Source organism: Aequorivita marina (assembly GCF_031631895.2).
Lineage (GTDB): Bacteria > Bacteroidota > Bacteroidia > Flavobacteriales > Flavobacteriaceae > Aequorivita > Aequorivita marina.
Genome location: NZ_JAVMBW020000010.1, coordinates 1 through 94,363 on the forward strand (window position 1 = coordinate 1; position 94,363 = coordinate 94,363).

Here is a 94,363-nt window from a genome sequence, read left to right on the forward strand (position 1 = left end):
CAGCAAAGATAGTCATCAAAGCACTGGATTTAAAGGCGAGTTCCTAAAATTTAGGGGACGAACAAAAAATTTAGAGAAAATTTCGTAAGCCTAGCCCCGATGGCTATCGGGGTTTGGTTCGTTCCGATAGCTATCGGAATCATCAATGGAAAAAATGAACAGGTTAAATATTTAGGACAGGATTGGTATAAAAAGAAGATTTTGGTTATTTTATTCCAATTTTAGCCAAAATGCTCAATGAGTTGGTTTAAGTAGTATCTTTGTCTGTAATGAATAAAATGAAATCACACACCAGAACACGCGCTCAAGAAAGTACAGGCGCTATAGAAAGATTGTACATAACAATGCGCCACCTCTTTAACCGTGGGTTTTATAAGCCTATGGGCGTTTCGGGGGAATCGCTTCGGGAATCGTTGCTCATCCTTCAGCCCGAGATTTATGGCTCTATAAAAGATGAGAAAATTGAACTTCAGGGCTTGCTCTACGTAATGGACCGTTTACCTGCGGGCATTGAAGAGTGTAGGTTTATAAATCTTACCAGCGATGAAGGGTATAAAGACTCACATTTTGAGCCTATTATCCCAATGAAACGCCGTAGAAACTGTTACCGAATTGACCCCGAACAGATGAACATTGAGGTTACACGTGGGCGTTCGGAGATTTATGATATTCTTACCCATCTTACCTTCCTTTTTATCGAGTCGCACAAGATTATGAAGCAGGTGCTCATTAACGAGAAAGGCGCGGTAATACGCGATTGGAAAAAGCTGGAGGAAACGGTAATGAAAAAGGGCAAACTTACCCAGAAGGAAAAAGAGGTAACCCTAACCCATACTGCCAATTTCTTGGGAAGAACCTTTGAAGAGGTAAAAAACGTATATCCGTACTTTGCTACGGAGCAGAATGAAAACCGGTTTTTCAATATTATTTACTTCCTTGGGAAGCTTGCCATAGATGAGGTTTTAGAAGATAAGCAACGTATTATTACGTTTAGTCCCGTACTTCGTGAGCGCTTAGGCCATCATATTCATGGCGAATTATGGGCGTACCGCATAAAACAGAGCTTACAGAAAGATGGATTGTTAGATAGACCCATCCATATTATCAGTGCCAATATGCATAGTGTAATGAACAGTTTGTATGCCCCAAAAGCTTTGCCTACCGAGTTCGGCAAGAAAAAACCCATGCAAGTGTTTGAGGCTTTGAGTAGCCCCACCAGTTTAAAATTGCGCGAAAAGGTTGCAAAGGTAGCGCATTCAGAAGGTATGGTCTTTCTTGAGGACGAAAGCGGCACCAATATCGATATTCAGATAATTGATACGGCCAAAATAAAGACAAACGCTTATACTGAAGGCTTAAAAGATCTGGATGACGCCCAGAAGCCGGTTATAATTGTAATGGACTATGCCTTTGGCGAGCAAGCTTATGAAACCATGGATGAGCTGTTAAAACCATTTATAACTAAAAATAAGGATCCTTATTTTCTCAACGTTGCCTCGGTTTCAATTATGGGGAAGGCAGGTATTCTAGAAGGCGGGAAAGGAGATATTATGATTCCATCCGCCCATGTTTTTGAGGGTACGGCAGATAACTATCCCTTTGTAAACGAACTGGAGAATGAAGACTTTAAGGATGATGGGGTTAAAGTATGCACTGGAACCATGATTTCGGTCTTGGGAACATCACTTCAAAATAGGGATGTCCTTAAGTTTTTCCACGATTCTACTTGGAATGTAATTGGTCTGGAAATGGAAGGAGCACATTACCAAAAAGCAATTCAGGCAGCTTCAAAAATCCGTAGAAGTATTAGCTCAAATGTAAAGGTTCGCTATGCGTATTACGCTTCTGATAACCCGCTTGAAACGGGAAGCACTTTAGCCTCTGGCGGATTAGGAACAACAGGGGTTAAACCTACCTATTTAATTACCGAAAAGATGCTAAATCAAATATTAGACACGTCTAAAGATTAATTTTTATGAACGATAAAGTACTGGTTACCGGAGGAGCAGGGTTTATAGGGTCTAATTATGTGGACTATGCCCTTACCCATTCAGAAGACGAGATTTTTGTACTGGACAAGCTTACTTATGCCGGAAGTTTAAAGAATTTGGAAGGTGTTTTAGATAAAATTACGTTTATAGAAGGAGATATTTGCGATGCCAAATTAATCGATAAACTCTTTGCTGAACATCAATTTAAAAAGGTCGTTCACTTTGCTGCAGAGAGTCATGTTGACAATTCCATTTCGGGGCCTTCGGAATTTATTCAAACCAATATTGTCGGTACGTTCAATTTGGTTCAAAGTGCGTACAAAACATGGATGAATGCACCCAATGATTTAAAAGATGAGTTCAGTAATGCGCGTTTTCTGCACATATCTACTGATGAGGTTTACGGCACCTTAGGAGAATCGGGACTTTTTACCGAAAAAACCGCTTATGCGCCCAACAGCCCGTACAGTGCTTCAAAAGCATCGTCAGATTTTATTGTGCGCAGTTATTTCCACACGTATGGCTTACCCGTTGTTACTACCAACTGCTCTAATAATTACGGGCCCAATCAGCATAAGGAAAAACTGATTCCTACTATAATCCGGAAAGCTATTTCTGGAGAGCCTATCCCAATTTATGGCGATGGAAAAAACGTCCGAGATTGGCTTTATGTAACCGATCATTGCCACGGAATTTATTTAGCATTGGAAAACGGGAAACTCGGCGAAACCTATAATATTGGCGGCCGAAACGAACGTGAAAATCTTTATATAGCTGGTGTTATTTGTGAATTATTGGACGAAATGCTTCCCAAGACATCAAGCGGAGCGAAGAAAACTTCGTATAAAGAACAGATAAGTTTTGTAAATGACCGTCCAGGCCACGATTTTAGATATGCCATTGATGCTTCAAGAATTGAGGAAGAGCTGGGATGGAAGGCCAAGGAAAATTTTGAAACGGGTATTGAGAAAACAATTGCTTGGTATTTGGAGAATAGAGATCGATTATAAAAATCGGTCACGAACCTGCCTAACATGCCGGGTAGTTATATGAATATGTAACCATCTTGCAAGGTTTCCCCGACGAAGGAGGGAACCTTGTAGGTAAAAACCAGAAACATAAAATATCGATTAAATGAAAGGAATAATTTTAGCAGGAGGTTCAGGTACGCGTTTGCATCCGTTAACATTGGCGGTAAGTAAGCAATTAATGCCAGTTTATGACAAACCCATGATTTATTATCCGCTATCAACACTTATGCTTGCTGGTATTAGGGATATATTGATTATTTCTACACCGCAGGACCTCCCGTTGTTTAAACAGCTTTTGGGCAACGGAAATAAGCTAGGATGCAACTTTGAGTATGCCGAACAGCAAAACCCAAATGGTCTTGCCGAAGCTTTTATTATTGGAAAGAAGTTTATTGGTAACGATAAAGTAGCCTTGATACTTGGCGACAATATTTTTTATGGTTCTGGCTTAAAGGAGCTGTTACAAGCCAATAATAACCCCGATGGTGGCATTATCTACGCCTATCACGTTTTGGATCCTGAACGTTACGGAGTTGTGGAATTTGACAAGAACGGAAAAGCCCTTTCCATTGAAGAAAAGCCGAAAAATCCTAAATCTAATTACGCAGTGCCAGGTATTTATTTTTACGACAATAGTGTGGTAGAAATAGCCGAAAACATAAAACCCAGCGCCCGCGGCGAACTGGAAATAACCGACGTAAACAACGTGTATTTAAACCAAGGCAAGCTAAATGTAGGTATTCTTGACAAAGGAACAGCTTGGTTAGATACCGGTACTTTTACTTCTTTAATGCAAGCCGCACAATTTGTGGAGGTTATTGAAGAGCGTCAGGGTCTAAAAATTGGTGCAATTGAAGAATCTGCCTACGAAATGGGCTATATTTCAAAAGAACAATTAGTAACTTTGGCCCAACCCTTATTAAAAAGTGGTTACGGAAAACACTTAATTCAACTCGACTAAATTTTGGAACTACAAAAATCACCGCTAGAAGATTGCTTTATACTAAAACCACGGGTGTTTAGAGACGAGCGTGGTCTTTTTTACGAAACCTATAACCAAAGGGATTTCGAAAAAACTACCGGACTAAAGACCGAATTTGTTCAGGATAACCAATCGGTTTCGTCCAAGGGGGTGTTACGTGGCCTGCATTTTCAAAAAGGGAAAATGGCGCAAGCAAAATTAGTTCGGGCGGTTAAGGGCAAGGTTTTAGATATTGTGGTTGACCTTAGGAAGAACTCCAAAACCTTTGGAAAATCATTTTCATTGATCCTAGATGATGAGGAACACCTACAACTTTTTGTACCAAGAGGTTTTGCCCATGGGTTTATTACACTGTCGGAAGAATCTGTTTTCTCCTACAAGTGCGATAATTATTATCACAAGGCTTCAGAGGGCGGAATAATCTATAATGACGCAACCTTAGCCTTAGATTGGCATCTACCAAAAGAAGAATTTATTATCTCGGAAAAAGATTTGGAACTATCCACTTTTAAGGAAGTGGTATCTTCCATCCCAAGTTTTTTTTAAAAGAGAAGGGATCGGAAATTGCTTCATATTATTGAAAAAATTGAGATATAGGAATTAAGAATAAGTAAAAGTCCTTTTTGGGGATTTATGGGATGAAAAAAATACTAGTTACAGGTGCAAACGGGCAATTGGGAAGCTGCATAAAAGACGCGGCAGCCAATTATCCCGACCTTGAATTTGTCTTTGTTTCAAAACAAGAACTGGATATTCAAAAAGAAGAATCACTAACAGATTTCTTCAGAAAGAACAACTTTTCCCATTGCATAAACACGGCGGCTTATACCAATGTTGAAAAAGCAGAAAGTGAAAAAGAAAAAGCCTTTGCAATAAACGCCGAAGCCGTAAAAAACCTCGCCTTGGCCTGTGAGGCGAACAACGTGATTTTGTTCCATATTTCTACAGATTACGTTTTTGATGGTGAGAAAGGCGTGCCGTATCTAGAAACCGACTCACCCAACCCCATCAATGTTTACGGCGCTTCTAAGCTAAAAGGAGAGCAGTACATTCAGGAAATTTACGATACGTTTTATATACTACGCACCTCGTGGTTGTATTCGCAATACGGGCATAACTTTCTAAAAACTATTGTAAAATATGCTGGCGAGGGGAAGCCGCTTACCATAACCACAGAGCAAACGGGAACGCCTACCAATGCAAATGATCTGGCGGAGGCCGTATTGCAAATAATTGCACAAGATTCTACAGCTTATGGCGTTTATAACTTTAGTAATAGCGGCGAAACAACCTGGTTTGGCTTTGCCGAAGAGATACTAAAGCAGACCAAAAAATTAAAAGATGCAAATCTTGCAAAGACCAACCAATACCGTACTTTTGCCGCACGGCCGGTGTACAGCGTTTTAGACAATACAAAGGCGTGTAATAAATTAAAATTAAACCATAAAGACTGGCGTGAAAGCCTAAAGTCTGTACTAAAAAAGATAGTCATTAATTAATAAAATTGTTGTTTATGGCAGAGCAAAACGCATCGGAAGAGGTTGATTTGGGATATATGTTAGGGAAATTTAACGACTTCTTAAAAAGTTTAGTAAGAAGCTTTTTCTTGGTTCTAGACTTCTTTAAAAAATACATAATAGTAGTCATTGTCCTTATACTTATCGGCTTTGCTTATGGCTATTATAAAGACTATACAGAGGTTAAAACGTATAGCAATGAACTGATAGTAATTCCAAACTTCGGAAGTGTAGATTATCTATATAACAAGGTAGAAGAGGTTAATTCAAAAGTTTCTTCTAAAGACTCTGTATATCTTAAAAAAGTACTGGATACCAACTACACAAAGCTTAAACTAATAGAGATTGAACCCATCGTCGATTTATACAACTTCATATCTGAATCACGTCAAAATATTGATATTCTTAAAATCATTTCTCAAAATCAAGATTTTTCAGAATATGTAGAAAACATGACGACTAGTAAGTATTATAAGCACCACAGGATAAAAATATTTACGAAGGGAAAGGCATCTTCAGAAGAAATAATTAGTGATTTATTGGGGTATTTTAATGAGAACAAGCACTTTCAAGAATATCAAAAAATATATAAGGAAACAAAAGATCTTGAAGTAGGTGAACATTATATTATGATAGCTCAACTAGATTCACTTATAAAAGCGAATTATGGCGGCTTGAGAGCGGGTGCTTCTGTTTCAGTAAACAATATTTCAGATCAATATAATTTGGTAGAAAAGAAAAGACAAATAGTAGATAATCTACAGCGTCTTAAAATAGAGCAAAGTGATTATAGTGTTCCTATTAAAAGCATTAGTGCCAATTATAATATGGAGCCTGAAAAACTCTTAAATATACCGAATAAGATAAAATATCCTTTGGTTTTAGTTTTTCTATTCTCTTTTATATTTTTCGTCCTATATGTTTTTAGAAGTTTGAGAAGATTTTCTAGATTAGATTAAGTACTTGGACCATTAAAAACTGTTGTGATCCTTTAAATAAAATTAAATGTCTAAAAAGAACTTAATAGTATTTGGTACTCGACCAGAGGCTATAAAAATGGCACCTTTAGTAAAGGAATTTTTAAAAAACGAGGCCTTCGAAACTACTGTTTGCGTTACCGCCCAACATCGTGAAATGCTAGATCAGGTATTGGATTTCTTCGAAATAACTCCAGATTTTGATTTGGACTTAATGCGTCCCAACCAAAACCTATACACTTTAACGGCAGCTATAATTGAAAACATGAAACCCGTTCTTGATGAGGTTCAGCCGGATTATGTATATGTTCATGGTGATACTACAACGTCTATGGCCGTGGGGATTGCAGCTTTTTATAGCGGGGCCAAAATCTGCCATGTGGAGGCTGGCTTACGAACTTTTGACAGGCAGTATCCGTTTCCGGAGGAATTTAACCGGCAACTAACCGGAAAAATTGCGGACTATCATTTTTCTCCAACCGAGCTTTCTAAAAGTAATCTATTGGCTGAAAATACCAAAGACGAAAACATATTGGTAACTGGAAACACGGTTATTGATGCACTTCTATATGGAATTGAAAAAGTAAACGCTGAAAACTTCAAAGACGAAGAAATTGAGAATCTAAAAACAATCTTGGATCTTCAGAATAGAATAATTTTGGTAACTGGGCATAGAAGGGAAAACCATGGCGACGGACTTATAAACATTTGTGCGGCTCTTAAAACAATAGCCCAAAATAATCCAAATGTCCAAATTATTTACCCGGTTCATTTAAATCCAAATGTTGTTGGCCCTGTAAACGAATTGCTAAGTGGTGTTGAAAATATTCATTTGGTATCACCATTGGCATATCCGGCTTTTATTTGGTTAATGGAAAAGTCATATTTAATCATTACGGATAGCGGTGGCATCCAAGAGGAAGCACCTAGCTTAGGAAAACCGGTATTAGTAACAAGAACAACTACAGAGCGTCCTGAAGCCGTAGATGAAGGAACGGTGCTTTTGGTAGGAACAGATCAAGAAAGAATTGTTAAGGAATCAGATAAACTGTTGAACAATACCGAATATTATAACGCCATGAGTATGCTACACAATCCCTATGGCGATGGAAAGACTTCAGAACGAATTGTAAATTATATTGAACAAATACAAGATGGAAAGTAAACCCTCGGTAGTGATGATGGGGCTTGGCTATATTGGTTTGCCAACAGCTGCACTAATTGCAAGTAAAAAATTAAATGTTACTGGTGTCGATATCCGTAAACAGGTGGTTGATACCATCAATGAAGGAAAAATTCATATTGTAGAGCCAGAACTTGGTGGTCTTGTTCACTACGTGGTAATGGAGGGGTATTTAACAGCTTCAACCCAAGCTATAACGGCCGATGTTTATTTAATTGCGGTACCCACTCCTTTTAGAGAAAACAATATACCTGATCTTTCTTATGTTGAAAGTGCGGTTAGAAATATAATTCCTACGTTGCAAAAAGGCGCCTTAGTTATTTTAGAATCTACAAGCCCTGTTGGAACCACTCGTAAAATACAAGAGATTATTTTTGAGGAACGTCCTGATTTAAAAGGTGAAATCTATATTGCTTACTGTCCAGAACGCGTATTGCCTGGAAACGTAATCTATGAACTAGAGCAAAATGATCGTGCTATAGGCGGTATTGACGAAGCCTCAACAGAAAAGGCAGTAAACTTCTATCAAAATTTCGTAAAAGGCGAACTGCATAAAACCAATGCCCAAACAGCTGAAATGTGTAAACTGGTTGAAAATGCATCACGCGATGTTCAGATTGCTTTTGCCAACGAACTTTCAATGATCTGCGATAAGGCAAATATTAATGTATGGGAGCTGATCCACTTAGCAAACAAACACCCACGTGTAAACATTTTACAACCCGGAACGGGCGTTGGCGGTCATTGTATTGCCGTAGATCCGTGGTTTATTGTTTCTGAATTTCCAGAGGAAGCAAAAATGATTCGTTCTGCCCGAGAAATAAACAATTATAAAACAGATTGGGCTATTGAAAAAGTAAAAAATACCGCCCTTCAGTTTAAGATAGAGCACGGAAGAGATGCCGTGGTAGCTTGTATGGGGCTTGCTTTTAAACCTAACATTGATGATTTAAGAGAGTCTCCTGCGCTACATGTTGCACAACAATTAAAAACCGATGGTTTTAAAACCCAATTTGTTGAACCAAACTTAAAAGCACATGATGAACTCAATTTATCTACTATATCGGAAGCCGTTTCAGAATGTGATATTATAGTGTTTTTAGTGGCGCATAATGAATTTAAAAACCTGGAGATTGATTCCGAGATTCAAGTTTTGGATTTTTGTGGAATTTTAAACAACTAGCAGGCCAATTTTTAAAAGAATAATACAATGAAAATACTATTTGTAAACCCACACTTAAAGATGGGAGGAATAGCAAATTCGTTGTATAACTTACTTAGTGAGCTTCAAAAAAACAATCAATATACTTTGGAGCTGGTGTGTTTTAACCCTTATTTCGGTGAGAAATTTGATTCTTTAAACCATACTGTTAAAGTCCACGCACCATTTTTTCTGAAATGCTTGTATATCAGCTTTAAAGAAGCAAAAAAGCATTTGCCTTGGTATCTTTTGGCTGTTTATTTACTTGTTAAGCCCATTTCGAAAGTTATAGGAGATAAAGGTTCTAGAAAAATAGCAATGCGATACTTTTATGGCAATTGGAATAAAAAAACGGAGTATGACGCCGCTATTTCGTTTTCCAATGATATTCCCAGAACCGATGCAGTACTTGGAGCGAATGATTTTGTATTGACTTCTGTAAAAGCTAAGCAAAAAATAGCTTGGATACATAATGATCTTGATAAACTGGGATTCACCAGAGAATATATATTAGAACGCTACCGCAATTTTGATAAGGTGGTTTCTGTTTCAAAAAGCTGTAAGGAAGATTTTGATGGTTTAGCCCCTGAGTTTGCTGCGAAATCATATTTAGTTCATAATTATATCGATCCAAATGTAATTATTGAAAAAGCAAAAGCCTTCAATCCCTATTTAGACAAGGAGGATCACGTTATCTTTGTTACTGTTGCACGAATTGAGAACACACAAAAACGGATTGATAGAATTATAAAAATAGCTAAGGAGCTCAAGGAAAAGCAATACGCTTTTAAATGGTACATTATTGGGGATGGCCCCGATCTGGAAGCATTAAAAACCCAAGCAACGTCCTATGGCTTAAAGAACAATATGGTTTTTAAAGGGTTTCAACAAAACCCATATCCTTATATAAAAAATGCCGATTGTTTTGTCTTATCTTCCGCGTATGAGGCCCAGGGCATGGTTTTAAGTGAGGCTATTATGCTAAGCACGCCAGTTATCACCACAGATTTTCCTGCAGCTAAGGAGTTTGTTATAGCAAACGTAAACGGAGAAATTGTTGGCAATAACACAGATGCATTGTTACGTGGCGTTGAAGCTTTTATACAAAACCCTGATACTCTTGTAAAATTGAGGAAACAAGTGGAAATTGAAAATGCTACAAATGCCATTGCAACAAATGATAGTATTGAAGAATTCAAGTTGATACTAACTACGTAATACAAATAGATGGACCCAATAAAAGGCAGCGTAATAAAAGGGGTAAAATGGACCACCTTGGGCACCATGGGTGTCGCGATATGCTCGCTTTTAAGATTGTCTATTTTAGCGCGTTTTCTAGATAAAGCAGATTTTGGGCTCATGGCCCTAACGCTCTTTATTTTGGGCATTATCAACCTTTTTATGGATATGGGCTTAACCTCAGCAATATTTCATAAACAGAAAATTTCCAAAAATGAATACTCAAGCCTTTACTGGATAAACTTGACATTTGGAGTTTTGGTTTTCGGTATTATCTTTTTTGTATCGCCTTATATCGCATCTTTTTATAACGAACCCCTGTTAGCACAACTTATTGTAATTATGGCTTTGGCGGTTTTAGCAGCAGCACTTGGCGGCCAATTTAAGACCATTGAACATAAAAACCTCAACTTTCGTATCATTGCCCTTGTAGAGTTGACCAGCTCAATTATTTCCTTGGCTTTAGCTATTTTTCTTGCATATTATGGATTTGGAATATATGCTTTAATCTTTTCTGCTTTGTTTCAATATGCAGTTCCCAATTTATTCTTTTGGATTCGAGGCGTGTCATTAAACCCAGTGCGTTTCCATTTTAAATACAGTGAAGCTCTACCATTTTTAAAGATTGGTATTTATGAAGTGGGAAGCCAGTTTGTTAACTTCTTTAATCGCGATCTGGATATACTTATTATCGGAAAGCTCTTTAGTACAGAGCTATTAGGTGGTTATAGTTTGGCAAAACAATTGGTTTATAAACCTGCACAGATTATAAACCCGATAATTACAAAAATTGCAAATCCGTTGTTGGCGAAATTCCAAGCAGATATTTATGTGCTAAAGGAAAACTACCTAAAACTCATAAACATAATCTCATCGCTAAACTTTTTTGTTTATTTGGGAATTATAATTTTCGCTCCTCTAATTGTCAATATATTGTACGGGCCAAAATATGAAAGTATTGTGGTCTTGGTTCGTATCCTTTCTTTATATATGTACCTTAGAAGCTTAGGCAACCCAATTGGAAGCTTGGTAATTGCAACCGGTAAAACCAACCTTTCATTTTATTGGAATTTGTTCTCCATTGCAATAATGGCCATATTTGTTTTCTTGGGAAGCATGATTTCTATACAGGCCGTTGCTTGGGCGGTTACCATAGGGTTTATGTTTTTATTTGTTCCCAATTGGTGGTTTCTGGTAAAACGAATGACCGGTGCCAGCTTAAGTGAATTTATGTTTGCCATAGTACCCAAGCTGAATTTAAAGGAAATCAAGCAATTAATTTTTAAAAAGTGAATTTAATTAACTTGGTTTCAATATTATTTTAAACTGTGAACGATCGAATTTAAAAAGAAATGAAAAGTATATTGCGAACATCTGGATTATGTATTTCAATTATTGGACTCCTGCTCTTTATTGGTTCCTGTAGCAATAACAATAGCGATCATGCAAACCTTGTTAGTGATGGTTCACATGACCTAAGTCTTCCGCAGTGGGGACCTTATACCAAAAAATACGTTGGAATTTCCCACATTCCAAATGTTGAAGAAGGACTTCGTTTTGACCTGGCTGTCTTTCCTTCATTTTACAACAAAGCTATCACCCCGCCAGATGTTTTAAAAACCTCCAATTTTCATCCGTGGGAAGCTTCTCCCAATCTTGAATATTTTTCATATCGCCATGATTTAGAATGGAAAGACAAGGTATATGCAGATATAGCTTATGCAAAAATAGATGATGACGCCAGAGCAATTAAAATGACCTGCGTAAATAATACCGACACCATACAGGATTTGGCATTGCACATGCTAGCTTCCATGCATTTTCCTCCATTAGCACCGCATAAACCTGAAGTACCGTTAAATTACGCTAAAGTTAACCTGCCTGAAAATGGAATCTGGGTTGATGCATTAGATTATGAAACCTTTACTTTTAAACACCCTTGGGTTAAAGACCAGTTGGTTCCAGACGGTATGCTTCGGGGGGAAGTTCGCGAAAACGGACTTGTAAATGGAAGTGGTATTGGTAAGGGATTTGGAAAGAGAACAGGCGATTTGGTGACGTATCAATTTTCAATCCAAGAAAATATTAAAGATGCGGTAATTGCCATTCGTTATAAAACTGAAAAAGACGATGATGCAAAATTGCAATTAAACGGAATTGTAAATACTAATATAACTCTCCCTGCATCAGCAGCTCTCAATATGATTAAAGTCCCTCTTGGGGAAGTAAAAAAAGGTAAGTTTCAATTGAACGTGGAAACCAAATCAAAATCGCCACTAGTTATTGATGGCTATGCTATTGTTTCACAAAGTGACTTTGATGCTATTAAAATTGAACCCGTTAAATGGAATAGTGTTCCTAAAATAGTTAAGGGGCCTAGTCCAAACTCAATGATTCTAAAGTACGAAAACACAGATACCTATTACGGTGTTTCTTGGGATTATCCCGACTATAAAATGGCTGAATGGTTCGCAAAAGATTTGCCAAATAACTTTAACGAACAGCTAAACGCGTCCGAAAAAAATAAATTTTATGGCGATAAAGGAGGGCATTTTACGGATGCAGCAATTCAACAGATAAAAATAGATCCCAATGCATCCAAAACGGTTAACGCAATGGTTTGTTCAGGAAATCTAGAAGAAGTAAAAGCCCAGTTGAAAGATGTAGCGAATCTAAACTATCAAAAGGTTTTTACAGCAGCTAAAAAGAATTTGCACCAATACAATACAGTTCCGGAAGGAGAAAAATATTTGTTTAGCCAAAAGAGGATGGCTGCTACCACCATATCAAATGTAGTTTACCCTATCTACACGCAACATCAATACATTCGGCATCACGCTCCTGGCCGTAAGTGGGATTGCTTATATACCTGGGATTCTGGGTTTATTGGTATTGGGCTTACGCAGTTAGACCTGCAGCGAGGCACCGAGAACCTCAACGCCTACTTAACCGGTCCTGAAGAGCAATCGGCTTTTATACATCACGGTACGCCACTTCCTGTGCAGATTTATTTATTTCAGGAATTGTGGAACAAAAATCAATCTGATGATTTTTTAAAGGAAGAATACCCTAGATTAAAGCGATATTATGACTTTTTAATAGGAAACACGAGCACTTCTTCTACTCGAAATTTAGACTCTGGCCTTATCGCTACTTGGGATTATTTTTATAATTCTGGTGGCTGGGACGATTATCCGCCACAAAAATATATGCATAAAAATAAAATGACCAAAACTACGGCCCCAGTAGTTAGTTCTGCCCATATGATACGTGTCGCTAAAATCTTAAAAATGGCTGCTGAGGCGCTTAATAAATCGGACGATGTAAATGGGTATATTAAAGATATAGAGAGTCTCTCTACGGCTTTAAATGACTATTCGTGGGACGAGGAGAGTGGATACTATGGCTATGTACTTCATTCGAGTTCTGGAAATCCTGAAGAAATTTTAAAATATAACGATTCCATCAATTATAATATGGGCTTGGGTGGTGTTTCGCCTTTGATAGCGGGAATTGGTACTGAAGATCAAATAAAGAAAACCCTATCTCACCTTAAAACGAAAGGAGAATTATGGTCTGATGTTGGTTTGTCAACCGTAGATCAATCTGCGCCTTACTTTAACCCAATAGGATATTGGAATGGTCGCGTATGGATGCCACACCAATGGTTTTATTGGAAAGCAATGTTAGACCTTGGCGAAGCAGATTTTGCCCATAAAATTGCCACAACAGCTCTAGATGTATGGAAACGCGAAACAGAAAAAACCTATAATTGTTACGAAAGTTTTTCCATTGAAACAAAAGGTGGCAAAGGTTGGTATCAGTTTAGTGGGCTTTCGGCACCAGTGTTGTCTTGGTTTAATGCCTATTACCAGATAGGAAATCTTACTGCGGGGTATGATGTTTGGATTGAAAAGCAAAAATTCAATAAAGAATACACCAAACTAGAAGCCTCATTGAAAGTGATGGATCATGCCGACAAGCCTTTTTCTTTAATAGCTTGCCTTAACCCAGACTATTCCTATGATGTTTATTGGAATGATAAAAAGGTCTCGCACAAGGAGTTTAATAAAGGAACTTTGAGTATTACAATTACGAGTGATTTGAGTGTTGGGGATTTGAGAATTGAAAAAATTAAAGAATAATAACATTTGGAAGTTTTTCCTGTTTTATGCTCTTAAATCTTCACAACCTTTTTTGTGCTATTTCTACCTTGTTTATAAACCTTTACAAAATATATTCCCGAAGCTAAACTTGAAACATCAACTTGAGAATTTGATGTTTCTTTTATGAGGCTACCTGTTATAGAATAAATACGAACCGAATTGAAAGGCTCTGGTGAATCAATAGACAAAATATTTTGAGTGGGGTTTGGGTATAAGGTAAACTGGACATCTTGAAAATCTTCTGTTCCTAATGTGCAATCTCCGGTGTAAGTTGCTGTACTATCTTTACACCAACGGTCTTCATAACAATCTTTATTGTTGGCATCATCGTCGCAATCTACCATAATAATATTAAGATTGGGGTTATTATATGCATACATGCTAGTCATATTGTGATTGTTTCCGTTTCTAATATTTAAATAGGTTAAGTTGTTTTCATCACAGAATAACTCCTGAAGCATTGTGTTTTGTGATAGATCTAGACTAGTTAATAAGTTTCCTTTACACTGAAAATATTCAAACCTTGTGTTTTGTGATAGATCTAAACTTGTTAATAAATTTTCACTACATGTTAGAGTCTTGAGTAGAGGGTTTTGTGATATATCTAAATTAGTTAATGAGTTTTCATCACAGGATAACGATTCAAGTATTGTATTTTGTGTAACATCTAATTCACTTAACTGGTTATAACTACAACTTAATGATTCTAAATTTGCATTTTGGGTTACATCTATATTAGTTATTTGATTCCCTGAGAAACCTAAGATCTTTAGATTTGGATTTTGTGATACATCCAATTCGGTTAATTGGTTACTATTGCACCATAATAATTCTAAATTTGGGTATTGTGTTATATCTAAACTGGTTAATAGATTCTCAGAGACAGATAATTCTTTAAAATTTATATTTTGTGGCAATATTAAAGTTGCCAAAAAGTGGTTTTGAACACAAGATAATTTTTCTAGGCTCAAATTTTGTGACAAATCTAGACTAGCTATCTCATTATAATCACAATTTAAAAATTTAAGATTTGTATTTTGCGATACTTCTAATTCTGTCAAAGCATTCAACTTAACATTTAAGTTTTCAAGGTTTGTGAAGCTCTGGATTCCTTCGAGAGAGGTTACTAATTGGTAATCACCAACAATTAACCCTATAACAGCCTCTGCTTCAATAACTTGAATTTGTCCATCATTATTTGTGTCTGCTGGAGAATCGCCGTACCCATCTCCGTTCGTATCAACACAATTGGTGTTGACCAAGACATCTAGAAAATTAGAATCTGGAATATTTACAATTTGAGCTTGTGCAATACTGCTTAAGAAAAAAAGGAAAATAATGTAATAATTTTTCATTGTGATTCTTTTAATTTTTTAAGACCTTTTTGACTGTTGATCCTTTGTTCGATTGAATTTCAAGATAATATACCCCTGCAGGAAATGATTTAAAATCAATTTTTTCAAAATCATTATATAAATTTCTTATTCTTTTACCAGATATACTGAAAATGGCTATTTCTTCAATATTTAAACCATTTGCAGTTTCTATGGTTATGAAATCCCATACGGGATTAGGATATACGGCTATATTTTGAATTAGAAAATTATCTTCCACACCTATCATTTCACATTCCGTTTGACCTTCCATTTCAACAAAAATTGTAGTAGGGTCAATGTCTGTCCAGTTTATGGTGCTATAATCACAATCATCAACATAAATATAAGGAAGGTTTGGATTGTTTATTACCACAAATTCTTGAATCATTGTATTATTGCCATTTCTTATATCGACATTTAATAGGGAGTTATTTTGTCCAAAAAGACGGACTTCCCTAAGATTTGGGTGATTTGATATATCTAGTTCCGGAAATGAATTTTGGCCTGCTGTTAAATACTTCAAATTTGAATTTTGACTTAAATCTAGATTTACAATAAGATTATTGGCACAGGCTAGCTCGGTTAAATTTGTATGTTGGCTTAAATCTAATTGGGTTAGTTGATTGTTGCTGGCTGTTAATGCATATAGATTAGCATTTGGATGGAATGGAATATGAGGAAATTGATTGTTGCTGGCATCAAAATATCTCAAACTTACAAAATCTTGAAGACCTGTTAGGTCACTAATATTTTGGCTTTGAAGATCGAGCGAGGTAACTCCAGAAATATTACTCGTTAAAATATAATCGTCCAAAACATCATCTAAACCTAAATCGATTAATGCTTGTTCAAAATTATCGTCTGGCACATAAGTAGTCTGCGCACTTAATACTAAAAAAGGGATTAAGCATAAAATAAATGTAAATTGATATCTCATATGAGTGAACTTTATTAAATATACGAAATAATTTAACAGTATTTATTATAGACACCTAAATTTATAATCCTATAAAATTTTTTTCACCATCTTTTTCATACTTAATTTTCCCTTCTTGAATACTGATATTCGAAACTGGACTTTTGTAAGCTGGAGATTGAACCTCTATTACGGTAATTAATTTATTGCTCGCTTTCTGAACCTTAACTTGATAAATTGGAACTTTGGAATATTGGATTCTCGATCTATAGGATTCTTCTAGAGTGATTTTATCATTCTCCGTAAAAGACTTTACGGTTGCGGTAATATTCTTTGGAAAAGTGATAATAACACTGTTTTCTGAAACTTGAGCCTCTGTAGCTTGTTCTCCAAAGTTAAATTGTTGACTTATGATTTTAATCAGATTTGGATATTCTGATTCCGCCCAATCTTGTAATATTATTACGTTCGGTTTTATATAATACAATTTTCGTTTTACAGTTATGGAATCATACATTCCATGCTCCCCTGAAACAATTTCTACGTCATCGCTTTTTGAATATCCAGTCAGCTTAGAATATTGCTCTTTCTTTCCTGCCCAATAATCCTTATTGTTTATCGCAATAGTATTATGGGCAAATACTGACATTAGAAATGGTCTGTATTCTTTTTCATATCCATAGTATCCTTGATCAGTTAGAATATCCACTCCCAAGGTTTGAAAAATGAAAGATAAATCGTCATTATGCTTATGTGTACGTGAGTAATAATTTGCAAAAAGAGCCACATAGCTACTATCGTCTTGTTGGGTTCTTAAGGTGGCAATGTTGTTTTCAAAATTTACCATTGAAGGTAATCTCTTTCCTCCCAAAACATCCAAAACACGCTGATCATTACCGAAATCATTTGCTTGTCTTGTATTTAGTATTTCCGTTTGGCTGTCGCCCCATAACGGAAAAGTAAGGTCTGGTTTCACTAACTGTAGGAGCACGTCATTCTTGCGCAGTATCTTTAACTTGAAAGCTGGATTTATATCTTCTTCCTCAATAAGTGAAAGGATACCCTTATTTAGATTGTGGTTAAATATATGATAAGTAGTGGAATGCTCTCTTGCAAGACCCGTAGGATCGATAACCTTATCGATGTTTTCTATGGTTCGTGTTGCTGTTGGATAATATATATATTCATAAAATGTAGGATTTGCATTTGTAATCTTTGCTAGGTAGAGTAAGCTTCGATCCATCATTAAAGAATGGTTATGTGCCCTATAATTTTCGGGTTTCGTCATAAAACTTACATTTAAGGAAATATGATCAAAAGCATTTTTGATAAAATTTGTGTCTGGATCCTTCTGCTCCAATTCGTTGGCAATAGTCTGAAGTATATGTAATGTCCTAAAGGCAACTGCGTGGTCATACCAAGTATATTCGGAGGTTTTTTTATCTAATGATGGATGCTTTTCAATATAGTTTAAAGTGTATTTTTTGGCCTTTTCATGGTATTCTATTTTCCTAAAATCATGATATGCATGGTTAAGTATAGATACAAAAAAGAGCGCTTCATAGTAATTTTGCCAAGTATTGTTTTTTTCTGGGTTTTCAGTCCAAGTTATTTTATCAATTGGAAGATAATATGGTTTAAAAGAGTGAAGCACTACAATGGAGTCTTTCATTATTAAATCTGCAAACCTTTTATTTTTTATGGTATCATAAGGAACCGTTCTTGGGATATCTTCGAAATGTAAATCTTTTGAAATGTCATATAAGCTCAAAGAATAAGAAGTGCTGTCGGGTTCTATTTCTATAGATGTATCTTTTAATTTCTCGATCTTTCTGTCATCAGAAATATTACTACTACATGAAGTAAGCAGTACTATTGTAGTTAACAATAGGCAGTAAATTTTTTTCATAATATTTGTTATACAAATTCAAAGGCAATTATACGATTAAAGTTAAAGATTGATAACTATTGCCAATATTAAATTTAGAGTAAATTTGCCATAATATTTTTGTCTAATATAGTTACTCCTTTGTGAAAGTAATATACCAAATTTTATTAGTATTACTCTTCTTGCTCATTAGCACGGTAGATTACAGCAGCTTAACCTTGATAGTACTGGTATTATTAATAGGGAGCGTATGGATAATTGATAAAAAGGGAAAACTCCGGATACCACAATATTTATACCTTGCCTTCTTTATCTACTTTTTCTTTTTAATAATTGGTTTTTTTTACACGCATAAAAACCCAACAATAGATATCAAGTTTCAGATCTATGGCTTTCTCTTTTATTTATTTTTATTAAATGTAAAGAACTTTAATTTTTTAAGATTTCTGTTCATTCTTAATTTTGCAGTTTTTGCAGTTTATGTATTGCTTTATCTGGGGCTGTTGCCCAATCTTTGGTCGTTCACCGTTATTGGTTACAGAGGTAGAGTCTATGGGCCCGCTATTATTCCAATTGTTTTAATAAGTTTTTATTACTTAGTAAACAGAAAACCCTTGGACTTAGCATTGGGCTTGTCTTTTCTTTTCGCTATGCCCTATCTTGTTCTAACCACCAACCTAATGAACATGGTTATTGCGGCTGTTTTGCTGTTCTTAATTATTGCGAATTTTAGGAAAATTTTTAAACCTGGTTATATCGTAATCAGTATTTTAATTATTGCATCGAGTATTGCATTTTTTAATTCAGATTTTGCGCCGCCTTTGATAAAGGAAAAACTCCCTTACGTTCTTAAACCAACAAAATATGCTAGTTTAAGGATAAGAATAGAGGATTTTGGAAAAGCAGTGCGATCGGAAGATTTTGGTGTGGTACAAAAGATTTTTGGAAAAGGTTTTGGTGCAAGTACAACAATTTATCGCGAAAATGAAGAGGTTCAGGCCTTCAGTCAATTTTTCACATTTCAGGAAATAGATAATGGATTTTATTACATATATCACCGGGGTGGTTTCCTTTTACTTTTCATATTCTTTATCCTGCATTTATACCTGTATTTAAAACTACCCACCCTGAGAGCAAAACTTGGGTTCGTATTTTTAGTATTATTTACAAACCTCTTATCTATTCATTATTTTAATAATGTTTTTTATTTACTAATTCCATTCTTGATACTTGAATCTACAAATTCAACAAAACTAAGGTTTACGAAAAATTTACCAAATGAGGAATAGTTTATATATAGTGCCCAATCTCAATAAAGTTTCAGGAGGACCAAATACTAGAATCAATTCGTTCAAAAGCATATTTAAAGCGAGGGGGAATTTTGTCTTTTATAAAGCCAATAAGCTTAAAACTATTTTTAAAAGTTCAGATGTAGCTTACGTTGAATCTGCCACCAACCGCATCGCACTTATTGATATCCCATGTCTTTTTTTTCTAAAATTGCGTTCAAAGAAGACAGTAGTTTTTATCCGCGATATTTATATAGAACTGTTCCCAGAGGAATACAACACTTTAAGAGGCAAGATTACATATATTGTCAATAAGCTGAGTAATTTTTACCTAACCTGGATTTCTACCTCCATGGTTTTTCCCACCAAGGAAATGGGAGCCGTTTTTTTTGAAAAGAATAAGTTCTTCCCGAAGCGACCTTATACCGATTTGCCTCCGGGAACACGCGATATTGCCCCAAACCGAATTCTACCAGATTTTTCTAAAAAACTTGGCATTCTCTATCTGGGAAGTTTGGGCTATACAAATTCTGGGTATCAAAACTTCCTTGACTTTGCCGAAGCCTATAAAAATGAATGTAATTTCTTTATTCTTTCGGGAGATAAAGATTTAAAAACCAAAGTCACGGCAAAGCACATAAACTTAAACAAAGTACCTAGAAATGAAATTCCGCAGTTTATTGCGGAAAATAATATTGCCTACGCTTTCCATACGCGCCCAAGAAATATGTACGACGATCTTACGTTTCCTATTAAAGTATTTGATTTTTTAAGTTTTCAGCTTCCATTTTTTACTGAAAAACACATTCCTTTAAAACATCTATTAGGCAACGATTATCCACTTTTTGCATCTTTTGAAAACAAAGCGGAAATCAATCGTAAAATAGAAACGATTCAGGCTCAGGAATATCAAGAATTAGTGGATTTGCTTAAAGCGATAGCCCTTAACAACACGTATGATAAAAGGTATAAAAAGTTATTGGAACAATAAATCGCCCTGGAGGATATTTTTTGAGGCCGGCACCTATTTATTTGTTGCGACCTTGCCGCTATGGGACAATTTAAACACCATAGTACTTTGGTTTTTTGTCGCTTCTTCCATTTTTCTGTTGAAGCCTAAAGAACGTCTAGAAAACATCAAAAAAAATAAGATAGCATTCTTTGGTCTGCTTGCACTTTACCTTTTATTTGTAATAGGCTTATTCTTTTCAGAAAACACAAAAGTGGCCTTGCGTGGTATGGAGCGCACCTTAACCTTGGTGTTGATACCGTTAATTATCTTATCTCATAAACGCGAAGATTTTAATCTGAAGAAAATTTATGTTTCGTTTGGTATTGGTCTCTTTACCGGGATGGTTATTTGCTGGGTGGTTATAATTGAATCCATTTTAACAAATGCTACGCCCTGGGTACAGGCTGGATATTTTTTTAAATGGGTATATAATAGCTGGAATGCAGTAAAACCTTTAGATGGACATCCTAGCTATTTTGCCGTAATGTTGGTGTTGTTTATCGTTGGACTAGTACGGATGCCCGAGTTTAGTAACTTGCGAAAAAAGAAATTAAAATTTGGGCTCTTGTTGGCGCCATTTTTTCTTTTTTTGATTGAAACCAGTAGCAGAATTGGAGTAATCTGTCTGGTTCTTATCCTTGCTATTACAATTTTAAAAAAGATTGAAATTAAAAGAATATTTTATGTGATAGGTTTATTCGTTATTCTCGCTCTATTTTCAATAAAATTTGACTTTTTGGGATCTAAAATGGCAACCATTGTGGACACCGACGGAAATATTACCCTAGATAGATATGATAGATGGGGTGTTATTTTTTCTGATTTTAAGGAACAAGGAAACTGGATTTTTGGTGTGGGTACTGGCGATGCACACTCACTGTACAATATAGCCTATAGTAAAGGTGGGTTTATGATTGCTTTAAAAAATGAGTATAATGCCCATAATCAATATTTGGAGTTTTTAGTTTCAAATGGTCTTTTGGGAGTTTTGATTTTTTTAATTGTATTTCTCATATTTTTTCAAAAAACAAAACTGAAGGGCGAGGCATTAAGCCTTTTTATAATACTAGTTTTGTTTTCGGGTTCAGAAAGCATTTTTGGAATAAGCAAAGGGGTGTTTATATTTTCCTTCTTTTATGCCCTTTTTATTCTTTGGTATTCAAAGCAAACGGTACATGGCAACTAAAAAACAACGATTATTCCTTATATCCAATATGTATCCATCTGCAGAAAATGTGCGGTATGGTATTTTTGTGAAAAATTTTGAGGGTGCCGTTTCAGATTTTTTTTACGTTGAAAAAGTAGTGCTTACCAAAAAATATTCTTTATCATCAAAAACTTTAGGCTATTTAAAACTATACCTTCAAATAGCAAAGCTCTATTTTAAATGTAAAAAGGATGATTTGGTATATGTACATTTTCCGTTGCATGTAGCACCAGCACTACTCCCATTTTGGTGGCTAAATAGAAAGGTTATTTTAAACTTTCACGGCAGTGATCTTATCTTTAATTCTACTTTTAAAAAAGGCTTATCTTTTTTCTTGATACCGGGGTTGAGAAAGTCGTTCATGGTCTTGCCGTCAAATTATTACAAAGAAAAACTAAAGTCACAATTCAATGTGTCTGCTTCCAAATTATTTGTTTACCCTTCTGGTGGCATAAACAACAAAGTGTTTTCGCCAAGCGGAAGAGAGAAAGTTGAGAGCTCTAATTTTGTAATAGGTTTTGTATCAAACTTTATTGAAGGTAAAGGATGGCGCATTTTTCTCAATGCTCTTAAAAAGATTAAAGAAGAAAAAAGTATTACCAATTTTGAAATACTGATGGTTGGCGATGGACCAGATAAATCAGAAATTCTAGATTTGCTTGCTGAGATAAATATTAAATTTGAAGTCATTTCAAATGTTTCACAAAAGAAGCTCGCAGCTATCTATAACCAAATGGACGTTTTTATTTTCCCTACCTATCGCGAAGAAGAAAGTCTTGGGCTTGTTGGTCTAGAGGCTATGGCTTGTGGCATTCCAGTAATAGCTAGTAAAACAGGAGGGCCAATGGGATATGTGGAAGAAGACAGTAATGGGTTTCTTTTCGACAAAAAAGATGTTGGAATGCTAACGGAAAAAATTCTTGAATTTTATTCTAGGCCTCAAAGTGAGAAGGATGAAATGAAAGATAATGCAATCGATACTGCCCAAAGCTATGATTCGGTTACGGTAAATAAACAGCTTGTGGAATTTTTAGAAAATTTATAAATCTTATCTTTACAAACAAAGAATAAATTGTGACGAGTACAAAAATAGAAATCCTAAACACCACCATTGACAACCTCTCCATGCAAGAAACCCTTGCTTTGGTGAAGGAAAAGATTCAGAAGGGAGAACAGCTGCATCATGTGGTAGTAAATGCTGGTAAAGCGGTGTCTATGCAAAAAGATCTTGAACTGCGAAACAGCGTAAACCAGTGCGATATTATCAATGCTGATGGCCAAGCAGTGGTTTGGGCTTCAAAATTTTTAGGAAAACCCCTTAAAGAACGCGTTGCCGGAATAGACTTAATGGCCAGCCTAGTTGAAATGGCACATAAAAACAACAATAAGATTTTTCTTTTCGGTGCCAAAGAAGAGGTTGTAAAAACCGTAGTTGATAAATATTCCCAAAACTACAATCCAGATATTATTGCAGGATATAGAAACGGTTACTTCTCAGCATCCGAAGAAGAGGAAATTGCCCACCAAATTGCCGATAGCGGTACACAGATGCTTTTCGTTGCAATCTCATCACCCATCAAGGAAAACTTTCTGTATCGTCATCGGGAAATTTTAAAAAATGTAAATTTAATTATGGGCGTAGGTGGCAGCTTTGATGTAGTTTCTGGAAAAACAAAACGCGCTCCCGTATGGATGCAAAATGCCGGATTGGAGTGGTTCTATCGCTTTGCCCAAGAACCAAAACGAATGTGGAAACGCTACCTAGTTGGTAATTCAAAATTTATTTACCTGGTAATGAAAGAACGTTTCTCAAAATAGAGCTATGAATTTTCACTACCCACTCCCACTACCCACTAATATCTCTTCTCTCACCGCTAATATCTCACCAGACTTTCCTATCTTCCCCTAAAATTTAAAAACATAGAACAAAAACAATGAGGATACTGCTTGCTGCCATATACCCCTATGTTTTTTTACTGCTCTACCTCACTATTCCTTTTGACGATTATATAAGAGCATTGCCAAATATACTTGTGGCAATTTTGGTGGTTGCATTTCCTTTTGTTGTAAAAAAGGAGGATTTTCAAAAATTGAAATCGCCTGCCATAGTTCTGTTTATTGGCTTTTTAATATATCTGGTTATCAACTCAATCTTTGGCGGAAGATTACTGACAGATTTCAACATTATTAAAAAAGTGTTGATTGTTGCTGGGCTGGCAATACTTTATATCCCTGTAAATGATGCTAACTCACCCGCAGGACGCACGGGGAAAATAAACGGTGCCATTATCTTTTCGGCTTTGGCAGCCATTATTTTTACGGTTTATAACTTTGTGCTTATTACCCATAAAACAGGACACTTTGCCCTTGGCGACTCTCCGGAAATTATAGAGTCGCTCCTAATAGATAGGTTGTATTTAGGGCTGCTTAGCGTTTTTAGCATTGTAATATCCTTTCAGGCCATTCGGAAAAAATACCATCCAAACAACAACTATTATTTAGCGAATATTTTTATCAACTTACTTTTTATAATCTTGATTGGTTCTAAAATCGCGCTTATTTCCATATTTGTTCTGGTGCTTATTCAACAGTTTTATGGCCAACCTAGGGTTTGGAAAGTGGTAATAGGTGTAGTTGCATTGGTAGCTGTATTGGGGTTGTTATTTCTTATTAAAAATGAAAATGTAAATAGGAACTTGGCAAGTGAAAGCCCTAATTCTCCTCCAGCTTTTATTGAAAATACATTGACGTATGAGTTAAGAGCTGTGGTCTGGAAAAGTGCGGCAAATATAAGTGACGAGGAAGGCTTTTTGTTAACAGGAATTGGCTTTGACCAAACTAAGGATAGACTGGTATTGGAGTATAAAAGCAGCATTGCAGATGCTAAAAAGCGGGATAGGTTTGTTTCCGAACGTTACAACACTCATAACCAGTTTCTAGATTTCTATTTAAGTGCGGGCTTATTAGCGTTAATTATTTTTCTAATTTTTATAGGTGCCAGCTTTATAGCAACGAGAAAACAATTTTTACCCACAGCCATGCTCTCAATCTTGATACTATATTGTCTGGTAGAAAATCTGTTTAACAGGCAGATTGGAGCGTATTATGTTGGTTTTATTTTGATCGTACTCATGACAAGTGCTAGAACATCTAAAAACAACGAGATAAAAGAGATATAAAAAGAATTGCAAATTGTATTTTTGCAAACGTTTAATTAAAGAGAAACCGCCATTTTTATTCTAAGTATTGCCTCCTAAGCGGAGCTCAAGGATATAACTAGGACGGATTATATTTATGAAAATTTCAGTAATAGGAACGGGTTATGTAGGCCTGGTAACAGGAACATGTCTAGCAGAAACAGGAAACGAGGTTATCTGTGTAGATATAGATGAAGAAAAGGTCGAGAAAATGCGCAATGGCGAAGTGCCAATCTATGAGCCGTATTTAGACGTACTTTTTGAAAGAAACATAAAAGCAAACCGTTTAAAATTCACAACTTCGTTAGAAGAAGGTTTAGCACATGGTGAAATTATTTTTCTTGCCCTCCCAACCCCAGAAGATGGTGATGGAGCTGCAGACTTGTCGTATGTGCTGGATGTTTCGGAACAGATCGGTAAAAAAATAAAAAACTATAAGGTAATCGTAGATAAAAGCACGGTGCCAGTAGGTACGGCCGAAAAAGTACATGCTGTAATTTCTAAAAACGCTACTACCGACTTTGACGTAGTTTCCAATCCCGAGTTTTTAAGGGAAGGCTTTGCTGTTGATGACTTTATGAAGCCCGAACGTATAATAATTGGGTCTAGTAGTGAAAAGGCAACCGAGCTCATGCAAAAACTATACAGTCCGTTTGTGCGCTCTGGAAACCCAATAATCATTATGGACGAAAAGTCTGCTGAACTTACCAAATACGCAGCAAATTCATTTTTGGCAACAAAGATTACCTTTATGAATGAAATTGCCAACTACTGCGAAAAAGTGGGAGCCGATGTAGATTTAGTCCGTGCCGGAATGGGTACAGATAGCCGTATTGGGAAACGCTTTCTCTTCCCCGGAATTGGGTATGGCGGGTCGTGCTTTCCAAAAGATGTAAAAGCGCTGCATAAAGCCGGAAAAGATGAAAACTACGACTTTAAAATTTTGAATTCGGTAATTGAAATTAATTCGGCTCAAAAAACAGTGCTATTTCCAAGAATTGAACGTTATTTTAATGACGATTTAAAAGGGAAAACAATTGCAGTCTGGGGCTTGGCCTTTAAACCTGAAACCGATGATATTCGCGAAGCACCATCCATAGATATGATGGAGGCTTTACTGGATAGAAATGCTAAACTCCAGGTTTTTGACCCTGAAGCAATGCCCAATATTGAAAAACGTTTTGGTGATAAATTGAATTATGCAGATTCTATGTATGAAGCTCTTGAAGGAGCGGAAGCGTTGTTAATCTGTACGGAATGGAGTATTTTCAGGACGCCAGATTATAAAAGACTTAAAAAGCTTTTAAAAAACCCTGTAATTTTCGACGGTAGGAATTTGTATAATATTCACGACATGCAAAAAGAAGGCTTCACATATATTTCTATAGGAAGACAAGCAGTAAATTTATGAAGAAGCGCGTACTGATAACAGGAGCGGCTGGATTTTTAGGTTCGCACCTTTGTGATAAATTTATTGCGGAAGATTTCCATGTTATAGCTATGGATAATCTTATTACCGGCGATCTTAAAAACATTCAACATCTTTTTAAGCATGAATCTTTTGAGTTCTATCATCACGATGTAACCAAATTTGTACATGTTCCCGGAAATGTGGACTATATTCTTCATTTCGCCTCTCCAGCGAGTCCGATAGACTATTTAAAAATACCAATTCAGACTTTAAAAGTAGGGTCTTTGGGAACACATAATCTTTTGGGATTGGCAAAGGAGAAAGATGCACGGATCTTGATAGCTTCCACTTCTGAAGTTTATGGTGATCCATTGGTGCATCCGCAGACAGAGGAGTATTTTGGAAATGTGAATACCATTGGGCCCCGTGGCGTTTATGATGAGGCAAAACGATTTCAGGAATCCATTACCATGGCCTATCACAGGTTTCACGGCTTGGAAACCCGTATAGCCCGTATTTTTAATACGTACGGCCCTAGAATGCGCTTAAATGATGGCCGCGTAATACCTGCTTTTATTGGCCAGGCGCTGCGTGGCGAAGACTTAACCGTTTTTGGTGACGGCTTGCAAACCCGTTCTTTTTGCTATGTTGACGATCAGGTTGAAGGCTTATACCGATTATTGATGAGCGATTATGTCTTACCCGTAAATATTGGTAATCCAGGGGAAATTACTATCCTTGATTTTGCTAACGAAATAATCAAATTGACGGGAACTGACCAAAAAATTGTTTTTAAGCCGTTGCCACAGGACGATCCCATGCAACGCGAACCAGATATCGCTAAAGCAAAGGAAGTGTTGAACTGGGAACCTAAAGTGTCTCGGGAAGACGGGATGAAAAAAACCTTTGAATATTTTAAAAACCTTTCAAAAGAAGAGCTTTTTAAAAGTGAGCATAAAGATTTTTCAAAGCATAATAGATAAAAGTAATGTTTAAAAGTGGAAGATATTCTGGATTTTTAAGGCCTATTTCGTACGGAATAGACCTTTTCCTTATTCACTTTTTTGCCTTTGAATTCTTTGAGCCGCCTTTTCCTTTTTTCAACTATGTTATCTTTTTAACCATTGCATGGTTTTTACTCTCTTTACGTTCCGGGTTTTATGAAATTTATCGATTTACCCATGTCGCAAAGATTATGTCGTTAATAGGGAAGCAAGGCGTTATTTTTGCATTAATCGTTTTTTCCTTTTTTGGTTTTTATAATGATTTGACCACTTCTGCATCAACAATATTCAAGTATCTACTTTTGGTTTTGCTTTGCATTACCGTGGTTAAATTAGGAATCTTTTTCCTTCTTAAAAAGTATCGACTCCATCTGGGCGGGAATGTTAGAAAGGTTGTTATTATTGGTCTTAATCAAAAAACCGACCAACTTCGGAAGTTTTTTACCACAAATCCCGTTTATGGATATCAGCTATACAAAACCTTCGACTTAAAAGGGCCCAATAAGGTGTCTATTGAGGAGTGCATGGATTATATTCTGGAGAAGGAAATAGATGAGGTATATTCATCTGTGGCCGAAATAGGAAATAAGGATTTAATAAAACTCATTGATTTTGTAGATAACAACCTCAAAGTTTTAAAATTCCTACCAGACAATAAGGAAATTTACAGTAAGAAACTGGATTTTTCGTATTATGGCGTACTTCCTATTCTTTCAATGCGAAAAATTCCGATAGATGAACCTTTCAATAAATTTATAAAGCGCGGTTTTGATATTGTACTTTCTCTATTTGTAATTATAGGAATTTTATCGTGGCTAACCCCCTTGTTAGGCATTATAATAAAGCTGGAATCCAAAGGCCCCGTATTTTTTAAACAAAAGCGAAACGGACTCGATTATCAGGAGTTCTATTGCTATAAATTCCGGTCTATGATACCCAACCCCATGGCAGATCTCCATCAAATTTCAAAAGGAGATGCGCGCGTAACTGGGGTAGGAAAAATAATCAGGAAAACCAGTATTGACGAACTGCCGCAGTTTATCAATGTGCTAAAGGGCGAAATGTCTGTAGTTGGCCCTAGGCCGCACATGGTAAGCCACACCCACATGTATGCCGAACGTATTGATAAGTTTATGGTACGGCATTTTATAAAACCCGGCATTACTGGCTTGGCACAAGTAAGTGGGTATCGTGGCGAGGTAGAAGACGACAACCATATTATCAACCGAGTGAAATTCGATATTTTTTACCTAGAAAACTGGAGTCTGTTCCTGGATATTAAAATTGTTTTCCAAACTATTTACAACGCCTTAAAAGGGGAGGAAAAAGCTTATTAAAATCATGGTGCGTCCCCTTGTCTCGGTTATAACTCCTATCTACAATGCTGAAAAATTTTTGGAAGCTGCAATTGGGAGCGTCCAGAACCAGACGTACTCTAATTGGGAACTGATTTTGATAGACGATGCTTCTACGGATGATTCTGCAAAAATTGCCAATGAATTTTATACTGAAGATTCCCGGATACACTACAAAAAACTTCCTAAAAATCAAGGGCCTGCCATTGCTAGAAATAGCGCTATTGAGCTGGCAAATGGAGAATACATAGCCTTTCTAGATTCTGACGATTTCTGGGCTCCAGACAAACTTGAAATCCAAGTTGAGTTTATGCAACGTAAAAATTGCGATGTTTCTTTTTCTAGCTATCTTTTGGTAGATGAATTGGGCAACTCATTGCGGAAAAGAGTGGTTGCTATTCCTATACTATCGTATAAAAAACAACTGCGTAATAATTATATCGGTAATCTTACTGGAATGTATAGATCTGGCACCATAGGGAAAGTTTTTGCGCCAGAGCTGAGAAAACGGCAGGATTGGGGGCTGTGGTTAACAGCAATCAAGAAAAGTGGAAAGCCGGCATTGGGTATTTCGGTAAATTTAGCATTCTATAGAAAACGCGAAAATGCGATAAGCAACAACAAATTTGGGCTGTTAAAATACAATTTTCTTTTTTATAAAAAGTATTTGGGCATTTCTTACCTAGGTGCAACCCTTGCTATGAGTAGGTTTTTGTGGGAGTATTTTATAGTGAGGCCCAAATTTATCCAGAGGCTACAATAAAGATCTTAATTCAGTTTTTAAACTTCAATTAATATTTCGTATTTCTATTAACTGCGGTTTTCCTGAAGGTGAAGCAGCAATATTTTTTACGTGCTTTAACTGAACCCGCATTGAATTATCTGCGAGTTTAAGAAGTTTTTCTTCTATTTCCCGCTGTTTAAGTAAAGGAATTGCAGCACTGTCTTTAGCGATGTATTCAACAAGTAACTTATCTTTTGAAACTTGAATAACCTTAAATTGTTTTATTTCTTGATAGTACTCCATAATGCCGGTAAAGCTGTGCAAAATTAGCACATTTCCGTTGGGCGCTTTGATAACATCAGTCTCACGGCCCGTTATCTCCTGTAGTAACGGATATTTATATTTGCAATATTTAGGATATTGGTCCTTGGGAAGTAGCACTCCCAAATCGCCTAATTTATAGCGAATAAGCGGCATCGCAAAATTGCTTAGACAAGTAACCAAGATATTCCCACGTATGCCATTTTTCAAGGGGTTTCCGTCGTTATCTACAATTTCTATATAAACATGTGGCGACATAATATAATAGTAGGGACTATCGATTTTACACGCCATTAAAGGTCCTTCGGCACAGCCATATGTTTCTACGATTAATGGATCCTGAAATGCTTGTGCAAAATTACTCCTATATCCATCAAATAATTTGTCGCCATAGGAAATTAGACTTTTAAATGGATATGAATTACCTTCGGAAATAGCGGTTTTGGCCATTTCATTTAATGCAGAGGGATAACCTGCAAGATGTTTTGGCTTTTTGTTTTGGGAATGGTTTAAAACAGCTAGCATGTTTTTTCTGTTTAGCGTGAAAGCTTCTAAATACTTTGTTTTAAAGAAAATGTCCTTTAGCTTTTTAGGAAAGCTTCGATGTGGTGAAATTCCGGTCTGTATCAGTCGTTCTCCAGGGTTATAGCCACCCCAAGACCACCAGTGCGTCTGTAAAGCCCGTAGGTAAAACTTATGCGCATGGGTCATGTAAGTAAATGACTGTACACCACTACTCCCACTGCTGTGATTTTTTTCGAGATTTTCTTTTTTGAATTCTTCTGAAATGAGAGCTTCAGATGCTTCACGTAAAATAGCTTTGGTTAAAATGGGGAAATCGTTTAAAGCTGCGTTGGCTGAAATATTGAGATTGCGATAGTACGGTACTTTGGCTGCAGCATAATTCAGGATTTTAGACAATCTTTTGTTTTGGTCTAGTTCAAGTTCTTCCGCAGTCATGGTGTCAAAGCTTTTCCATTGTCTTAGATGATTGGAGTAATTTCCATCAAAAAAGACAGAGCCTATTGGTAATAAAATCTTGTTTAAAAAATAGGAATACATCTTTTGTATGCTTTGATAAGGTTTTTACACTAAAAGTTAGTGGGTCAATTTACAAACAATTATTTTTGATGTCGGGGTTTCGATGCAATTTGAAAACCTTTTTGGTTTTTAAATCACGCAACCGCCTCTAATATTGCATTTTGATTAAAATTGATAGTTGTTTTTATAATTAACCATTTTCCTGCAAGATTTTAAAAACCTTGTAGGTGTTTAAAAAATATACCTATGAACATCTTAATTCTCGGTTCTGGAGGCCGCGAACATACATTTGCCTACCAGGTTGCACAAAGCAAACGCTGCAATAATCTTTTTGTAGCACCCGGAAATGCGGGCACGGCTGCTATTGCAACAAACATAGCCTTAAAAGTAACCGATTTTGAAGCCATAAAAAAATGCGTGCTTAATAATGCCATTGAAATGGTAATCGTTGGTCCTGAAGATCCACTGGTTCAAGGAATTGCCGATTATTTTGCTAAAACGCCAGCCTTGAAAAATGTTATGCTCATAGGGCCGTCAAAACGTGGCGCCTTGCTTGAAGGTAGCAAACAACGCGCTAAAGAGTTTATGATGCAGCACAAAATACCTACGGCGGCTTATGAAAGTTTTACCGCTGAATCTTTGGAAGCAGGTAAGACCTTTTTGGAAGGCCTAAACCCGCCGTACGTTTTAAAAGCTGATGGACTTGCCGCAGGAAAAGGAGTTTTAATTTTGAACAATTTAGATGAAGCCAAACAAGAACTTGAAAATATGTTGGCCCATAGTAAATTTGGCGAGGCGAGTGCCAAAGTGGTTATTGAGGAGTTTTTAGACGGAATAGAGCTGAGCGTCTTTGTACTTACCGATGGCAAAAATTATAAAATTCTTCCTACGGCAAAAGATTACAAGCGTATTGGCGAAGGTGATACCGGGCTAAATACTGGTGGTATGGGGGCAATTTCTCCAGTGCCATTTGCAGATGAGACTTTGATGAAAAAAATTGAAGACCGTATTGTAAAACCTACAGTAAACGGTCTTACTAAAGAGAACATAGACTATAAAGGTTTTATCTTTATCGGGTTGATAAAAGTAGATAACGAGCCCTACGTTATTGAATATAACGTACGTATGGGAGATCCTGAAACTGAAGTTGTGCTGCCGAGAATTAAAACCGATTTAGTCGATTTGCTGGAGGCTACCTTTAATCAAAAGTTAGACAACATCACTATTGACATTGATAAAAGAGCTGCAACAACGGTAATGCTTGTTTCGGGAGGATACCCTGAAGCCTATGAAAAAGGGAAGCAAATTTCAGGTTTAGATAAAATAGAAGACGCCATAGTTTTTCATGCAGGTACCAAGACCGAAAATGGTAATACACTTACCAATGGAGGACGCGTATTAGCAGTAACCGCATTGGATAAAGATTTTAGAACGGCGCTAAAAAAATCCTACCAAAACATAGAAAAACTAAGTTTTGACAGGATGAATTATAGAAGTGATATCGGGTTTGATCTTTAATAAAGAAAATCCCAGCCTGTTAAGGCTCCCTTTTCGGGTTGGGATAACTTAAAAATCAAATACTTTCATCGTACGTATAGGTGCTTTCCGTACTTTCGTTAAAGCTGTTTAACTTTAGCATCCAATACGTAAAGGCTGCGGCCCCAATTAATAAAAACACCCATGAGAATGCGTTTGCACCCCACCAGGTTTCTAATTCTAATTTGCGAAGTTCATCCAAGGGTAAAAAAAGAACATCTTCAAAAAGGGAAGCTATTCCTTCCCAAATACCTTTCCAAGTCATATCTTTAAACTTTAAGTAGCAAAAATATAAAATAACCCCTATGCTAACAAGCTTTTTTGGAAAATCTAAGCCGATAAACTATGTAATTCTCGCCGTATTCATCACTGCGGGATTTTTATTGGAGTTATTTTCTGAATTTAATGACCCAATGAGCCTGTCATTCTTTTTAGCAAATGGGCTTTATATTCTTGTAGCTGTGTTTAGCATGTTGCTCTTTGATTTTATAATTCGAAAAAATCACCTTACTAAGATTAACACCTACGCCATCTTGTTTTTTTCGTGTTTTATGGTCATGCTACCCGTAATCTTTCTGCATCAAGACATTCTTTTGGCAAACCTGTTTCTCATATTCGCCCTGCGACGAATTATGAGTTTGCGAAGTGATAGAAATTCAGAGCGGAAAATTCTTGATGCTAGTTTTTGGATTAGCCTGGCTGCTCTTTTTTACTTTTGGAGCCTATTATTTTTTGTACCATTATACATTGCAATTATCCAAAAGCCAAACTTAAATTATAAGCAAATGCTAATTCCCTTTACCGGATTTTTTACGGTTTTGGTTTTAAATACGGCCTACCAATTGCTGGTCAATGATTCGTTTATTTGGCTTTTTGAATGGAGAGATGCTATTGGCTTAGATTTTTCAAATTATAATTCAGCTTCAATTTTAATACCGGTAGCGGTAATTCTCGCTTTTTATATTTGGACAGGTATTTATAGAATGGCAACGCTTTCAAAAGTTTCGCTTAAGGAAAAGTCCAATCACATTCTGCTGTTTTATGTAAGTGTTACTTGTTTGCTTATTGCCGTAGCAGGTCCCGAAAAAACAGGTGCTGAAACACTATTTGTATTGGCTCCAGTATCTATAATGGCTGCCAATTATATTGAAAATTTCCAAACTAAAAGATATGGCGAAAGAGACACTGTAGAGCTTTGGTTTAAGGAAAGTATGCTCTGGCTGGTCGTAATTTTGCCTTTTGTGTTTGTGTTTTTATAGGCTTATTTCTGAAACAATTTCCGAGAAAATTTGAACGAGAACTTCTGAAGTATTGCGAAATAGAACGTTTCGGAGTATTTCGCTTAGTACCTTTGACAAAGTTTTTCCTTTTCAGTCGTTAGATTTACAATTTATCAAGCAAGTATAATTTTTTAAAGAAAGAGAGCATAACTTTGTCAAAGTTGATAAGTACGCTTTTAAAAGTTTCGCTTAAGGAAAAGTCCAATCACATTCTGTTATTTTATGTAAGTGTTACTTGTTTACTTCTTGCCGTAGCAGGTCCCGAAAAAACAGGTGCTGAAACACTTTTTATAAAGGCTACAGTCTCAGTTTTAAATAATTTTGCCACTCTTACATCATTCAGCTCAGGATAGAAAAATTCAGTATCTTTACAATTATGAAGACACTATCCTTAAACATACCTGATGGTTTTGATATAGAACCTAACGAACTCGCAATGTTTGTGGCTTCTCGTCTCTATGAAGAAGGTAAGCTTTCATTAGGTCAAGCTGCAGAAATGGCTGGCTTGACAAAACGTACTTTTACAGAACTTTTGGGACGCTATAATGTTTCAATCTTCAATTACCCAGCTTCAGATTTAGCAAAGGACGTTGCCAATGCCTAAAATTATAATTTCTGATACTAGCTGTTTTATTTTGCTTACAAACATCGAGAAGATGGATGTTTTACGAAAAGTTTATGGAAATAATAACAACTCCCGAAGTTGCGCTTGAATTTAGTGAAGTTTTGCCAGAATGGGTTATTATAAAGTCTGCTACAGATAAATATTGTCAGGCTATTTTAGAAGTTCAAATAGACAAGGGAGAATCCAGCGCAATAGCTCTAGCTTTGGAAATTGAAAACAGCACCATTATTTTTGGATGATTTAAAAGCTAGAAAAATGGCAGAACATTTGGGAATATCTTACACGGGAACTATTGGAGTAATTGTAAAAGCAAAACTAAATGGCTTAATTCCTTCAATAAAACCATTTTTAAAAAAATTAAAACAAACAGATTTCCGGATTTCTACGGAAATAGAGACTGAAGCACTTCGCCAAGCAAGAGAATTGCCTAAATAAACTACAAAGGCTCCATACGCAAACGCTCCAGTTTAATTATTGAAACTATTCTACAAGCTTTTTCCAGGAAAATGACAACCAACTTACAGCGATATTCGTTGGATTGCTTTATAAAAGTTAAACCGATTAAGTTTACTAATTTTCAAAGAAAAAAAGAACTTCTGAAGTATAACAAAGAAGTATAACAAAATAGAACGTTTCGGAGTATTTCGCTTAGTGCCTTTGACAGAGTTTTTCCTTTCTAGTCGTTAGATTTACAATTTATCAAGCAAGTATAATTTTTAGAGAAAGGGAGTGTAACTTTGTAAAAGTTGATTAAAGTTAATGCGTATACTAATTTGACTTAATACAATTTGTTATTGCACGTGAATCCAGAAAAACCTGCGGCACCTTAAAGCCTAATGAATATTTATATGATATTAAAATTGTAGTTCAAAGCTTTAGCTCGTACGTAAACAAGTTAGTTATAAGTTGAAAAAATAACAGCTTTCACTTCCCATTATCTGATTCTTGAATTTCATATGCCCATTATTATGATATAATCGCTAAGCTTCATTACATTTGTCTATGGAGCCAAAACTTCAATATCGGTAATAAAAAGATTTTGATAGATAAAGGATATGTTGAAAGTAAGTGGCTTGGGAACAGAAGATAACTTAGTTTAGAAATACACAATCAAACTATAGAAACATTAAAGGTTTCAGTAATAGAATTTAATAGTAGAAAAGAATTAAATGACAATAATACACCCATTGGGTAGCTTTATATACGAGCTTTTCCCTGACGCAGAAAAGAATCAAGAAAGTCTGGAAAAAGCTATTTCAGATTTCTATACAGTTGAAAACATTAAGCCTTCAATTGTATTCAGAAAAGACTTTATTGAGATAACTATTGACACAAATAGGATTGAAATTGAAGGGAAGAAGTTTGAAATGCTAACTTCCCTTTGTGAAAATTCTAAATTTGATGAAGCTAAGATTCTAGCCGAAGATCTAATTGATTCTAATCCCAATATTTCAGAATATCACAGAATTTTAGGGCAAATATTATCTGAATTGGGCAATCAAGATGAAGCGATTAACTCTTTAATTTATGCGCTTAGATGGAATCCAAAGAATGAGTGGGCTTTATTAATGATGGGTAACATTTTTGCTAAGTACAAGAATGACATTGAAACAGCTTTAAAATATTACGACCAAGTACTAGTTGTAAAACCCAATGATTGCATAACTCTTAATAACATAGGTGCAAATCTTATGCAGCTTGATAGAAAAGAGGAAGCATTAAAGTATTTCAATAAAGCACTAGAGTCTGACCCAAAATATCCTAATACTTATCATGCTTTAGGGCTCGTGGCCCATAATGATACTAATTATCAAAAGGCATTTGATTATTCTCTTCAAGCTCTAACACACACACACACACGCGGAACTTAATGCGAAATCTTTAAGGCTAGCACTTGATTCAGCAAACAAATTAAGACCTAAAATAGATGCTAAAAAAGTAATTGATGACTTCATTTCAAAGCTTGCCTATTTAACCGATAAGAAAATTCGAATTGAAGAAGATGAATCTATTTCAACCGCAGCTAAAATTGAATTTGCAGAAAATTATGAGAGAGATTATCACTTTGTAAAATACAAATCAAATCACATTGGTGTCGAGCACTTAATACTTCACGAATTAACACACCTCGAATTAGCTGAAGAAGCAAGAAAAAAGGACTTAAATGAATTATTTATTAGCAATCAAGCTAATAAATCAAAGTTTTTTTACGCTTTAGAAAAAGAAGCTTCAAAACTCCGTAAAAACGGTGTTTCAAAACATGATATCTCCAATTATTTTTCTGCACTATTTGATGGAATAAACAGTCAGATTTACAATACGCCAATTGATTTATTTATTGAAGACAGAATCTTCAACCAATGGGAATCGATTAGACCTATCCAGTTTTTATCATTATTTACACTATTACAGCAAGGAATTGAAGCAACTACAAAAAAAGAAATTGTAGATAATACTCCGAAAAATATTCTTTCAATATCAAAAATTCTTAATCTTATAAATGCTTTGCATTTTAAAGATTTATTCTGCGTCGATTTAATAAAACAATTCAAGCCAACAAAATTAGAGTTAAATCAAGCAGAACAGTTCTATGCTGAGTTTAAGGAATATCGAGACGACAAAGAACCAGGCGAGGAGTATGAAATAATAAATCATTGGGCAGAAGATTTAAAACTTGATAGTTACTTTGAGCTGGTTCCCGAATCAAAACATCGTCAAAAAACTATAGAATCGGTTCTTAAAGATATTGAGGATGATCCATTAGGGGTTAATCTGACTGATTCGTCTGCCGATAGAAAAATGAAGAAATTTCTTAAAGAACATTCTTCGGGAGAAATAAATATGGCTGTTGCGATGTATATGGCAGATGCCTTAAAATATTTTTCGAAACTGTCTCAGGAAGAAACTAAGAAAATTGCTTTTGAAATTGCTACAATTGGCACTCAAGGTATTGATCCTAGTAAGGGAAACTATTCAATTCCATCAATAAAGGACAGTAATTTTTCTGGTTATAAAACGCTCGCTTATTACTATGTGAGTTGGGCTAAAGGAATACCTGAAATGGTTGATCAACTGCAACTTCCTTTCGACAAGGAATATGATTTGGCAAATGAATTTTTAAAGAATTGATAATGAGCGATATAGATAAAATCATAGCAGAGTTAATAAAATTTAGAGATGAACGCGATTGGGAACAATTTCATAATCCGAAAGATTTAGCACTTGCTCTTAATATTGAAGCTGGAGAATTGCTTGAAGAATTTTTATGGAAGAATGCTGAAGAAGCTAATAAAGAAAATATTAAAGAGGAATTGGCTGATGTGTTCAGCTATTCATTTTTATTAGCAGAAAAATATGGCTTTGATGTGAAACAGATTGTTTTAGATAAAATAAATAAGAATGGTGAGAAATATCCTGTAGGAAAGGCGAAGGGAACGGCAAAAAAGTATAATGAATTATGAATTCATCTTTCGAGTTATCAGTAGAGGTTTCTGAACGCTATGATTTTAATAAAGAATCATTAGATAGGATTAATAAAAACACTTGGGTGAAAAACCAATGGCCTTTGGTCTACTTTATTCAAAACGACTCTAAAAAGGTAGCTTATGTAGGAGAGTCAACCAATTTTTCAAGTCGAATTAAAAACCACCTAGCAAATCCAGAGAAAACAAATGCTTTTAACCAAGTTTCAATAATTGGTTCAGATAAATTCAATAAATCAGCTGCTCTAGATATTGAATCAAAATTAATACAATACATTTCCTCAGAAGGCACTTATGAATTACATAATGGTAATTATGGATTAATTAATCACAACTACTATCAACAAGATTTATATAGCAATCTTTTTACGAGCATATGGGATAAGTTAATTGAGAAGGAAATTGTGAGCAAGTCGCTCCAAGAAATTGAAAATTCAGAACTTTTTAAATATTCTCCGTATAAATCACTTAATGAGGATCAATACAATTCCGTAATTGAAATTATGGAGGCCCTCACGAATAAAGATTCTAGTCAAATTTTCATTAAAGGAAGCGCTGGAACAGGAAAAACCATTCTTGCCACTTATTTAATTAAGTTACTTCTTTCTGATGTTTCAGATTCAAACATGGACGACTTTAGTGAAACCGAGATAATTGAAATAGAATTAATTCGGGCATTTAAAAAGAAACATCCTGATGCAAAAATTGGATTTGTGATTGCGATGACTTCTTTAAGAAAAACCATTCAAAATGTATTTCGAAAAACACCAGACTTAAAATCATCAATGATAATAAGTCCTTCAGAAACTTTCAAGCAGCAGTATGATTTACTAATTGTAGATGAGGCTCATCGTTTAAGACAATATAAAAACATTGGTTGGATGGGTGTCTTTAAGAAAAACAATGAAAAATTAGGTTTAGATAATACAGGGACAGAATTAGACTGGATAATAGCCAACAGCAAGAATCAAATATTTTTCTACGATTCGGCACAATCAGTAAAACCATCAGACATCCCTAAATCTAATTTTGATAAATTATTGAGTAAAAGTAATGCTATTGAAATAGAGCTGAAATCGCAAATGCGGTCTAAAGGTGGCAACGACTACATCACATTTGTAGACACCCTTCTAAATGTAAAAAGAGAGAACAAAAGCTTCTATTCACCTGAGAATTATGACTTAGTTGTTTTTGATTCAATGAAAGAAATGTACGAGCAATTATCTAAAAAAGAGGAGAAGTATGGTTTATGCAGGTTAGTTGCGGGATATTCATGGCCTTGGCTTTCTCAAAAGGATGATAATGCAATTGACATTAAAATTGATGGTCTTGATTTACAATGGAATAAAACAGATAAAGATTGGATAAATTCAGAGAATTCATTTAAGGAAGTGGGATGCATTCATACAACTCAGGGGTACGATTTAAATTATACTGGAGTCATTTTCGGCGAGGAAATATCATTTAACAAGGAGACTAATCAAATTGAAATAGATAAAACAAAGTACTTTGATAAGAATGGAAAGAGGGGTATAGATGATATTGAAGATCTGAAAGCGTACATTATTAATATCTATAAAACGATATTGTATCGAGGAATAAGGGGTGCTTATGTTTATGCATGTGATGAAAACTTACGAGAATATTTCAAAGACCATATTTCCTCCTACAAATCCGAGAGTAAGTTACGAACCCTTCCTTTTCAAGAGGTTAAACCTTACGTGAATTCAGTGCCAATATATGATATCTATGCTGCTGCCGGAGAATTTAGCGATTTGCAAATTTCAACTGAAGATTTTGAATGGGTTGAATTGCCTATGAATGTGACAGTTAAGAGAGATTACTTTGTTTGCCAAGTTCGTGGAGAATCAATGAATAAGAAAATACCAGATGGATCATGGTGTTTGTTCAAAAGAGATCCTGGTGGTTCTAGAGATGGAAAGGTTGTGCTTGTAGAACATTATGATATTCAAGACTCTGATTTTGGATCGGGCTACACAATAAAATCTTATCACAGTAAAAAAATTAGAATTGGGGATAGCTGGCGCCACGAAGCTATAACGTTAAAACCACTTTCTGATGATTCATCTTATGAAGATATTATTTTGGATGAAAGTGAGTTAAGTGAATTAAAAGTTATCGGAGAATTCATTACAATATTAGAATGACAAATCAAGAAGATCTGATACCCTAGAAAGAAGCATAACAACTATTTGAGGATGATAATGTGGTGTTATTCTATATTGAGATTTAGTTGTTATATAGTATAACAATAAATAAATCTTTGTAATTAACTTTCGCAACTACACCACCTTTGACAAAGTTTTTCCTTTTAGAGAAAGGGAGTGTAACTTTGTCAAAGTTGAACACTTCTAATACTAATACTACCCAAAGAACCGTTAAAAAAGCTTCTCCTTTTTAGTTATTCAAGCTCCAAGCAGTAAAAAAACTTTCCAGTCTAAATAATTTAGGAGTGTAACTTTGTAAAACATGAATATTTCTGGCTTACAGAAGACGATAGCAAGTCTTTTTTATGCCTCAAAAGATTAAGAAATTTCAGTATCTTTGAGTTATGGAAATACAAAATAATTAAAAAATTATAAGTTCTAATACTGAGCTTGTATAAGTGTATTGCCGAAGGAAAAAACCTAATCATAGGTATTAATAACTAAAATTTAAAAGGTTGAAAAAACCTTTCAAAAAATTAAAAATATATGTTTTCAGATAAAGCCAATACAATCTTCGCTGAGGTTATCAATAAATATCACGAGATAAATACCGTAGATCAAGACTTCAGTAATCCGTATGATAAAAAGTCGCATTTAATTGAACACTTGCTTTATCGCAAATGCTGGATTGATACGGTACAATGGCATTATGAAGACATTATTCGCGATCCAAACATTGACCCGGTAGGTGCGCTTAAACTGAAACGTAAAATTGACGCTTCCAATCAAGATCGTACCGATATGGTGGAATATATAGACAGTTATTTTCTCGAAAAATTTAAGGATGTAAAAGTAAACGACGATGCTACAATCAATACAGAGAGTCCAGCGTGGGGTATTGATAGGCTTTCTATTTTGGCCTTAAAAATATACCACATGAATGAGGAAGCTGAGCGTATCGATGCTTCACAGGAACACCAAATGGCATGTAAGGCAAAATTGGATGTATTGTTGGAGCAACGGGTAGATTTAAGTACGGCAATTAATCAGTTGTTAGATGATATTGCCCATGGCCGAAAGTATATGAAGGTATATAAACAGATGAAAATGTATAATGACGATGAATTAAACCCTGTATTGCGCGGGAAAAAATAACATTTTTAACTACTGCATCTAGGCGGAGTGCAATTGAAAATTTTTAAAAAACCTATGCCAAAAATCGATCACATATTGGTAATTCGTCTCTCTGCAATGGGCGATGTGGCTATGACGGTGCCAGTGCTTCGTGTTTTTGCGCAAACGTATCCCGATGTAAAAATCACCCTGCTCTCACGACCTCAGTTTAAACCTTTTTTTGAAGGAATTCCAAACCTCGACTTTTTGGAAGCTCATGTATATGGCGAACACAAACGCTTGGGGCTCATAAAATTAGCTAAAAAGGCGAAATCGCTAGGTGTGGTTGGAGTGGCTGATCTTCATAATGTTATTCGCTCTAAGGTAATTACACGGTATTTACTGTTTAAATGGATTAAAATAGCTACAATAGATAAAGGCAGAGGAGAGCGAAAAGCGCTAGTCAATGCTAAAGGTGGTGCTATTGAGCCTATTAAAAGCACCCATCAACGCTACGCCGATGTTTTTGAAAAACTTGGTTACCCGCTAGATTTACAAAAATTTACGCCCCCAGAGCGAAAAACACTTAAACCAAAACTCAACAGCCTTATTGGTGTAGAGCCTAAAAAATTAATTGGAATTGCTCCCTTTGCTGCACACGGTAGTAAGATGTATCCCTTAAACTTAATGAAGGAAGTAATCCGTGCGCTTGATGGAATGGACAAATATAGAATCTTCCTCTTTGGCGGAGGAAAGAAAGAAGTTCAACAGCTTAATAAGCTTGAAAATCCATTTGCAAACGTTACCAATCTCGCGGGAAAACTAGAGATGGAAGAAGAACTCGCCTTAATTTCCAATTTAGATGTTATGGTTTCTATGGACAGCGGCAATGGCCATATGGCGGCTATGTTGGGCGTTCCAGTAATCACACTTTGGGGAGTTACGCATCCGTATGCTGGCTTTGTTCCTTTTAATCAGCCCGAAAGCAATCAATTACTCGCAGATCGCGAACAATATCCGTTAATACCCACTTCTATTTATGGCAATAAGTTCCCGAAAGGCTATGACGAGGCAATGAAAACAATTGCACCAGAAACGGTGGTTGCTAAGATAAAAGAGGTTTTGCAGTAAGCACGCCATTAACTATCAAAAAAACCCTAAAGGTTAAAACTTGTCCACTGGAGAAGGAAAACCTTTGGGGCCTTTTTATATAGAGTTAAAACTTACTTTGGTGGTGATTAAACATCATCATAATCCACAACAACCTTTGCCGTTGTAGGATGCGCCTGACATGTAAGTATTAAGCCATCGGCAATTTCGGCTTCGGTTAAAATCTGATTTTTTCGCATTTCGGCTTTCCCTTCTTTTAGGCGTGCAATACAAGTACTGCATATTCCGCCCTGGCAAGAATACGGAGGGTCTAGACCTTCGTCTAATGCCGCTTCAAGAATAGATTTTGTCTGTGGCATTTCAAAAACTTCTTCATCGTCGTCAAGAATAACCGTAACCCCTGTGTTGCCATCGTGTTTTTCTACCAATAAGCCTTTTTCGGCTGTGGAGAACAATTCATGGTGAATCTGTTTTGAATTAACGCCGTTGTATTTTAAGGTTGCGGAAACATCATCAATCATTTCCTCGGGCCCGCAGAGGTAAAATGATTCAAAAGAAGTTTCACCATATTTATTTTTTAGGTAAAAGTTGACAAGAGAGCGGCCTATTCTTCCAAATTGAGCCCCGTCTTCTTGTTTTCGGCTAAATACAAATTCAACATTAAAGCGTTGTGGGTATTTATCTTGCAACTGCACGATTTCGTCATAAAACATGGCTTCTTCTTTAGATTGGTTGCCATAAATTAGCAAAAACGAGCTTTGCGACATTTCTTCTAAAGTAGATTTCACTAGTGATAAAACAGGCGTTATGCCACTGCCCGCAGCAAATGCCACGTAGTGCTTTAGGTTAGGCTCCAAGGTAAATTTACCAGTAGGTGGCATTACCTCTAATTTGTCGCCAGCTTTTAGTTGGGAATTTGCATAGCTGGAAAAAGCTCCTTTTGAAACCTTTTTTACGCCAACTTTTAATTCGCCACTTTTAGGCGAAGAACATATAGAATAGGCGCGACGCAGTTCTTGTCCATCGCTTACATATTTTACCGTTATATATTGACCCGCTTCAAAAGCGAACAATTCTTTGAGGTTCTCCGGAATAGAAAACGTTATTGTTACTGAATTGTGGGTTTCTTTTTTTACTTCGGAAACGCTAAGCGTATGAAAATCGCTCATAATATTTAAATTTTCTGCAAAAGTAATGAATCGATTTTGAACAAAACCTTATATTAAAAATCAAATGGAGAATGATTTCGCATACATTAAGAAACCTACGCTTCTAACCTGTTGAAATAGTGGTTAATACTCATTTTTTCGGCAAATATTCCAATAGATATTAAAAAGAAATGTATTTTTACCGCTCATTAGCGATTCTACATACTAAAATAGAACCTTTTAAGTTAGAATATTATATAAATGGAAAGCATTTTGAAAGCAGCCATCTCAAAAACTTTTTATACCAATAAAAGGCTATCAAGTGGCAATTTCCATTCAATACTAGAATATAAAATATAGATGAAGGGCACATATAAACTTACACTATTTATACTCACTGTTATATTTTTTGCAGCTTGTTCACGTAAAAAAGATAGTTTTTTAAACCGAAATGTTCACGCCGTGACCACCGAGTTTAATACGCTTTATAACGGCAACTTGGCATTTACAGATGGAAGGGCGCAATTGGCAGCTGGTTTTCGCGATAATTTTTGGGAAATACTTCCAGTGGAGCGTATTGAAATTGAAGAAGCGGAGCCTGATGTAAAAGCACCGGGTTCAAGATCAAATAGCGGCGATTTTAACCGTGCAGAAGAGAAGGCCGCAAAGGCAATTCAAAAACACTCCATGTACATTGATGGCAGGGAACGAAACCCGCAGATTGATGAAGCCTACTTACTACTTGGGAAAGCGCGTTACTACGATGGCCGGTTTATTCCTGCCTTAGATGCGTTTAACTTCATATTAAACCGGTACCCAACCAGTAATAGTATTAACGTCGCCAAAGTTTGGAAGGCAAAAACCAATATTCGTTTAAAAAATGAGGAGTTTGCAATTGAGAACCTTCAGAAGATGTTTGACTATGCCGATTTGAATGAGGAGGAAACCGCCGAGGGAGCTGCAATGATGGCTCAGGCATTTATAAATCTGGATAGCTTGCAACCCGCCCTTGACTATATTAAAATAGCTGCCGAGAATGTAAAAGATAAAGAATTGGTGGGCCGCTACACGTTTATAAAAGGCCAATTGTACAATCGTCTTGAGCAAAAGGACAGTGCCGATATCGCTTTTGATGAGGTAATAGATATGAACCGTAAAACATCCAGAGCCTATTTAATCAATGCCCATATTGAAAAGGGGAAAAACTTTGATTATAAAGATGGTGATCGTACCGCCTTCTTGGAACTTTTACGCGACCTTGAAAAAAATCGTGAGAACCGCCCGTTTTTGGATCGAATCTACAACCAATTTGGAGATTATTACTACAAGAGTGACAGTATAGACACCGCGGTTAAATATTACAATAAATCCATACAGTCTTTTAAGCAGGATAGAATTCTACAGTCGGTAAATTACCAAAACTTAGCAGTCATTAATTTTGACGATGCCGAATACAAAAAAGCAGGAGCGTATTACGACAGTACCTTAACTTTTCTAAAAGAAAATAGCCGTCAGTGGCGTCGTATTACTAAAAAGCGCGAAAACCTGGACGATGTTATAAAGTATGAAGACATTGCTACTGCAAACGATAGTATCTTGAGGTTGACAAAAATGAGTGAAGCCGAGCAGCTCGCTTTTTTTACTGAATACACTACAAAATTGAAGGAAAAGGCGGTAAGAGATTCCCTAAAAGCTGCTAAAGAACAACAAAGTATTGCCAACAACGAATTCTATGAAAAGGGTAAAACTGCTTCGGGCCCGAACAAAGGCAGCACGTTTTATTTTTACAATCCTACTACGGTGGCCTATGGAAAAGGGGAGTTTAGAAAAATATGGGGCGATAGAAAACTTGAAGACAACTGGAGGCTTTCAAATAAAATCTCGTCCTTAGAAGATATGGATGAGGTTGTAGCTGAAACACCGATTGACGAGAACGAAATTTTCAAACCAGAAACCTACATATCGCGTATTCCTACGGAAGAAAAAGAAATAGACAGCCTGGGGAAAGACCGAAATTTTGCATATTATCAATTGGGATTAATCTACAAGGAAAAATTTAAGGAATATCAGCTCGCCGCAAACAGACTGGAGAAACTACTTACTTTTAATCCTGAAGAGCGTTTGGTTGTGCCTTCCAAATACAACTTGGTGAAAATCTATGAGGTTTTAGAGAATGCTACGGAAGCAGATAAATATAGAAACGATGTTTTAACCAATCACGGCGAAACACGTTATGCCGAAATACTTCGCAATCCGAACTCGCAGTTGCCAACCGATGAGTCCAGTCCTGAATTTAAGTATAAACAACTGTATAAACAATTTGAAGCGGCTGAGTATGCTGAGGTAATCCAAAAATCCGATTCGTATATTACTACCTATAATGGCGATGATATAGTTCCTAAGTTTGAATTGTTAAAAGCAACGGCATTAGGTCGCCAGCAAGGTTTTGATGCGTATAAGAAGGCACTTAATTTTGTTTCACTTAACTACCCTAGCAGCGACGAAGGGAAACAGGCGCAACAAATTTTTACCGAAATATTGCCGCAATTGGAAAAATCGGATTTTGTGCAAGACGATGCCGCTACAAGCTGGAAGTTGGTGTATAAATTCGACGCCAGTGAAACCGAAGCAGCAGAAAAACTAAAGGAGGAATTGAGCAAAGCCATAGAAAATTACCGCTATACAAACATGAAAGTTTCGGTAGACTATTACAATCCAGAAACGAAACTTGTAATTGTACACGGATTAAATACTCGTTTAGGAGCACGAGGCTTTGGAGAAGGATTAAATGAAAATAAGAAGTATAAAATAAAACATTCCTTTTTTGAAATAGCTACTCCAAATTATAAGATTATCCAAATTCATAAAAACCTGGATGAATATTTGAAAGATATGGATACGCAGCCATAGTAAAACTAAGGACCGAACAACAGAATTGTAACCCTAAAAACCTACCACTATGTTTTCAGATAAAAAAGGAAAACGTGCTACTGCCGAACCCAGTACCACACAAAATAGAATCAATGAGGGCACCAATCTAAAAGGAGATGTTTCATCTACCGGATATTTTAGAATTGATGGCACCATAGAAGGGAATGTAAAAACCCCGTCTAAGGTAGTTTTAGGTAAAACAGGTGTAATTATCGGGACGCTTAGTTGTGAAGATGCCGATATAGAGGGAAGGTTTGAGGGCGACCTTGAAGTATCGGGAACTTTAAGCCTAAGGGCAACTGCGGTAATAAAAGGAGATGTTGTTGTGGGTAAACTTGCCGTTGAGCCAGGAGCTACCATGAACGCTTCTTGTGTTATGCAAGATGGAAAACAAAAGAATGCGGCTCAAACAAACGCGACCACACCAAAATCGTCTAAGAAACATCCTTATGATAGGCAACAACGCCTTAAAAAACCTACCGAACCTACCGCAAATACGGCTTAGTTAAATTTTTATGGGAGATAAAAATGACGGTCTCAGAAAATGGGCTATTTTTTCAGGAATAGCTATTCAGATGGGTGTAACCATTGGTATTGGCGTTTTTATTGGCATAAAGCTAGATGAGTGGTATCCCAATGAATATTCAGCATTTACTATTGTCTTTTCCTTATTAGGTGTCTTTGTTTCGCTATATGCAGTAATAAAACAGCTGGAAAGAATCAACCATAAAGATTGAGAAATTGAAACTTCAGAAATACTATAATATTCCCGTTTTCTTACTAATCATTAGCCTTATACTTTTTGCTATCCAGAAAGTAGTGATTGCTATTCTACCGCCAGATTACATTTTTTACTATCCAGTCTGGGCTATTTATCTCTTTCATTTTTTACTCACCCTTTTGGTGCTAACCGGCCTTTATTTTGTTGGTAAAATTTTCCCTAATTATATTGGGTTAACATTTATGGGTTTCATTTTGTTAAAGATGATTGTCGCCGTAGTATTTTTAATTCCATTAATAAAAATGGAAAATGTTTCAAAAATACCGGATTTTGTATCTTTTTTCGTCCCCTATTTTATTTATCTTTTTCTTGAGATCCTACTCACAATGAGGCTTTTGAAGCGATATTTACGATAGAAGTTTGAAGTTAACTTCATAAAAATTAAACATTAGTACTTTCGCGCTTTTTTTTATGGGTAAAAGTTGTATTTTTGCACAAATTTTAACGGGTACAATTTTTTATAGTTATTAACATATGAGGCTTACTCAAACACTTATCGGTAGCTTGGCATTTATGGTTTTTTTGTTAATGCCACTTCAGGGTATCGCATCCGATACAAACCCCCAAGAAGATTCGGGAGGTTTTGACCCCAAGGAATTGATTAACAGTCACGTTTGGGATTCGCATGAATTTCATATTGCAGATTGGAACGGACATCCAATAACGTTGGCCTTGCCGGTTATTTTATGGACAAATAATGGCCTTACTGTTTTTCCTTCTTCAGAATTTCATCACGATAATACCGGAAGCACAGTAGTAGAAGCTAACGGCGATAAATTTGTTAGGTATCGCGAGCATATTTTTTATGCAGATAAGTTTGATCAACAGAAGTTTGAGGAAACCAGCACTATGGGGCGCCCGTTTCTGTATGAAGACAGACCCTTGGATTTCTCAATTACCAAAACAGTCTTTTCTATGTTTTTGGTTGCTATTCTATTACTTATTGTTTTTGGTTTTGCTGCACGTCATTATAAGAAAAATCAAAAGGCACCAAAAGGGCTTTCAGGTTTCTTGGAGCCAGTTATACTTTTTGTGCGTGACGAAATTGCCATTCCAAACATTGGTACTTCAAAATACCAAAAATACATGCCGTTGCTCTTAACCATATTTTTCTTTATCTGGTTAAACAACCTAATTGGTCTTATTCCATTTTTCCCTTTTAGTGGAAACGTAACCGGGAATATCATTTTCACGATGATAATGGCCTTGATTGTATTCCTAATTACCATATTTAGTGGTAATAAATATTACTGGAAACATATTCTTACGCCAGACGTACCTTATATATTATACCCCATTATGATCCCAATTGAAATTATTGGGATGTTTACAAAACCCTTTGCGTTAATGGTTCGTTTATTTGCGAACATTACTGCGGGGCATATTATAATTTTGAGCTTAGTAGGCTTGATTTTTATTTTCGAAACTGCCGCTATTTCGCCGGTGTCAATAGTATTTGTACTCTTCATGAGTGTGCTGGAACTTTTAGTTGCCGCACTTCAAGCTTATGTGTTTACATTACTTGCAGCCCTGTTTATTGGCCAAGCAGTAGAGGAGCATCATTAATTTTTGTTTAATTATTTTTAAAAAAGTTTCAGTTATGACAGGAACATTAGCAGCAGTAGGAGCAGGATTAGCCGTAATAGGTGCCGGTTTCGGTATCGGTAAAATCGGTGGATCCGCAATGGATGCAATGGCTAGACAGCCAGAAGCCTCTGCACAAATTCAAACCGCAATGATTATTGCAGCAGCCCTTATTGAGGGTGTTGCACTTTTCGCAGTGGTTGTGGCATTGATTGCCTAATTTTAAAACACAACATTTCGTGGCGGTTGGCTACGAAATGTTGTTTTAAACAAAAAAGCTTTTAAAAAAATTATCAGATGAATATAGTAGCACCAGAGAGTTTAATATTATGGACCACCTTAATATTTTTAATTCTATTATTTCTTTTACGCAAATTTGCTTGGAAACCAATTCTAGGAGCGGTTAGAACTCGCGAAACTTCTATTAACGATGCCTTGGCAGCTGCCGAAAAGGCAAGATTGGAAATGGAAAACCTACATGCCGATAATGAAAGGTTGCTTCAGGAAGCGCGTGCAGAGCGCGAGACTATGATGAAGGAAGCACGTGAAATTAAGGCAAAGATGATTGCAGAAGCAAAAGAAGATGCAAAATCTGAAGCCGATAAAATGGTAGAGCAGGCGCAAACCGCAATTGAAGGTGAAAAGAAAGCCGCAATTGCCGAAATGAAACAAACCGTAGCAGGTCTTTCCTTGGAAATTGCCGAGAAAGTGGTAAAACACGAACTTTCTGATGGCGATAAACAATTGAAACTTGTTAATGACATGTTGGGAGAAGCCAAACTAAACTAAGTGATGTAGTTGGTCCCGAAGAATTAAAATTTAAGTAGAATTAAAAGATACCCGCTTGCGCGGGCATTAATATGAGCAGAGCAGCAATCAGATACGCAAAGTCACTTTTGCAGAAAGCAAGCGAAAACAACACCCAAGCTGTCGTTTTTGGCGATATGCAATCTGTTTACAGCACAATTGAAGCTAGTAGAGAATTGCAATCAGTGCTTCAAAGTCCAGTTATAAAAGCCGAGGATAAAAAAGAGGCTTTATTAAAGATTTTCAGTAGTCAATCAGAAGCTACCCATGCCCTTATACAGGTGCTTGTAAACAACCAACGCACCACCTTATTGCAGCAAGTAGCTAAAAGTTACGTAAGTCTTTATAATGACCAACAAGGTGTAAAAGTAGCTACCGTTATTACGGCTGTTCCACTTTCTTCAACATTAGAAGAAAAAGTAATGGCCAAAGTAAAAGAGTTAACAGGGAGTGATAAAGTAACCCTAAAGAGCGAAATTGATCCAGATATTATTGGCGGATTTGTACTTCGCGTGGGCGATATACAATACAACGCAAGTATTGCGAATCAATTAAGTAATTTAAAGAGAGAATTCAGTAAATCAATTTAAAGGAAATTAGATTTAGTCTAACGTCTAAAATCTATCCCGATAACTATCGGGACTAATATCTAAATAAAATGGCAGAAGTAAAACCAGCTGAAGTATCAGCGATATTAAAAGAACAACTTTCAGGCTTTGAAGCTACAGCTTCCCTGGACGAAGTAGGAACTGTGTTGACCGTGGGTGACGGTATTGTACGTGCATACGGACTTTCAAACGCCCAATACGGCGAATTGGTAGCCTTTGAAAGTGGTCTTGAAGGTATTGTATTGAACCTTGAGGAAGACAACGTAGGGATTGTACTTTTGGGCCCTTCAAAAGAAATTAAGGAAGGTTCAACCGTAAAACGTACTCAGCGTATTGCTTCGCTTAATGTAGGTGAAGGAATTGTGGGTCGTGTGGTAAATACCTTGGGGCAACCTATTGATGGTAAAGGCCCAATTACTGGCGAAACTTACGAAATGCCATTGGAGCGTAAGGCACCAGGGGTTATTTATCGTGAACCAGTAACCGAGCCATTGCAAACTGGTATTAAGTCTATTGATGCTATGATTCCCGTGGGCCGTGGCCAGCGTGAACTTGTTATTGGTGACCGTCAAACAGGTAAATCTACCGTTTGTATCGATACCATTTTGAACCAAAAGGAATTTTATGACGCAGGCGAGCCTGTATATTGTATATATGTTGCAATTGGGCAAAAAGCTTCAACTGTAGCAAACATTGCACAAGTATTAGAAGAAAAAGGTGCCTTAGCATATACTACAATAGTTGCTGCAAACGCATCAGATCCCGCACCTATGCAGGTTTATGCGCCATTTGCAGGAGCTGCTATTGGTGAGTACTTCCGTGATACTGGACGTCCGGCATTGATTATTTATGATGACCTTTCTAAGCAAGCCGTGGCATACCGTGAGGTTTCACTATTGCTTCGTCGTCCACCAGGACGTGAGGCGTATCCTGGAGACGTTTTCTTCTTGCACTCAAGATTGTTGGAGCGTGCCGCTAAGGTAATTGCCGATGATGGTATCGCAAAAGAAATGAACGACCTTCCAGAGTCACTCAAAGGAATCGTTAAAGGAGGAGGTTCATTAACCGCACTTCCTATTATTGAAACGCAAGCGGGTGACGTTTCGGCGTATATTCCAACCAACGTAATTTCTATTACCGATGGGCAGATTTTCTTGGATGGCGATTTGTTTAACGCAGGTGTTCGTCCAGCGATTAACGTAGGTATTTCGGTATCGCGTGTGGGTGGTAACGCACAGATTAAATCCATGAAAAAAGTTGCAGGTACTTTGAAACTGGATCAAGCGGCTTTCCGTGAATTGGAAGCCTTTGCTAAGTTCGGTTCAGATTTGGATGCCGCAACCCTAAACGTGATTGAAAAAGGAAAGCGTAACGTAGAGCTTTTAAAGCAATCTGAAAATGACCCATATACGGTTGAAGATCAAATTGCTGTTATCTATGCAGGTTCTAAAAACTTGATGCGTGATGTTCCTGTAGATAAGATTAAGGAATTTGAAAGAGACTATCTAGAAATGCTAAATGTAAAGCATAGAGATACTTTAGATACCCTTAAAGCAGGAAAGCTTACTGATGATACCATTGACGTAATGACAACTGTTGCAGGCGAGCTTTCTGCGAAATATAAGAAATAGCAGTTATGAGTTATGAGTTCAGGGTTATGAAAGCAATAGTAACTCTTAACGCTGAACTCAAAACCAGAAAAAATGGGATTAAACGATAGTCCAATTAGAATAAAAAGTTTTGCATTTGCGTGTGATATTGTAAGGTATTGTGATGTTTTAAAAGCTAATAAGGATTTTGAGTTGGCATCTCAACTACTTAAAAGCGGAACAAGTATTGGTGCAAATACAAGGGAAGCGCAGCGCGGGGTAAGTACAAAAGATTTTAAAAATAAATTTGGTATAGCTCTTAAAGAAGCAGATGAAACCAAGTTTTGGTTACAAATATTAGAAGCAACTGGAAGAGAAGTACCTAATGAAATGATGAATAAGTGTGAAGAGTTAATACGTATTTTGGTTTCAATTATCAAAAACTCATAACTCATAACTCATAACTCATAACTTGTGAAATGGCGAATTTAAAGGAAATTAGAAACAGAATAACATCGGTGAGTTCAACGATGCAGATTACCAGTGCCATGAAAATGGTGTCTGCTGCAAAGTTGAAAAAGGCGCAGGATGCCATAACAGCAATGCGTCCTTATTCTGAAAAGCTTACTGAACTTTTACAAAATTTGAGTGCCACGCTAGATGAAGATAGCGGAAGCAAATATTCAGACCAGCGAGAGGTAAATAAGGTGTTGGTAGTTGCCATAACCAGTAACCGTGGTTTGGCGGGCGCTTTTAACAGTAATATCATAAAGCAAGCTAGAGCTTTGGCGGCAGATACATACGCTGGCAAACAAGTGGACTTTATGACCATTGGTAAAAAGGGTGATGATATCTTAAAGCGATTTGGAACCATAATTGAAAATGATAACGATATTTTTGATGCGCTTTCTTTTGAAAATGCTTCAGAAATCGCTCAAAAACTTATGGATCTCTTTTCTGAAGGCGAATACGATAAAATTGTTGTGATCTATAACCATTTTAAAAATGCCGCAACACAACTGGTAATGACCGAACAGTTTTTGCCAATTTTACCGCCAAAACCCATTGAAGGACAAAAAGCGGATACTAACGATGCTTTTTACATTTTTGAACCGTCAAAAGAAGAAATAGTTGAAGCCTTGATCCCGAAAAGCTTAAAAACACAGTTGTTTAAAGCCCTTCGCGATAGCGTTGCCAGTGAGCACGGAGCCCGTATGACGGCCATGCACAAAGCAACCGACAACGCCACGGAACTTCGCGATGAGTTAAAATTACAATACAACAAAGCACGTCAAGCTGCTATTACCAATGAAATCCTTGAGATTGTTGGTGGTGCTGAGGCATTGGCCGGATAGCTTCGGTACATCCCGAATTAATTCGGGACACTCAGCTACCTGGGCATTATAGAGATAATTATTAACCCTGTCAAAGTTTAAAACTTTGACAGGGTTTTTTAGTACTTCATATTTTTTCTATTTTCATATTCGAAATTTCTAAGATGAAAAAGTTATTCATCGGTTTCTCGTTTCTGCTTTCTGTTGCGCCGTATCCTACCACTACCAATAGCCAAGACGATTTCGGTGCTTTAGGAATTGCCACATTTTGAGTTCTTTATTTCAAACAAGACTTCCCTTTCGGGGAACTTTTCACTTCAAACAACACCCGAATAAACAACAATAGCGGCCTTACCATCCACTCCTGTGGGTTTACGCCTTACTTTCAAATTCTCAGAACATCCAAACCTAGAGATCTGAAACCCCTGTTTGGTATATTGTTCAATATTATTTGTAAATTTCGGGAATGAAAACAATGATGAAAACCATAACTATTATATTGACCTTGCCCATCCTGCTTTTTAGCCTTTCTAACTGTGGTGGAGCGCAAAACACGAACACTAAAAAATCACTGGTGCAAAATCCGCCGTTTAAAATTACCGAGGCCTATTTCCAAGAATGGGTCGCTGGCGTTCAGGACGGAGGTTCGGGTACCGATGTGCATATTGTTTTTAAGGATATGGCCCCAAAGGTTGAAATTCAAAATATTTACTTTAGAAACCAAATAAAGGCAGCCAAGGAAAAGAATAAGCAACCGAACCGATACGTGGCTAATTTTGAAAACGAAGGCAAGCCCGATACAATTATGGATGCGGATCCTATTAAGGAAGCGCAGAACACACCGGAAAAGGCATTTCCGTTTCAGTTGAAAGACAACCAAGCGGTAGTGGAGTATCGATTTAAAGGTGAAATTAATTATTATAAGATCTCAGAACTTTCGGAAAAACGAATGATTCCTTATCCGCAAGCAAATCCTAACATTCACGAATAAACTGAAATCCTCCTGCAAGGTGTCATTGCGAGGCACCAAGCAATCTCCTTGTAGGTATTAAACCTTCCGAACATGAAAATTCTTCACTTAGATAACAACCATCCTTTATTGTTGAATATGCTAAAGGAAGCCGGTTTTGCAAATGAAGAAAACTATAAAGCTTCAAAATCTGAAATAGAGAAAATCATTTCAGATTATGACGGAATTGTAATTAGAAGTCGTTTTAACATAGACAAACAATTTCTCGATGCTGCCAAAAACCTAAAATTTATTGCCCGGGTTGGTGCCGGACTGGAAAGCATTGATACGGAATACGCAACCAAACTCGGTATAAAATTATTTGCCGCTCCAGAAGGGAATAGAAACGCCGTAGGTGAACATGCGCTTGGAATGCTGCTTTCGTTGTTCAATAACCTAATTAATGCCGATAAAGAGGTTAAAAGCGGCTTGTGGAACCGTGAAGCAAACCGCGGATTGGAACTGGAAGGAAAAACCGTTGGCATTATCGGTTACGGTAATATGGGAAAGGCTTTTGCTAAAAAACTTAGAGGCTTTGATTGTGAAGTGCTTTGTTATGACATTCAGGAGAACGTAGGTAATGCAGACGCCAAACAGGTTTCTTTACAAGAGCTTCAGGAAAAAATTGATGTGCTAAGCCTTCATACCCCATGGACACCACAAACCGATAAGATGGTAGATTCAAAATTTATCAATTCATTTTCAAAGCCCTTTTTTCTAATAAATACAGCACGGGGTAAAAGTGTTGTCACAGCACATTTGGTTTCAGCCTTAAAATCGGGTAAAATATTGGGAGCGGGCCTAGATGTTTTGGAGTTTGAAAAATTATCTTTTGAAACCCTTTTTGGGTCCGATGAACTTCCGGATTCTTTAAAAGAGCTGTTTGCTATGCAGCATGTTGTTTTAAGTCCGCATATTGCTGGCTGGACTGTAGAAAGTAAAGAGAAACTGGCACGGGTAATTGCTGAAAAAATAATAGGAACTTTCAAATAAAATTAGACCTTTGCCAACACCTCATGTAGCGATTGACTATTTGAGGTACTTTTAAAATTAACTTTAAGCTAATTAATTATATTTATGGAAGAGCAAAATTCAGGATACGACAGTACGAAAAAACAAGGAGGCAATGGTGCCGATAACTTTGAAGATCAGGCCAAAAAGAGCGCCAATGAATTTAAGGAAGGTTGGAACCAAGCAACCCACACCCAAGAGAACAAAAAGATACTTGCGGGTATTTTGGCAATTGTTATTGGCTCTTTGGGAATCCACAAATTCATCCTTGGCTATACCCAAGAGGGAATTATCCAAATTGTAATCACTTTTGTAACTTGTGGTATTGGTGGAATCATTCCGCTAATTGAAGGCATAATCTACCTAACTAAAAGCGACGAAGAGTTTTATCAAACTTATCAAGTAGGTAAGAAAGGCTGGTTTTAAATTCAATAAGGGCTTTGGTGTTAAAAAAACGCTAGAGTCCTTTTTTAAAGTGCTAAAATAGTCGTGTCCGACTCAGACTTCAGTCTTAAGATTGCTGCGCTAAAGGTCGTAAGACGTAAGACTTGATTCCGAATAGATTGATAATTAGGCTAGGTTGATTAAGCATAACCTTTTCTTATTAAACCCTAGTTGTGAATGCAATAGCATGGTGTAAATTAACAAAGAGCTTCAAGAGCCTGATAGCATACAGGTAATTGATTTTTTAAATATTTTAATCGGACACTACTAGTACTAAAACTATTTTTACGAGCGTACTTTTAAGTTTTATTACCAAGGTATTATTTGTTCAGGCTATTTTTGAAAAAATTTGTGCGGAAGCTTTCATTTAGCAGGAATTATCCTTTATCTGAATTGGTATCTGCCTTTGAATTATCCACATCAAATTTGTCAGTGTCTTTCCCTGAATATTTCTGCTCCAGTTCTTCTTGAAACTCTTCCATAACAGGTTTTACAGTGCTTTCAGGTAAATCTGCAATGCGTATATACATTAAGCCATCAACTGCATTGTTAAACATGGGGTCTACGTTAAAGGCTATTACCTTGGCATTTTGTTTAATATATTTTTTTATCAGAACCGGCAAACGTAGGCTTCCGGGTTCAACTTCGTCTATAATTTTATCAAACTTGTTGAGATCTGCTTCACTTTCATCAAAAATAAAATCCTTATCGGCATCCTTCAACTTAACTTTAAATTCTTTTTTGGGCTTTATAAATTGTGCTACATAAGGATCGTAATAGTTTGATTTCATAAACTCGATCATCAAACTTTTTGAAAATTCAGAAAACTTATTGCTTATGCTAACGCCGCCAATTAAATAGCGGTGTTCGGGATAGCGTAGGGTGGTGTGAACAATTCCTTTCCAAAGTAGAAACAATGGCATGGGTCTAAGTTGATATTCCTTGATAATAAATGCACGACCCATTTCAATGGATTCGCTCATCATATCGTACAATTCCGGCTCAAAGCGAAACAAATCCTGAAGGTAAAATCCATCAATTCCAAAACGTGTAAATATTTCAGACCCAAGGCCCATACGGTAGGCGCCTGCTATTCTATTCGCGTCGTTATCCCAAAGGAACATGTGGTGGTAGTAGCTGTCAAATTTATCTAGGTCGGTGCTATTATTGGTGCCTTCTCCAACTTCCCGAAATGTAATCTCGCGTAACCGCCCTATTTCCTGAATAATGTATGGAATTGAGTTGGCCTCTGCCAGAAATACTTCATAGTTTTTACTAACCAGCAGTCGTTTGCCGCGCACGCGTAAATTTTCAATTTCGGCTTCTATTGATTTTAACGGAATAGGCCCGGCAATTTTTTTAGGTGGTTTTGGAAATTTTAAAGTTTTTGGAAGGCTATCCAATAGTTTTTTCTTCTGATAAACATTGGAAAGCATATATGTTTTTCTTCGAAGGAAATCGGTAAACATAGGTAAGGAGTCATGCTCCTTTTGGTCGGTTACAGAAATAGCTTTACCAACACGTACTTTTATTAAACGCTCTTTTTGAGTGAGTAATTCCGAAGGTAATTTTGCAGTGCGCAAGGTATCGCTCATTTTGGCCAAACGGTAAAATAACTTGCTGTTTTTAGCGTGAAAATAGATGGGTACAACTGGTACTTTGGCTTTTTTAATAAGCTTCATGGCAGAATCTTCCCAAGGTTTGTCAACCAGTAACCTGCCATCTTTATAGGTAGAAACTTCTCCCGCAGGGAAAATACCCAACGGATGACCATCCTGTAAATGTTTAAGAGCAGTTTTTAAACCTAATACACTAGATTTTACATCCTTCCTTTCTTCAAACGGATTTACGGGCATAACGAATGGCTTTAATGGCTCTATTCTATGTAGTAAAAAGTTTGCAACAATCTTAAAGTCTGGTCGATGCTCAAGTAGTAATTTTAATAAAAGGATCCCGTCAATTCCACCAAGAGGATGGTTAGAAATGGTTATAAAAGGTCCTGTTTTTGGTATTCGCCTGAGATCTTCTTCATGGACTTCAAAATTAATTTGAAATTCGTCGAGCAGGGCATTTATAAACTCTAAGTCACTTAAATGTTTGTTTCTATCGTAAATTTTATTGAGAGTTGAAATACTGAGGATTTTCATTAACGACCAACCCATGAAGGTGCCCAAAAAGCCAAATTTATCGATATTTATTGCTTGTGCAACTTCCTTAGCGTTGACTAATCCCATGAAACGGTTTGGTTGATATTGTTAGACAAAGATAAGGAAACATCAATGATAAATTTTACACAAATTAATCAATGTCCTTCCTAAAGGTGCGAACTATCCCTTAAAAAGCAATTAGCACGACTTGTTAAAATAGCTAGTTATTAGGTTTTAATAACTAACTGAACTGTCTCCTTGCTTTCCTGTTTTAAAAGAATATTCTTGTTTTCTGCAAGTGCTTTTACTTCGGCTGGATTAAAATGACGAATGGTGTATAGGGTTACGTTTTCATTCCACTTCACGCTATAATTTTCGCGAAGCTTAGCTAATAGCGGCTCTAGGTTGTTGAATTTATTATCTACGCAGACAGAAAAACTAATGGCGGAATTTTGAATAAGATTTACCTTCATTTTATACGTATGGAGCAGCTTAAAAACATCGCCAATATTGTCTTCCATCATAAACGAAAAATCTAGAGAAGACAAAGAAATCAATATCTGATTGGTTTTTAAGATAAAACTCGAAACCATTGGGTCTAAGGTGGCTCCTTTGCCAACGCAGGTTCCTGGAGCGGTGGGGTTGATAAAAGACCTAACATAAAGCGGTATTTCCTTGCGTTGCAAGGGTTGCAATGTTTTTGGGTGAATTACTGAAGCCCCATAAAAAGCCAACTCAATTGCTTCGCGATACGATATATGATTATAAAGTTGGGTATGATCAAAATAACGCGGATCTGCATTTAACACTCCTGGCACATCTTTCCATATAGTCACACTTTCAGCGTTTAGGCAATAGGCAAAAATAGCTGCGGTATAATCACTACCCTCCCGCCCAAGGGTTGTTGTAAAATTATTATTGTATTCAGCACCTAAAAATCCTTGGGTAATACAAATTTGATTGGCGTTTACCCTTTTGGTTATTTTTTGTTGTGTCCTTGTCCAATCAACACTGGCGTCGCGGAAGTTAGCGTCAGTTTTTATACACTTTCGAGCGTCTATCCAAGTGTTTGGAATGCCATTTTCAGCAAAATATACAGCGATAATTGTTGAGGAAATTATTTCGCCATACGAGACTACTTGGTCATAAACAAATGCGTGATTTTTAGATTTATTGGTTTTGAGAAAATACTTCAGCTTCTTGAATATTTTGTCGAGTTCCGCAAAAATAGGGTGTGCTGTTGAGGAAAATAGGTCAATAAGAATTTTATAATGAAAATCATAAACGGTACTTAAAGACTGTTCTATGTTCTTTTCTTTGGAAAAATAATCGGTTATTACTGCTTCTAGAGCATTAGTGGTTTTTCCCATTGCAGAAATAACGACCACCAAACTCTTTTCATCACACTGCTTAATAACCGAAACTACATTCTTTATACTTGCAGCATCCTTTGTGGAGGCACCGCCAAACTTGAAAATTTTCATCTATTCTTTCTAAGATTTAGGTTTTAAATACTGTTTTAATCCCTCTTGGTCCATATGCACAACCCGCCAGTCTTGCATTAGTTTTGCGCCACTTCGCTCATAAAATCGAATAGCTCCAGTGTTCCAGTCAAGTACATCCCACGCCACGCGTTTTAAACCGCGATCATCGGCAAATTGCATAACCTGTTTATACAGAGCCTCGCCAATTCCGTTACCGCGATTGGCTTCCTTTACAATAAGATCTTCCAGATGAAGCATTCTCCCTTTCCAGGTTGAAAAACGATAATAAAACAAAGCGGCTCCAACAATTTCATCGTCTATTTCGGCTACAAAGCAATTGAACAATGGATTTTCACCAAAGCCTTCCCGCTCTAAATCTGCAACATTTACATCAACTACATCGGGCTCATTTTCAAAAATAGCCAGTTCTAGGATAAGCTCCAGAACTTGAGGCATATCGTTTTTAACAGCTTTCCTTATCTTCATTATTTTAATTTTTTTTAGGCTCTAGTTTATTCTAGCGTTGATTTCAATGTTCCATATAAAAACACAAGGGTTTCAAGTTGGTCTGAATGGAGAAAATCTGATTATTCCCTTAGGGATAGGGTAAAAATAATCGGATTTTCGGCATTTTGTTTTTACCCCGCCCCTAAAGGGTGAAAAAATACCAAAAATTTTAAATACCTAACATAATAGCTGTTTTAAACTAGAGCCTTTTTTTACTATTCCCAAAAATATGGTAAGGCGATAGCAATTGAAAGTAACATTGCTTTTCAACTTCAATTTGGTTTTCCTTTGACAAATATCGGTTCAATTTCCTAAAATTCCCGATATTTGCGTGAAATTCAGGAATCTTATCAATCCCATGGCAAAAATAAATCAATCCCTCGGCGAGTTTATAATAGAAAATCAAAGTGAGTTTAAATACTCGTCCGGAGAGCTTTCGCGGCTAATCAACTCCATCCGTTTGGCTGCAAAAGTAGTAAACCACAAAGTGAATAAAGCCGGATTGGTAGATATTTTGGGCGCGGCAGGTGACACCAATGTTCAAGGTGAAGACCAACAAAAGCTTGACGTTTTTGCCAACGATGTGTTTATCAACACCCTTACCAATCGTGAGATTGTCTGCGGCATTGCAAGTGAGGAGGAAGATGATTTTATTACCATAAAAGGTAGAAACCAGAAAAACGACAACAAATACGTTGTACTCATTGATCCCTTAGACGGCTCATCAAATATAGATGTAAATGTTTCGGTAGGTACAATATTTTCAGTTTATAGACGGGTAACTCCTTCGGGTACACCGGTTACGATTGAAGATTTTCTTCAGCCCGGTATAAACCAAGTAGCGGCTGGTTATATAGTTTATGGCACCTCAACGATGATTGTTTATACAACGGGTCATGGCGTTAATGGCTTTACATTAAACCCTGCTATTGGCACCTATTATTTATCGCACCCTGCGATGACTTTTCCAGAAACAGGAAATATTTATTCTGTAAATGAAGGAAACTATGTTCATTTTCCACAAGGCGTAAAAGATTATATTAAATATTGTCAAAAAGAAGAAGGTGATCGTCCGTACACGTCGCGTTATATAGGGTCTTTAGTGTCAGATATCCATAGAAATATGATCAAGGGTGGCATTTATATATACCCAAACACTTCAAAAAATAAAGATGGAAAACTTCGGCTTTTGTACGAGTGTAATCCAATGGCAATGATTGCTGAACAAGCCGGAGGAAAGGCGAGCAATGGTTTTGAACGTATTCTGAACATCCAGCCTACTACCTTGCATCAACGTGTTCCTTTTTTCTGCGGAAGTACAAAAATGGTAGAAAAAGCGGAAGAGTTTATGAAAAAATCTGTTGAATAGACTTTAAAGTGAAATTGAAGAAAACTTAAGAAATAAAAAAGCTCCAAAAGGAGCTTTTTGTGTTATAATAAGGTATGATTGTATTTTTATTGCTTCTTGTTCAATAAATATCTGTAATCTTCAAGACCTAGTCCACCACTGTAAATTTCAATGGAACGCTTTATAAGATGCTGGGCGGTTTCTGTATCATAACCAAGACCGATAGCATATCGTTCAATAAGGAAACGTTCGTGGTCGTCAATTTCATTATCTGCAAAAACCATTTCAAAAAGATCGTGGATACGTTCTAAACGCCGCTCCGAATTATTTGGTGGGTTTATAGGGTATTTGTTTGGGTCTTTTAAAACAGCAATGTACTCATCTTCAGCAATATTAAGCTTTCGAGCAAAGCGTTTTAATAATTTTTCCTCTTCGGGATTCACTTGCCCATCAACCGATGCAATATTTGCGATGGATGCAAAATGTCCTAAATTTCGGGAGTGCTCCCCGCTTTCAAAAAGATCTGTAAATGACATAATTTGGTTTGAATTAAATTACAAATATAGGAAATTGCAGACATCGAAATACATTCTATTTATATACTTCTTGAAATTTCTTAAAGAAATAACAAAACCAACTTTTGTTTAACTTGTTTTAGAAACTAGTCAACATAAAATTATCTTAATTCCTAGTAGCACTTTCTTTCCATTCAGTATTTTTAAGCTGAAAATGGAAAGAATATAAATGAAACAACCTCTTTTAATCTTTAACGATAAAGGGATTTATTGCCAACAAGCCGATGTATATATCGATGCTTGGCGGCCTGTTGCTAAATGTATCGTAACCCACGGCCATGCAGATCACAGTCGTTGGGGCCATAAACAGTATATTACACATAATAATAATGTTTCTATTATAAAACACCGTTTGGGGGAGATAGAAGTGAGTGGAAAAAAATGGAATGAAACATTTACTATAAACGGAGTAAAATTCTCATTACATCCGGCAGGCCATATAGTTGCTTCTTCGCAGGTTCGGGTGGAATATAAGGGCGAGGTATGGGTTTTTACAGGCGATTTTAAAACCGAAGATGATGGCTTGTCCGAAGTTTTTGAACCCATAAAATGCCATACCTTTATTACCGAATGTACTTTTGGTCTTCCCGCTTTTAAATGGATGCCCCAAACCGAAGTCTTTAAGGATATAAACGAATGGTGGGCAACCAATAAAAACGAAGGAAAAACTTCGATTCTTTTTGGATACAGTTTGGGAAAAGCACAACGGCTGTTGAAGCATTTAGATACTTCAATCGGCTCAATCTATACCCACGGTGCTGTGGAAAATATGACTGAGGTAATCCGTTCAAATTACAATTTGCCCGAAACCACCTTAATTACCCGCGAAACACTCAAAAAAAAAATTAAAGGAAGTATTGTTTTAGCTCCGCCAAGTACGCACGGCAGCACGTGGATTAGAAGGTTTGTGCCTTATGTTACCGCATCTGCCAGTGGTTGGATGACGTTTCGAGGCGCGCGAAGAAGAAGGGCAATAGATCGGGGTTTTGTATTGAGCGACCATGCAGATTGGGAAGGCTTGCTCGCTGCAATTGATGCCACGGGTTGCGAAAAAATAATTGCTACCCACGGCTATACTGATATTTTTTCCCGCTATTTAAGAGAAGAATTAGGATACGACGCTAGAACCGAAAAAACCCAATATGAAGAAGAATCTGCAGAACAAAAAAAGAGTGATATAGATGTTAAACTTCCCTCTCCCTCGGGAGGAGGTACTGAGGGTGGGGGATTATGAAACACTTTGCCCAACTCATAAAAAAACTGGACAGCACCAATAAGACCAATGAAAAGATCGCGGCGCTCACCGCCTATTTTCAAAATGCGAACGAGGATGATAAACTTTGGACCATTGCCATTCTTTCGCATCGTCGTCCAAAACGTCCGGTAAACACTACATTGCTTCGACAATGGGCCACGGAAATCAGCGGAATTCCGCTTTGGCTTTTTGAGGAAAGTTATCATATTGTTGGGGATTTAGCAGAAACGATTGCCTTAATCTTACCAAGTTGCGAGCGTAGCGAAGCAACCTCTAAGTCGCTTTCTAAATTTGTTTCTGAAATAATTGAACTTCGAACGCTTCCCGAAGAGGGAAAAAAGAAATACCTCCACGATAATTGGTTGACACTGAATTATTTTGAACGTTTTGTATTCAATAAAATCATAACAGGAAGTTTTAGGATAGGGGTAAGCCAAAAATTGATGACCCGCGCACTATCCAAGGCAACCGAAATTGATGAGGATATTCTAGCCTATAAGTTAATGGGCAATTGGACGCCTGAAACAACCACCTTTGAAAAATTAATTCTCGAGACAAACGAGGAGGACTACCTCAGCAAACCCTATCCGTTTTATTTGGCCTATGCCGTTGAAGCTAATTTTCAAGAGGATTTGGGCGCTATTTCAGATTGGAGCTTTGAACATAAATGGGACGGGATTAGAAGTCAGATAATTATCAGGAATGATGAGGTTTTCATCTGGTCACGAGGCGAAGAATTAGTCACGGATAAATATCCGGAGTTTCAGAATTTTTTAAAAGCGGTTCCCAATGGAACGGTAATAGATGGTGAAATCTTGCCATTTGGTGAAGGCAAAATAGGCAATTTCAATGCGTTGCAGACCAGAATTGGGCGAAAGAATCTTTCAAAGGCACTTCTCAAGAAAACACCCGTAATTTTAAATGCTTACGACATTTTGGAATGGCAGGGTGAGGACATCCGTCAAAAACCATTTTCAGAACGAAGAGCGATTTTGGATGGATTGGTTCAAAATATTAATTCCAATGAAATTGGCTTGTATTTAAGCGAAACAATGAATTTTGAAACTTGGGAGGACGCCGCCGCCGAGCGCGCTCGTTCCCGGGAAAAACGCAGCGAAGGCCTGATGTTAAAGCGAAAAGATTCACCTTATCTGGTAGGAAGAAAAAAAGGTGACTGGTGGAAATGGAAAGTCGATCCCTTTACAATTGACGCCGTTTTAACGTATGCGATGCGCGGTCACGGAAGGCGTGCAAATTTATATACAGATTATACATTTGGGCTTTGGAACGAAGGCGAGTTAGTAACATTTGCGAAGGCCTATTCCGGCTTGACCGATGCGGAATTCAGAAAGGTTGATGCCTGGATAAAGAAAAACACCTTGGAGCGTTTTGGCCCGGTGCGAAGCGTAACCCCACATCACGTTTTTGAAATTGCCTTTGAGGGAATTGCCGAAAGCAGTCGCCATAAAAGCGGGATCGCCACCCGTTTTCCAAGAATTTTAAGATGGCGAAAAGATAAACCAATTGAGGAAGCGAATACGCTCGATGATTTAAAGGCATTGATTCCGAAGTAATTACAGTAGGTCTGGAATTACTGAAGGAATCTGTTCAATGAAAACTCAGGATTTAAAGAGTTATATCTAATTATATTAAAACAGGAAGCTATAGATTGCTTCGCTACTACTGAAATTATGGCGGGATTTACTTATATTACAACTAATAAAAACAAAACGGTACTTTATGTAGGAGCAACTAATGATATAGTTAGACGGATTATAGAGCATAAAACCAAAGTTTATAGAAATTCTTTTACGGCAAAATACAATTGCGACTTACTGGTATATTTTGAAGAGTACGAAAACACAAGTGATGCTTTCTTAAGGGAAAAACAATTAAAGGCGGGCAATAGAAAAAAGAAAGAAGCTTTGATTAATGAAATGAACCCAGAATGGAAAGACTTAGCGATTAATTGGAAAGACGAAAATTTCAAATTACGATGAAAAACAATGAGGCTAAGGACACAAAGCCCTTACAGGGTTTTGTCAACGATAAGATTGCTTCGCTTTGCTCGCAATGGTTCCAATCCAAATCCTGGACCCCCTTCCCCTTCCAAAAGAAAACCTGGAAAGCTTTTTTGGATGGAAAACACGGCTTGTTAAACGCGCCTACGGGCAGTGGAAAAACCTATGCTTTATGGATTCCTATTGTACTTCAATATTTAAAAGATAATCCAGATTATAAAACAAAACATAAAAATGGAATAAAAGCCATTTGGATAACGCCCTTGCGTGCGCTTTCAGTGGAAATTCAACAAGCAACACAACGTTTTGCCGATGATTTGGAAACCGGAATGACCGTGGGGATACGCACCGGCGACACCCCACAAAGCGAACGCGCCAAGCAAAAACGCAAGATGCCCGATCTATTGATCACTACGCCTGAAAGCCTGATGCTGTTATTGGCTTCAAAAGGATACGACAAAACCTTTAAAACTCTTACTGCCATTGTGGTAGATGAGTGGCACGAACTTTTGGGAAGCAAGCGTGGCGTACAGATGGAACTGGCACTTTCTAGATTAAAGATCGTTTCGCCTAAGCTGCGAATCTGGGGAATATCGGCTACCATAGGGAATTTGGAACAGGCGATGGACGTTTTACTGGGCCCAGATTCCCACCTTCGTGGGAATACAGTTCTCATAAAAGCCAAACAAAAATCTAAAATTGAGGTGCGCTCTATCATTCCAAAAAAGATGAAAACCTTTCCGTGGCGCGGACACCTGGGGCTGCATCTTTTGGAAGAAATTGTACCGATAATCAAAGCCAGTAAAACCACCATTATATTTACCAACACCCGCGGGCAGTGTGAAATTTGGTTTCAGAAACTGCTGGAAAAACATCCCGAATTTGCCGGAGAATTGGCAATGCACCACGGCAGTATTGCAAAAGACACTAGGCTTTGGGTAGAACAGGCAATCCGCAATGAGTCTTTGAAAGCGGTAGTTGCAACCTCTAGCTTAGATTTGGGAGTAGATTTTGCACCTGTGGAAACCGTTATCCAAATTGGTAGTCCCAAAGGTGTGGCAAAATTTCTGCAGCGTGCCGGGCGGAGCAACCACAGGCCGGGCGAACCTTCGGTTATTTATTTTTTGCCTACACATGCATTGGAACTGCTGGAAGCTTCAGCATTAAAGAGAGCTGTAAAAGAAGAGGTTGTTGAAGATAGAACTCCTTATTTACTGTGTTTTGACGTCTTGATCCAGTATTTGGTCACTTTGGCGGTCAGCAATGGATTTTTTCCGAAGGAAGTATTTTCAGAAATAAAAAATACCTTTTGTTTTCAGGGAATTTCAGAAACCCAATGGAATTGGTGCCTCAATTTTATTACAATGGGGAGTCAGAGTTTGCAGGCGTACGATGAGTATAAAAAAGTTGAAGTTACGTCAGAAGGTATTTTTAAAGTTGAAAACAGACGCATAGCAATGATGCACCGCTTAAGTATAGGCACCATTGTGAGCGATGCGATGATGCTTGTAAAATATGTTTCTGGCGGGTTTATCGGTACTATTGAAGAATGGTTTATCAGCAAGATGAAACCTGGCGATACCTTTGTTTTTGCGGGAAGGACTTTAGAACTGGTTCGGATTCGGCAAATGCAGGCACAGGTTAAAAGATCCAATAAACGCACTAAGAACATCGTGAGCTTTATGGGCGGTAGGCTGCCCCTATCTTCACAAATGAGTAAAATCCTTCGGGAAGAAATGCAAACCGCCCGCCTGCCGAGGCTGAAAGGAGAACACAAACGCCGAACGCCGGAACTGAAAGCGCTTCAACACATCTTTGAACGTCAGGAAAAAGAAAGTACCGTACCTGGAGATAACGAATTTTTGATTGAAACATTTAAAACCCGGGAAGGATACCATTCCGTTTTTTATCCTTTTGAAGGTAGATTTGTACATGAAGCGATGAGCAGCTTACTGGCATACCGAATCAGTTTACTGTCTCCAATTACGTTTTCATTGGCCTATAATGATTACGGATTTGAACTCCTGAGCGATCAGTTTTTGGATATCCAAACTGTACTGGATAACAATCTTTTTACCGACGAATTTCTATATGACGATCTTCAAAAAAGCTTGAATGCCACTGAATTGGCAAGGCGAAAATTTAGGGATATTGCGGTTATTAGCGGAATGGTTTTTCAAGGATACCCAAACAAAGCTATTAAAGCTAAGCATTTACAAAGCAATAGCCAATTGCTTTTTGACGTGTTTCGAGATTATGAACCTGATAACCTGCTATATCTTCAGGCCTTTCGCGAAACTTATGAACATCAGTTAGAAGAAGGCCGGTTGCGAAAAGCTCTGGAACGCATCAATTCACAGGAAATAATCTGGAAACAATGCAAAAAAGCCACGCCTTTTAGTTTTCCTATAATAACGGATAGACTGCGGGAGAAACTTTCTTCCGAAAAATTGGCAGATAGGATAAAGCGAATGACGTTGAAATTGATGAAATAGAGAGATTTCTATCCTTTAGAGCTTCTTAAACGCTTTTGGTATATCGTTATTTTTTCTTTTAAATAATTTTAAAGCAGGGTTTCAAACTTTCAAAAATTCCCTAAAGTTTTCAGTATTTACAACTTTTACCTCGGTACTATAAGTTTCCCCAAACAATTTTGGGATTTTCGTTTTTGCCTTAGGATTAAATTTAAACTCAAAACCTTTTATGATTCCTGTGTTTTCTTCCACATAGTCAATTTCCTGTTGCCGGACGGTTCGCCAAAAATACATTCGGGCATCACTTTTTGAATAACGAAGCACTTTTAATCTTTCCGAAATTATAAAGTTTTCCCATAGTGCTCCTTTATCGGTGCGTGTTTCAAGCAAATTTAAGTTCCCAATTACCGCATTTCGAACTCCGTTATCATAAAAATAAATTTTTTGATTTCTTTTAATTTCATTGCGGAGGTTTTTACTAAAACTGGGTAATTTAAAGATTACATAAGCTTTACAAAGCATATCTATATAATTTGAAACCGTATTCTTATCGATGCCTACCAATTGCGCAAGCTCATTATAGCTCACTTCATTGCCAACTTGGAATGCCAGTGCCCGCAAGAGTTTGTCCAAAACTTCCGCCTTGCGAATTCCGCTTAATGCTAAAATATCTTTGTACAGGTAACTACTCACAAGTTCCTTTAGAACCTCTTTTTCTGAACCGATTGCGGTAAGTACTTCCGGATACATGCCGTAGATCAATCGGAGGTTTAATTGCTGTTTCGCTTCCAGATAACCGGTGGTGTTTTCCATTTCCTTCCAAGAAACCGGAAACAATTCGAACTCCCATTTTCTGCCGGTTAAGGGCTCATTTATTTGATTGTTAAGTTCAAATGCGGAAGATCCACTGAGTACAAGCTGAACATTGGGAAATTGATCGGTTATGATCTTTGAGGTAAGTCCTACACCTTCAATTCGCTGGGCTTCGTCTATAAAAATATATTCTTTTTTGCCAATTATATTCTCAAGCTCTTTGGTATTGGGCGAATTTAGGACTTGGCGAACGCTGGGATCGTCGCCATTTAAAAACAGGAAGTTCTTATCTTTCAAAATTTCCCTGATTAAAGTGGTTTTGCCCACTTGTCTTGGACCAATGAGGATAATGGCTTTGCCATTGCACATTTTCATTTCAATATTGGGCTGTAGTACTCTCTTAAAATACATATTCAGTGATTGTATTCACCAAATATACGTGTTTTTAGTGAATACATTCACCAAAAACACATTTTAATACGATTAATTATTGGTATAGTTGTATTAACTTTACAATTGCAGATGAAAAAAATCCAGATTAACTCCCAAAATTTTACACTTCACCCAAGCGGTGCCATATTTTGGGAGGAACAGAATATGCTGCTCATTGCCGACGTCCACTTGGGAAAAATAGCACATTTTAGAAAGCACGGAGCACCTGTTCCCGCTAATGCGGCTTTTAACAATCTGGAAAAACTCACCGAGGTTACCAATTATTTTAATCCGAAAACAGTTTGTTTTCTTGGCGATCTATTCCATAGCCAATTAAATGAGGAGTGGAAGGATTTCGTGAAATGGGTAGAATACTGTACTGCTGAGGTGATATTGATTTCGGGCAATCACGATATTATTCCACAGTATTTATATAAAGATTTGGGCGTAAAAGTTTTTGATGATATGCTGTTGAACGGTTTTCACCTAACTCACCACCCTACAAACTTGGAAGATACTTTTAACTTTTGTGGTCATATTCATCCTGGAATCATTATGAAGGGCATGGGAAGACAATTTCTGCGGTTGCCGTGTTTTTATAAAACCCTTAACAGCTTAATACTGCCTGCTTTTGGTAACTTTACGGGAAAGCATATTTTAACCCCTTCAACAAAAGATGAGGTTTTTGCCATTGTGGAAGATGAAGTTATTTGTGTATCCAAAAATTGAATTGTTATGAAAAAAACATTACAGCTTGCTAACATTATCACCTTTATTGCAATGGTTTTTGTAAACTATCTTTCTGGGACGGGAGCAATAAATGATACAACCATTGCCGAAATTTCCGAAGCCAATAACAATCTTTTTACGCCTGCTGGTTATGCCTTCTCCATTTGGGGATTAATTTATTTGATGCTTCTCGGGTTCATCATTTATCAAAGCCGAAGTCTCTTTAAAGAAGTTCGTGATGATGCTTTTATTTTAAAAACAGGCTGGTGGTTTGTGCTTTCCTGTTTCGCCAACATTATGTGGATTACTTTTTGGCTGTACGGATTTATGGAATATTCAATTATTGCAATTTTTATACTGCTCTATTCCCTTTTAAAAATTGTGATGAAAAACCGAATGGAGCTTTGGGATGCCCCAATCTCTGTAATTGCTTTCCTGTGGTGGCCCTTCGTGTTTTATAGCGGATGGGTTACTGTTGCGAGCATTGCAAATGTTTCGGCCTATTTAACCAGTATAGAGTGGAATGCTTGGGGGTATAGCGAAATCTCTTGGGCTGTAACTATGATTATTATAGCGGGAACTATCAATCTGGTAGTAACCTGGAGACGCAATATGCGGGAATTCGCCTTAGTTGGGGCTTGGGCGCTGATTGCAATTTCGGTGGCCAATTGGAGTGTTAGTCAAACCGTTGCCAATGTTGCACTTGCAGTGGCGGTAGTTTTACTTATAAGTAGCAGTTATCACGCCCTTAAAAATAGGAGTACAGCCCCACACATTAAATTACAGGAATATTTTGATAACAATAAATGATAGAAGGTTTTAGAAGTGGGTTAGATATCAGATTGTAATTTCAAATTTTTCTTCATTTTCGATATCGATTTCAACAGGTTAAACCATTCCCTTAATATCATTGCCCCATGTGGGATAGGCAAAAATCATGGCTTTTATGTTCTCACAGGTTAGTTTTCCGCACATTGCCAAGACGAACAGATTTATCATTTCCCCGGCTTCTGAAGCAATTATATGTGCCCCCAAAATAATGTTACGGTCGGCATCTACTATAGTTTTGTAGGCATATACTTTTTCATTGATACGCTTGGCGTTAAACCAATCTGGGACACTTTTGTATTCCACCACATAATTATATCCTTTTTCTTTTGCCTGATCTTCGGTCAAACCGATTGTAGCCACCTGCGGAATTGTAAAAACCACCGAAGGAACTGGCGGAAAATCCATTTTTGTATGATTTCCCTTTCTGATGTTTTGAGAGACAATCCGCGCTTCCTGCGAAGAAGTGGGCGTTAAAGGAAGTGATCCACTAGCTGAAACATCACCACAGGAATAAACCGATTTGTTGGAAGTATTCTGAAGAAATTCGTTTACCGAAACGCCCCCTTTTTCAAAAGCCACATTGCCGTTTTCTAAATCAAGTTCGTCAATGGAAGGAACACGGCCAGCAGTATTAAAAACCATTCTGGCGTCAACGTATTCTGTTTTAGAGTTCTTTTTATAAGAAATCCGATAATTTTTCTGAAGTTTTTCTACTTCGGAAACTTTTGCGTTAAAAATAAATTTGATTCCCAAATCTTCGGAAACTTTGGTTAAATGCGAAACAATATCTGCTTCAAAAGGCTTCAACGGACGCGAACCAGACTCAATTACCGTAACTTTTGCACCACAGCGGGCAGCGATATGGGCAAATTCCATCCCAATATAACCTGCGCCAACAAATACGATACTTTCCGGCAATTCTTCAAGCTCCAAAAAGTCATCGCTTACTTTCAGATAATCTCTTCCCGGAATTTTTAGCTCCATTGGTCTGTTCCCCGTTGCAATAACTATTTTCTTTGCTTTTACTGTTTTTCCTTCAACCGAAAGCGTGTTTTCATCTAAAAACCGTGGCGATTGATGATACATTTCAATGCCTGCTTCTTTTAAATCTCTTTCCGTAGCAAAGGGAACGGCATTGGTAAACGTAGATTTAAATTCTTGAAGTGCTGCCCAATCCATTTTCGGAGCAGATGTGATTCCCTTCCCTATTAAAGCTTCAGAAAGATGCATTGCTTCGGTTATTCCTACTAAAACTTTCTTGGGGTCGCAACCACGGTTGGCGCAGGTTCCACCATATTCGCGATTATCAGCAATTGCCACTTTCATTCCTTCGGTAGCACAATCGTATGCTACAGTTTTACCTGCGGTTCCAGTTCCTATTACAAAAACATCGTATTCTTTTATTGCCATAATAATGCCCGTGAAGGCGGATTTTTCTTTTTAATAGTACACTTCAAGGTTCTAAGGATTAGAATCTCAAACCTAAAATTACAGATTCATTTCACAGATATATGTTATTAAAATGGTAAAATCGGTTTAAAAGCCAGACAGGTCTTTGAGTATCTGTCTAGTTTGGATTAAATTTGCAACTTCATGCAAAAAACATTCGTTACTAGCCTCTATTCCCAGTCTTTGCAAACGCAGAAACTGTGGGAAACTATATCTAAAAACCAAACAGATATCGCTGTTTCGGGCCTTATTGGCTCTTCGTTATCAATGGTTGTAGCCGAAACTTTTACCAATACAGACCTGCCGTTTTTGCTGGTTTTGAATGATAAAGAAGAAGCGGCATATCATTTAAACGATCTCGAAAATCTTTTGGGCGATAAAAACGTACTTTTCTATCCTGGAAGTTACCGCAGACCCTATCAGATAGAAGAAACCGATAATGCGAATGTTTTGCTGCGAAGCGAGGTGTTAAACCGTATAAATTCACGTAAAAAACCTGCCCTCATCGTTACCTATCCAGAAGCGCTTTTTGAAAAAGTAGTTACGCGGAAGGAATTGGAACGCAATACATTGAAAATTGCGCTAAATGATGAGGTTTCAATTGATTTTGTAAATGAAATTCTGTTTGAATACCGCTTTAAAAGAACCGATTTTGTTACTGAACCAGGTGAATTTTCAGTTCGTGGGGGGATTTTAGACGTGTTTAGTTTTAGCAATGATGAACCTTTCCGCATCGAGTTTTTTGGTGATGAGGTGGACAGTATCCGAACCTTTGATGTAGAAACACAGCTGTCTTTAGATCAAAAGAAGAAAGTGTCCATTATTCCTAATATTGAAAATAAAATAATCGAGGAGCAACGAGAATCTTTTATTAAATATATTGCTGCAAAGACGGTTGTATTTATAAAGAACGAGGAGCTTTTTGTCAGTGCAATCGATAGTCTTTATAAAAAGGCCATTGCTGCTTATGATGCGCTAGAACCTACCATAAAACGTGCAAAACCAGCCGAATTGTTCTGTACTTCAGAATCATTAACAACGCAGTTAAATAAATTCTCAAAAGTATATCTATCTCCCCTCCCTCGGGAAGGGGTCGGGGGTGGAATTTCGTTTTCAACCAAACCACAACCTTCATTTAATAGGCAGTTCAACCTTCTTATTGAAAATTTGAATGACAATACCGAAAAGGGCTATAAAAACTATATTTTCTGCAGCAGCGAACAACAAGCAAAACGGTTCCGTGATATTTTTAGAGACTCAGATCAACACGTAGAGCAGTTTGAAACAGTTGTTTTTTCTTTGTTTCAGGGTTTTGTGGACGACGATTTAAAGATTGTGTGTTATACAGATCACCAAGTTTTTGAGCGTTACCATAAATTCCGACTTAAAAATGGCTACGCCAAAAAGCAAGCGATAACCATTAAGGAAATTTCCAATCTAGAAGTGGGCGATTACGTAACGCATATTGACCACGGAATTGGGAAGTTTGGCGGGTTGCAGAAAATTGAGGTAGAAGGAAAAATGCAGGAAGCCATCAAACTTTTTTATGGTGAACGCGATATTTTATATGTCAGCATTCATTCGCTCCACAAGATTTCAAAATACAATGGAAAAGATGGTCGAGAGCCCAAAATTTATAAATTGGGTAGCGATGCGTGGAAAAAGCTAAAGCAAAAAACTAAAAAGCGCGTCAAGGAAATAGCGTTTAACTTAATTGAACTCTATGCCAAACGACGAACTTTAAAAGGGTTTGCTTACGATCCAGATAGCTATTTGCAAGCCGAATTGGAATCCTCTTTTATTTATGAAGATACCCCAGATCAAAGCACCGCAACCGAAGATGTTAAGAAAGACATGGAGAACGAGCGGCCTATGGATCGCTTGGTCTGTGGCGACGTGGGGTTTGGGAAAACAGAAGTTGCTATTCGCGCTGCTTTTAAGGCCGTGGATAACGGAAAACAGGTAGCCGTTTTGGTGCCTACAACCATTTTGGCATTTCAGCATTATAAAACTTTTAAAGAGCGACTTGCCGAAATGCCCGTGAATGTTGATTACCTCAATCGTTTTAGAACTACCAAGGAGCGAAGAGGCGTTTTGGAAGGATTAAAAGATGGCCGTTTGGATATTGTAATTGGCACCCATCAATTGGTCAATAAAAAGGTTGAATTTAAAGATTTAGGGCTGCTGGTCATTGACGAAGAACAAAAGTTTGGCGTAGCGGTTAAAGACAAGTTGAAAACCATCAAGGAAAATGTAGATACATTAACCTTAACTGCAACGCCCATTCCGCGGACTTTACAGTTTAGCTTAATGGCCGCGCGCGATTTATCGGTAATTACTACGCCGCCGCCAAACAGATATCCGGTGGAAACCCACGTAATCCGTTTTGCGGAAGAAACCATTCGTGATGCCATTAGTTATGAAATTCAACGCGGCGGACAAGTATTTTTTGTCCATAACAGAATCGAAAATATTACCGAAGTTGCAGGAATGATTCAACGTCTTATCCCCGACGCAAAAGTTGGTATTGGCCATGGGCAAATGGACGGAAAGAAACTGGAAGATTTAATGCTTCGGTTTATGAACAATGAGTTTGATGTTTTAGTTTCAACCACTATCATTGAAAGCGGGTTAGATGTACCGAATGCGAATACTATTTTTATCAATAATGCTAATAATTTTGGACTCTCAGATTTACACCAAATGCGCGGCCGTGTGGGTAGAAGCAATAAAAAGGCCTTTTGCTATTTTATAACACCAGATTATTCGGTGATGACCGATGAGGCGCGTAAAAGGATTACCGCGCTGGAACAATTTTCAGAATTAGGAAGCGGAATCAATATTGCCATGAAGGATTTGGAAATCCGTGGTGCAGGAGATTTGCTAGGTGGGGAGCAAAGTGGTTTTATTAATGAAATTGGCTTTGAAACCTATCAAAAAATCCTTTCAGAAGCTATTGATGAGTTGAAAGATAAAGAGTTTAAATCGCTTTATGAAGAAACAGAGGGTCCGAAGAAGGATTTTGTTAAGGAAACTACGATAGATACCGATTTTGAATTGCTGTTTCCAGATGATTACGTAAATAATATTACCGAAAGACTCAATCTTTATACAAAATTGAACGCGCTTAAAAACGAAGCTGAACTGGAAAAATTTGAAAAAGAATTGCTCGATCGCTTTGGAGAGCTGCCAAAAGAGGCAGAAGATTTACTGAATAGCGTTCGGGTAAAGTGGCTTGCCATAAATATGGGCTTGGAGCGCTTAATAATGAAAAAGAAGAAAATGGTGGGGTACTTTATCGCAGATCAAGAGAGTGCGTTTTATCAAAGTCCGTCATTTTCAAAAGTGCTTCAATATGTACAATCCCATCCAAGGAAAGTAACGATGAAAGAAAAACAAACTCGCAATGGTTTGCGATTAATCTTGAGTTTTGAAGGGATTACTTCTGTAGATAAGGCGCTAAAAGCTATGGAGCCATTTGCAGATTAACTTTTCAACTTAACTTCAACTTTGACAAAGTTCTAAGACCATCAAAGTTTTTTAAGCCGCTTGTAGCCTGCAATGTCGGGTAAATGTCGGGTGAAATTCATTTAAAAATATTGCACTATATTTACTACCATCGTACTATTGCTTCATAAATTTTCTAAAAATGAAACAACCTGAACTTGGCAAAAAAATTTCAGAACTCCGAAAGCAAAAAGGGTTTACGCAGGAAGAACTCGTGGCACAGTGCAATATTAATGTGCGCACCATTCAGCGTATTGAAGCTGGTGAAGTAACGCCGCGGAGCTTCACCCTTAAAACTATCTTAGATGCTTTGGGAGAATCATTAGAGAACCTTGAAGAGAAGGAAGTTTCGCCTTTTAAAAACTTTGATGTAAGCGAAATAAAAACCTACATCATTTACCTAAAAGCTGCCTGGATTTGTGGAATCATCTATTTTCTTTCGGGCTTTGTAGAATTTGCGGTTGACTATGCCAGATTTTATGAAGACGAACTTTTAATTCCGAAAGGAGCATATATAAGCATGAAGTTTATTGTGTTGCTTTCATTCATTTACTTTTTATGGGGGTTTGTATTGAGTGGGAAATTTTTAAAGAATTATTTGTTAAAAATCGGTGCTTTCTTCTTGATGGGCACTAGTATTTTGTTTTACGGCTATGATATGGTTTCGCTTTATTTTGAGCCGTTTTATGTAGATTATGTCAGTACTGCACAGTCTTTTTTCTTCGGAATTGGCGGTATTGTTTTTGGTTTGGCATTGATGCGTTTAAAAGAACCAATGGGCAAAATTCCGGAAATAGCGGGTGGATTTGAAGTAGTAAGTGGTATTTTATTTACTCTTGTCTTCTTAGGCGGATTGGGACTGTTGTTTTTGATTCCAGCGATAATTCTACAGATTATTTTGCTTTATAAAATTGGAGAAATGTTGAAAACAGAAATTAGCTGATACCCACTGGTTAACTTTGACAAAGTTCTAAACTTTGTCAAAGTTGAGAAGTTTAAAAATGACAAAACGCATTTTCAAAATGCGTTAGGCTTTCAACTTTTTTGTTTTACAAAATAGCGATAACATCAAATCGAACTTCAACATCGAGTTCATTTGAGATTTTAAAGTCATTTCGTATATTTGATTGATGTCTGTAAACCAAAACTATACAATAGAACAATTGGCTGAAGCTTTTCAGGAATTAAGTATTTCTGAAAGAGCGAAACTGGTATCGCTTTTGCCAGAAAATTGGTTTGAGAGTTTAAATGAATTGACAGAAATTCAAAAAAAAGCGTTGAATTTTGCGTCAGAAAAAGAAAACGAAGGAAGAGCGGTTTTTCATACTTGGGAAGAAGTTGAAAGTTATGTAAAAAATAGACCGTGAAGGACTATCATATTTTGATAGAAGAAGATGCAAAATTCGACATCGCCGAAGGATATGATTGGTATTCAAAAATTTCTTCAACAGTAAGTAGTGATTTTCTCATTCAAATAAAACGAACAATTAGTTATTTAAAGGTAAACCCTTTTCTTTTTCAAGTGGTTTACAAAGACTATCGACAAGTTCCAATAAAAAAATTCCCTTTTGTTATAATTTACAAGGTTGATGTACAGAGCATAAAGATTTACAGAGTTTTTCCAACAAATACGAATCCTTCAGGAAAATTTAAAATTCTAAGAAATTAGCTGATACTCACTGGTTAACTTTGACAAAGTTCTAAACTTTGTCAAAGTTGAGAAGTTTAAAAATGATAAAAAGCATTTTCAAAATGCTCTAAGCTCTCGGTTTTTTGATTTTTTAAAATAGCGATAATATCAAATCGAACTTCAACATCGAGTTCATTTGAGATTATAAATTCATTTGCAGCCTTTACTAAATTTTTAATTTTTCCTGGCGTAACAAAACTCTGTGGATCGCCAAAAAAATCACTATTTCGGGTTTTTACTTCTACAATTACAACGGTGGTTTCTTCTTTTTGAGCAATAATGTCTATTTCGGCTTTGTCAAAATAAAAATTACGGCGTAGGATTTTATAACCGCTTTTCATTAGATATTGAGCGGCTATTTCTTCTCCTATTTTTCCAAGTTCGTTGTGGTGTGCCATAGCCTAAAAGTAACAATTTTCCCACTAGTAAATTTTGAAACTTCGATTAGACGTTTAAATAAACAAGAATCTAATTTTCAATATTTTAAATAGGAGAGCGAAAAAGCTATTCATGGCCAATAAAGATTGTTTTAACCTGCGATCTTTCTGCCGTATCACGAATTAATATTTTGACTATCAAGCTATGGCCAACGGGAGATCCACTAAATGGTATTTTTTCATCCTTAATACCGTCAGGTTCATCTACAACAAAAGGGGTCCAATCTTGAACCACTCCATAAAATCCATGAATATTCTCCCTTAACGTTTTGATTTCCACAGTATGTCCTGTAGTAGCTTTCCATTGTAATAACATAAAATTTTGTATTTGAAAATCATTTGAATTTGGATATTGCATATTCGAAGGAGGATAGAGAATGGAAATTTCATTACCCGACGATGGATTGTATTCCGGAATTAACTCTTGAGTAAGTGGGTCTAAACGAATCCGGTTTCGCTTTTTTGCAGGAGTTATAGTTTTTTGAGGTCCATTTATTATAACTCGCTTCATTCTCTTTTGCTGTTTCCCCTGCATCTTTTGCCTCTTTTCTATTTTGGTCTTACCTTCTTTAGGTTGTTTGGTGCCTTTTTGTGCATAAAATGCTGTCGTTGTTAGCAAGAAGAATAGGGTTCCTAAAAATAATAATTTGGAATTCATAGTTGTTATCTGTAGTTAATAAGTAAAATATATGTTCAAAATGCTATTAATATTTCATTCTGATTTGTAAGTGAAATTATTATGGCTTTTCTTACATTTTCAGATAAATGCATAGTTTAAACTAGTCGTGTCCGACTAAGACATAAGACCGCTGCGCTTAAAGACATAAGACGTAAGACTTGCTTTTTAATAGATTGAAAACTAGATAAAATTGATTAAACATACTTTTTAATTGATAAATTTTGATGCTAAGTATAATAGCATGCTGTCATTAAATAAAAAATATTCTAATTGCCTATTATCTGTGACTCAACAAATTTTCTCACTCTTTTAATCGGACACTAATGATTTTAAAACTACAAAACTATTGTCTGCAAGTATAACCCTTTTAGTAATTAGCAGGTTCTAATGTGTGTATGGTGCTTTTGAGTGAGCGTGTGGTATTTTAGACTTTGGTGAAAAGTAGAAAGTACCAGGAAAAGTAAGGGATAATTTTTTCCTTAATGTGAAAGAGGTACTTAAAATAATAATTAATGTAGAAAGTTCTAAAAGTCCTACTATCAAAATTAATGTTGCGGAACGATTACTATTGCTTTACCGAACAATCTTCAGTTCATTTTTTGCGAAAAGTTTAGAATATTGAATTCTGCCGGTCTTGATGCTGCTATCCCTATTATCATAATCATCTTTCCTTCTTGAACGTCTTGAGGAGTCATTGTTTTGCCTAAACCCACACTTACAAAAAATGCATCTTCGGGTTTAGCACCGCTCAATGCTCCTGCTCGCCAAAGGCCATTCAGATAGTTTTCGGTCATTGCCTTTGCCAGCGTCCAGGTTCTAGCATTATTAGGTTCATATTTGAAGCGTTCTAAAGCATTATTTACAGATTCTTCAATGCTAATGCCTAATCGCTTAACCGAAATATATTTCCATTCATTATTATTTCCCGCTAAAGTACGTGCACCCCAAACCAATACGCCTTTTCCGCTGAAACTTCGTATGGCGTTAATAGATTTTCCACTGCTATGAACGTTTAAACCAGCTTGGGTATTTCTGTCTATGTTAATTTTAGGAGCGCTTACCTTGTTTAGTGAAATATTTGCTGGAGCCTTCCACACGCCACGAGAAGCATCTACGGTGGCATAAATTCCCGCAACTGCTGCACTTGGTGGCAATTCGAGGTTCTTGGCGTTTATAAAGTTCTTTATTTCTTGGTATTGTTTCCTATACCTTCCATTATCAATATGGTACAGGGATTGTTCATTTTTAGCGGCTTCATTTAAAATAGTTTTGTCAGTATGCCGCAATACCAAATCCTTGTTTCCTAGTTTTACTTTAATTTTATCTTCGGAAAAGGTGTAGTTAAGGCTAGTTGCCAATGTGGGGAAATACGCAGCGCCAAATTGTAAGTTTTGTGTTCCCATAGCAAATCGGAAGTTTTCCGCCGATTTTTCAATATTCGTATCAACTTCTTCTACATCGCAAATAAGAAAACGATCTCGTCTTTCTGCACATTGCGCTAGTGCTGCCTTGTAAAGCGCTGTAGGCTGATTTCTATTTTTGGAGCTAATGGCATCGGGAAAAAGAATTAAGGTTGGTAAGTCTTCATTGTTAAGCCTGGAAAGTCCCGCGAGCATTTCATTATTTTTTATTGAATATGCATCATTATTATAGCTGCCTACAGAAGTAATAAAACAGTCGCCACCGCCATTTGCAAAATACAGTTTGAGCATGTAATACATCTTGTATTTTGGACTGGCCGAAAGACTAGGATATGTAATTGTTCCGTCACTTTCTACTATAAACGTTTCAATATCATCATTTGAAGGGCCACCAAATTTGCTTTTGTAATCTGCCATAGAGCTAATCTGTGTAGGCTCTGTAGGCCCTTTTTCGGTGTAACCTATAAATGCGGGAATAGCCGTTGCTACTTGATTAATACTGGGCGGTTCGCTACGGTTTTCTTGAACCGAAACTTTGGCTTTATTATTATTTTTGACGGTAGTTGCCTTTTTTCTTTTAAGAAGAATACGCTCTTTTTTAGCACTTTTTTTAATCGTTTTACCCTTTACTTGTGAAAAGCCTGAAAAGGTGAAAATAAAAAGTAAGATAAAACTGAAGACAAATCGTTTTTTCATAATACAGTATTTAAAATTTTGCGGTATTTATTTGACGGTAACAAGGAAATTACAATTTACCATTAATCAGTCGAGCTTCATAAAAACAAAGACTAAAACTTCGGGTCCTGAGGGTTTTCCTTGATGTCTTTCACGTCTAGATTCACTTGCTATTTCCTCAAGCTTTAAAGTAGTTTCATTAATACGAATGATCCTAAACTCCTGTATTGGCGGAAATGGACTATCCTGATATTGCCTACTATCTGCCAGATCAATTTTTATAGTATTGCCCACTACGTGATAACGCCCAACGGAATAATGATGTATCATACAGCTCTCATCATACCATCGCAAAGACATTTTATTATCTGATGAAAAGTGCAGGCGATCTCCCTCTTTATGGCACACATTTCTATAATTTACAAGACGTTCGTTAGAGCCATTGATGATGGTACCCGTTTGTACAAATGCCCAGTTTCCCCAAAGACTGCCAGGAAGCGGCTGCTGAAGCGTTATACAACTAGAAGTGAATGTGTAAACCAGCAACAATAAAACTACCATCTTCAATTTCGGACTTTTCATATTTTGAACACTTATTAATAAAATACCTATGGTTTTGAACAGCTTAAAGTTACGGAAACAAGAAATAGAAACAGTGGTTTTTGAGTAAACGGCAGGTTTTTATAGTTAAATGACTCTTTTTAATGAGTAAACGGTGTTTATAAAACAAATGAAAGGCATTGACATTGCCGCCTTAAAACACAAGATTTGTTTCGTTTTTATTTACTTTCAAGGTAACCTTTCTGCCCATAATCAAGGCACGGTTATCGGTGATATGCCCAACAGGAAAATTAAAGACAACCGGATAATCGTATTCTGATACTGTTTCCGTAATAATCTCAACTGCCGTTTTTCCGAAGGGATTGTCTTTCGCAAACCCAAAGGAAATGGTGTTGTCGTTCATCTTGGTCATTCCGCCAACAACAAGACCTGCAAGGTTTTTAAACATTCCGTTTCGCTTTAAATTCATCATCATTCTGTCAATGTGATATAGGTATTCGTCTAAATCTTCAATAAATAGAATCTTCCCATCGGTATTTACTGCTGAATTACTTCCGCAGAGCGAATACAACACAGAAAGGTTTCCGCCAACTAATTCGCCTTTGCCCATACCTAGTCGATTAAATTTTTGTGCGACGTCTTCTTGCGATTCTTGAAAGTGTGCTTCCGCCGCGGCGGACTTCTTGAATGATTGATTGTCTTCCTGCAGGGCGTTATGCTGAGTTTGTCGAAGTATGTTGCCGTTGGCCTCCTTGTAGGTCTTTACTTCAGAAAAAATTGAATATTCCTCTCCAAACAAAACCTTCCGAAGCGATTCAGTGGTTTCGGGAGTTTTATTCTCAATATCCAAACACATTTGCGCGTGCAAGGTTTCCACTCCTAAAGTATGAATATGCGAATGTAAAACCGTAACATCGCTATAACCAATGATCCATTTTGGATTTTTCTTAAATGCTGAAAAGTCCAACTTATCAATAATCCGTACGGTTCCGTAGCCACCGCGAGCGCACCAAATAGCTTTTATTTTTGGATTGTCCATCATTTGCTGAAAATCTGCTGCACGCAAATCATCGCTCCCGGCAAATTGATTTTCCGCAGCACCAATGGTTTTTCCCAATACTGTTTTTAGTCCCCATTTTTCTAATAGTTGAAGAGCAGGTTTCAATTCTTCAGCCTCGGCAGACGGATTTTTTAAAACTTTTCTAGCGGTGGAAACTATCGCAACGGTATCGCCTTTTTTAAGTGAAGTAGGTGTTATCATAGCTTGTATTAAGCCTACAAATTACTACATTTATATGTACTTTTGCACCTGCCTGTCTCATTTTGGCGGGTCTCAAATAAAAATTATGGATCAAAACCAAAACAGCTCCGCTACGGCGGAAAGGTACACGATTACCGCCGCATTACCATATACGAACGGTCCCGTTCACATTGGCCATTTAGCTGGCGTTTACGTGCCAGCCGATATTTATGCACGTTTCCAAAGACTTCAAAATAAAGATGTTGCCTTTATTTGTGGGAGTGATGAACACGGCGTTCCAATTACTATAAAAGCTAAAAAGGAAGGTATTACACCGCAGCAAGTGGTGGATAAATACCACGGAATCATCAAAAATAGCTTTGCGGAATTCGGAATTTCTTTTGATAACTACTCTCGGACCTCTGCTGAAATTCATCATAAAACCGCTTCAGAATTCTTTAAGAAATTATACGAGGACGGAAAGTTTATTGAAGAAGTTACCGAGCAATTATATGATGAAGAAGCCAACCAGTTTCTCGCAGACCGTTACATTACTGGAACTTGTCCGAAGTGTGGAAATGAAGAGGCTTATGGCGACCAATGCGAAAAATGTGGCTCTAGTTTAAGTGCTACGGAATTGATTAATCCAAAAAGTGCTATTTCTGGAAACGTACCTATTCTGAAGGAAACAAAACACTGGTTTTTACCTTTAAATGAATATGAGGATTTCCTAAAACAGTGGATTCTCGTTGATCATAAAAAAGATTGGAAAAGCAATGTGTACGGCCAGTGTAAAAGTTGGATTGACGATGGTTTACGTCCGCGAGCAGTTACCCGAGACTTGGATTGGGGAATAAAAGTACCTGTTAAAGGAGCCGACGGAAAAGTGCTTTATGTGTGGTTTGATGCGCCAATTGGCTACATTTCTGCAACTAAAGAATGGGCGGAAAGAGAAAGTAAAAATTGGGAAGATTATTGGAAAGATGATAAAACCAAGATGCTTCATTTTATTGGGAAAGATAACATTGTTTTTCACTGTATCATTTTCCCAGCAATGCTAAAAGCGGAGGGAAGTTACATTCTTCCTGATAATGTTCCTGCAAATGAGTTTTTAAACCTTGAAGGCGATAAAATCTCGACTAGTAAAAATTGGGCTGTTTGGTTGCACGAATATTTGGACGATTTTCCAAATCAGCAGGACGTGTTGCGATATGTTTTAACTGCCAACGCTCCCGAAACAAAAGATAATGACTTTACATGGGCAGATTTCCAAGCGCGAAACAATAATGAATTAGTAGCGATCTTTGGAAATTTAATAAACCGTGTGATGGTTTTGACCGATAAATATTATGATGGAATTGTTCCAGAACCTTCAGCTTTTTCAGAAGTTGATGAGCAAACGCTAAAGGAGTTAAAAGCCTATCCCGCGGTAATTGCAAGTTCGTTGGAACGCTACCGTTTTCGTGAGGCACAGGCAGAAATGATAAACTTGGCCCGTCTCGGAAATAAATATCTTGCAGACGAAGAGCCTTGGAAAACCATTAAAACTGATGAAGAACGCACAAAAACTGTAATGTATGTTGCATTACAGATTGCATCAGCTTTATCGGTTTTAAGCGAACCTTTTTTGCCGTTTACGAGCCAAAAGCTAAAAAAGATGCTTGGACATGCTGAGCTTGTCGAAGCACTTACCTGGAAAAACGTTTCTTCAGAATCAGAACTACTAAAACCAGGTCACAACGTAAACAAAGCCGAACTGCTTTTCAGCAAAATTGAAGATGAACAGATTGAAAAACAATTAGAAAAATTACAAAAAACGAAAATGGATAATACGAAGGAGAGTGTCTCGAATGATATCCCACAAAAAGAGGGGCAGACTGCTTCGGCTGAAATAGCCTCGCAGAAGGAAACCATACAATTTGATGATTTTATGAAACTCGATATGCGAGTAGGAACCATCATTGAAGCCGAAAAAATGCCAAAAACTGATAAGTTGATGGTTTTAAAAGTTGATACAGGCATTGATGTTCGCATCATTGTTTCTGGAATTGCACAGAGTTTTACAGCGGAAGAGATTATTGGTAAAAAAGTAACAGTTTTAGTAAATCTTGCACCAAGAAAACTCCGTGGCGTGGAAAGTCAAGGTATGATTTTAATGACAGAAAATGCCGAAGGGAAACTTGTTTTTGTGAATCCTGGTGAAGATGGGGTTGATAATGGGGCGACTATTAATTAAGGCCTCTTGCTTATAAAGTGCTAAGCCTGTTTTCTTTTCAGATATCTGCGATAGATGATAACAGAAATGTACTATGATTCTGCATAAAGTCTTGAGGTGTATTTTAGTTCTAAATCTTTTTAATCTTAGACCAATAGGATAAGTATAACGCCCTTTCAGGGCTTGAATCCTGTGGGTGTTAATCAAAGGGCTGCACCCTTTGTTTATGATATAGCGCCCCTTCAGGGCTGTCTATAATGAAGGCTATCCATTATACCCAGCCCTGAAGGGGCGGCATGTCCTAACGATGTGGCGAAGCCTATCGGTACGCATAAGAAAAGATTAATCCGTATATTAGAGGTGTATAACAAACTCTTTCTATAATATGGGACAGTCACTGGTAAAAAATTACATCCACATCGTATTCAGCACGAAGTATCGTCAAGCTTTGATACTCCCTCCGGTAGAGAAAGAGCTACATAGCTATCTTGGAGGAATATGCAATAATCATGATTCACAGGTTATAAAAGTTGGCGGTTATGTAGATCATGTTCACATTCTTTGTAAGCTCTCCCAAAAGATAGCTCTTATGAAACTGGTAGAAGTTGTGAAATCACACTCTTCAAAATGGATAAAAACAAAGGGGGCGGGTTATAAAAATTTTTATTGGCAGAATGGCTATGGTGCTTTTTCGGTAAACCCTTCCCAGGTTGATATTGTAATTGCTTATATCGCAAATCAGCACGAGCATCATAGAAAAAGAACTTTTCAGAATGAATTCCGGGCATTTTTAAAAAAGTATAAAATGGATTATGATGAACGATATGTATGGGATTAGTTTTTGGTTGATAGGCCGCATAGTCTGCTAAGCTAAAAGTTAAAGTCTGGAGTTAATTATAACGCCCTTTCAGGGCTTGAATCCTGTGGGTGTTAATCAAAGGGCTGCACCCTTTGTTTATGATATAGCGCCCCTTCAGGGCTGTCTATAATGAAGGCTATCCATTATACCCAGCCCTGAAAGGGCGTATACTCTAACGATTGTTGGCTCTATAGCTCTTTAATGAAAGTTATCCATTATACTCAGCCCTGAAGGGGCGGCATGTCCTAACGATGCGTCTAAGCCATCGCCTATTAATCTATCGTCCATCATAAGGAAGATTAACACTACACCCAAAACCCTGAAAGGGTGGAATACTGTAACGATGTGGCGAAGCCCATCGTCAAAGAGTCAGAAAGGGTACTACCAAGTCTCTAAAAGCCCTGAAAGGGCGTAGTATCTCTATGGAGTGCTGATGGTAATTATTATAAAGAAGAATTCCTCCTTGAGTATAATCTGGATTGTATAATACCTATTTTTGCCCAAAACCCATATAACAACAATTCCCGTGACTCTTATAAACTTTATAACATCCCAAACCCAACTTCCAAAAAATAGCGTTGAAAACACAGTTAAGCTTTTAAATGAAGATGCTACTATTCCCTTTATTTCACGTTATCGGAAAGAACTAACTGGCAATTTGGATGAGGTTCAAATTGGCGATATCGTAAAGTTTAAAGAACAGTTTGAAGCATTAGAAAAACGAAAAATTTCTATTCTGAAAACTTTGGAAGAACAGGAAGTTTTGACTGCTGAACTTCAAAAGAAAATAAAAGGAGCAACAGATTTAATCGCTTTGGAAGATTTGTATTTGCCTTATAAAAAGAAGCGGAAAACTAAAGCAGATACGGCTCGGGAAAATGGTTTGGAACCTTTGGCAAAAATTATAATGGGCCAAACCCGAAGTATTTCGAATTCTGATATTGCTGCACTTGCTTCAAAATATGTGAAAGGTGAAATAACGTCTGAAGAGGAAGCTTTGGAAGGCGCACGCCATATTATTGCCGAATGGATAAACGAGCGCATGGACATTCGGAATATGCTTCGGAAGCAATTGAAACGATATGCCGTGATTTCAACAAAAGTTGTAAAGAAGTTTGAAGATGATGAAAAAGCTCAGAAATTCCGTGATTACTTTGACTGGAATGAAGCCTTAAACCGAATTCCTTCACACAGATTATTGGCCATTCTACGCGCTACTTCCGAAGGATTTATTCGGAATAAAATCGACCTCGATAGCTATCTGGAAGGCGATGAAAAAGCAATCTATAAAATTGAGGACCGTATTATAAAATCGAACGATGCTGCTTCAAAGCAAATTAAGCTTGCAATTGAAGATAGCTACAAACGCCTGTTGTTTCCGGCACTTTCAAATGAAGCGCTCTCCCTTGCCAAAGAAAAAGCCGATGATACGGCGATTAATGTTTTTACAAAAAATTTAAAACAACTTTTATTGGGTTCACCTTTGGGAGAAAAGCGAGTACTGGCCATTGACCCTGGATTTAGAACCGGTTGCAAAGTGGTGTGCCTTGATGCGCAGGGTGGTTTGGAACACAATGAAACCATATATCCGCATCCGCCAAAAAGCGATGCTAAAGCTGCGATGAAAAAGATAAGTTCCCTTGCCGATGCTCATAAAATTGAGGCGATTGCAATAGGAAATGGAACCGCTTCGAGAGAAACGGAACAGTTTATAAAACGAATTCACTTTAAGAATCCAATTCAGGTTTTTGTGGTGAGCGAGGCAGGTGCTTCTATTTATTCGGCTTCAAAAATTGCACGAGATGAGTTTCCAAATTACGATGTTACCGTTCGTGGTGCAGTTTCCATTGGTAGAAGATTGCAGGATCCGTTGGCGGAACTTGTAAAAATTGATGCTAAATCTATTGGTGTGGGCCAATATCAACACGATGTAGATCAGACGAAGCTGAAAAAATCTTTGGATACTACCGTTGCTCTTTGTGTAAATTCGGTTGGGGTAAACATCAATACTGCTAGTGTGCCGTTGCTGAGTTATGTTTCGGGAATTGGGTCTAAACTTGCTGAAAACGTAGTAAAACATCGCGAGGAAAATGGTGTTTTTACTTCCCGTAAAGAAATTATGAAGGTTTCCCGATTGGGAGAAAAGGCTTTTGAACAAGCGGCCGGATTTCTTCGTATAAAAAATGGTAAAAATCCATTGGACGATTCTTCCGTGCATCCTGAAAGTTATTCTATAGTTTCAAAAATGGCAACGGATGAAGGTGTAAAAGTTTCAGATTTAATTGGGAATAAGGAACTTCTTCAGAAAATAAAGTTAGAAAAATACACCACTGAAAATGTAGGACTCCCCACCTTAAAGGATATTATTAAAGAATTGGAAAAACCAGGATTAGACATTCGAGAGGAGGCTAAAGTTTTCACTTTCAACCAAAACATAAAAACTATCAAGGATTTACAGGAAGGTCAATTGCTACCCGGAATAGTAAATAACATCACTAATTTTGGCGCTTTTGTAGATGTGGGAATAAAGGAAAGCGGACTGATTCACGTTTCAAATCTTACCGATGACTATGTTTCTGATGTTAGTGAACACGTACATTTACACCAGCAGATTATTGTAAAAGTTCTTGATGTAGATGTGCCCAGAAAACGCATCCAGTTAAAGCTCCATAAGGGCTAAAGTTTTAAGACTGTATTATAAGTTGTTTGGGGGTCACTGCTATCGTCCAATTGCGGCCGGTCTGTTTTCTTTGCAACTGAGAAGAAGCTACTATTATAGATACGTTGTCAACGAAAAAAGTGATATTTGCTGACTTTTTATTACAAATTACCATCGTGCTGAAAATTGCTTACCACTACACTTACAACTATCCATTGCCGAAAAAGCATCGTTTCCCGATGGAGAAATATTCGCTTTTGAAGCAACAATTGCTCTATGAGGGAACTTGTAGCGATGAAAATTTTTTTAACCCAGGATTGCCCAGTAACGAAGTTGTCCTGGCGGTGCATACTAAAGCGTATTTTGACAGTTTGCTGAATTTGACCATTGATAAACGTGCTGCACGAAAAATTGGTTTTCCACTTTCAGCCAAGTTTGTTGAAAGGGGACTTCGTATTGCCCAAGGAACAATAGAGGCCTGTAAATTTGCCTTGGAAAATGGAATTGCAATGAATATTGCTGGTGGTACGCACCATGCCTATTCAGATAGCGGTGAAGGTTTTTGTATGCTTAATGATCAAGCAATTGCAGCTACGTATTTATTGCAAAACCATGCCGAAATTCACAAAATTTTAATTGTAGATTTAGATGTGCATCAAGGAAATGGCACTGCTAAAATTTTTCAGAATAATGATTCTGTTTTTACCTTTTCAATGCACGGCGCAGGGAATTATCCTTTTAAAAAGGAAAAAAGTGATTTAGATCTTGCAATTCCTGATGGTAGTGGCGATGCCGTTTATCTGTCAATATTAAAAAGAACCTTGCCGCAGTTAATGGATGAACAGCAACCAGATTTTATCTTCTATTTAAGCGGTGTAGATATTTTAGAAACAGATAAATTAGGAAGATTAAATTGCTCCGTAGAAGCTTGTAAAGAACGCGATCGTTTTGTGTTGCAAATGTGCAAAGATTTAGAAATTCCCGTTGCCGTTAGTATGGGCGGTGGTTATTCTCCAGAGATAAAAACTATTATTGGGGCGCATGCAAATACTTTTAGATTGGCAAAAGAGATATATTTCTAAAAAATGATACGAATAATGAAGTGCTTTTAATATTATAGGTAGAGTCCTAATTTTATCTTCCAGTAGGGCATTTGCTCCTCAAAATATTCAAAATATGTTTTTAGCGAATCGGGATTTTCGAGTCGTTTTTTTGCTGTTTTTATTTTTTCAATTTCTTTTGAAGATATAAATGCTGAAAAATCTAAAGGCTCGCCAGATTGGTGCATCTTGATGAAATGCCCATAGATAGAATCTATTGAAAGTCCGCGTTTTTTAGCAATTTGATTGGGTGAGAGTCCTTCTTCTCTAAACAATTTATAACTGCGTTCGTGGGTTGGAAGCTGGCTTTCTAGATTGTCAAAATGCCGGTTGATGACTTTAAGGAAATCATTGGCGTATTTTTCCAGTTTTGCTTCACCAACTCCTGAAACTTGAGCAAATTCTTCAAGAGTTCTCGGCTTTTTAAGCTCCATATCTTCAAGAGTTGCATCGTTAAACACTATATAAGCAGGCATATCTATGTCTTTTGCCAATTTTGAACGCAACATTCTTAATTTTTCAAAAAGATCGGCTCTTTTTCTAGGGGTCTTCTCCGTTTTTACTTTTGCAGTTTCTTTAATTGTGTTTGCTAATCGCACTTTTTCACCTTCAAATAAAACTTTTTTTGCTAGTGGCGTGAGCAACAACCTCCCTTTTTCATGGAAATATATTTGCAATACGCCTTGGTTTAAAAGTTGGATAACATATTGTTGCAAATCGCGCCACGAAATATCTTTTGCTGCACCGAAGGTTTTAATGTTTTGATAGCCTTTTTCGTAAACTTGGGCGTTTTCAGAACCGCGAAGCACATCTAAAACCATCCCCAGTGCTTCTTGTTCTTTTAGTCTAGTTACTGCAGAGCATACTTTTTGTGCGATTAGGGTGCCGTCAAAATATTTAGGCGGTGCTTTGCAGATGTCGCAATTGTTACAATCTTCGGTAATGTGTTCTCCAAAATATCCTAGCAAGACTTTTCGTCGGCAGCTTAAAGCTTCAGCAAATTGTTGCATTCGCTCCAGTTTTGCTAATTGAAATTTTTCTGTTGCGGTGCCTTCAGCAAACTTTCTAAGTTGCATTACATCGGCATAACTATAGAATAACAAAGTATGTGCTGTTAAACCGTCACGACCGCTTCGTCCTATTTCCTGATAATAGCCTTCAATGTTTTTAGGCATATTATAATGAATAACCCAGCGGACGTTGCTTTTGTCAATACCCATTCCAAAGGCTATAGTTGCAACAATGATGGGCACGTCGTCGTTGATAAAACTTTCTTGAATTTTTGAACGCTCTTCAGCGCTAAGACCCGCGTGATAGGCTTGGGCTTTATAGCCGGCTTTATTGAGTTTTTGGGCAAGATTTTCGGTGCTACGTCGGCTTAAGCAATAAATAATACCGCTTTGTTTCCCACGCTTTGCAAGAAAATTTAAGATTTGCTTATTTCTATTTTGTCCCGGCTTAACATCTAAAAACAGATTAGGCCTATCAAACGAAGCGATAAATGTTTTGGCGTTTGGTATTGCAAGTTGGGTGGCAATATCTTCACGGGTAGGGCGATCTGCCGTTGCGGTTAAGGCAATTAAAGGAACCTTGGGAAATTGGGTCTTTAAACTTTTTAACTGCGTGTATGCAGGACGAAAATCGTGACCCCAGCTGGAAATGCAATGGGCTTCATCAACGGCAAAAAGACTTATGGGCGTAGATTGTAGAATGGCGTTTAACTGCGGTAAACTTTCGGGCGCAACGTATAGCAAATCTAGCTTTCTGTTTTGTAAGTTTCGCAATACCTCTTGTTGTACCTCATGAAGTTGCGAGCTATTGTAATAAGAAGCAGAAACTCCATTGGCTTTTAAGGCATCTACTTGGTCTTTCATCAACGCAATTAGTGGTGAAATTACAATTGCGGTACCCCTAAGTGCCAAAGCTGGCAACTGAAAACACAATGATTTCCCGCCGCCAGTAGGCATTATGGCTATGGTGTCTTTTTGAGCCAATACGTTGTTTATAATTGCTTCCTGATTAGAAAGAAATGTCTCGTAACCGAAGTGCGTTTTGAGGAGGGACTTTATATTGGTTTGGTGGGTTTCTGTTGTTGAATTCATGAGGGTAAAATTAAGGCTAATTTTTCGCATTGATTTCGCTCCTTCCTTACAATTCCAATAAATTGCCTTTAAAGCAATTTGTCGGAATCATTCAGGGGACTTGGGTTTTGCACTTTAATTGAACTACAAGATTAAGATTGCTGAGTAATCCTGAAAAGAATTTATAAAGTATTTTAATCGGGATTGTATTGAAGTACCGACAGTATAAAAACTTCTTTTTTGAAAGTACTTCCAACTCTTTTATTTCGTCATTAATTAATGCTTCTTTTTTTATGGGATAATTTTTTTTAGTTGATGTTCTCTAATGAAAGCGTAATCAATTCTCGTAACAATTTCTACATCAATTTATTTTAGAGGTAATCTTTCAGAAGTAAATTCATCACTTTTAGTATTAGCCTGCTGCCAAAAGCGTCTACCAACATCTTTAGTGCTACCTACATAATAACTACTGTCACAACATAACAAAATATATGTGTATGAATTTGCCACAACCTAAGGCTGTTGAGTGATTTAAAAATAGGCGCCACAAGGCGCCTATTTTTAAATTGTACCGAAGTACTATTTACTCAACATCAACAATTCATTACAAAACACTTCGGTTATATAACGTTTGTTGCCCTCTTTGTCATCCCATGAGCGATTCGTTAACTTGCCTTCTATGGCAATTTCCTGGCCCTTGGTTACATACTCTTCCACAACCTTTACAAGCCCGCCTTTTACTACTACATTATGCCAGTAGGCGCGTTCTACTTTGTTGCCGTCTTTGTCTTTGTAACTGTCGTCTGTTGCCATTGAGAATTTGGCGATTTTGTTTCCGTCTTTGAAAGTGATGATTTCTGGTTCTTGACCTAATCTTCCAATCAGCTGTACTTTGTTTCTAAGTGCGTTCATGATTTCTAAATTTTTATTGTTCCGTACTGCGGAACGGGTTAAACAATTAATACTATCGAAGTTCATGTTATTCGACACCACAAACATATAACAGCGTGCAAGTTCTAATCGGTTGGTAATCATTTACTTTCGTTTATAGTTGTTTGTAAACGTTTGTAAGCGTTTACAAATGGATAATAGCCTTACATTGCTGGTGTATAGCGCTTTGTGAGTTATTTTTAAAAACTTAACTTTTTATTCATTTTTTACATTCGCCTAAAAAGAAAGTATATTTTAGATTGATTTCTACCTCTTTTTAGAAGCTAGTTCAGTTTAATACTAAATGAATTGAACGGAATGCTCATTTAAACCTTGTTGTTGCTAAACTGGTCTTGAATGCAGGAAGTGCTTTTTCTAATTTGCACCTAATTACAAATTTAAAGTCACAAAAACTGAAATTATGAAAAAGTTTACTTTACTTATTACCTTGTGTTTTATTAGCTCTTTGGGGGTAATAAACGCACAGAAAAAAATTGGAGAAGCAGGTTCTTCTAAAACTAACGGTTCGCAGCAGACCGTGAAACTACCTGCTGCTTATTTTAAAACTACTACGGCACCAGTACGCGAAACAGCACATGGCGTTAAGAGGTCTCAAGTCTCTCTTGATTTTCAGGATTTACGAATTTCTTCTTATGGATCTTATGGCCCAGCAGCCAAACCCGAAGGCACCGAAGGCTTTGGCGAAAACCTTATTTATACTAGTGGTCCGTATATTAATGATGGACCAGATTTGAGTATATTGGAAGACCTGAGCGAAGATATGTCAACGTTTGGCTCAGGTGCCCAAAAGGGTTCTGATAATAGCGTTGCAGAGGATTTTACACTTCCTATGGATTTTGATATTAATTCAATAGATGTTTATGCCTATCAAACTGGTTCTACGCCACCATCTATTACAGCAGTCTATATGCAAATTTGGGATGGAGATCCTAGTGCAAGCGGTACAGTTGTATGGGGCGATTTGACCACCAATATTCTAGAAGATGTTGAAGATACAGAAGTGTACAGAGTTTTGGAAAGTGATCAAGGAAATACAGATAGAAAAATACAAAAAGTAACAGCAAACACTAGTGGCCTTTCCTTATCAACCGGAACATATTGGGTTGAATATACTTTTGAAGGTTCTGGTAGTTCTGGTCCTTGGGTACCACCAATTGCGGTTATAGGAGAGACGATAACCGGAAATGCAATTCAAAATTCAGCTGGTACCTGGCAAGCATTAGTGGATGGCCTAAATGATGATCCACAAGGGCTTCCCGTACAGATTTATGGAGCGGCCGACTTAGGCGGAAATAGCTGTGTGGAAATGAATCCACCCTACGATTGGTTGTTTGAAATTGGTTTGAATATTACTTCAACATCAAGTTATTCATCCGCCAACGATTTAACGCTTGCTGCAAATGAGAGTTTCACACTTAAAAATATTACCGCCATATTGATGTCGGAATGGCCTATTACTGAGGTAGATGTAACGTATTATGACGATAATAATGGACTGCCAGGTGCTGTAGTCGGTTCTGAGAATTCGGTTACCATTGATGCGATTGATGCCATTGGCGCAGCTCATGGTTCAAATCATAATGTTTATGAGGTGAAAATGACCGTAGACCCATTTGAGTTTACGGGAGATGAGAACAGCGGAACGACCTACTGGATAGAGTTGAGTGCTACGAGTTCGCAAAACACCGATGTATATTGGGCTGGCAGTTACGGGAATACGGTTGGAAATCCGATGGCTCAAGACGATGGTGGCTGGGGAGAGTATGATTCTGGTCTTGATGGGCTTTATATCTGGAGTGGAGACTGTAGTCCTGTTCTGGGTGTAGAGGATAACGAGCTTGCACAGTTTAGCGTTTATCCAAACCCTACCCGCGATGTGCTATACTTAGAAACCAATGGGAATATTGAATCTATTTCCTTGTTCAATCTCTTGGGACAAGAAGTACTGGCTGGAAAAATAGACAAGAATACTACCGAAATCAGTTTGGCAAGTCTTCCAGTTGGAACTTATATTTTAAAGACAACTGTTGCCGGGCAAGTGCAGACTCAGAAGATTATTAAAATGTAATCTGTTTTTTTTATAAAAAACCATTAGTGTCCGATTAAAAGAGTGAGAGAATTTGTTGAGTCACAGATAATAGGCAATTAGAATATTTTTTATTTAATGACAGCATGCTATTATACTTAGCATCAAAATTTATCAATTAAAAAGTATGTTTAATCAATTTTATCTAGTTTTCAATCTATTAAAAAGCAAGTCTTACGTCTTATGTCTTTCAGCGCAGCGGTCTTATATCTTAGTCGGACACGACTAATAAAAAATGAAAGCCATTCTCATTTGAGAATGGCTTTTTTGTGAGCGCGAATAACGTATTATTATATAAGTTAAGCTTACATTTTCCTTCAGATTATATTGCTTGTCACTCACTTGCTTTTATTCACATTTGATTGTAGGCATTTGTTTTTGAGAAATATAATATTTCACTTATAATTCATATAAAACCAATCCTGTCCTAAATATTTAACCTGTTCATTTTTTCCATTGATGAAAAAACGAACCAAAAAAATCTAGGCTTACGAAATTTTCTCTAAATTTTTTGTTCGTCCCCTAAATTTTAGGAACTCGCCTTTAAAT

The 94,363-nt window shown here is 37.0% G+C and carries 82 protein-coding genes; 62 read left to right on the forward strand and 20 right to left on the reverse strand.

The window, feature by feature from the left end:
- The first annotated feature begins 269 nt into the window (after positions 1-269).
- From QPK98_RS11145 to QPK98_RS11195, 11 genes are all read left to right on the forward strand, one after another.
- Positions 270-1,970, forward strand: coding sequence for a DUF6909 family protein (locus QPK98_RS11145; RefSeq protein WP_310993432.1), 1,701 nt, complete (start codon positions 270-272; stop codon positions 1,968-1,970).
- A gap of 5 nt (positions 1,971-1,975) precedes the next feature.
- A complete protein-coding gene (gene rfbB / locus QPK98_RS11150) occupies positions 1,976-3,001 on the forward strand; it encodes a dTDP-glucose 4,6-dehydratase (RefSeq protein WP_310993433.1) in 1,026 nt (341 codons plus the stop codon).
- Between the two features lie 124 nt (positions 3,002-3,125).
- Positions 3,126-3,983 carry a glucose-1-phosphate thymidylyltransferase RfbA gene (rfbA, locus tag QPK98_RS11155; RefSeq protein ID WP_310993434.1) on the forward strand — a complete coding sequence of 286 codons (858 nt, stop codon included), beginning with the start codon at positions 3,126-3,128 and terminating at the stop codon, positions 3,981-3,983.
- A 3-nt stretch (positions 3,984-3,986) separates the two neighbouring features.
- A complete protein-coding gene (gene rfbC, locus QPK98_RS11160) occupies positions 3,987-4,550 on the forward strand; it encodes a dTDP-4-dehydrorhamnose 3,5-epimerase (RefSeq protein WP_310993435.1) in 564 nt (187 codons plus the stop codon).
- 92 nt (positions 4,551-4,642) lie between these two features.
- Positions 4,643-5,503 carry a dTDP-4-dehydrorhamnose reductase gene (gene rfbD / locus QPK98_RS11165; RefSeq protein ID WP_310993436.1) on the forward strand — a complete coding sequence of 287 codons (861 nt, stop codon included), beginning with the start codon at positions 4,643-4,645 and terminating at the stop codon, positions 5,501-5,503.
- Positions 5,504-5,517: 14 nt separating this feature from the next.
- Positions 5,518-6,480 carry a hypothetical protein gene (locus QPK98_RS11170; protein WP_310993437.1) on the forward strand — a complete coding sequence of 321 codons (963 nt, stop codon included), beginning with the start codon at positions 5,518-5,520 and terminating at the stop codon, positions 6,478-6,480.
- 46 nt (positions 6,481-6,526) lie between these two features.
- Positions 6,527-7,663 carry a non-hydrolyzing UDP-N-acetylglucosamine 2-epimerase gene (gene wecB / locus QPK98_RS11175; RefSeq protein ID WP_310993439.1) on the forward strand — a complete coding sequence of 379 codons (1,137 nt, stop codon included), beginning with the start codon at positions 6,527-6,529 and terminating at the stop codon, positions 7,661-7,663.
- Positions 7,653-8,864, forward strand: coding sequence for a UDP-N-acetyl-D-mannosamine dehydrogenase (wecC, locus tag QPK98_RS11180; protein WP_310993440.1), 1,212 nt, complete (start codon positions 7,653-7,655; stop codon positions 8,862-8,864). Before wecB ends, wecC begins: the two co-directional genes overlap by 11 nt.
- Before the next feature lie 27 nt (positions 8,865-8,891).
- On the forward strand, positions 8,892-10,100 hold the full coding sequence (locus tag QPK98_RS11185; RefSeq protein WP_310993441.1) for a glycosyltransferase: 1,209 nt from the start codon (positions 8,892-8,894) through the stop codon (positions 10,098-10,100).
- 9 nt (positions 10,101-10,109) lie between these two features.
- Entirely contained in the window at positions 10,110-11,414 is a 1,305-nt protein-coding gene (locus QPK98_RS11190) for an MOP flippase family protein (protein ID WP_310993443.1), read from the forward strand.
- A 59-nt stretch (positions 11,415-11,473) separates the two neighbouring features.
- The gene (locus QPK98_RS11195) at positions 11,474-14,266 is read left to right on the forward strand and encodes an MGH1-like glycoside hydrolase domain-containing protein (protein ID WP_310993444.1); all 2,793 of its coding nucleotides are present in this window, start codon (positions 11,474-11,476) and stop codon (positions 14,264-14,266) included.
- A 32-nt stretch (positions 14,267-14,298) separates the two neighbouring features.
- Here the strand turns inward: QPK98_RS11195 and QPK98_RS11200 are convergent, their stop codons facing one another.
- From QPK98_RS11200 to QPK98_RS11210, 3 genes are all read right to left on the reverse strand, one after another.
- On the reverse strand, positions 14,299-15,642 hold the full coding sequence (locus QPK98_RS11200) for a leucine-rich repeat domain-containing protein (RefSeq protein ID WP_310993445.1): 1,344 nt from the start codon (positions 15,640-15,642) through the stop codon (positions 14,299-14,301).
- 10 nt (positions 15,643-15,652) lie between these two features.
- On the reverse strand, positions 15,653-16,600 hold the full coding sequence (locus QPK98_RS11205) for a T9SS type A sorting domain-containing protein (RefSeq protein WP_310993446.1): 948 nt from the start codon (positions 16,598-16,600) through the stop codon (positions 15,653-15,655).
- Positions 16,601-16,661: 61 nt separating this feature from the next.
- Positions 16,662-18,488, reverse strand: a complete 1,827-nt coding sequence (locus QPK98_RS11210; protein ID WP_310993447.1) for a heparinase II/III domain-containing protein — start codon at positions 18,486-18,488, stop codon at positions 16,662-16,664.
- A gap of 122 nt (positions 18,489-18,610) precedes the next feature.
- On the opposite strand from QPK98_RS11210, the gene QPK98_RS11215 reads away from it, so the two are divergent.
- The 10 genes from QPK98_RS11215 to QPK98_RS11260 all read left to right on the forward strand — a co-directional run bounded on the left by QPK98_RS11215 (position 18,611) and on the right by QPK98_RS11260 (position 29,705).
- Positions 18,611-19,756 carry a hypothetical protein gene (locus QPK98_RS11215; protein WP_310993448.1) on the forward strand — a complete coding sequence of 382 codons (1,146 nt, stop codon included), beginning with the start codon at positions 18,611-18,613 and terminating at the stop codon, positions 19,754-19,756.
- The gene (locus QPK98_RS11220) at positions 19,746-20,747 is read left to right on the forward strand and encodes a glycosyltransferase family protein (RefSeq protein ID WP_310993449.1); all 1,002 of its coding nucleotides are present in this window, start codon (positions 19,746-19,748) and stop codon (positions 20,745-20,747) included. The genes QPK98_RS11215 and QPK98_RS11220 overlap by 11 nt, the downstream gene beginning before the upstream one ends.
- A complete protein-coding gene (locus QPK98_RS11225) occupies positions 20,713-21,954 on the forward strand; it encodes an O-antigen ligase family protein (protein ID WP_310993450.1) in 1,242 nt (413 codons plus the stop codon). The genes QPK98_RS11220 and QPK98_RS11225 overlap by 35 nt, the downstream gene beginning before the upstream one ends.
- Positions 21,944-23,020: a glycosyltransferase family 4 protein gene (locus QPK98_RS11230; protein ID WP_310993452.1), complete on the forward strand. Its 1,077-nt coding sequence runs from the start codon at positions 21,944-21,946 to the stop codon at positions 23,018-23,020. The genes QPK98_RS11225 and QPK98_RS11230 overlap by 11 nt, the downstream gene beginning before the upstream one ends.
- Before the next feature lie 29 nt (positions 23,021-23,049).
- The gene (locus QPK98_RS11235; RefSeq protein ID WP_310993454.1) at positions 23,050-23,793 is read left to right on the forward strand and encodes a WecB/TagA/CpsF family glycosyltransferase; all 744 of its coding nucleotides are present in this window, start codon (positions 23,050-23,052) and stop codon (positions 23,791-23,793) included.
- Between the two features lie 116 nt (positions 23,794-23,909).
- A complete protein-coding gene (locus QPK98_RS11240; protein WP_310993455.1) occupies positions 23,910-25,154 on the forward strand; it encodes an O-antigen ligase family protein in 1,245 nt (414 codons plus the stop codon).
- A gap of 115 nt (positions 25,155-25,269) precedes the next feature.
- Positions 25,270-26,583 (forward strand): UDP-glucose dehydrogenase family protein, encoded by a 1,314-nt coding sequence (locus QPK98_RS11245; RefSeq protein ID WP_310993456.1) that lies wholly within the window; start codon positions 25,270-25,272, stop codon positions 26,581-26,583.
- A complete protein-coding gene (locus tag QPK98_RS11250; RefSeq protein WP_310993457.1) occupies positions 26,580-27,566 on the forward strand; it encodes a UDP-glucuronic acid decarboxylase family protein in 987 nt (328 codons plus the stop codon). The genes QPK98_RS11245 and QPK98_RS11250 overlap by 4 nt, the downstream gene beginning before the upstream one ends.
- A 5-nt stretch (positions 27,567-27,571) precedes the next feature.
- Positions 27,572-28,924, forward strand: coding sequence for an exopolysaccharide biosynthesis polyprenyl glycosylphosphotransferase (locus QPK98_RS11255; protein ID WP_310993459.1), 1,353 nt, complete (start codon positions 27,572-27,574; stop codon positions 28,922-28,924).
- 4 nt (positions 28,925-28,928) lie between these two features.
- Positions 28,929-29,705, forward strand: a complete 777-nt coding sequence (locus QPK98_RS11260) for a glycosyltransferase family 2 protein (RefSeq protein ID WP_310993460.1) — start codon at positions 28,929-28,931, stop codon at positions 29,703-29,705.
- A 24-nt stretch (positions 29,706-29,729) separates the two neighbouring features.
- Here the strand turns inward: QPK98_RS11260 and QPK98_RS11265 are convergent, their stop codons facing one another.
- On the reverse strand, positions 29,730-31,049 hold the full coding sequence (locus QPK98_RS11265) for a phenylacetate--CoA ligase family protein (RefSeq protein ID WP_310993461.1): 1,320 nt from the start codon (positions 31,047-31,049) through the stop codon (positions 29,730-29,732).
- A gap of 225 nt (positions 31,050-31,274) precedes the next feature.
- Between QPK98_RS11265 and purD the strand changes: the two genes are divergently transcribed.
- Complete coding sequence (purD, locus tag QPK98_RS11270; protein WP_310993462.1) at positions 31,275-32,546, forward strand: phosphoribosylamine--glycine ligase; 1,272 nt, start codon at positions 31,275-31,277, stop codon at positions 32,544-32,546.
- Between the two features lie 55 nt (positions 32,547-32,601).
- On the opposite strand, the gene QPK98_RS11275 is transcribed toward purD, so the two are convergent.
- Positions 32,602-32,829: a DUF6341 family protein gene (locus tag QPK98_RS11275; protein ID WP_310993463.1), complete on the reverse strand. Its 228-nt coding sequence runs from the start codon at positions 32,827-32,829 to the stop codon at positions 32,602-32,604.
- 40 nt (positions 32,830-32,869) lie between these two features.
- Between QPK98_RS11275 and QPK98_RS11280 the strand changes: the two genes are divergently transcribed.
- From QPK98_RS11280 to QPK98_RS11330, 11 genes are all read left to right on the forward strand, one after another.
- Entirely contained in the window at positions 32,870-33,823 is a 954-nt protein-coding gene (locus QPK98_RS11280) for a DUF6427 family protein (protein WP_310993465.1), read from the forward strand.
- Between the two features lie 173 nt (positions 33,824-33,996).
- Positions 33,997-34,197 (forward strand): hypothetical protein, encoded by a 201-nt coding sequence (locus tag QPK98_RS11285; protein ID WP_310993467.1) that lies wholly within the window; start codon positions 33,997-33,999, stop codon positions 34,195-34,197.
- A 23-nt stretch (positions 34,198-34,220) separates the two neighbouring features.
- The gene (locus QPK98_RS11290) at positions 34,221-34,448 is read left to right on the forward strand and encodes a UPF0175 family protein (RefSeq protein ID WP_310993468.1); all 228 of its coding nucleotides are present in this window, start codon (positions 34,221-34,223) and stop codon (positions 34,446-34,448) included.
- A gap of 74 nt (positions 34,449-34,522) precedes the next feature.
- Positions 34,523-34,708, forward strand: a complete 186-nt coding sequence (locus QPK98_RS11295; protein ID WP_310993470.1) for a hypothetical protein — start codon at positions 34,523-34,525, stop codon at positions 34,706-34,708.
- A 16-nt stretch (positions 34,709-34,724) separates the two neighbouring features.
- Positions 34,725-34,904 (forward strand): DUF3368 domain-containing protein, encoded by a 180-nt coding sequence (locus QPK98_RS11300; protein WP_310993471.1) that lies wholly within the window; start codon positions 34,725-34,727, stop codon positions 34,902-34,904.
- A 734-nt stretch (positions 34,905-35,638) separates the two neighbouring features.
- A complete protein-coding gene (locus QPK98_RS11305) occupies positions 35,639-36,340 on the forward strand; it encodes a tetratricopeptide repeat protein (protein ID WP_310993473.1) in 702 nt (233 codons plus the stop codon).
- Between the two features lie 634 nt (positions 36,341-36,974).
- Positions 36,975-37,598 (forward strand): hypothetical protein, encoded by a 624-nt coding sequence (locus tag QPK98_RS11310; protein ID WP_310993475.1) that lies wholly within the window; start codon positions 36,975-36,977, stop codon positions 37,596-37,598.
- 2 nt (positions 37,599-37,600) lie between these two features.
- Positions 37,601-37,930 (forward strand): nucleotide pyrophosphohydrolase, encoded by a 330-nt coding sequence (locus QPK98_RS11315; RefSeq protein WP_310993476.1) that lies wholly within the window; start codon positions 37,601-37,603, stop codon positions 37,928-37,930.
- Entirely contained in the window at positions 37,927-40,119 is a 2,193-nt protein-coding gene (locus tag QPK98_RS11320; RefSeq protein WP_310993477.1) for a DNA/RNA helicase domain-containing protein, read from the forward strand. The genes QPK98_RS11315 and QPK98_RS11320 overlap by 4 nt, the downstream gene beginning before the upstream one ends.
- A gap of 546 nt (positions 40,120-40,665) precedes the next feature.
- Positions 40,666-41,274 (forward strand): DUF4254 domain-containing protein, encoded by a 609-nt coding sequence (locus tag QPK98_RS11325; protein WP_310993478.1) that lies wholly within the window; start codon positions 40,666-40,668, stop codon positions 41,272-41,274.
- 54 nt (positions 41,275-41,328) lie between these two features.
- Positions 41,329-42,363, forward strand: coding sequence for a glycosyltransferase family 9 protein (locus QPK98_RS11330; RefSeq protein WP_310993479.1), 1,035 nt, complete (start codon positions 41,329-41,331; stop codon positions 42,361-42,363).
- A gap of 107 nt (positions 42,364-42,470) precedes the next feature.
- Here QPK98_RS11330 and QPK98_RS11335 read toward each other — a convergent pair whose 3' ends face one another.
- Complete coding sequence (locus tag QPK98_RS11335) at positions 42,471-43,511, reverse strand: 2Fe-2S iron-sulfur cluster-binding protein (protein ID WP_310993480.1); 1,041 nt, start codon at positions 43,509-43,511, stop codon at positions 42,471-42,473.
- A gap of 339 nt (positions 43,512-43,850) precedes the next feature.
- Here QPK98_RS11335 and porW point away from each other — a divergent pair, with 339 nt between their 5' ends.
- From porW to QPK98_RS11400, 13 genes are all read left to right on the forward strand, one after another.
- A complete protein-coding gene (gene porW, locus QPK98_RS11340; protein WP_310993483.1) occupies positions 43,851-46,400 on the forward strand; it encodes a type IX secretion system periplasmic lipoprotein PorW/SprE in 2,550 nt (849 codons plus the stop codon).
- 49 nt (positions 46,401-46,449) lie between these two features.
- Positions 46,450-46,926: a bactofilin family protein gene (locus tag QPK98_RS11345; protein WP_310993484.1), complete on the forward strand. Its 477-nt coding sequence runs from the start codon at positions 46,450-46,452 to the stop codon at positions 46,924-46,926.
- 10 nt (positions 46,927-46,936) lie between these two features.
- On the forward strand, positions 46,937-47,158 hold the full coding sequence (locus tag QPK98_RS11350) for an AtpZ/AtpI family protein (protein ID WP_310993485.1): 222 nt from the start codon (positions 46,937-46,939) through the stop codon (positions 47,156-47,158).
- Between the two features lie 518 nt (positions 47,159-47,676).
- Positions 47,677-48,768, forward strand: a complete 1,092-nt coding sequence (gene atpB / locus QPK98_RS11355) for a F0F1 ATP synthase subunit A (RefSeq protein ID WP_310993487.1) — start codon at positions 47,677-47,679, stop codon at positions 48,766-48,768.
- Positions 48,769-48,802: 34 nt separating this feature from the next.
- The gene (gene atpE, locus QPK98_RS11360; protein WP_310993489.1) at positions 48,803-49,006 is read left to right on the forward strand and encodes an ATP synthase F0 subunit C; all 204 of its coding nucleotides are present in this window, start codon (positions 48,803-48,805) and stop codon (positions 49,004-49,006) included.
- Positions 49,007-49,083: 77 nt separating this feature from the next.
- The gene (locus QPK98_RS11365) at positions 49,084-49,575 is read left to right on the forward strand and encodes a F0F1 ATP synthase subunit B (RefSeq protein ID WP_310993491.1); all 492 of its coding nucleotides are present in this window, start codon (positions 49,084-49,086) and stop codon (positions 49,573-49,575) included.
- Positions 49,576-49,646: 71 nt separating this feature from the next.
- Positions 49,647-50,183 carry an ATP synthase F1 subunit delta gene (atpH, locus tag QPK98_RS11370; protein ID WP_310993493.1) on the forward strand — a complete coding sequence of 179 codons (537 nt, stop codon included), beginning with the start codon at positions 49,647-49,649 and terminating at the stop codon, positions 50,181-50,183.
- 68 nt (positions 50,184-50,251) lie between these two features.
- The gene (atpA, locus tag QPK98_RS11375; RefSeq protein ID WP_310993494.1) at positions 50,252-51,832 is read left to right on the forward strand and encodes a F0F1 ATP synthase subunit alpha; all 1,581 of its coding nucleotides are present in this window, start codon (positions 50,252-50,254) and stop codon (positions 51,830-51,832) included.
- Positions 51,833-51,904: 72 nt separating this feature from the next.
- Complete coding sequence (locus tag QPK98_RS11380) at positions 51,905-52,240, forward strand: four helix bundle protein (protein WP_310993495.1); 336 nt, start codon at positions 51,905-51,907, stop codon at positions 52,238-52,240.
- A gap of 29 nt (positions 52,241-52,269) precedes the next feature.
- On the forward strand, positions 52,270-53,145 hold the full coding sequence (gene atpG, locus QPK98_RS11385) for an ATP synthase F1 subunit gamma (protein ID WP_310993496.1): 876 nt from the start codon (positions 52,270-52,272) through the stop codon (positions 53,143-53,145).
- A gap of 454 nt (positions 53,146-53,599) precedes the next feature.
- Positions 53,600-54,115: a hypothetical protein gene (locus QPK98_RS11390; protein WP_310993497.1), complete on the forward strand. Its 516-nt coding sequence runs from the start codon at positions 53,600-53,602 to the stop codon at positions 54,113-54,115.
- Positions 54,116-54,187: 72 nt separating this feature from the next.
- On the forward strand, positions 54,188-55,126 hold the full coding sequence (locus QPK98_RS11395; RefSeq protein ID WP_310993498.1) for a 2-hydroxyacid dehydrogenase: 939 nt from the start codon (positions 54,188-54,190) through the stop codon (positions 55,124-55,126).
- A gap of 84 nt (positions 55,127-55,210) precedes the next feature.
- Positions 55,211-55,570, forward strand: a complete 360-nt coding sequence (locus QPK98_RS11400; RefSeq protein ID WP_310993499.1) for a TM2 domain-containing protein — start codon at positions 55,211-55,213, stop codon at positions 55,568-55,570.
- Between the two features lie 395 nt (positions 55,571-55,965).
- Here QPK98_RS11400 and QPK98_RS11405 read toward each other — a convergent pair whose 3' ends face one another.
- From QPK98_RS11405 to QPK98_RS11415, 3 genes are all read right to left on the reverse strand, one after another.
- A complete protein-coding gene (locus tag QPK98_RS11405; RefSeq protein WP_310993500.1) occupies positions 55,966-57,822 on the reverse strand; it encodes a GNAT family N-acyltransferase in 1,857 nt (618 codons plus the stop codon).
- Between the two features lie 140 nt (positions 57,823-57,962).
- On the reverse strand, positions 57,963-59,219 hold the full coding sequence (locus QPK98_RS11410) for an aspartate kinase (protein WP_310993501.1): 1,257 nt from the start codon (positions 59,217-59,219) through the stop codon (positions 57,963-57,965).
- Between the two features lie 9 nt (positions 59,220-59,228).
- On the reverse strand, positions 59,229-59,705 hold the full coding sequence (locus QPK98_RS11415; RefSeq protein WP_310993503.1) for a GNAT family N-acetyltransferase: 477 nt from the start codon (positions 59,703-59,705) through the stop codon (positions 59,229-59,231).
- Between the two features lie 379 nt (positions 59,706-60,084).
- Between QPK98_RS11415 and fbp the strand changes: the two genes are divergently transcribed.
- The gene (gene fbp / locus QPK98_RS11420) at positions 60,085-61,095 is read left to right on the forward strand and encodes a class 1 fructose-bisphosphatase (RefSeq protein WP_310993505.1); all 1,011 of its coding nucleotides are present in this window, start codon (positions 60,085-60,087) and stop codon (positions 61,093-61,095) included.
- An 86-nt stretch (positions 61,096-61,181) separates the two neighbouring features.
- On the opposite strand, the gene QPK98_RS11425 is transcribed toward fbp, so the two are convergent.
- On the reverse strand, positions 61,182-61,610 hold the full coding sequence (locus tag QPK98_RS11425) for a tellurite resistance TerB family protein (RefSeq protein WP_310993506.1): 429 nt from the start codon (positions 61,608-61,610) through the stop codon (positions 61,182-61,184).
- 208 nt (positions 61,611-61,818) lie between these two features.
- Between QPK98_RS11425 and QPK98_RS11430 the strand changes: the two genes are divergently transcribed.
- From QPK98_RS11430 to QPK98_RS11445, 4 genes are all read left to right on the forward strand, one after another.
- Positions 61,819-62,883, forward strand: coding sequence for a ligase-associated DNA damage response exonuclease (locus tag QPK98_RS11430; protein ID WP_310993507.1), 1,065 nt, complete (start codon positions 61,819-61,821; stop codon positions 62,881-62,883).
- Positions 62,880-64,478: an ATP-dependent DNA ligase gene (locus tag QPK98_RS11435; RefSeq protein WP_310993508.1), complete on the forward strand. Its 1,599-nt coding sequence runs from the start codon at positions 62,880-62,882 to the stop codon at positions 64,476-64,478. Before QPK98_RS11430 ends, QPK98_RS11435 begins: the two co-directional genes overlap by 4 nt.
- Positions 64,479-64,595: 117 nt before the next feature.
- The gene (locus tag QPK98_RS11440; RefSeq protein WP_310993509.1) at positions 64,596-64,904 is read left to right on the forward strand and encodes a GIY-YIG nuclease family protein; all 309 of its coding nucleotides are present in this window, start codon (positions 64,596-64,598) and stop codon (positions 64,902-64,904) included.
- Positions 64,901-67,420, forward strand: a complete 2,520-nt coding sequence (locus tag QPK98_RS11445) for a ligase-associated DNA damage response DEXH box helicase (RefSeq protein WP_310993510.1) — start codon at positions 64,901-64,903, stop codon at positions 67,418-67,420. The genes QPK98_RS11440 and QPK98_RS11445 overlap by 4 nt, the downstream gene beginning before the upstream one ends.
- An 81-nt stretch (positions 67,421-67,501) precedes the next feature.
- On the opposite strand, the gene QPK98_RS11450 is transcribed toward QPK98_RS11445, so the two are convergent.
- Positions 67,502-68,623: an ATP-binding protein gene (locus tag QPK98_RS11450; RefSeq protein ID WP_310993511.1), complete on the reverse strand. Its 1,122-nt coding sequence runs from the start codon at positions 68,621-68,623 to the stop codon at positions 67,502-67,504.
- 111 nt (positions 68,624-68,734) lie between these two features.
- On the opposite strand from QPK98_RS11450, the gene pdeM reads away from it, so the two are divergent.
- Both pdeM and QPK98_RS11460 read left to right on the forward strand, forming a co-directional pair.
- Positions 68,735-69,373 carry a ligase-associated DNA damage response endonuclease PdeM gene (gene pdeM, locus QPK98_RS11455; protein WP_310993513.1) on the forward strand — a complete coding sequence of 213 codons (639 nt, stop codon included), beginning with the start codon at positions 68,735-68,737 and terminating at the stop codon, positions 69,371-69,373.
- A gap of 6 nt (positions 69,374-69,379) precedes the next feature.
- The gene (locus QPK98_RS11460; RefSeq protein WP_310993515.1) at positions 69,380-70,183 is read left to right on the forward strand and encodes a TspO-related membrane protein; all 804 of its coding nucleotides are present in this window, start codon (positions 69,380-69,382) and stop codon (positions 70,181-70,183) included.
- Between the two features lie 78 nt (positions 70,184-70,261).
- Here the strand turns inward: QPK98_RS11460 and QPK98_RS11465 are convergent, their stop codons facing one another.
- Complete coding sequence (locus QPK98_RS11465) at positions 70,262-71,614, reverse strand: dihydrolipoyl dehydrogenase family protein (RefSeq protein WP_310993516.1); 1,353 nt, start codon at positions 71,612-71,614, stop codon at positions 70,262-70,264.
- Positions 71,615-71,797: 183 nt separating this feature from the next.
- On the opposite strand from QPK98_RS11465, the gene mfd reads away from it, so the two are divergent.
- The 4 genes from mfd to QPK98_RS11485 all read left to right on the forward strand — a co-directional run bounded on the left by mfd (position 71,798) and on the right by QPK98_RS11485 (position 76,829).
- Positions 71,798-75,142 (forward strand): transcription-repair coupling factor, encoded by a 3,345-nt coding sequence (gene mfd, locus QPK98_RS11470; protein ID WP_310993519.1) that lies wholly within the window; start codon positions 71,798-71,800, stop codon positions 75,140-75,142.
- Positions 75,143-75,302: 160 nt separating this feature from the next.
- Positions 75,303-76,103, forward strand: a complete 801-nt coding sequence (locus QPK98_RS11475) for a helix-turn-helix domain-containing protein (protein ID WP_310993521.1) — start codon at positions 75,303-75,305, stop codon at positions 76,101-76,103.
- A 187-nt stretch (positions 76,104-76,290) separates the two neighbouring features.
- Entirely contained in the window at positions 76,291-76,527 is a 237-nt protein-coding gene (locus QPK98_RS11480; protein ID WP_310993523.1) for a hypothetical protein, read from the forward strand.
- Complete coding sequence (locus QPK98_RS11485; protein WP_310993524.1) at positions 76,524-76,829, forward strand: type II toxin-antitoxin system RelE/ParE family toxin; 306 nt, start codon at positions 76,524-76,526, stop codon at positions 76,827-76,829. The genes QPK98_RS11480 and QPK98_RS11485 overlap by 4 nt, the downstream gene beginning before the upstream one ends.
- Positions 76,830-76,885: 56 nt before the next feature.
- Here QPK98_RS11485 and QPK98_RS11490 read toward each other — a convergent pair whose 3' ends face one another.
- The 5 genes from QPK98_RS11490 to QPK98_RS11510 form a co-directional block, all read right to left on the reverse strand.
- On the reverse strand, positions 76,886-77,248 hold the full coding sequence (locus QPK98_RS11490; protein WP_310993525.1) for a YraN family protein: 363 nt from the start codon (positions 77,246-77,248) through the stop codon (positions 76,886-76,888).
- A gap of 106 nt (positions 77,249-77,354) precedes the next feature.
- Positions 77,355-77,945 carry a hypothetical protein gene (locus tag QPK98_RS11495; RefSeq protein ID WP_310993526.1) on the reverse strand — a complete coding sequence of 197 codons (591 nt, stop codon included), beginning with the start codon at positions 77,943-77,945 and terminating at the stop codon, positions 77,355-77,357.
- A 608-nt stretch (positions 77,946-78,553) separates the two neighbouring features.
- The gene (locus QPK98_RS11500; protein ID WP_310993527.1) at positions 78,554-80,083 is read right to left on the reverse strand and encodes a phage tail sheath family protein; all 1,530 of its coding nucleotides are present in this window, start codon (positions 80,081-80,083) and stop codon (positions 78,554-78,556) included.
- Positions 80,084-80,149: 66 nt separating this feature from the next.
- Positions 80,150-80,644: a lipocalin family protein gene (locus tag QPK98_RS11505; protein WP_310993528.1), complete on the reverse strand. Its 495-nt coding sequence runs from the start codon at positions 80,642-80,644 to the stop codon at positions 80,150-80,152.
- 172 nt (positions 80,645-80,816) lie between these two features.
- Complete coding sequence (locus QPK98_RS11510) at positions 80,817-81,884, reverse strand: S66 peptidase family protein (protein ID WP_310993529.1); 1,068 nt, start codon at positions 81,882-81,884, stop codon at positions 80,817-80,819.
- 85 nt (positions 81,885-81,969) lie between these two features.
- Between QPK98_RS11510 and metG the strand changes: the two genes are divergently transcribed.
- The 4 genes from metG (at position 81,970) to QPK98_RS11530 (ending at position 88,678) form a co-directional block, all read left to right on the forward strand.
- Complete coding sequence (gene metG / locus QPK98_RS11515) at positions 81,970-84,099, forward strand: methionine--tRNA ligase (protein ID WP_310993530.1); 2,130 nt, start codon at positions 81,970-81,972, stop codon at positions 84,097-84,099.
- 364 nt (positions 84,100-84,463) lie between these two features.
- Positions 84,464-84,916 (forward strand): IS200/IS605 family transposase, encoded by a 453-nt coding sequence (gene tnpA, locus QPK98_RS11520; protein ID WP_310993532.1) that lies wholly within the window; start codon positions 84,464-84,466, stop codon positions 84,914-84,916.
- Positions 84,917-85,463: 547 nt separating this feature from the next.
- A complete protein-coding gene (locus QPK98_RS11525; protein ID WP_310993533.1) occupies positions 85,464-87,617 on the forward strand; it encodes a Tex family protein in 2,154 nt (717 codons plus the stop codon).
- Positions 87,618-87,772: 155 nt separating this feature from the next.
- Positions 87,773-88,678 (forward strand): histone deacetylase family protein, encoded by a 906-nt coding sequence (locus QPK98_RS11530; protein ID WP_310993537.1) that lies wholly within the window; start codon positions 87,773-87,775, stop codon positions 88,676-88,678.
- Between the two features lie 32 nt (positions 88,679-88,710).
- On the opposite strand, the gene recQ is transcribed toward QPK98_RS11530, so the two are convergent.
- From recQ to QPK98_RS11540, 3 genes are all read right to left on the reverse strand, one after another.
- The gene (recQ, locus tag QPK98_RS11535) at positions 88,711-90,798 is read right to left on the reverse strand and encodes a DNA helicase RecQ (protein WP_310993535.1); all 2,088 of its coding nucleotides are present in this window, start codon (positions 90,796-90,798) and stop codon (positions 88,711-88,713) included.
- Positions 90,799-91,143: 345 nt separating this feature from the next.
- The gene (locus QPK98_RS15675; RefSeq protein ID WP_353963172.1) at positions 91,144-91,287 is read right to left on the reverse strand and encodes a GIY-YIG nuclease family protein; all 144 of its coding nucleotides are present in this window, start codon (positions 91,285-91,287) and stop codon (positions 91,144-91,146) included.
- A 69-nt stretch (positions 91,288-91,356) separates the two neighbouring features.
- Entirely contained in the window at positions 91,357-91,689 is a 333-nt protein-coding gene (locus tag QPK98_RS11540) for a single-stranded DNA-binding protein (RefSeq protein ID WP_310993538.1), read from the reverse strand.
- A 439-nt stretch (positions 91,690-92,128) separates the two neighbouring features.
- Here QPK98_RS11540 and QPK98_RS11545 point away from each other — a divergent pair, with 439 nt between their 5' ends.
- Complete coding sequence (locus QPK98_RS11545; protein WP_310993536.1) at positions 92,129-93,796, forward strand: T9SS type A sorting domain-containing protein; 1,668 nt, start codon at positions 92,129-92,131, stop codon at positions 93,794-93,796.
- The last annotated feature ends 567 nt before the right edge of the window (positions 93,797-94,363 follow it).

Excerpts from the sequence above, each read along its gene's own strand:
- QPK98_RS11265 (WP_310993461.1), bottom strand. The coding sequence starts at position 31,049 with ATGTATTCCTATTTTTTAAACAAGATTTTATTACCAATAGGCTCTGTC.
- QPK98_RS11490 (WP_310993525.1), bottom strand. The coding sequence starts at position 77,248 with ATGGCACACCACAACGAACTTGGAAAAATAGGAGAAGAAATAGCCGCT.
- pdeM (WP_310993513.1), top strand. The coding sequence starts at position 68,735 with ATGAAAAAAATCCAGATTAACTCCCAAAATTTTACACTTCACCCAAGC.
- QPK98_RS11440 (WP_310993509.1), top strand. The coding sequence starts at position 64,596 with ATGGCGGGATTTACTTATATTACAACTAATAAAAACAAAACGGTACTT.
- QPK98_RS11395 (WP_310993498.1), top strand. The coding sequence starts at position 54,188 with ATGAAAATTCTTCACTTAGATAACAACCATCCTTTATTGTTGAATATG.
- QPK98_RS11480 (WP_310993523.1), top strand. The coding sequence starts at position 76,291 with ATGTCTGTAAACCAAAACTATACAATAGAACAATTGGCTGAAGCTTTT.
- QPK98_RS11250 (WP_310993457.1), top strand. The coding sequence starts at position 26,580 with ATGAAGAAGCGCGTACTGATAACAGGAGCGGCTGGATTTTTAGGTTCG.
- QPK98_RS11350 (WP_310993485.1), top strand. The coding sequence starts at position 46,937 with ATGGGAGATAAAAATGACGGTCTCAGAAAATGGGCTATTTTTTCAGGA.
- QPK98_RS11205 (WP_310993446.1), bottom strand. The coding sequence starts at position 16,600 with ATGAGATATCAATTTACATTTATTTTATGCTTAATCCCTTTTTTAGTA.
- wecC (WP_310993440.1), top strand. The coding sequence starts at position 7,653 with ATGGAAAGTAAACCCTCGGTAGTGATGATGGGGCTTGGCTATATTGGT.
- tnpA (WP_310993532.1), top strand. The coding sequence starts at position 84,464 with ATGGGACAGTCACTGGTAAAAAATTACATCCACATCGTATTCAGCACG.
- QPK98_RS11445 (WP_310993510.1), top strand. The coding sequence starts at position 64,901 with ATGAAAAACAATGAGGCTAAGGACACAAAGCCCTTACAGGGTTTTGTC.
- mfd (WP_310993519.1), top strand. The coding sequence starts at position 71,798 with ATGCAAAAAACATTCGTTACTAGCCTCTATTCCCAGTCTTTGCAAACG.
- QPK98_RS11170 (WP_310993437.1), top strand. The coding sequence starts at position 5,518 with ATGGCAGAGCAAAACGCATCGGAAGAGGTTGATTTGGGATATATGTTA.
- QPK98_RS11145 (WP_310993432.1), top strand. The coding sequence starts at position 270 with ATGAATAAAATGAAATCACACACCAGAACACGCGCTCAAGAAAGTACA.
- QPK98_RS11320 (WP_310993477.1), top strand. The coding sequence starts at position 37,927 with ATGAATTCATCTTTCGAGTTATCAGTAGAGGTTTCTGAACGCTATGAT.
- QPK98_RS11305 (WP_310993473.1), top strand. The coding sequence starts at position 35,639 with ATGACAATAATACACCCATTGGGTAGCTTTATATACGAGCTTTTCCCT.
- QPK98_RS11510 (WP_310993529.1), bottom strand. The coding sequence starts at position 81,884 with ATGATAACACCTACTTCACTTAAAAAAGGCGATACCGTTGCGATAGTT.
- QPK98_RS11430 (WP_310993507.1), top strand. The coding sequence starts at position 61,819 with ATGAAACAACCTCTTTTAATCTTTAACGATAAAGGGATTTATTGCCAA.
- QPK98_RS11435 (WP_310993508.1), top strand. The coding sequence starts at position 62,880 with ATGAAACACTTTGCCCAACTCATAAAAAAACTGGACAGCACCAATAAG.
- atpG (WP_310993496.1), top strand. The coding sequence starts at position 52,270 with ATGGCGAATTTAAAGGAAATTAGAAACAGAATAACATCGGTGAGTTCA.
- QPK98_RS11495 (WP_310993526.1), bottom strand. The coding sequence starts at position 77,945 with ATGAATTCCAAATTATTATTTTTAGGAACCCTATTCTTCTTGCTAACA.
- QPK98_RS11280 (WP_310993465.1), top strand. The coding sequence starts at position 32,870 with ATGCTAACAAGCTTTTTTGGAAAATCTAAGCCGATAAACTATGTAATT.
- atpE (WP_310993489.1), top strand. The coding sequence starts at position 48,803 with ATGACAGGAACATTAGCAGCAGTAGGAGCAGGATTAGCCGTAATAGGT.
- QPK98_RS11545 (WP_310993536.1), top strand. The coding sequence starts at position 92,129 with ATGAAAAAGTTTACTTTACTTATTACCTTGTGTTTTATTAGCTCTTTG.
- rfbB (WP_310993433.1), top strand. The coding sequence starts at position 1,976 with ATGAACGATAAAGTACTGGTTACCGGAGGAGCAGGGTTTATAGGGTCT.
- QPK98_RS11410 (WP_310993501.1), bottom strand. The coding sequence starts at position 59,219 with ATGAAAATTTTCAAGTTTGGCGGTGCCTCCACAAAGGATGCTGCAAGT.
- QPK98_RS11200 (WP_310993445.1), bottom strand. The coding sequence starts at position 15,642 with ATGAAAAATTATTACATTATTTTCCTTTTTTTCTTAAGCAGTATTGCA.
- QPK98_RS11260 (WP_310993460.1), top strand. The coding sequence starts at position 28,929 with ATGGTGCGTCCCCTTGTCTCGGTTATAACTCCTATCTACAATGCTGAA.
- QPK98_RS11400 (WP_310993499.1), top strand. The coding sequence starts at position 55,211 with ATGGAAGAGCAAAATTCAGGATACGACAGTACGAAAAAACAAGGAGGC.
- metG (WP_310993530.1), top strand. The coding sequence starts at position 81,970 with ATGGATCAAAACCAAAACAGCTCCGCTACGGCGGAAAGGTACACGATT.
- QPK98_RS11230 (WP_310993452.1), top strand. The coding sequence starts at position 21,944 with ATGGCAACTAAAAAACAACGATTATTCCTTATATCCAATATGTATCCA.
- QPK98_RS11450 (WP_310993511.1), bottom strand. The coding sequence starts at position 68,623 with ATGTATTTTAAGAGAGTACTACAGCCCAATATTGAAATGAAAATGTGC.
- QPK98_RS11335 (WP_310993480.1), bottom strand. The coding sequence starts at position 43,511 with ATGAGCGATTTTCATACGCTTAGCGTTTCCGAAGTAAAAAAAGAAACC.
- QPK98_RS11245 (WP_310993456.1), top strand. The coding sequence starts at position 25,270 with ATGAAAATTTCAGTAATAGGAACGGGTTATGTAGGCCTGGTAACAGGA.
- QPK98_RS11195 (WP_310993444.1), top strand. The coding sequence starts at position 11,474 with ATGAAAAGTATATTGCGAACATCTGGATTATGTATTTCAATTATTGGA.
- QPK98_RS11460 (WP_310993515.1), top strand. The coding sequence starts at position 69,380 with ATGAAAAAAACATTACAGCTTGCTAACATTATCACCTTTATTGCAATG.
- porW (WP_310993483.1), top strand. The coding sequence starts at position 43,851 with ATGAAGGGCACATATAAACTTACACTATTTATACTCACTGTTATATTT.
- atpH (WP_310993493.1), top strand. The coding sequence starts at position 49,647 with ATGAGCAGAGCAGCAATCAGATACGCAAAGTCACTTTTGCAGAAAGCA.
- QPK98_RS11505 (WP_310993528.1), bottom strand. The coding sequence starts at position 80,644 with ATGAAAAGTCCGAAATTGAAGATGGTAGTTTTATTGTTGCTGGTTTAC.
- QPK98_RS11220 (WP_310993449.1), top strand. The coding sequence starts at position 19,746 with ATGAGGAATAGTTTATATATAGTGCCCAATCTCAATAAAGTTTCAGGA.
- QPK98_RS11315 (WP_310993476.1), top strand. The coding sequence starts at position 37,601 with ATGAGCGATATAGATAAAATCATAGCAGAGTTAATAAAATTTAGAGAT.
- QPK98_RS11380 (WP_310993495.1), top strand. The coding sequence starts at position 51,905 with ATGGGATTAAACGATAGTCCAATTAGAATAAAAAGTTTTGCATTTGCG.
- QPK98_RS11405 (WP_310993500.1), bottom strand. The coding sequence starts at position 57,822 with ATGGGATTAGTCAACGCTAAGGAAGTTGCACAAGCAATAAATATCGAT.
- QPK98_RS11325 (WP_310993478.1), top strand. The coding sequence starts at position 40,666 with ATGTTTTCAGATAAAGCCAATACAATCTTCGCTGAGGTTATCAATAAA.
- QPK98_RS11415 (WP_310993503.1), bottom strand. The coding sequence starts at position 59,705 with ATGAAGATAAGGAAAGCTGTTAAAAACGATATGCCTCAAGTTCTGGAG.
- QPK98_RS11475 (WP_310993521.1), top strand. The coding sequence starts at position 75,303 with ATGAAACAACCTGAACTTGGCAAAAAAATTTCAGAACTCCGAAAGCAA.
- QPK98_RS11290 (WP_310993468.1), top strand. The coding sequence starts at position 34,221 with ATGAAGACACTATCCTTAAACATACCTGATGGTTTTGATATAGAACCT.
- QPK98_RS11330 (WP_310993479.1), top strand. The coding sequence starts at position 41,329 with ATGCCAAAAATCGATCACATATTGGTAATTCGTCTCTCTGCAATGGGC.
- QPK98_RS11295 (WP_310993470.1), top strand. The coding sequence starts at position 34,523 with ATGGAAATAATAACAACTCCCGAAGTTGCGCTTGAATTTAGTGAAGTT.
- QPK98_RS11390 (WP_310993497.1), top strand. The coding sequence starts at position 53,600 with ATGATGAAAACCATAACTATTATATTGACCTTGCCCATCCTGCTTTTT.
- atpB (WP_310993487.1), top strand. The coding sequence starts at position 47,677 with ATGAGGCTTACTCAAACACTTATCGGTAGCTTGGCATTTATGGTTTTT.
- rfbD (WP_310993436.1), top strand. The coding sequence starts at position 4,643 with ATGAAAAAAATACTAGTTACAGGTGCAAACGGGCAATTGGGAAGCTGC.
- rfbA (WP_310993434.1), top strand. The coding sequence starts at position 3,126 with ATGAAAGGAATAATTTTAGCAGGAGGTTCAGGTACGCGTTTGCATCCG.
- QPK98_RS11240 (WP_310993455.1), top strand. The coding sequence starts at position 23,910 with ATGAGGATACTGCTTGCTGCCATATACCCCTATGTTTTTTTACTGCTC.
- QPK98_RS11190 (WP_310993443.1), top strand. The coding sequence starts at position 10,110 with ATGGACCCAATAAAAGGCAGCGTAATAAAAGGGGTAAAATGGACCACC.
- QPK98_RS11210 (WP_310993447.1), bottom strand. The coding sequence starts at position 18,488 with ATGAAAAAAATTTACTGCCTATTGTTAACTACAATAGTACTGCTTACT.
- QPK98_RS11425 (WP_310993506.1), bottom strand. The coding sequence starts at position 61,610 with ATGTCATTTACAGATCTTTTTGAAAGCGGGGAGCACTCCCGAAATTTA.
- QPK98_RS11365 (WP_310993491.1), top strand. The coding sequence starts at position 49,084 with ATGAATATAGTAGCACCAGAGAGTTTAATATTATGGACCACCTTAATA.
- QPK98_RS11300 (WP_310993471.1), top strand. The coding sequence starts at position 34,725 with ATGGCAGAACATTTGGGAATATCTTACACGGGAACTATTGGAGTAATT.
- QPK98_RS11185 (WP_310993441.1), top strand. The coding sequence starts at position 8,892 with ATGAAAATACTATTTGTAAACCCACACTTAAAGATGGGAGGAATAGCA.
- QPK98_RS11225 (WP_310993450.1), top strand. The coding sequence starts at position 20,713 with ATGATAAAAGGTATAAAAAGTTATTGGAACAATAAATCGCCCTGGAGG.
- QPK98_RS11465 (WP_310993516.1), bottom strand. The coding sequence starts at position 71,614 with ATGGCAATAAAAGAATACGATGTTTTTGTAATAGGAACTGGAACCGCA.
- QPK98_RS11500 (WP_310993527.1), bottom strand. The coding sequence starts at position 80,083 with ATGAAAAAACGATTTGTCTTCAGTTTTATCTTACTTTTTATTTTCACC.
- QPK98_RS11275 (WP_310993463.1), bottom strand. The coding sequence starts at position 32,829 with ATGACTTGGAAAGGTATTTGGGAAGGAATAGCTTCCCTTTTTGAAGAT.
- atpA (WP_310993494.1), top strand. The coding sequence starts at position 50,252 with ATGGCAGAAGTAAAACCAGCTGAAGTATCAGCGATATTAAAAGAACAA.
- recQ (WP_310993535.1), bottom strand. The coding sequence starts at position 90,798 with ATGAATTCAACAACAGAAACCCACCAAACCAATATAAAGTCCCTCCTC.
- QPK98_RS11255 (WP_310993459.1), top strand. The coding sequence starts at position 27,572 with ATGTTTAAAAGTGGAAGATATTCTGGATTTTTAAGGCCTATTTCGTAC.
- purD (WP_310993462.1), top strand. The coding sequence starts at position 31,275 with ATGAACATCTTAATTCTCGGTTCTGGAGGCCGCGAACATACATTTGCC.
- fbp (WP_310993505.1), top strand. The coding sequence starts at position 60,085 with ATGGCAAAAATAAATCAATCCCTCGGCGAGTTTATAATAGAAAATCAA.
- QPK98_RS11345 (WP_310993484.1), top strand. The coding sequence starts at position 46,450 with ATGTTTTCAGATAAAAAAGGAAAACGTGCTACTGCCGAACCCAGTACC.
- wecB (WP_310993439.1), top strand. The coding sequence starts at position 6,527 with ATGTCTAAAAAGAACTTAATAGTATTTGGTACTCGACCAGAGGCTATA.
- QPK98_RS11540 (WP_310993538.1), bottom strand. The coding sequence starts at position 91,689 with ATGAACGCACTTAGAAACAAAGTACAGCTGATTGGAAGATTAGGTCAA.